General features: G+C 60.8%; 111 protein-coding genes and 3 tRNA genes (2 of these 114 running past the window's edge). 76 read left to right on the top strand and 38 right to left on the bottom strand.

Features of this window, described 5'->3' with window-relative positions:
* The 48 genes from N879_RS10000 to N879_RS09765 all read left to right on the top strand — a co-directional run.
* Positions 1-242, top strand: the 3' portion of a protein-coding gene (locus N879_RS10000; protein ID WP_009459721.1) for an STY4528 family pathogenicity island replication protein. Its footprint begins 985 nt before the window's first position; the window shows 242 of its 1227 coding nt (coding positions 986-1227); its start codon lies off the left edge, out of view; it ends in the stop codon at positions 240-242.
* Positions 243-560: 318 nt separating this feature from the next.
* A complete protein-coding gene (locus N879_RS09995) occupies positions 561-1340 on the top strand; it encodes a PFL_4669 family integrating conjugative element protein (RefSeq protein WP_009459719.1) in 780 nt (259 codons plus the stop codon).
* Entirely contained in the window at positions 1337-1864 is a 528-nt protein-coding gene (locus N879_RS09990) for a DUF3158 family protein (protein ID WP_009459718.1), read from the top strand. The genes N879_RS09995 and N879_RS09990 overlap by 4 nt, the downstream gene beginning before the upstream one ends.
* 72 nt (positions 1865-1936) lie before the next feature.
* A complete protein-coding gene (locus N879_RS09985; RefSeq protein WP_019726334.1) occupies positions 1937-2377 on the top strand; it encodes a single-stranded DNA-binding protein in 441 nt (146 codons plus the stop codon).
* A gap of 278 nt (positions 2378-2655) precedes the next feature.
* Complete coding sequence (locus N879_RS09980) at positions 2656-4668, top strand: DNA topoisomerase III (protein WP_009459717.1); 2013 nt, start codon at positions 2656-2658, stop codon at positions 4666-4668.
* A gap of 519 nt (positions 4669-5187) precedes the next feature.
* Complete coding sequence (locus N879_RS09975) at positions 5188-6795, top strand: DNA cytosine methyltransferase (RefSeq protein WP_009459716.1); 1608 nt, start codon at positions 5188-5190, stop codon at positions 6793-6795.
* Positions 6796-7037: 242 nt separating this feature from the next.
* A complete protein-coding gene (locus N879_RS09970) occupies positions 7038-7595 on the top strand; it encodes a hypothetical protein (protein ID WP_009459715.1) in 558 nt (185 codons plus the stop codon).
* A gap of 331 nt (positions 7596-7926) precedes the next feature.
* Positions 7927-8139, top strand: coding sequence for a hypothetical protein (locus N879_RS09965; RefSeq protein WP_003290186.1), 213 nt, complete (start codon positions 7927-7929; stop codon positions 8137-8139).
* A gap of 21 nt (positions 8140-8160) precedes the next feature.
* Complete coding sequence (locus N879_RS09960) at positions 8161-8553, top strand: hypothetical protein (RefSeq protein WP_009459709.1); 393 nt, start codon at positions 8161-8163, stop codon at positions 8551-8553.
* A gap of 173 nt (positions 8554-8726) precedes the next feature.
* Complete coding sequence (locus tag N879_RS09955) at positions 8727-9413, top strand: hypothetical protein (RefSeq protein WP_009459708.1); 687 nt, start codon at positions 8727-8729, stop codon at positions 9411-9413.
* A gap of 80 nt (positions 9414-9493) precedes the next feature.
* Positions 9494-10231, top strand: a complete 738-nt coding sequence (locus N879_RS09950) for a DUF5983 family protein (protein ID WP_009459707.1) — start codon at positions 9494-9496, stop codon at positions 10229-10231.
* A 97-nt stretch (positions 10232-10328) separates the two neighbouring features.
* Complete coding sequence (locus N879_RS09945) at positions 10329-10607, top strand: hypothetical protein (protein WP_009459701.1); 279 nt, start codon at positions 10329-10331, stop codon at positions 10605-10607.
* 288 nt (positions 10608-10895) lie between these two features.
* Complete coding sequence (locus tag N879_RS09940) at positions 10896-11708, top strand: hypothetical protein (RefSeq protein WP_019726335.1); 813 nt, start codon at positions 10896-10898, stop codon at positions 11706-11708.
* Between the two features lie 124 nt (positions 11709-11832).
* Positions 11833-12186, top strand: a complete 354-nt coding sequence (locus tag N879_RS09935) for a DUF3085 domain-containing protein (protein ID WP_009459699.1) — start codon at positions 11833-11835, stop codon at positions 12184-12186.
* 368 nt (positions 12187-12554) lie between these two features.
* The gene (locus N879_RS09930) at positions 12555-13472 is read left to right on the top strand and encodes a DUF3577 domain-containing protein (RefSeq protein ID WP_009459698.1); all 918 of its coding nucleotides are present in this window, start codon (positions 12555-12557) and stop codon (positions 13470-13472) included.
* Positions 13473-13529: 57 nt separating this feature from the next.
* Positions 13530-14219: a DUF3275 family protein gene (locus tag N879_RS09925; RefSeq protein WP_009459697.1), complete on the top strand. Its 690-nt coding sequence runs from the start codon at positions 13530-13532 to the stop codon at positions 14217-14219.
* Positions 14220-14313: 94 nt separating this feature from the next.
* Complete coding sequence (locus N879_RS09920) at positions 14314-14637, top strand: hypothetical protein (RefSeq protein WP_009459695.1); 324 nt, start codon at positions 14314-14316, stop codon at positions 14635-14637.
* Positions 14638-14739: 102 nt separating this feature from the next.
* Positions 14740-15147 carry a hypothetical protein gene (locus tag N879_RS09915; RefSeq protein WP_009459693.1) on the top strand — a complete coding sequence of 136 codons (408 nt, stop codon included), beginning with the start codon at positions 14740-14742 and terminating at the stop codon, positions 15145-15147.
* A 16-nt stretch (positions 15148-15163) separates the two neighbouring features.
* Positions 15164-15424 carry a hypothetical protein gene (locus N879_RS09910; protein ID WP_009459691.1) on the top strand — a complete coding sequence of 87 codons (261 nt, stop codon included), beginning with the start codon at positions 15164-15166 and terminating at the stop codon, positions 15422-15424.
* A gap of 76 nt (positions 15425-15500) precedes the next feature.
* Entirely contained in the window at positions 15501-16148 is a 648-nt protein-coding gene (locus N879_RS09905; protein WP_019726336.1) for a hypothetical protein, read from the top strand.
* Positions 16149-16173: 25 nt separating this feature from the next.
* Positions 16174-17322 (top strand): DUF6094 domain-containing protein, encoded by a 1149-nt coding sequence (locus N879_RS09900; protein WP_219805742.1) that lies wholly within the window; start codon positions 16174-16176, stop codon positions 17320-17322.
* A 51-nt stretch (positions 17323-17373) separates the two neighbouring features.
* Positions 17374-17694, top strand: coding sequence for a hypothetical protein (locus tag N879_RS09895; protein WP_009459687.1), 321 nt, complete (start codon positions 17374-17376; stop codon positions 17692-17694).
* A 90-nt stretch (positions 17695-17784) separates the two neighbouring features.
* Positions 17785-18090 carry a hypothetical protein gene (locus tag N879_RS09890; RefSeq protein WP_009459685.1) on the top strand — a complete coding sequence of 102 codons (306 nt, stop codon included), beginning with the start codon at positions 17785-17787 and terminating at the stop codon, positions 18088-18090.
* A gap of 135 nt (positions 18091-18225) precedes the next feature.
* Positions 18226-20505: a helicase-related protein gene (locus N879_RS09885; RefSeq protein WP_019726337.1), complete on the top strand. Its 2280-nt coding sequence runs from the start codon at positions 18226-18228 to the stop codon at positions 20503-20505.
* A 115-nt stretch (positions 20506-20620) separates the two neighbouring features.
* The gene (locus tag N879_RS09880; RefSeq protein ID WP_009459683.1) at positions 20621-20827 is read left to right on the top strand and encodes a hypothetical protein; all 207 of its coding nucleotides are present in this window, start codon (positions 20621-20623) and stop codon (positions 20825-20827) included.
* Between the two features lie 147 nt (positions 20828-20974).
* Entirely contained in the window at positions 20975-21574 is a 600-nt protein-coding gene (gene pilL2, locus N879_RS09875) for a PFGI-1 class ICE element type IV pilus protein PilL2 (RefSeq protein ID WP_009459682.1), read from the top strand.
* The gene (locus tag N879_RS09870) at positions 21571-22212 is read left to right on the top strand and encodes a hypothetical protein (protein WP_009459681.1); all 642 of its coding nucleotides are present in this window, start codon (positions 21571-21573) and stop codon (positions 22210-22212) included. The genes pilL2 and N879_RS09870 overlap by 4 nt, the downstream gene beginning before the upstream one ends.
* 14 nt (positions 22213-22226) lie before the next feature.
* A complete protein-coding gene (locus N879_RS09865; RefSeq protein WP_009459680.1) occupies positions 22227-22952 on the top strand; it encodes a TIGR03759 family integrating conjugative element protein in 726 nt (241 codons plus the stop codon).
* The gene (locus tag N879_RS09860; RefSeq protein WP_009459679.1) at positions 22934-23539 is read left to right on the top strand and encodes a transglycosylase SLT domain-containing protein; all 606 of its coding nucleotides are present in this window, start codon (positions 22934-22936) and stop codon (positions 23537-23539) included. Before N879_RS09865 ends, N879_RS09860 begins: the two co-directional genes overlap by 19 nt.
* Positions 23536-24075 carry an integrating conjugative element protein gene (locus N879_RS09855; protein ID WP_009459678.1) on the top strand — a complete coding sequence of 180 codons (540 nt, stop codon included), beginning with the start codon at positions 23536-23538 and terminating at the stop codon, positions 24073-24075. Before N879_RS09860 ends, N879_RS09855 begins: the two co-directional genes overlap by 4 nt.
* Positions 24076-24079: 4 nt before the next feature.
* Positions 24080-26269 carry a type IV conjugative transfer system coupling protein TraD gene (gene traD, locus N879_RS09850; protein ID WP_009459677.1) on the top strand — a complete coding sequence of 730 codons (2190 nt, stop codon included), beginning with the start codon at positions 24080-24082 and terminating at the stop codon, positions 26267-26269.
* Positions 26266-27015: a TIGR03747 family integrating conjugative element membrane protein gene (locus tag N879_RS09845; protein WP_009459676.1), complete on the top strand. Its 750-nt coding sequence runs from the start codon at positions 26266-26268 to the stop codon at positions 27013-27015. Before traD ends, N879_RS09845 begins: the two co-directional genes overlap by 4 nt.
* 98 nt (positions 27016-27113) lie before the next feature.
* Complete coding sequence (locus N879_RS09840) at positions 27114-27497, top strand: integrative conjugative element protein, RAQPRD family (protein WP_009459674.1); 384 nt, start codon at positions 27114-27116, stop codon at positions 27495-27497.
* On the top strand, positions 27494-27727 hold the full coding sequence (locus tag N879_RS09835) for a TIGR03758 family integrating conjugative element protein (RefSeq protein ID WP_009459672.1): 234 nt from the start codon (positions 27494-27496) through the stop codon (positions 27725-27727). The genes N879_RS09840 and N879_RS09835 overlap by 4 nt, the downstream gene beginning before the upstream one ends.
* A 16-nt stretch (positions 27728-27743) precedes the next feature.
* Positions 27744-28103 carry a TIGR03745 family integrating conjugative element membrane protein gene (locus N879_RS09830; RefSeq protein ID WP_009459670.1) on the top strand — a complete coding sequence of 120 codons (360 nt, stop codon included), beginning with the start codon at positions 27744-27746 and terminating at the stop codon, positions 28101-28103.
* 11 nt (positions 28104-28114) lie between these two features.
* The gene (locus tag N879_RS09825; RefSeq protein WP_009459668.1) at positions 28115-28513 is read left to right on the top strand and encodes a TIGR03750 family conjugal transfer protein; all 399 of its coding nucleotides are present in this window, start codon (positions 28115-28117) and stop codon (positions 28511-28513) included.
* Complete coding sequence (locus N879_RS09820) at positions 28510-29199, top strand: PFL_4703 family integrating conjugative element protein (RefSeq protein WP_009459666.1); 690 nt, start codon at positions 28510-28512, stop codon at positions 29197-29199. Before N879_RS09825 ends, N879_RS09820 begins: the two co-directional genes overlap by 4 nt.
* On the top strand, positions 29196-30101 hold the full coding sequence (locus tag N879_RS09815) for a TIGR03749 family integrating conjugative element protein (protein WP_009459665.1): 906 nt from the start codon (positions 29196-29198) through the stop codon (positions 30099-30101). The genes N879_RS09820 and N879_RS09815 overlap by 4 nt, the downstream gene beginning before the upstream one ends.
* On the top strand, positions 30091-31509 hold the full coding sequence (locus N879_RS09810) for a TIGR03752 family integrating conjugative element protein (RefSeq protein WP_009459664.1): 1419 nt from the start codon (positions 30091-30093) through the stop codon (positions 31507-31509). The genes N879_RS09815 and N879_RS09810 overlap by 11 nt, the downstream gene beginning before the upstream one ends.
* Positions 31490-31930, top strand: a complete 441-nt coding sequence (locus N879_RS09805) for a TIGR03751 family conjugal transfer lipoprotein (RefSeq protein ID WP_009459662.1) — start codon at positions 31490-31492, stop codon at positions 31928-31930. Before N879_RS09810 ends, N879_RS09805 begins: the two co-directional genes overlap by 20 nt.
* Positions 31930-34797 carry a conjugative transfer ATPase gene (locus N879_RS09800; RefSeq protein WP_019726341.1) on the top strand — a complete coding sequence of 956 codons (2868 nt, stop codon included), beginning with the start codon at positions 31930-31932 and terminating at the stop codon, positions 34795-34797. The genes N879_RS09805 and N879_RS09800 overlap by 1 nt, the downstream gene beginning before the upstream one ends.
* A gap of 13 nt (positions 34798-34810) precedes the next feature.
* Positions 34811-35575, top strand: coding sequence for a DsbA family protein (locus N879_RS09795; RefSeq protein WP_009459652.1), 765 nt, complete (start codon positions 34811-34813; stop codon positions 35573-35575).
* A gap of 175 nt (positions 35576-35750) precedes the next feature.
* Entirely contained in the window at positions 35751-36245 is a 495-nt protein-coding gene (gene radC, locus N879_RS09790; RefSeq protein WP_009459650.1) for a RadC family protein, read from the top strand.
* A gap of 161 nt (positions 36246-36406) precedes the next feature.
* Entirely contained in the window at positions 36407-36853 is a 447-nt protein-coding gene (locus N879_RS09785; protein ID WP_009459649.1) for a TIGR03757 family integrating conjugative element protein, read from the top strand.
* On the top strand, positions 36850-37797 hold the full coding sequence (locus tag N879_RS09780; RefSeq protein ID WP_019726343.1) for a TIGR03756 family integrating conjugative element protein: 948 nt from the start codon (positions 36850-36852) through the stop codon (positions 37795-37797). The genes N879_RS09785 and N879_RS09780 overlap by 4 nt, the downstream gene beginning before the upstream one ends.
* 9 nt (positions 37798-37806) lie before the next feature.
* Positions 37807-39201 (top strand): integrating conjugative element protein, encoded by a 1395-nt coding sequence (locus N879_RS09775; RefSeq protein WP_009459646.1) that lies wholly within the window; start codon positions 37807-37809, stop codon positions 39199-39201.
* Positions 39198-39554 carry a hypothetical protein gene (locus tag N879_RS09770; protein ID WP_009459645.1) on the top strand — a complete coding sequence of 119 codons (357 nt, stop codon included), beginning with the start codon at positions 39198-39200 and terminating at the stop codon, positions 39552-39554. The genes N879_RS09775 and N879_RS09770 overlap by 4 nt, the downstream gene beginning before the upstream one ends.
* 15 nt (positions 39555-39569) lie before the next feature.
* Complete coding sequence (locus tag N879_RS09765) at positions 39570-41090, top strand: conjugal transfer protein TraG N-terminal domain-containing protein (protein ID WP_019726345.1); 1521 nt, start codon at positions 39570-39572, stop codon at positions 41088-41090.
* A gap of 11 nt (positions 41091-41101) precedes the next feature.
* On the opposite strand, the gene N879_RS09760 is transcribed toward N879_RS09765, so the two are convergent.
* The 3 genes from N879_RS09760 to N879_RS09750 form a co-directional block, all read right to left on the bottom strand.
* The gene (locus N879_RS09760) at positions 41102-41467 is read right to left on the bottom strand and encodes a DUF3742 family protein (protein ID WP_009459638.1); all 366 of its coding nucleotides are present in this window, start codon (positions 41465-41467) and stop codon (positions 41102-41104) included.
* A gap of 84 nt (positions 41468-41551) precedes the next feature.
* Positions 41552-42184, bottom strand: coding sequence for an RES family NAD+ phosphorylase (locus tag N879_RS09755; protein ID WP_009459636.1), 633 nt, complete (start codon positions 42182-42184; stop codon positions 41552-41554).
* 12 nt (positions 42185-42196) lie between these two features.
* Positions 42197-42823: a hypothetical protein gene (locus N879_RS09750; protein WP_009459635.1), complete on the bottom strand. Its 627-nt coding sequence runs from the start codon at positions 42821-42823 to the stop codon at positions 42197-42199.
* A 316-nt stretch (positions 42824-43139) separates the two neighbouring features.
* Between N879_RS09750 and mobH the strand changes: the two genes are divergently transcribed.
* Complete coding sequence (mobH, locus tag N879_RS09745) at positions 43140-44984, top strand: MobH family relaxase (protein ID WP_009459632.1); 1845 nt, start codon at positions 43140-43142, stop codon at positions 44982-44984.
* An 80-nt stretch (positions 44985-45064) separates the two neighbouring features.
* Here mobH and N879_RS09740 read toward each other — a convergent pair whose 3' ends face one another.
* The 12 genes from N879_RS09740 to N879_RS09685 form a co-directional block, all read right to left on the bottom strand.
* Positions 45065-47716 carry an excinuclease ABC subunit UvrA gene (locus tag N879_RS09740; protein ID WP_009459630.1) on the bottom strand — a complete coding sequence of 884 codons (2652 nt, stop codon included), beginning with the start codon at positions 47714-47716 and terminating at the stop codon, positions 45065-45067.
* Between the two features lie 25 nt (positions 47717-47741).
* A complete protein-coding gene (gene nhaA, locus N879_RS09735) occupies positions 47742-49607 on the bottom strand; it encodes a Na+/H+ antiporter NhaA (protein ID WP_021446916.1) in 1866 nt (621 codons plus the stop codon).
* Positions 49608-49667: 60 nt separating this feature from the next.
* Positions 49668-50981, bottom strand: coding sequence for a replication-associated recombination protein A (locus N879_RS09730; protein ID WP_009459628.1), 1314 nt, complete (start codon positions 50979-50981; stop codon positions 49668-49670).
* 51 nt (positions 50982-51032) lie between these two features.
* Complete coding sequence (locus tag N879_RS09725; RefSeq protein ID WP_019726352.1) at positions 51033-52340, bottom strand: NAD(P)/FAD-dependent oxidoreductase; 1308 nt, start codon at positions 52338-52340, stop codon at positions 51033-51035.
* A gap of 18 nt (positions 52341-52358) precedes the next feature.
* Positions 52359-53189 carry an S-formylglutathione hydrolase gene (fghA, locus tag N879_RS09720; protein WP_007182551.1) on the bottom strand — a complete coding sequence of 277 codons (831 nt, stop codon included), beginning with the start codon at positions 53187-53189 and terminating at the stop codon, positions 52359-52361.
* 58 nt (positions 53190-53247) lie between these two features.
* On the bottom strand, positions 53248-54582 hold the full coding sequence (locus tag N879_RS09715) for a DUF3422 family protein (protein ID WP_009459626.1): 1335 nt from the start codon (positions 54580-54582) through the stop codon (positions 53248-53250).
* A gap of 182 nt (positions 54583-54764) precedes the next feature.
* Positions 54765-55163, bottom strand: coding sequence for a VOC family protein (locus tag N879_RS09710; RefSeq protein WP_009459624.1), 399 nt, complete (start codon positions 55161-55163; stop codon positions 54765-54767).
* Between the two features lie 43 nt (positions 55164-55206).
* Complete coding sequence (locus N879_RS09705) at positions 55207-56316, bottom strand: S-(hydroxymethyl)glutathione dehydrogenase/class III alcohol dehydrogenase (RefSeq protein WP_011871467.1); 1110 nt, start codon at positions 56314-56316, stop codon at positions 55207-55209.
* A 59-nt stretch (positions 56317-56375) separates the two neighbouring features.
* On the bottom strand, positions 56376-56651 hold the full coding sequence (gene frmR, locus N879_RS09700) for a formaldehyde-responsive transcriptional repressor FrmR (protein WP_007182548.1): 276 nt from the start codon (positions 56649-56651) through the stop codon (positions 56376-56378).
* Between the two features lie 282 nt (positions 56652-56933).
* On the bottom strand, positions 56934-57824 hold the full coding sequence (locus N879_RS09695) for a carbon-nitrogen hydrolase family protein (protein ID WP_009459621.1): 891 nt from the start codon (positions 57822-57824) through the stop codon (positions 56934-56936).
* Positions 57821-58429 carry a GNAT family acetyltransferase gene (locus N879_RS09690; RefSeq protein WP_009459619.1) on the bottom strand — a complete coding sequence of 203 codons (609 nt, stop codon included), beginning with the start codon at positions 58427-58429 and terminating at the stop codon, positions 57821-57823. The genes N879_RS09695 and N879_RS09690 overlap by 4 nt, the downstream gene beginning before the upstream one ends.
* A gap of 1 nt (position 58430) precedes the next feature.
* Complete coding sequence (locus N879_RS09685; protein WP_009459611.1) at positions 58431-58838, bottom strand: ketosteroid isomerase-related protein; 408 nt, start codon at positions 58836-58838, stop codon at positions 58431-58433.
* 154 nt (positions 58839-58992) lie between these two features.
* On the opposite strand from N879_RS09685, the gene N879_RS09680 reads away from it, so the two are divergent.
* Positions 58993-59898 carry a LysR family transcriptional regulator gene (locus tag N879_RS09680; RefSeq protein WP_009459605.1) on the top strand — a complete coding sequence of 302 codons (906 nt, stop codon included), beginning with the start codon at positions 58993-58995 and terminating at the stop codon, positions 59896-59898.
* Positions 59899-60048: 150 nt separating this feature from the next.
* On the opposite strand, the gene uvrB is transcribed toward N879_RS09680, so the two are convergent.
* Positions 60049-62025: an excinuclease ABC subunit UvrB gene (gene uvrB / locus N879_RS09675; RefSeq protein ID WP_009459603.1), complete on the bottom strand. Its 1977-nt coding sequence runs from the start codon at positions 62023-62025 to the stop codon at positions 60049-60051.
* 374 nt (positions 62026-62399) lie between these two features.
* A complete protein-coding gene (locus tag N879_RS09670; protein ID WP_235484278.1) occupies positions 62400-62861 on the bottom strand; it encodes a DUF488 domain-containing protein in 462 nt (153 codons plus the stop codon).
* A gap of 462 nt (positions 62862-63323) precedes the next feature.
* Here N879_RS09670 and N879_RS09665 point away from each other — a divergent pair, with 462 nt between their 5' ends.
* The 3 genes from N879_RS09665 (at position 63324) to N879_RS09655 (ending at position 67340) form a co-directional block, all read left to right on the top strand.
* Entirely contained in the window at positions 63324-64265 is a 942-nt protein-coding gene (locus N879_RS09665) for a LysR family transcriptional regulator (protein WP_009459599.1), read from the top strand.
* Between the two features lie 466 nt (positions 64266-64731).
* Positions 64732-65946 carry a glutathione-independent formaldehyde dehydrogenase gene (locus N879_RS09660; protein WP_009459598.1) on the top strand — a complete coding sequence of 405 codons (1215 nt, stop codon included), beginning with the start codon at positions 64732-64734 and terminating at the stop codon, positions 65944-65946.
* Positions 65947-66449: 503 nt separating this feature from the next.
* Entirely contained in the window at positions 66450-67340 is an 891-nt protein-coding gene (locus N879_RS09655) for a LysR family transcriptional regulator (protein ID WP_019726376.1), read from the top strand.
* A 22-nt stretch (positions 67341-67362) separates the two neighbouring features.
* On the opposite strand, the gene N879_RS09650 is transcribed toward N879_RS09655, so the two are convergent.
* A complete protein-coding gene (locus tag N879_RS09650; RefSeq protein WP_009459591.1) occupies positions 67363-67656 on the bottom strand; it encodes a helix-turn-helix domain-containing protein in 294 nt (97 codons plus the stop codon).
* On the opposite strand from N879_RS09650, the gene N879_RS09645 reads away from it, so the two are divergent.
* Both N879_RS09645 and N879_RS09640 read left to right on the top strand, forming a co-directional pair.
* A complete protein-coding gene (locus tag N879_RS09645; RefSeq protein ID WP_009459589.1) occupies positions 67614-68429 on the top strand; it encodes a substrate-binding domain-containing protein in 816 nt (271 codons plus the stop codon). The genes N879_RS09650 and N879_RS09645 overlap by 43 nt on opposite strands.
* A 118-nt stretch (positions 68430-68547) precedes the next feature.
* Complete coding sequence (locus N879_RS09640) at positions 68548-69516, top strand: Dyp-type peroxidase (protein ID WP_009459580.1); 969 nt, start codon at positions 68548-68550, stop codon at positions 69514-69516.
* A 37-nt stretch (positions 69517-69553) separates the two neighbouring features.
* Here N879_RS09640 and N879_RS09635 read toward each other — a convergent pair whose 3' ends face one another.
* The 4 genes from N879_RS09635 to N879_RS09620 all read right to left on the bottom strand — a co-directional run bounded on the left by N879_RS09635 (position 69554) and on the right by N879_RS09620 (position 72028).
* The gene (locus tag N879_RS09635) at positions 69554-71497 is read right to left on the bottom strand and encodes a tyrosine-type recombinase/integrase (RefSeq protein WP_009459572.1); all 1944 of its coding nucleotides are present in this window, start codon (positions 71495-71497) and stop codon (positions 69554-69556) included.
* A 226-nt stretch (positions 71498-71723) separates the two neighbouring features.
* Positions 71724-71799 (bottom strand) — tRNA-Gly (locus N879_RS09630).
* A gap of 37 nt (positions 71800-71836) precedes the next feature.
* Positions 71837-71910, bottom strand: a tRNA-Cys gene (locus N879_RS09625).
* A 42-nt stretch (positions 71911-71952) separates the two neighbouring features.
* Positions 71953-72028, bottom strand: a tRNA-Gly gene (locus N879_RS09620).
* Positions 72029-72343: 315 nt separating this feature from the next.
* On the opposite strand from N879_RS09620, the gene murB reads away from it, so the two are divergent.
* Positions 72344-73354, top strand: coding sequence for a UDP-N-acetylmuramate dehydrogenase (gene murB, locus N879_RS09615; protein ID WP_039942095.1), 1011 nt, complete (start codon positions 72344-72346; stop codon positions 73352-73354).
* Here the strand turns inward: murB and N879_RS09610 are convergent.
* The 4 genes from N879_RS09610 to N879_RS09595 all read right to left on the bottom strand — a co-directional run bounded on the left by N879_RS09610 (position 73351) and on the right by N879_RS09595 (position 77899).
* On the bottom strand, positions 73351-74022 hold the full coding sequence (locus N879_RS09610) for a GntR family transcriptional regulator (protein ID WP_009459563.1): 672 nt from the start codon (positions 74020-74022) through the stop codon (positions 73351-73353). The two genes, murB and N879_RS09610, sit on opposite strands and share 4 nt — an antisense overlap.
* A gap of 391 nt (positions 74023-74413) precedes the next feature.
* Positions 74414-75775: an MFS transporter gene (locus N879_RS09605; RefSeq protein WP_021446915.1), complete on the bottom strand. Its 1362-nt coding sequence runs from the start codon at positions 75773-75775 to the stop codon at positions 74414-74416.
* Positions 75776-75929: 154 nt separating this feature from the next.
* Positions 75930-77177, bottom strand: coding sequence for an iron-containing alcohol dehydrogenase (locus N879_RS09600; RefSeq protein ID WP_009459559.1), 1248 nt, complete (start codon positions 77175-77177; stop codon positions 75930-75932).
* Positions 77174-77899 (bottom strand): alpha/beta fold hydrolase, encoded by a 726-nt coding sequence (locus tag N879_RS09595; protein ID WP_021446914.1) that lies wholly within the window; start codon positions 77897-77899, stop codon positions 77174-77176. Before N879_RS09595 ends, N879_RS09600 begins: the two co-directional genes overlap by 4 nt.
* A gap of 136 nt (positions 77900-78035) precedes the next feature.
* Here N879_RS09595 and N879_RS09590 point away from each other — a divergent pair, with 136 nt between their 5' ends.
* Positions 78036-78758: a GntR family transcriptional regulator gene (locus N879_RS09590; protein ID WP_009459556.1), complete on the top strand. Its 723-nt coding sequence runs from the start codon at positions 78036-78038 to the stop codon at positions 78756-78758.
* Between the two features lie 14 nt (positions 78759-78772).
* Here N879_RS09590 and N879_RS09585 read toward each other — a convergent pair whose 3' ends face one another.
* The 3 genes from N879_RS09585 to N879_RS09575 form a co-directional block, all read right to left on the bottom strand.
* Positions 78773-79591, bottom strand: coding sequence for a sterol desaturase family protein (locus tag N879_RS09585; RefSeq protein WP_009459555.1), 819 nt, complete (start codon positions 79589-79591; stop codon positions 78773-78775).
* 469 nt (positions 79592-80060) lie between these two features.
* Positions 80061-80852, bottom strand: a complete 792-nt coding sequence (gene dapB, locus N879_RS09580) for a 4-hydroxy-tetrahydrodipicolinate reductase (RefSeq protein WP_021446913.1) — start codon at positions 80850-80852, stop codon at positions 80061-80063.
* A gap of 25 nt (positions 80853-80877) precedes the next feature.
* Entirely contained in the window at positions 80878-81378 is a 501-nt protein-coding gene (locus N879_RS09575) for an outer membrane protein assembly factor BamE (protein ID WP_200914598.1), read from the bottom strand.
* Between the two features lie 113 nt (positions 81379-81491).
* Here N879_RS09575 and fur point away from each other — a divergent pair, with 113 nt between their 5' ends.
* Positions 81492-81947, top strand: coding sequence for a ferric iron uptake transcriptional regulator (gene fur / locus N879_RS09570; RefSeq protein WP_009459553.1), 456 nt, complete (start codon positions 81492-81494; stop codon positions 81945-81947).
* 175 nt (positions 81948-82122) lie between these two features.
* Here fur and recN read toward each other — a convergent pair whose 3' ends face one another.
* Together recN and N879_RS09560 are read right to left on the bottom strand one after the other, a co-directional pair.
* Positions 82123-83772 (bottom strand): DNA repair protein RecN, encoded by a 1650-nt coding sequence (gene recN, locus N879_RS09565; RefSeq protein WP_021446912.1) that lies wholly within the window; start codon positions 83770-83772, stop codon positions 82123-82125.
* Positions 83773-83778: 6 nt separating this feature from the next.
* Entirely contained in the window at positions 83779-84678 is a 900-nt protein-coding gene (locus N879_RS09560; protein WP_009459550.1) for an NAD kinase, read from the bottom strand.
* Positions 84679-84805: 127 nt separating this feature from the next.
* On the opposite strand from N879_RS09560, the gene hrcA reads away from it, so the two are divergent.
* From hrcA to dnaJ, 5 genes are all read left to right on the top strand, one after another.
* Positions 84806-85819, top strand: coding sequence for a heat-inducible transcriptional repressor HrcA (gene hrcA / locus N879_RS09555; RefSeq protein WP_009459549.1), 1014 nt, complete (start codon positions 84806-84808; stop codon positions 85817-85819).
* Between the two features lie 63 nt (positions 85820-85882).
* Positions 85883-86968 (top strand): ferrochelatase, encoded by a 1086-nt coding sequence (gene hemH / locus N879_RS09550; protein WP_009459548.1) that lies wholly within the window; start codon positions 85883-85885, stop codon positions 86966-86968.
* A 116-nt stretch (positions 86969-87084) separates the two neighbouring features.
* Positions 87085-87675 carry a nucleotide exchange factor GrpE gene (grpE, locus tag N879_RS09545; protein WP_009459546.1) on the top strand — a complete coding sequence of 197 codons (591 nt, stop codon included), beginning with the start codon at positions 87085-87087 and terminating at the stop codon, positions 87673-87675.
* 185 nt (positions 87676-87860) lie between these two features.
* On the top strand, positions 87861-89786 hold the full coding sequence (gene dnaK / locus N879_RS09540; protein WP_009459544.1) for a molecular chaperone DnaK: 1926 nt from the start codon (positions 87861-87863) through the stop codon (positions 89784-89786).
* Positions 89787-89888: 102 nt separating this feature from the next.
* Positions 89889-91022: a molecular chaperone DnaJ gene (dnaJ, locus tag N879_RS09535; protein WP_009459542.1), complete on the top strand. Its 1134-nt coding sequence runs from the start codon at positions 89889-89891 to the stop codon at positions 91020-91022.
* Positions 91023-91137: 115 nt separating this feature from the next.
* Here dnaJ and N879_RS09530 read toward each other — a convergent pair whose 3' ends face one another.
* The 7 genes from N879_RS09530 to N879_RS09500 form a co-directional block, all read right to left on the bottom strand.
* On the bottom strand, positions 91138-93978 hold the full coding sequence (locus tag N879_RS09530; RefSeq protein WP_021446911.1) for a M16 family metallopeptidase: 2841 nt from the start codon (positions 93976-93978) through the stop codon (positions 91138-91140).
* A 175-nt stretch (positions 93979-94153) separates the two neighbouring features.
* Positions 94154-94678 (bottom strand): MarR family winged helix-turn-helix transcriptional regulator, encoded by a 525-nt coding sequence (locus N879_RS09525; protein ID WP_009459537.1) that lies wholly within the window; start codon positions 94676-94678, stop codon positions 94154-94156.
* Between the two features lie 12 nt (positions 94679-94690).
* Positions 94691-95566, bottom strand: coding sequence for a hypothetical protein (locus N879_RS09520; protein WP_009459535.1), 876 nt, complete (start codon positions 95564-95566; stop codon positions 94691-94693).
* 103 nt (positions 95567-95669) lie between these two features.
* A complete protein-coding gene (locus N879_RS09515) occupies positions 95670-97634 on the bottom strand; it encodes a collagen-like triple helix repeat-containing protein (protein WP_021446910.1) in 1965 nt (654 codons plus the stop codon).
* A 232-nt stretch (positions 97635-97866) separates the two neighbouring features.
* Positions 97867-98457 (bottom strand): MarR family winged helix-turn-helix transcriptional regulator, encoded by a 591-nt coding sequence (locus N879_RS09510; protein WP_031232650.1) that lies wholly within the window; start codon positions 98455-98457, stop codon positions 97867-97869.
* Positions 98454-100178, bottom strand: coding sequence for a collagen-like triple helix repeat-containing protein (locus tag N879_RS09505; RefSeq protein WP_031232649.1), 1725 nt, complete (start codon positions 100176-100178; stop codon positions 98454-98456). The genes N879_RS09510 and N879_RS09505 overlap by 4 nt, the downstream gene beginning before the upstream one ends.
* 338 nt (positions 100179-100516) lie before the next feature.
* Positions 100517-102190, bottom strand: coding sequence for a ShlB/FhaC/HecB family hemolysin secretion/activation protein (locus N879_RS09500; RefSeq protein WP_432763159.1), 1674 nt, complete (start codon positions 102188-102190; stop codon positions 100517-100519).
* Positions 102191-102951: 761 nt separating this feature from the next.
* On the opposite strand from N879_RS09500, the gene N879_RS09495 reads away from it, so the two are divergent.
* The 13 genes from N879_RS09495 to N879_RS09435 all read left to right on the top strand — a co-directional run.
* Positions 102952-103134 (top strand): Flp family type IVb pilin, encoded by a 183-nt coding sequence (locus N879_RS09495; RefSeq protein WP_021446907.1) that lies wholly within the window; start codon positions 102952-102954, stop codon positions 103132-103134.
* Between the two features lie 94 nt (positions 103135-103228).
* Positions 103229-103738, top strand: coding sequence for an A24 family peptidase (locus N879_RS09490; protein ID WP_021446906.1), 510 nt, complete (start codon positions 103229-103231; stop codon positions 103736-103738).
* Positions 103720-104259 carry a TadE family protein gene (locus tag N879_RS09485; RefSeq protein WP_082453633.1) on the top strand — a complete coding sequence of 180 codons (540 nt, stop codon included), beginning with the start codon at positions 103720-103722 and terminating at the stop codon, positions 104257-104259. Before N879_RS09490 ends, N879_RS09485 begins: the two co-directional genes overlap by 19 nt.
* A complete protein-coding gene (locus N879_RS09480; RefSeq protein ID WP_009459519.1) occupies positions 104256-104744 on the top strand; it encodes a TadE/TadG family type IV pilus assembly protein in 489 nt (162 codons plus the stop codon). The genes N879_RS09485 and N879_RS09480 overlap by 4 nt, the downstream gene beginning before the upstream one ends.
* A complete protein-coding gene (gene cpaB, locus N879_RS09475; RefSeq protein ID WP_009459517.1) occupies positions 104744-105697 on the top strand; it encodes a Flp pilus assembly protein CpaB in 954 nt (317 codons plus the stop codon). The genes N879_RS09480 and cpaB overlap by 1 nt, the downstream gene beginning before the upstream one ends.
* A gap of 84 nt (positions 105698-105781) precedes the next feature.
* Complete coding sequence (locus N879_RS09470; protein WP_009459514.1) at positions 105782-107116, top strand: type II and III secretion system protein family protein; 1335 nt, start codon at positions 105782-105784, stop codon at positions 107114-107116.
* A 17-nt stretch (positions 107117-107133) separates the two neighbouring features.
* The gene (locus tag N879_RS09465) at positions 107134-108411 is read left to right on the top strand and encodes an AAA family ATPase (protein ID WP_200914597.1); all 1278 of its coding nucleotides are present in this window, start codon (positions 107134-107136) and stop codon (positions 108409-108411) included.
* A 27-nt stretch (positions 108412-108438) separates the two neighbouring features.
* On the top strand, positions 108439-109773 hold the full coding sequence (locus N879_RS09460; RefSeq protein WP_021446903.1) for a CpaF family protein: 1335 nt from the start codon (positions 108439-108441) through the stop codon (positions 109771-109773).
* Positions 109774-110697 (top strand): type II secretion system F family protein, encoded by a 924-nt coding sequence (locus N879_RS09455; RefSeq protein WP_009456784.1) that lies wholly within the window; start codon positions 109774-109776, stop codon positions 110695-110697.
* 9 nt (positions 110698-110706) lie between these two features.
* A complete protein-coding gene (locus N879_RS09450; protein ID WP_009456782.1) occupies positions 110707-111687 on the top strand; it encodes a type II secretion system F family protein in 981 nt (326 codons plus the stop codon).
* Positions 111688-111692: 5 nt separating this feature from the next.
* The gene (locus N879_RS09445) at positions 111693-112691 is read left to right on the top strand and encodes a tetratricopeptide repeat protein (protein ID WP_031232641.1); all 999 of its coding nucleotides are present in this window, start codon (positions 111693-111695) and stop codon (positions 112689-112691) included.
* A gap of 25 nt (positions 112692-112716) precedes the next feature.
* Positions 112717-113205 (top strand): DUF3613 domain-containing protein, encoded by a 489-nt coding sequence (locus N879_RS09440; protein WP_009456773.1) that lies wholly within the window; start codon positions 112717-112719, stop codon positions 113203-113205.
* Positions 113206-113239: 34 nt separating this feature from the next.
* Positions 113240-114717 carry the 5' portion of a pilus assembly protein TadG-related protein gene (locus tag N879_RS09435; RefSeq protein ID WP_021446901.1) on the top strand. It continues 595 nt past the right edge of the window, so only the first 1478 of its 2073 coding nucleotides appear in the window; its start codon is at positions 113240-113242; the stop codon falls past the right edge of the window.

The raw sequence follows: 114717 nt of genomic DNA, 5'->3' as shown, positions 1-114717 counted from the left end.
GGGCCACACGATGCAGCAGTCATGGCATACGCAATCCTGCGGGGTATCTGTTCGGCATCATCCAGCGCGCCATCCATGGCGAGTTCAATGCCTGGGCCAAGAAAGACGCGCCATCGGCATCCGTCCCACCAAACGAGCGACCACCACCAGCACCGCCACCTCAGCCGCAGGGTAAGCCAGTGCCGCCAGAAGTCGCCAAGCAGCACATCGAGCGGCTACGCAATCTGCTCGCCAGCAAATGAGTCGGCATGCCAGGCGGTGAAACTAGATGCCCATGGCCGCCAGTAGAGCTATCCCCTGGGGATAGTTCCGCTGCTGGGCACAACGCCAAGCTGTCGCAGGCCTGGGATCGACCATCTGCCGCAGCATCGGCGTTGTCCCCCCTGATCTCGGCGTGCAGCGTTCGTTAGCGCTCCATGGAGCTATCCCCTGGGGATAGCTCGCGCCGCATGCAACCGCCACGCCCTAAACCGGGGCCCGCCGGGATTCGGATTCTTGACTGACTGCCTTCCGCTTCCTGTCGAAGCTGGCCGCTCCTTTTCCAACAACGAGCAGACACCATGGCAACCAATGAACCTCTGCAACTGAATCTCGGCTCCCTGCGCAGTGCGATGTCGCTGACCCTGCACACCCATCACGCTTCCCGCATCTGGCATGGCCGCGCCGCCGCCGAGGGGCGACCGGGCATCGTCGGCCTGAATGGCTATATCGCTCAGATGAACAAGATGCGGCGGGGCTCAGAACAAGACGATCCGTACTCGGACTGGTGGATGCTGCGCATCGAGGACAAGCTCGACCACACCAAGGTCACGCTGCAATCGCTGCGCGAGCAGGTGGACCAGGCGCTGGCGAGTGTGCCGCCGGCGCTCAGCCTGGGCGAAAACCTCAACGTGCAGCCGGTCAAGCTCCCGCTCTTCGTCAACGCGCAGCTCGGCTTTGCCGCGGTCTATCTCCTGGCCGACTACGACGACATCGCCCGCAAGCTGATCCTCGCCCATCACACCGCGCTCATTGACCGCAGCACCTTGGAACGCTGGCTCAACGAGGGCGCACATTCATTGCGCAGCCTGTTCTCGCTGGCCCAGCAGTATCGCTATTCGGGCTGCACACGCGATGACTTCGCGTCGAAGAATGCCGCAGCGCGGGCAGCGCTGGAGAAGTATGGCGAACTGCCGCAGGACGTGCTGGAAGGCACGCGCCGGTCGAAGTTTGCGCCGCCCATCGTGCGCCGTGGCCTGAAGCAGCGCGGCGACGGTCCTGCCGAAGCATCACTGCTCGGCGATGAAACCACCACCGCAGAGTCGCCCGAAGCCGCAGCCGGCGAGGACGAGCCGGCATGAGCGATCCGAACCCACCGACCCGCTACTTCCGAGGCCTGCAACAGGGTGCCTTCATGCGGCTGGAACACGCGGCCTATCTAAAAGGCCTTTTAAAGCCTTTTAAGGGTAAAGGGGACTTCGAGGCCTGGGCCAGCCAGTGCTTCGCCATGCGCGACGAGTTGATTGCCCTGGCACAGCGACAGGTACTGGAGCAGGCATGCGGGCACCCCTTCCACCTGCTGCCCATCGAACTGGCCCAACAGACCACTGGCGCAGGAACCGTCTTCTTGCGCTGGCGCAGACACGACAGGTCGGCCATGGGCGTGGCGCTGTGGCGGGAGCTGGTCGCCAGCAGCAGCACACCCGTCAACCTGCTGGCCGACCTGCACGCGATCGAGCTGCAGCGCATCACGTTGAACATGCAGATCAGCCTGCTGCACACCTTGGGCAGGCAGGCGCAGGAATGCGCCAGCAAGGCGGCCGAGGCGGACGACGCCTACCTGCGCCGGCTCACGCCCATTCCCGCCGCAATGCGCGATCGGTGATTGCGCCGGGCACCCAGCACGCTCCCGGCGCCGACGAGGCACGGGTATTTCAACCACCACGGAGATCACATCATGAGCACGCATTTTTCCGGCGAAGGCAACATCGGTTCGCCACCGGAGTACCGCGAATTCCCCAACGGCAACGACGAACCCAGTCGCCTGCTACGCCTGAACGTCTATTTCGACAACCCTGTGCCGAAGAAGGATGGCACGTTCGAGGACCGGGGCGGCTTCTGGGCGCCGGTGGAAATCTGGCACCGCGACGCCGAGCACTGGAAGGACCTGTACCAGAAAGGCATGCGCGTGCTGGTCGTCGGCCGCATGGAGCGCGAACCCTGGACGGATAACGAGGATCAGCCGCGCGAGACCTGGCAGATCAACGCGCGCAGCGTCGGCATCCTGCCGTACCGCATCGAATCCGTGACCCTCAGCCCGAAGCCGCAAGAGGCAGAGCCCAAGCCCCAGGCCGCGCAGGAACCGGCTGCGCCGAAAGAATCCAAGCGCAGGAAGTGAACCGGCATGGAGGGCGGTCGCACGTCTTCGCCGCCCTCCATGCGCTCGCGAGCTATCCCCAGGGGATAGCTCCACCAACGTCCACCGACTTTCACGCGCTCCCTCATATCGCGGCTCCCGGTCCGCACACCTGCGGCCACGCGCCACCCCCGCACAAGCCATTCCATCCCGTGAAAGCGGTCACCGCCGCATGCGGCTTGTTTGCTGCTGCCCCAGGTGGCGCTCGGCATCCTCGATTCCAGCAACTCCATGAACAACGGGAATCGGGATGGACGGACATGCGGCTGTTCTTGTGCGAGAAGCCCTCCCAGGGCAAAGACATTGGCCGGATTCTCGGTGCCACGCAGCGCGCTGAAGGCTGCCTCAACGGTTCCGGCGTCACCGTCACCTGGTGCATCGGCCATCTCGTAGAAGCCGCAGCGCCCGAAGCCTACGACGAGCAGTTGAAGCGCTGGTCCATCGAGCAGTTGCCCATCATTCCTCAGCACTGGCGGGTCGAGGTCAAACCGAAGACCGCCACGCAGTTCAAGGTCGTCAAGGCGCTTCTGGCTAAGGCGACCCAGCTTGTCATCGCCACAGATGCCGACCGCGAGGGCGAGTTGATCGCCCGCGAGATCATCGACCTGTGCGGCTACCGCGGCCCCATCGAACGGCTGTGGTTGTCGGCGCTCAACGATGCTTCCATCCGCGCGGCACTCGGCAAGCTCCGGCCATCGGCCGAGACGTTGCCGATGTACTACTCGGCGCTGGCACGCTCTCGGGCGGACTGGCTCGTCGGCATGAACCTCAGCCGCTTGTTCACGGTGCTGGGACGACAGGCTGGCTACGACGGCGTGCTGTCGGTCGGCCGCGTCCAGACCCCCACGCTCAAACTGGTCGTGGACCGCGACCGCGAGATCGCCGCCTTCGTGTCCGTGCCGTACTGGGCCATCGACGTGTCCCTGTCCGCTGGTGGCCAGGCTTTCACCGCGCAGTGGGTTCCCCCGAACACATGCACCGACGACGCCGGCCGCTGCCTGCAGCAGCCCATCGCGCAGCACGCCGCGCAGCAGATCCGCGCCGCGGACAGCGCCCAGGTGGTGGCGGTCGAAACCGAGCGCGTGCGGGAAGGCCCGCCGCTGCCGTTCGACCTGGGGACCTTGCAGGAGGTGTGTTCCAGGCAGCTTGGGCTCGATGTGCAGGAGACCTTAGACATTGCTCAGGCCCTATACGAGACGCACAAGGCCACGACGTACCCGCGCTCCGATTCGGGCTACCTGCCCGAAAGCATGTTCGCCGAGGTGCCAACGGTCCTCGACAGCCTGGTCAAGACCGATCCCTTGCTGCGACCGATCATGGACCAGCTCGACCGCACTCAACGCTCACGCGCCTGGAACGACGCGAAGGTGTCTGCTCACCACGGCATCATCCCGACGCTCGAACCGGCGAACCTCTCGACCATGAGTGAGAAAGAACTGGCAGTGTATCGGCTGATCCGGGCGCATTACCTGGCGCAATTCCTTCCTCACCACGAGTTCGACCGCACTGTGGCGAACCTCTCCTGCGGCCAGCAGACGCTGGCGGCCACCGGCAAGCAGGTCGTCGTCAAGGGTTGGCACCTGGTGCTGGCCGAACCGCAATCCGAGGAGGATGGCGACCCTGCGGCGCGCAGCCAGGTACTGCCCGCGCTGCGCGAGGGCCTGGCATGTCAGGTGGCCGACGTCGATCTGAAGGCGCTCAAGACGCTGCCCCCTCGACCCTATACGCAGGGCGAGTTGGTCAAGTCCATGAAGGGCGTCGCCAAACTGGTCTCGGACCCGCGCCTGAAACAGAAGCTCAAGGATACGGTCGGCATCGGCACCGAAGCGACGCGGGCCAACATCATCAGTGGCCTGCTGACGCGGGGCTACCTCGTGAAGAAGGGCCGCGCCATCCGTGCCTCGGATGCGGCCTTCACCCTGATCGACGCGGTGCCCACAGCGATTGCCGACCCAGGGACAACCGCCGTCTGGGAACAGGCGCTGGACATGATCGAAGCTGGACAGCTCACGCTGGACGTATTCATCGGCAAGCAGGCTGCATGGATCTCACAGTTGATCGCGCAGTACGGCAGCACGTCCCTGTCCATCAAGGTTCCCCACGGACCGCCTTGCCCACAGTGCGGCGCACCGACGCGCCAGCGCACCGGCAAGAGCGGCCCATTCTGGTCGTGCAGTCGCTACCCCGACTGCAAAGGCACGCTGCCGGTCGAATCCGGCACGTCCAGGCGTGGTGCCTCGCGCCCGCGCCGCAGCGGCCGCAAAGGCTCCTGACCGACCCCGTTCCCCGTGAGCCGTGCCCGCCATCGGCGGCGCGGCCTGTGTTCCGCACGCCCTGCGGGACGCCCAGCGCGCAACGCCTTCTTGTCCGTGTGCGCGTCCCGCCTGGCCGTCCCCGGCCGCGGGACCTGAAGGTAGCTTCTCCGCGAACCGCCTCCTGCGCGTTCTGCTGATCTGCATTTCTCCCGCCTCTGCGAAGGGTCCCCCGGTGGCTTGCCAAGCTGCGCGAGCCACCCGGAGACCCTTCGTGGTCAGCGGTATTCGGTGCCGGTGCCCGCCGGCGCAAAAACGGGCTCCCTTTGTGCGCGGATGTGCGCCAGACGATGCCGGCGCGAACCACGACATGCGCCGGGTGTGATTGCTGATGAGCAGACGGTTCTAGCGACGACCGGGCCTGCACCAGCCCACGGGTGGTTCTGTCCTCCCGAGCCGAAGGCCGCAGGGCCTTCGGCGCCTTTCTCCTGCCTATCAACGTCCCGGCCCGCCCCGGGCCACACGAACAGGAGACCCGACATGAACCCGCAACCTTGCACCCTTCGCGGTGCGCCCCAGGCCGCGCCACTGCTGTACGGCAGCGTGTGCAGCGGCATCGAGGCCGTGAGCCTCGCATGGCAACCCCTCGGCCTCAAAGCCGCGTGGTTCGCCGAGATCGAGCCGTTCCCGAGCGCCGTGCTCGCCCACCGTTACCCCCATGTGCCCAACCTGGGCGACATGACCGCGATCGCCCGTCAGGTGCGCGCCGGCATCGTGCCGGCGCCCGACATCCTGGTCGGCGGCACGCCGTGCCAGTCGTTCAGCGTTGCCGGCGCGCGCCAGGGGCTGAACGACCCGCGCGGCGCCTTGACCCTTGCCTATGTGGAGCTTGCAAATGCCATCGACCAAACCCGCCACCAAGACCGCCGCCCGCCGGCAACGCTCGTCTGGGAAAACGTCCCCGGCGTCCTCAACGACCGCAGCAATGCCTTCGGGCATTTCCTGGGAGCACTGGCCGGAGAAAGCCGTGCGCTCCAGCCGCCAGGGGAAAAATGGGCGCACGCTGGTTGTGTGTCTGGACCCCGCCGCCGCATCGCCTGGCGCGTGCTCGACGCTCAATATTTCGGTGTCGCCCAACGCCGCAAGCGCGTGTTTCTTGTGGCATGTGGTGGTGATGACCTCGATCCCTCCGAAGTACTTTTTGAGCGCACAGGCCTGCGCGGGGATTCTTCTGCGGGCCGCGCGCCGTGGCAAGAAGCTGCCCGCGCTGCTGGATCGGGTGCTGCTGCAGCAGGCGGATACGCAGGATTCGCTGGACTGAACCAGCCCTACGGCAAGGTCACGACGACGTTCGGATTCAGCGGCGGCATCGGCCCCGTCGATGTTGCGGCATGCCTGATGGCCGCGGGTCCCAAGCACGACATCCGCACCGAGACGTTCATGGTGCAGTCCATCGCCGGCAGCATCGCCCACACCCTCGACACCGCCAACAACGGCAAGGGCAGCAGCGAGGACGGTACGGGAAAGGGCGTGCCGATCATCGCCTTCACCGCCCAGGGCAGCGGCGCGGACGCCACGATCGACCTGACGCCGACGCTGCGTGCCGGCGGGCATCGCAACAGCCATGCGAACGCAGGCGTCGTACCCGCCATCGCCTTCGCGCAGAACAACCGCGGCGAAGTGCGCTTCGAGTCGGGGCATGGACAGGTGTCTTGCACCGTCCTGTCCAACGGCAAGCCGGGCTACGGTGTGCCGATGGTGGCCTGCGTTGCCCTGCGGGGACGGACGCAGGGTCTTGCCGCCGAACTGGGCGGAAGCGTTGCAGCGGCGTTGCGTACCAGCGGCGGCGGCGCAGACAAGCCCCATGTCCTGGCCCCCGACTTCGAGGCACATTTCCGCTACGACTGGAATGAATCCGGTGCAGCGGACTGGTCGCAATGGCGGGTGCGGCGGCTGATGCCCATGGAGTGCGAGCGGCTGCAGGGCATGCCCGACGACTACACGCTGATCCCGTATCGCGGCAAGCCTGCCGCAGACGCTCCGCGCTACAAGGCGATTGGCAACTCCATGGCCGTCCCGTGCATGGCTTGGCTGGGCAACCGGCTGGTGCAGTGCCTGCACAAGACGGACTTGACCGATTCGGATTGATCGACGACGCAGCCTGCCGGCCGCGCCATTCTCTCCCTGCATTGCCGATGTATCGGCAGCAGCCCGCAGCCAGGGTGTCAAGGCTGCCGTGGGTTCCGCCCACGCCACCCACCAGTTCGCTTCGGCATCTCACCGGCGAACGCTGCCCACCGGGGCATCGATGCCTCCTTTCTCCAACCCACGGGATGGTCGCCACGTCCCGTTAGGGGCATGTCGCCACCCGGTCGATTTCAGGATCTCCCATGGAAACCATCACCAAGCAAGACCGCATCACGCTGAAGAACCTCAAGGTGGCCGACTTCGCCAGCGAGGAAACGCTGTGCTTCACCGCGACCATCGTGTTCGACGGCATTCCCATCGCCGAGGCCCGCAACGACGGCCACGGCGGCTCGACGTTCCTCCACGCACTCAACGGCAAGGCGGCGCTGCTGGCGCAGGCCGAAGCCTTCGCCAAGGGCCTGCCGCCTGCGCCGCTCGACCTGGGCCACGAGGGTGAAGACCCTCATTACATCGCCATGACGCTCGACTTCCTGGTCGATGAGCTGGCCGATGCCATGCACGCGGAACGCAAGGTGCGAGCCGCGTTCAACCGCGACATCGGCAACAAGGTGCTGTTCATCAAGGACCGCAAACTGCTGTTCATCAAGGGCATCAAGCTCAAGGCCATCGCCGACCGCAAGTCGTACTTCGCTTCGCTGCGCGCCCGGCAGGCCCAGCCCATCGTCATCCTCGCCGAGCTGCCGCCCGAGCAGGCATTCGACCTGTGGAAGCAGCATGTCCTGGGCGACAAGCCCGACTGACCCAGCACCACCGCACCCTCCTGACAGCCCCGCACTCGACGCGGGGCTTTTCTTTTCTCTGAGCCCATCAATCGGGGCTGTGCCGGATGCGGTTTTCCAACTGACGCAGCACGGCCCTCGCAAGAAGCTGCCCGCATGTTCGCTGATTCGTCAGCACATGCCAGCAGCCAGGGTTCCAGGCTGCCGCGGGTCTCTCCCGCGTCACCCACCAGTCCGCATCGCATCAATTCTGCGGATGAGCGTCCCCGTGACGCTGATGCTTTTTATCAACCGCGTGCGGGAGCTGCCATCCCGTGAGGGACAAGGCCCCGCTTTTCCAAGGAGCCCGTCCATGTCCCAGCAAGCCTCTTTCGGCCAGTTGGCCCTGACCTACTGCGGCAAGTTCCTGCCGCTCGAAGTCTTGCAAAGCGCCGCCGGCCACTACATCGGCACGCGCGATACCGAAGGTCCCGTTTCGCGGGAATCCCGCGAGTACTTCCGCAGCTATGCCGCGGCTCAACGCGCCCTCGAAAGAGGCGGCTGGTCCCAGCTCGCCATTCCCTGATCCAACTGGAGAAATCACATCATGAACCAGCTACTGCCGCGGGAAGTCGTCGATCAGATCATGCGGGAAGAGCAGCATTTCGCTGCCGCGCCCCAAGCCTTCTTCGAGGCCTGGAAGCGCGGTGTCGAGATTGCTGGTCCCGAGTGGTTCGGCGACGGCACCCGTGAAGGCCTGAACCGGGCCAACACCAAGTGGGATTTGCGTCCCGACATGCTGCGGCTCAACGATGCCCTCGGCGTCCTGAGCAGCGGCGAACGCATGTTCCTGTCCGCCATGGTCAGCTTCTACAACGCGCGCGAGGGCGGTGCCATGCTCAAGCGCTGCCACTTCCACGGGCTGTCGGACTTCGACGGTCTCGATCTGGAACGCCGCAAGGTCATCGCCGACCTGCTGGTGAACTACAGCGGTTGGTGAGTCGGTCTCCGGCACGCCACTGTCTTCTCGATCCTCCCGTGAGGGACATGCGCTCATAAGGCCATGTCCCTCAATTTTTCTTCCCCATCGCCCGGCGCCAACGGCCCTGGGCTATTCCCTGCGGATGCCATCGTCCGCAGGGGCTGGCTCCGCTCTTCTCGAAAGGAGCCAGCATGGCAAACAACTACTACGAAGGCACGGGCGTTCTCGTGCTCGACCGCGTTACTCCCGTCATCAAGGCACTGTTCGATGCCTTCGCGCTCGACGAAAACCATCCCGGCAATGGGCAGGCCTACATCGCCCAGATCGCCGAGACCAATGATCCACGCTGGACAGATGTGCTGGACGGTCTGGAAAACCTGGCCACACAACTCGGAATCCCCATGCCCGACGACGAAGAGTTGTCGATTCCGCCTCTGCTTGAACGGCTGGCCGCGCACTTCGGTGCTGACCAGGACGGGGAGCTGGAGAACCTGATAGAGCACCACCACTTCGAGGACAGCGCGGACCTGGAAGCCCTGCTTCTGATCGCTACCCGCTTCGATGATGGCCATAACCTGACCGCCATACAGTTTGAGGGCTGCTGGTATTGCAGCAAGCCAAGGCTATTCGAGTTCGGCGGCAACGGCTGCTACCTGAGCCGCGAGGTCCAGGTCTTCAGAACGTCCTCGCAGGCGCTTCAACTCGGCGATCAACTGCGCAACACCATCCTGGCCGCCGACATCGAAGAGGCCTCAGCGTTGATCGCGCTGGAGGCCGCCAACCTGCTTGCCGGCATCACCGATGAGCAATTTCGCCTAAATGTGCGCCATCGCATCGCCGAACGGCTGGCTCAGACGTCAACGATCAGCGCCGACTGACGCATTTTCCACTTTCAACCCACCGGGTCCAATTCCCGGTGGCGGGGATTGGCTCCATTATTCAAATCTGGAGAGTTCCCATGTCCCTGAAACCCAATCCCTTTCTCCGCGGATACTGGAATCTGAAAATCGTCCGCACGCTGTGCATCAGCTACGAGGATGGAAGCCCGCATGTCTGGCGAATCATCCACCCGAGCCAAAAGCACCTTTCCGACGAGGAAATGATTTCATCCTCGTGCATCGTCACCAGCGATTTCGCCGTAGTCAGGAATGGTCCCGAACCCGTGAGTGCCGAGGTACTGGCCGAATGCGATGCCGGAGAAGGTGTCAGCGGCGAAGGCGTAATCGGCGCCGTGGTCTATGCCATCCATGGCGATGACTTCGACGGCCGCCCCATCCACGTCGGCGACGCCTATTCGGCAGAGGCAGCGCGGGAGGTCGTACAGCGCCTGAGTTTCGAGACCGGCTATTACAGCCGGTGCTGGGAAATCAGCAGCGCGCACATAAGCGAGGAAACCAGCCAATACCTCGCCAACCTGGCAGACCTCGCCACGCCGGAGGCCTTCCTGTTCATCGCGTTCCGGGTTCCGTACAGCCCGGCGATCGGCATCAAGCTGATCTCCACCCCCTGGACGGACAAGAACCTGGACCACGCCGAGGGCATCAGTGCGGAGCAGCTTCGCCAGGAGCACCGAAGCAAGGGTATGCCGGATGACCTGGCGAACGTCATTGAACTGGCTGGCCAGGCCGATGTGCGCATCCTGATTCTCGACGCCGACGCACCCGTGCTGTTGGGCCTGCCGTTGGCCGAATCCTAGCAGCCGCTCGACGCAACATCCTTCCTCTTTGTTCTCCCCCATACCGGCCCGTCTCCCTCCCGGAACCGGGCTGATCCATTTTCATAGGAGCAACCTCATGTTCCCCGACCTCATCTCGCGCACGCCAGACTTCGAGCACCAGCTCGGCGCCTGCGTCAATGCCATGGGCCAGGACGACGCCATCGGCCAGATCCTGGTATTCGAGCGCATGAGCGGCACGCTGCACATGCGCCATATCGCCAGCGCCGACCTGGTGGACACCGACATTGACGACTACGAAATGGTCGTCTTCGACGGTGGCAACACCAGCGGCGATACATGGAAGCATGTCTTCTTCCCACGTCAGCGCGAGCACTACTTCGTGTACGAAGCCTGACCCAACCAAGCCCCTTTCGAGGGGCTTTTTCTTGTCCGCAGCGCAGGAAAGCGGGTGCGACGCTGTGCGATTTCTTGCGGGCAGGCCGCCCATTCCAGAGCCATCCTTGCTCCATGTTCGTCGGCGTTGCCGACACATGCCCTGGCAGCCGAGACCTTCAAGGCTGCAAGTGCGGGAAACCGTGCTGGTCGTTTCTTCCTATGGACGTACCCCGTCCGTTCACGCCACCCACAAGGGACCTCTCCCTTGCGGGCGGGGAATCCCTTGTTCTTCCTCAAGGAGATTCCCATGGACCGTTCCCTCATCAAATCCATGATGCCTTCGCTTGTCGCGGGCCATATGCCTCGCAACGTGCGTTCGTTCAAATACCGCGTATTCGATGATCAGCCGCAGTCCTCGACGTTGGGCTTCGCCATCGACCCTCAGCCCTTCAACGGCAAGGTGGTCTCCGCGACCGACGATGCCATCGTCGTCAAGCTCAAGCCTTCCGAGTTCGCCGTGCTCGATCCCAACCTGGTGACCACCGTTCCCAGCGAGGGCGCCAAGGTCCATGTCCAACCCTACGCCCGGCGACGTTTCGACGGGCTGCGCGCGGACACCCCGGAAGTCGTCACCGAGAAGACTTCGGATGGCACGCCTTACACCATCACGAGGCATATCCTTGGCAAAGCACCCGCCAAGCTGCCAATTCCCGAGCCGCAGTGCATGGAGCTGGGCCAACTCATCGAGCAGTTGGAGGAGATGCCCGCGCCCGACGGGTTCCGGTGCATCACCCACATGCTGGTCGATGCAGGTGCCCGCGACTTCGCCTGGGTCGATCCCAAGCCCTCCAAGATCATCGAGACCCCGCCGGCGATCAGCTTCACGGTCTCAACCACCAAGTTCGAGGGTCAGGTGACGATCCTCTACGACCGTGGCGGCGACACCTACGTGGTGGAGCTGCACCGCGACGGTGAGTTGATCGATAGGCACGACGAGGTGTATTTCGACATGCTCGGTGAAGTGCTGGAGCGGCTCATCGACGACGGGCGCTGGCGCCTGATCGGCGTGAGCGTGATCGACGCCAAAGCCTCTCGTCAACGTCAGGCGGTTCCAGCCTGACGCGCCAGACAGGAAGCCTAGCGGCACGACTGATCAGTCCACAGCCTACCGGCGACTGCCCCACAAGCCTTCCATCCGTTTCGGTGGAGGGCTTTTTTCTTCATCCATACAGGAGATTTCAACCATGTCACTGCGATTCAGAGGCTCCGACCTGCGCCCCGTGCTTGCCGAGGCCATCGCCAACCAATGCCGCGTCGCCCTGGCCAAGGACCAGGGCGTGTACTTCCTCGCCGAGCGCGGAGAGCGCCGCCCCGATGGCCGCGTGAAGCTGCTGGCCTATGCCGTCGGCTGCAACCCGGATACCGACCCGTTCGATGACTGGTGGGAACTGGCACGCGCCGAGCTTGGCGGCGACGATTTCGGCGAGTTCTTCGACCCGAAAGACAGCGTTTTCACTCGCATTCTGCAAAGCTCAGATGATCTGGAGCTGTCCGCCACCGCTACGTATCTGTCACTGGCGGCGGTGGAATCGGCGTAGTCCAAAAATGTCCGCATACCCCTTGAAGCCCCCATTTCGGGGGCTTTCTTTTGGGCGGAACTGGGCAGCCTGGAAAAAATGGGAAGCGCCCGGATGACGATTGATTGCTGTCGCGCGCGCGAGGCCCGGCCATGCTGACCCCATGCCTGCTGACGTTGTCAGCGACATGCCAGGCAACCATCGGTCTTCGAGGTTGCGTCGCAGTTCCCACTGCGTGACCGAGCCAGCTCGCACCGCATCCATCCGCGAGCGGCCACCAGTCTCTGGTGGCGGATGCTTTCGCCTTATCGACCCACCGCGGGGTTACGCACCTTTCCCCGCATGCGTGGGGCTGGTGTGTCTCCGCTTCTTCCCTATGGAGATTCACCATGAACACCACGTCCAACGAGAAATCGTATTTCGACCTCCACACCTCGGGCATCGGCTACATCCAGCGTGTCCGTGAAGTGCCTGTCCGGGGCGGCCGCCGTGCGCAGCCTTTCCTGGCATGCACCGTTGCCGCGCTGGTCGGCCCCGCCAGGGACCCCAGCTACCGCTACTTCGACGTCAAGGTCTCGGGTGCCGAGGCCAAGAACCTCGTCCAGCGCTACATCGGCGTTGACGATCCCAAGCAGCGCCCGCTGGTGCGCTTCCGCCTCGGCGACCTGTGGGGCGATGCGTACATCCGCGACAAGGGCGAGCGCAAGGGTGAAGCCGCCGCGTCCCTCAAGGCGCGACTGCTCAAGGCCGAGCCGCTTGACCGGGCCGAACTGGCTTCCATCAAGCAGCACGAGCTGATCACCCGCGGCATCGGCTACCTCAGCCGTCCGAAGGACGTCACCCCCAAGGATGGCGATCCGTTCCTGTCGTGCTGCGTCGCGGCTCTGGCCGGGCCTGTCGGTGAACCGGACTATCGGTACTTCGACACCATCGTCGCCACCCCTGAAGCCGAGCACCTGGTTCGCCGGTGCGTGCAGGCCATCGAAGGGGACCGCAAGGTGCTGATCGCCTTCAAGTTGAACGACATGAAGATCGATCCGTACATCCGCACCAAGGGTGAGCGCGCCGGGGAGCCGGGAGCGAGCCTGGAATCGACGCTGATCCACATCGGTCTGATCAAGATCGACGGCACCCAGGTCTATCCGACGAGCCAGGCGCAAGCCGAGGCGCCGCAGGCCGAGGACGCACCCGCGCCCGAAGCCGAGGATGCCGCCGACACCGCTGCCGACCAGCCTATCGAGTCCGCCGAGCGCGAGCCCGCAGGTGAAGTCGAAGAGCAGGAGCCGGCATTGGCTGCTTCGTTCTGATCCGGCATGGCCCCTCACGGGGCCTTGCCTTTTTCCTATTCCTCAAGGAGAAGCATCATGGCAGTCACATCGGCACCCGAGAAATCGGCCACGCCCATCATCGTCCCGGGCCAGCTCGCGCTGCGCACCATTCACGGCCGCAACGGAAAGTTCAACGTTGGCAAGCTCGAATGCCAACTCGGCAAGTTCACGATTAAAGACGCGGAGTTGGAGCAATACCCCGAGGGCAAGTACCAAGGGGAATTCGTTCTTCGCTACATCTTCCTCAAAGGCTATCCGATCAGCGACGGCAGCATGCGTTTCGAGATGCGCGCCAACCTGGACGGTATGACACTTTTCGGCATCGACAAGCTGAGCAAGGCCGAAGCACATAGCTTTGCTCCGCAGGAAGTCGATCCGCTCGATGAAGAGCAAGGGACACAGCCTGCGACAACGCCGGCCAAGCCCGCCAAGGCATCCAGGTCCGCCAAACCTGCACCCGTGCAGACGTCCGCGGACCCGCTGGTCGATACCACGCCCTTCGGCGTGGACGCGCCGCCTGCTGCGGCTGCTGCCCCCGGCAGCACCGAGGATGGCGACGCCGCGCTGTTCGGCCTGTTGTGGCCGCTGGGCGAGTCTGTGAAGCTGGATTCGACCATCGACCGCCGCACCCTGCGCGCGCAGATCGCCCGCCTGGGCGAACTGGGCTACGCGCTGGACTTCAAGACGCAGGAGTGGAGCCGCCAGGCCGAACTGCAACCTGCGTGATTGCAGACACCGCATCCGCGGTGTTCTTCATCCACCCGCCGGGGTTCCTTCCCCATGCGGGGGTGGCCTCGGCTTTCTTCTGGAGGTCTCCATCATGTCCATCATCACTTGCGATACACCCCGTTCCGCGCTGGACGAAACCGCGTGGCGCGCCGTTTGCAAGACGGCCGCCGAGCATGCCCAACGTGGTTGCGGCCTGTCCTGGGATCACTGGGTCACGCTTTTCAGCTCGGAGATCGACGCGCAAGCCAGTCGATTGCCGGAAAGCCAGCGCGTTCATGCGCTGGAAATCGCGACCCAGGAATGGGACTACGCAACACCCGCCGAACGGCAGGAAACCCAGGACTGGCTCGCTGAAAACGGCTGCTGTTCGCATGGGATCACGCTGGGTTGCTGCCCGGCCGGTTGCGGTTCCTAGCCCGCACTGCATTCCATCGCCGCACACGCGGCATTCCATCACCCGCTGGGGGTTCTTCCCCACGGGGAGGCCTCTGGCTCTACATTCTTCAGGAGGCCTCTCATGGGCTGGTATTTCTCTCCCCAATCGCGGTCTGAACTGATCGCGGAACTGATCGCACCGCAGGAGACCGAGCGCGCCAGCGTGAAGGTCATCGCCCACACGCTGCGCGGCAACGTCCTCTGGTCCGTCGCGGAAGTGACGGCCAGGGCCGAAGGCGTGCATCGTGATCTCGCACCGGGCCAGTCCCTGCGCTACATCCGCTGCGATCTTCTGGAGCGCAGCGGCAGCCAATGGGGCTACAAGCCCTTGGACGAGTCCATGCACCCGTACTACTACTCGTGCCCGTTGAGCTACCTCGACATGACGCCGGAGCAGTCCGCCGACTGGCGTGCAGGCGTTCGCGCCTACCACGCGCGGCGGCGCACCCCCACGGCATCCACGGCACCCGCCGCGGCGCTGTTGGCCTGAGTCAGGAGGAACCGACATGGACCCGATCCTGGCTGCGCTCCCCGCCTCACTGTTGAAACTCGTTGAAGGCAGTTTGTCCAACGACGAAGTGTCTTCCGACGAGGAAATGCAGGAGTACTTCATCAGCAACGGCCTTACCGAGGAACAGGCGCGGCAGGCGCTGACCTACCGCGACCAGTACCTCAACAACATCTACCTGGACGGCTTCACGCCGATCACCGCGGTGGACGAGGCGCTTCACTTCAACCCGCACACCCGGCAGTTCGAGCCGGACTGAGCGATTTTCTTCCACCCCCTGGGGCAGTACTTGCCCCGGCGGGCGGTGCTGTTCCCGTTCATCCGAGGACACCACCATGCCCGCAAACACTTCTTCCACGCTGTACCGCATCGACGAATGCCCGGACGTGATGGCCGACGCCTGCGTCGGCGATGACCAGGGCAACCTGATCTTCCTGTCCATCTGGGCGCGCGACACCGCCGTCCAGCAGTTCCTCGCTCGCCTGACCCTCGGGCGCGACGAGCAAGGACTGGACCAGTTCCACGTCATCACCGACCAGGGCGGCAGCGTCCCGGTGTTCGTCGGCAACGTCGATCGCCTGGAAAAGCGCATGACCCGCGCCTACCGGCGAACGCTGTTCGGTTCGCTGTCCAACGTGTGGCTGTTCGACCGGCGTTGCGTGAAGCCCGACAAGGCCAACGCCAGCGCGCTGGCATTGCTGCCACGCGACAGCTCCCACCGGCTTGACCGCCTGTGGATGCTGGTGCGGGACACCTGCCCGTTGCCGCTGCTCGACCACTGGCGCGAGACCGTGCTGGAACTGCTGCAAACCCGCGAGATGCTGGCCCGCCTTCCGTTCGCCCTCGGGCCGTTGGAAGGCCATCGGCTCGCCATCGACGTGCCGGCGCTGACCCTGGCGCTGGGTTCCCTGATCCGAAGTGACGTACTCACCGCCTATCCGTATCCGGCCAAGATTTGGACGCCGGAAGCGGTAGCGGCTTGACCCACCTGCGGAGGCACGCCTTGGCGTGCTTCCGCCATTCCTCCCCGCCAACCAGGAGACTTCCATGGCCCTCATGTTCCCGCGGCTTGCCCGCAATTTCGCCAAGAACGGTTACTACCCGACCGACGAACCCACGCTCGAAAGAGCCCTCAACGCACTGATGCCCAGCGACGGGCCGATGTGCATCCTCGATCCCTGCGCCGGCGAAGGCGTGGCGATCGCCGAAGCCGCCCATGCCCTCGGGCGCGAGCAGGCCAAGGCGTTCGCCGTCGAGTTCGACCCGGAGCGGGCACGTCATGCCCGCGGCCTGGTCGATCACTGCCTGCACGCGGACCTGATGGACACGATGGTCTCCAAGCAATCCTTCGGGTTGCTCTGGCTCAACCCGCCGTATGGCGACCTGTCCAAGGACGTCAACGGCAACATCGGCTACCAAGGCCAGGGCCGTGCCCGCCTCGAAAAGCTGTTCTATCAGCGTTCGCTGTCGCTGTTGCAGTACGGCGGCGTGCTGGTCTTCATCGTCCCCGGCTACGTGCTCGACGCGGAGTTGGTCGGTTGGCTGACACGCCACTACACGGACCTGCGCATCTACCGAGCGGTGGAAACGCAATTCAAGCAGGTGGTGATCTTCGGCCGAAGGGTGCGACAGCGTGAACAGGCTCCCGATGGCGTCAAGGCCGTGCGCAATCTGCTGCTGCAGGTTGGGCTTGGCGAAGTCGAAGCCGAGGAGCTGCCGAGCGATTGGCCGTTCCTGCCGTACATCGTCCCCGCCAGTCCGGCCGAGCCGGAGCATTTCTTCCGCGTGACGATGGAGCCCGAGCAGTTCGCCGACGAGGTTGGCAGGCTGCAAGGCCTCTGGCCGTCGCTGGACACGCACCTGGGGGCCGCGCAGCAGTCGCTGCGTCCACCGGCGCGGGCTTTGTCCCACTGGCATCTCGCCCTGGCTCTGGCCGCGGGCGCGATCTCGGGGGTTGTGCGCTCCAAGACCGGGCGCGTGCTCGTCGTCAAAGGTGACACCCACAAGGACAAGACGCTCCAGCGTGAATTCACCGAACGCGAAGACGGCTCGATCGCCGAGACCCGCATCCTCACCGACAAGTTTGTGCCCGTCATCCGCGCGTGGGACATGACGCCTGGCTCCGCGACACGGGGCGAGGTGTTGACCATCCGCTGACTCACCGGACGCGCTGCCGTCCTGCTATTCCCACATCGAAGGAGAAACACCATGTTCGCAAACCCGTTCAAGCGGCCCGCGCCGCAGAAGCAACCGTTGTTCGCACCGGGTACGCTGAAGTTGAGCGAGAAGGTGCATTGGTTGGCACGCAAAGGCCTGATCGACCCCTTGGCCTATGTCCAGCGCCACGTGCGCGGTGACTGGGGCGAGATCGACGAGGCCACCCGCCAAGCCAACAACGTCGCAATCCAACAGGACAACCTAATGATCTCGCAGTTCAGGATCACGCCGGACCTGGCACTGATCGTCAAGACCAGCGAGGACCATGAAACCACGGTGGTCCAGCTATCCGAGGAGCAAGATCTGATTTGACGGCCCCACATCGTCATTCTCATCCACCTGACGGAGCCACTTCACTCCGCCAGGGGTGTCGTGGCTCAATAACCTTTCAAGGAGGAGCCCATGGCATCACATCGCATCGAAACCTACTGCCAGAGGCTGGCGTTCCCCATCGGGGCGCTTATCTTCAGCAAAGGCATTGACCGCCTGGTCCGCTCGGGTCGCCTCGACCCGATCCCGTACTTCAGGCGCCACACCCGTGGTGACTGGGGCGACGTCAACGTCCAGCAATGGCAGGCCAACAGCACCGCGCTTCAATCAGGTGCTTCGCTGGCATCGCACTACGTGATCCACCCGGGGCTGGCCATTCGCATCGTTACCGACGCGGAGCGCCGCGCCACCGTCATCGTTCTGCCGTCCGAGGACTGAGCACGGTTCACCCGCTGGCCATCCAGGCCAGCACCTTCAACCACCTTCGGCCACGCGCCGATTTACTTCCCACCACGGGGCATGCCACTGCCCCACTGGGGGTGGTGCATGCCCCATTTTCTTTGGAGCATCACCATGTCCCTCGATCTCGAAACCAATGCCGCTGAAGCCGCGCCCGTACAGGGCGAACTGCTCGATGCGGAATCTTCCCCTCTGACCCTGAGCCTTCAGGATTTCGTCGGCGAGTTCGGCGACGAACTGCTCGACGCCCTCAACAGCGCTAATCCGCCGGTCTATACCGGCCAACCGCAGGCACATCGCCAGCTCATCGTCGCCAGCCTCAAGCGCAAGCTGTTCCAGGCCCAGGCCGAAGTCGTCCATGCCGCCGCCGAGCTGCTGATTGACCGTGGCGAACATGCCGCGATCGTCAATGGCGAAATGGGCTGCGGCAAGACGACCGTCGGCATCGCCACGGCCGCCGTGCTCAACGCCGAAGGCTACCGCCGCACCTTGGTTCTTTCGCCGCCGCACCTTGTTTACAAGTGGCGGCGCGAGATCCAGGAGACGGTAGCAGGCGCCAAGGTGTGGGTGCTCAACGGCCCCGATACCTTGGTCAAGCTCATCAAGCTACGCGAGCAGTTGGGCGTGCAGCCCACGGGCCAGGAGTTCTTTGTCCTGGGGCGCGTCAGGATGCGGATGGGGTTCCACTGGAAGCCTGTCTTCACTCAGCGGCGTACCCGCCACGGCAACGTGGCAGCGTGCCCGGACTGCGGCACGGTCATCACCGATCTCGACGGCGAGCCGGTCAACCCGGTCGAACTCGAAGCCGAGGAATCCCGCAGGAAGTGCAGCCACTGCGCCGCCCCCCTGTGGACGCTGATCCGCCCGAGAAGCCTGTCCGGCAGCGATCAGTCCTCGGCCGTCCTCAAAGCCTTGAAGCGCATCCCGACCATCGGGGAAGTCACCGCGCAGAAGCTGATGCAGAAGTTCGGCGACGGCTTCCTGGCCTCGATGCTCGGCGACAACATCCATGAGTTCATCAACCTCATGGACGGCAACGGCGAACTGGTGTTCTCCGACCGTCAGGCCACGCGCATGGAACGCGCGATGGCCAACATGGAGTTCGGGTTTGGCGAGGGCGGCTATCAGCCGTCCGAGTTCATCAAGAGATACCTGCCGCAAGGCACGTTCGACCTGCTCATCGCCGACGAGGCACACGAGTACAAGAACGGCGGCAGTGCCCAGGGCCAAGCCATGGGCGTGCTGGCGGCGAAGGCTCGCAAAACCTTGCTGCTGACCGGCACGTTGATGGGCGGCTACGGGGACGACCTGTTCTACCTGCTGTTCCGAGCCCTTCCCGGGCGGATGATCGAAGACGGCTACCGCCCGACCACGAGCGGCAGCATGACCTCGGCCGCGATGGCGTTCATGCGCGATCACGGGGTCTTGAAGGACATCTACTCCGAGAGCGCCGGCACGGCGCACAAGACGGCCAAGGGCACCAAGGTATCGGTGCGCACGGTCAAAGCCCCGGGCTTCGGCCCCAAGGGCGTCTTGCGCTGCATCCTGCCGTTCACGATCTTCCTCAAGCTCAAGGACATCGGCGGCAACGTCCTGCCGCCGTATGACGAAGAGTTCCGCGAAGTCGCGATGGACACGGCGCAAGCCGCGGCCTACCGCGATCTGGCGGGCCGGCTGACCGCGGAGCTGAAACAGGCTCTGGCGCGACGCGATACGACTCTGCTGGGTGTGGTCCTCAACGTGCTGCTGGCCTGGCCGGATTGCTGCTTCCGGTCGGAAACCGTGGTGCATCCGCGCACGCGCAACACCTTGGCGTTCGTCCCGGCTCAGTTCAACGAGTTCGAGATCAGCCCCAAGGAGCGTGAGCTGATCGATATCTGCAAACAGGAGAAGGCGCAGGGCCGCAAGGTCCTCGCCTACACGGTCTATACCGGCACGCGCGACACCACGTCGCGCCTGAAGGTACTGCTGGAGCAGGAAGGTTTCAAGGTGGCGGTGCTGCGCGCGAGCGTGGATGCAAGCCGCCGCGAGGACTGGATTGCCGAGCAACTGGATCGTGGCATCGACGTGCTCATCACCAACCCCGAGTTGGTCAAGACGGGATTGGACCTGTTGGATTTCCCGACAATCGTGTTCATGCAGTCGGGCTACAACGTGTACTCGCTCCAGCAGGCGGCCCGCCGCTCCTGGCGCATCGGGCAGAAGCACCCCGTGCGCGTGATCTATCTCGGCTACGCCGGTTCCTCGCAGATGACATGCCTCGAACTGATGGCCAAGAAGATCATGGTCTCGCAGTCCACCTCGGGCGATGTACCCGAATCGGGGCTGGATGTCCTGAACCAGGATGGTGATTCCGTCGAGGTCGCACTGGCCCGGCAACTGGTCGCCGCCTGATTCCCACGCCACAAGCCGGCCTAGCGCCGCCGGCATTTCTGTTGTTCCCACCTTGCAGCCACGCCCACGTTCTCCGTGGACGTGGCTGCGCTTTTTTCATCCCAAGGAGATTTCCATGAATACCAACACCCAACCGTCCGAAGCCATCGACACCCAACGGAAGCTGGAAGCCGAGATTGCGGATTTCCTGCGGCAGCGCATCGAAGATGGGAACCTCGATGCGGAGGACATCCCTGTGCGCCTGGCACGCTATGGTCTGATGGCCCCCGAGGCGTTCCTCGCCGAAATGCGTGAGCGCATGGGCATCGACGACGAGAAATAAGAGACCCATTTTCACAGGCCCCAACTTGGGGCCTTTCTTTGGTGAAGGCGCTGCCGGCAAATCGGGCGCTGTCTGGTTCGCATTGTTTGCTGCCGCTCGTAGCCCGAGCGGCGATGGTGAGGGCTCGATGTTTCAGGACGCCGAGCTATGTGCCCCTCTCCACCCTGGTTTCACCATCCCGAACGCCGCCTGCTGGCGGGATTTTTCGGCCTGCTTTGGTCGGTGCTGGCCGGTGGCTGCGCGACGACGACTGCGCCGGTCGCGCCCGACACCATCGAGGAAGTCTCGGCCGCGCCCGAACCCGAAGCGCCCGAGTACATCCCGGTCGTGCGCTACGCCCGCTACACGCTGGTCGAACTGGCCCCTACAGCGGCGCAGCGCGACCTGCTGTTGCAGACCATCGACGTGTCGATGCCCGAGGATGCCCGCGCCACGGTCGGCGATGGGCTGCGGCATGTGCTCAAGCGCAGCGGCTACAGCCTGTGCCAAACGGCGCATGCCGTGATCGAGCTGTATGAGCTGCCGCTCCCGGCGGCGCACCTGCATCTCGGTCCCATGACCTTGCGCGATGCGCTGCTCACCCTGGCTGGTCCGGCCTGGGAACTGCACGCGGATGACCGCGCACGACAGATTTGCTTCGAGCGGCCCGGCGACAGCGTGGCCGCCGAACCCATGCCCGAACCGACCGCCGCCGATGCGGTGCAGACCTTCCCGCTGATGCCTTCCACTCCAGGAGGCCAGCCGTGAACGCTCCGCAATCTTCGCGTCGCCCGACCGCCGCCGTGGTGGTGCAAAGCATGCTCTGGCTCTGGCTGCTCGGTCTAAGCGTCATCGTGGCCCTCGGCTACCAGGCGATGAGCGACCAGGCCGACCAGGAACGGCTCGATTCCCGTCTGCAACGCCTCGAAGCGCAGGCGGTGGCCCTGGCCGAGGCCATCGAGACCATCCAGCAGCGTCCGGCCGTCGCAACGGCGGCGGACCTCAAAGACACCCGCCAAATCCTGGAAGCACGCGCTTCCCAGGTTGAGAAAACACTGAGCGGCTACGCAGCCGCCGACGACCTTCAGGCGCTGCGCGCGGAGATCGAGCAGATCAAGACGCGCCAGACCGCCGCGCGTGCAGCAGCCCCCGTCCAGCCGCGCACATCGAGCAAGCCCGCCGCCAAGTCTGAACCGCCGCCATTGCCGTTCCGCATCGTCGGCGCCGAACTGCGCGCCGGCCAGCGCAGCGTGTCCGTCGCGCCGAGCAGTGGGGACTTCACGCCCGACCAGCTTCAGGTGCTGCTGCCCGGTGATGCGGTCGGCCCATGGCGCTTGCAGGCAATCGATGGCAGCGCCGCGGTGTTCCAAGCCGGCGACCAGACCCGTCGCGTGGCGATTCCCTGATCGGAGCACACCACATGAAGCCGTCGATCATCCTTTCCGCACTCCTACTGGCTTCAGTCCAGTGGCCCGCGTGGGCGCAGCAGTCAGCCACGGCTCCCGCTCGCAATGCGCAGAGCCAGGAGCGCCCGCTGGCCGCCCGCGTCCTGGACGACCGAGTAGCAAGCAACTGGGGCCTCCAACCCCAGGAATGGGTGCGTTACCGCGAGCTGATGGATGGGCCGCTGGGAATCTACTCGCCCAACCTGGACCCGCTGTCTGCCCTAGGCATCGAGGCACGGACCGACGAAGAACGGCGGCGCTATGCAGAGCTGCAGGTGCAAATCGAAGCACGCCGCGTCGAGAAGTTGCTCGCCTACCAACGCGCCTACGACGAAGCCTGGCAGCGCCTGAACCCCGGCATGCAGCGCGTGAACCTGCCCGACGACGGGCCGGGCGCCGGCACCGCGCGCGGCAGCGGCCGAATGGCGGTGTTCGTCAAGGACGGCTGCGCGGCCTGTGGGCAGCTCGTGCAGCGCCTGCAATCCTCGGGTGCCGAGTTCGACCTGTATATGGTGGGCAGCCGCCAGGACGATGCACGCATCCGCGACTGGGCCAAGCGCGCGCAGATCGACCCGGCGCGCGTGCGCAGCGGCAGCATTACCCTCAACCACGACGGCGGCCGCTGGCTGTCGCTGGGCCTGCCCGGTGACTTGCCCGCGGCTGTGCGCGAGGTGAACGGCCAATGGCAGCGTCAGCCGTAGCGGCCACCTCCGTCTCGCAGCTCCTGCGCGCACTGGTGCTTGCTACCGGCCTGTGCGCCTGCGCCGTCCATGCCCAGGAGGTTCCACCACCGGCCTACCAACTCGCCGCACAGCGGGCGGGCATCCCCTCGACCGTGCTCTTCGCCGTGGCCTTGCAGGAGAGCGGTGTTCGGCGCAACGGGCGCATCGTCCCGTGGCCGTGGTCCCTCAATGTCGCCGGCCAGTCGCGCCGCTTCGCCACGCGCGCCGACGCCTGCTCGGGCTTGCAACAGGCAATGCGCGCCACGCCCCACACGCGCATCGATGCAGGCCTGGGCCAGATCAACCTCGGTTACCACAAGCACCGCTTCACCAGCGCGTGCGACCTGCTGGACCCCTATCGCAACCTCGCCATCGCCGCTGAGATCCTGAAGGAGCAGCACACGTCCGGCGAAGACTGGCTGTTGGCGATCGGCCGCTACCACCGTCCTGCGGGCGGCGAGCCCGCCGCCCGCTACCGGCGCAGCGTGTCGCGCCATCTCGCGCGTGTGCAGGGCGCACGCCCAAACGCCGCGGTGCTCGCCACGCGCCAGGAGACTTCCCCATGACGAAATCCCATCTGGCCCTGCGGGGCCTGCTTGTGCTGCTGGCGGGTCTGCCGCTGGCATCGCGTGCCGGCGATCCGCTGATCGTGGTCGAAGATCGCGGTGGCACGTCGGCGCTGCCGTACTACGAGGCCCTCAACCTCCAGCCGCGCGCCGATGTCCCGGCCCGGCCGCCCATTCCGACGCCACAGGTTCCCGCCACACCCGCGGACGAGGCAGCGATGCTGCCGGTGCGCAGCACCAAACTCACGCCTGGCACCGTCGCTCGGCGCGTGATCGAAGCGCCCGGCCTGCGGCCGTTCGTGGTCATCGGCGACGACGACGCCTCCCGGGCCTGGTTGCAGCGCCGCGGCGTTGCTTTGCGCGAACGCGGCGCGGTCGGCCTAGTGGTCAATGTCGAGACCGCGCAGGGCCTGGCAGGGCTGCGTGCCCTGGTGCCGGGCGTGCCGCTCGCGCCCGTAGCCGGAGACGACCTGGCCGATCGCCTAGGCCTGCGGCATTACCCGGCGCTGATCACGGCCACCGGCATCGAGCAATGAAGCCATGTCGGGGAAACAGCCGGTCGAGGTTCTGCTACGCCCAGCGGTGGAGCTATACACCGTCGCAGCGTGTGCAGGCGCCGCGTTTCTGTCCCTGGTGGCCCCGTGGTCGCTCGCGCTGAGTCCGGCCATGGGCGTCGGCAGCGCCCTGGCGTTCGGCGCCTACGGCGCGATCCGCTACCGCGACGCTCGCGTCATCCTGCGTTATAGGCGCAACATCCGCCGCCTGCCGCGTTACGTGATGACGAGCAAGGATGTGCCCGTCAGCCAGCAGCGGCTTTTCATCGGGCGCGGATTCCTGTGGGAGCAGAAGCACACCCATAGGCTCATGCAGACATACCGGCCGGAGTTTCGCCGCTACGCGGAGCCGACACCGGCCTATCGCCTGGCGCGTCGGCTGGAGGAACGGCTGGAGTTTGCGCCGTTCCCGCTGTCCCGGCTCTCCGCTCTCACGGGCTGGGACGTTCCGTTCAACCCTGTGCGCCCGCTGCCACCTGTAGGTGGCCTGCCGCGGCTGCATGGCATCGAACCCGACGAGGTGGACGTCAGCCTGCCGCTGGGTGAGCGCGTCGGACATTCGCTGGTGCTGGGCACGACGCGCGTGGGCAAGACGCGGCTGGCCGAGCTGTTTGTGACTCAGGACATCCGTCGCAAGAACGCTGCCGGCGAGCACGAGGTCGTGATCGTTATCGATCCCAAGGGCGACGCGGATCTCCTGAAGCGGATGTACGTCGAAGCCCAGCGCGCAGGCCGTGAAGGCGAGTTCTACATCTTCCACCTCGGTTGGCCGGAAATCAGCGCCCGCTACAACGCGGTAGGACGCTTCGGTCGCATCTCGGAAGTCGCCACCCGTATCGCAGGGCAACTCTCCGGTGAAGGCAACAGCGCGGCCTTCCGGGAGTTCGCGTGGCGCTTCGTCAACATCATTGCCCGCGCTTTGGTGGAACTGGGGCAGCGCCCGGACTACATGCTGATCCAGCGGCACGTCATCAACATCGACGCACTGTTTATCGAGTACGCCCAGCACTACTTCGCCAAGACCGAGCCCAAGGCCTGGGAGGTGATCGTCCAGATCGAGGCCAAGCTCAACGAGAAGAACATCCCGCGCAACATGATCGGGCGCGAGAAGCGCGTGGTCGCGCTGGAGCAGTACCTTTCCCAGGCGCGCAACTACGACCCGGTGCTCGACGGCTTGCGCTCGGCAGTTCGGTACGACAAGACCTACTTCGACAAGATCGTCGCATCGTTGCTGCCGCTGCTGGAAAAGCTCACCAGCGGCAAGATCGCCCAGCTCCTGGCCCCGAATTACTCCGACCTGACCGACCCGCGCCCGATCTTCGATTGGATGCAAGTCATCAGGAAGCGCGCCATCGTCTATGTGGGACTGGACGCGCTGTCCGACGCCGAGGTTGCCGCAGCGGTCGGCAACTCCATGTTCTCCGACCTGGTTTCGGTCGCGGGCCATATCTACAAGCACGGGATCGACGATGGCCTGCCGGGCGCATCCGCTGGCACGCGCGTGCCGATCAATGTCCATGCGGACGAATTCAATGAACTCATGGGTGACGAATTCGTGCCCCTGATCAACAAGGGCGGCGGTGCCGGGCTACAGGTCACGGCGTACACACAGACCCTCTCGGATATCGAGGCCCGCATCGGCAACCGCGCGAAAGCTGGCCAGGTGATCGGCAACTTCAACAACCTGTTCATGCTGCGCGTGCGCGAGACGGCCACCGCCGAACTGCTGACGCGGCAGTTGCCGAAGGTCGAGGTCTATACCACCACCATCGTCTCCGGGGCGACCGATAGCTCGGACATCCGTGGCGCGACGGATTTCACGTCGAACACCCAGGACCGCATCAGCATGTCCAGCGTGCCGATGATCGAGCCATCGCACGTAGTCGGCCTGCCAAAAGGCCAGTGCTTCGCGCTGCTGCAAGGCGGCCAGCTTTGGAAGGTTCGCATGCCGCTGCCGACACCAGACCCGGATGAAGTGATGCCGGCGGATCTGCAGCAACTGGCCGGATACATGCGCCAGAGCTACAGCGAGGCCACGCAGTGGTGGGATTTCACCAGCTCCCCTGCCTTGCAGGATGCGGCCTTGCCCGATGACCTGCTGGACGATGCTGCTCCAGCCGAGCCTGCTGCGGTGGCCACCGACACCGACCACAGTACCGACGAGGCCGCGCCATGAAGGACGCCGCCTCGACCGCGCAGCGGGAGCAGAACCAGCGCCAGGGTCTGATCGTCGGCACCATCACCTTGCCATTTCGCCTGCTCGGGGTATTGATTGGCTCGCTGCTGTTCTCGATCGTGGTGGAGTGCGTCGGCATGCACCTGTTCTGGAAGGATCAGGGCTGGCGCCATTCCCAGCAGATGTTGCAGTACGAGCTTGGGCACCTGTCCAGCCACTTCACGCGCAGCGTGGTCGTGCAGGAGCCAGGGCGCACGGCGCACGAGTTGGTGGATACAGGCTACGAATGGGTGTTCGTTCGCTCGGGGCTGCTGGCGCGCATGAGCCAGACCGCCGAGCGCGTCCGCGCGCCCAGCCACGAGCAGGCGCGCAACTTCCGCTACTACATCAGCCAAGTCTATGTCTGGGCCGAGAGCTACCTCATCGCCGCAGCCTTCACGACGCTGACCTTCCTAGTGCGCCTGCTGGTCCTGGTGCTCACGCTGCCACTGATCTTCACGGCCGCCTTCGTCGGTCTGATTGACGGTCTGGTGCGACGCGACGTGCGCAGGTTCGGCGCGGGCCGCGAATCCGGGTTCATCTACCACCGTGCAAAAGCCAGCCTCATGCCGCTGGCCGTGCTGCCGTGGATCACGTACCTGGCGCTGCCGATCTCGGTGCATCCATTGCTGATCCTGTTGCCGAGCGCCGCCTTGCTGGGACTGGCCGTGAGCCTGACTGCGGGCAGCTTCAAGAAGTACCTCTAGCAGATCAATCCGGTCATCTGCAGGTTCCTATTGTTTGCGGCCTGAAACAGCCCCGATCTCCACGATCTAGCCATTGCTGATCACACAGGAATGGCGCGATGTTGGCTCCGATCTGGCTGCGCGCCGCGCATCGCGGCGTGCCCACTTTTCTCGTGACGGCCCTTGTACTGGGTCAGTCCTCGATGGCGTTGGCCGAGTCCCCGGCGCAGCGTCAGGAGTTGGTCGCAGCGCTGCGCCAGCTCGACGCGCTGGAGCGCACCGTCGCCGACAGCGCTACGCATGCCCCCATCCAGCCGGGCGAGCGCTACCACTTCGATTACCCGAGGCTGCTGGCTGACCTGGCGCGCGTGCGCGCCGGCATCCAGGCCCATCTCACACCGTCGCGCGCCCAGCCGCGCGACGCCTCCGAACTGATCGGCGACTACCGCACGGAGCGGGTCGTCCCGCCATCACCGCCGACGACCACGGAGGGCAAGCCATGAACGGCGCCCAGGTCTCGGCATTTCAAGCCAACAGCGGCATCGCGCCTTCAGCGATGGCGACCGTCCTGGTCGGCGTCGTGTTCGCGGTCCTGCTCGTCTGGGGCGTCTGGGCCATGCGAACGGCCTACGTGGGGTGGTCCGAAAGCCGCCTCAACCAGCGCCAGTTCCTCGGCGTCTGCATCCGATTCGTCGCGATGTACCTCGTCCTGACTTTCTTCCTCCTCTCCTGACCTGAAAGGCATGACCATGCAAAACTGCATCCTCACTTCCCGTCTTGCCCAGCGCGCCACCGTGGCCCTGGGCACCGCAGCGCTGCCCGCCCTGTCGTTCGCGCAGGGTCTGCCGCAGTTGGAGAACCCGACCCGCGGCACAGGCAACGGCATCATGGAAACGATCCGCAACTACGGCTACGACATCATCATGCTCGTGGCTCTGCTGGTGGTGGCGTCCATGTTCATCGGCGTGTGCTACCACGCCTACGGGACCTACGCGGAAATCCACACAGGCCGCAAGACGTGGGGCCAGTTCGGCCTCACGGTCGCCATCGGCGCCGTCTTGCTCGTGATCGGCATCTGGCTGCTCACCGAAGCCACCGGCATCCTGTAAGCGAGGCCGGTATGTCCGAGCAGCAGCACGTCCGTGCGGACGGGACGGTCACGTTCCTTCCGCACCGGCTCAATCGACATCCCGTTGTGGTGCGCGGTCTCACCGCCGACGAGTTGTGGATCTGCTGCGGCCTGTCCGGCGCCGCCGGTCTGCTGGTCGGCGCACCGCTGTCGTGGGTGTTCCGCACGATCGCGCTAGCACCCACGTTCGTCGTCCTGGGCGTGGCCTTCGGCGTGTTCATCGGCGGCGGCATTCTTCGCCGCCTCAAGCGCGGGCGTCCCGACACCTGGCTGTATCGGCAACTGCAATGGCGCATTGCCACACGCCATCCGCTGATGGCGGGCTGGGTAGGCGGCCATGTGCTGATCTCGCGCTCCGGCTTCTGGACCACCCGAAGGAGCGCACGATGAGCCGCTTCAAGAACGAGATCACCCACCTGCAGGCGCACATCAAGACGCTTCGCCTGGGTGCTGGCGCCCTGATCATCGTCGCCCTGGTCATGGGTGGCGGCTGGTGGAGCGCTCCCCGCGATCTGACCATCCACGTTCCGCCTGACCTGCGCTCCGGCAGTACCAGGAAGTGGTGGGAAGTGCCGCCCGAATCGGTCTATGCGTTCACGTTCTACGTGTTCCAGACGCTCAACCGCTGGCCGACGAATGGCGAAGAGGACTACGCGCGCAACCTCCACACGCTCTCGCCGTACCTCACCCCATCCTGCCAGGCCTTCCTGCGCGCGGACTACGACTACCGCCGCAGCACGGGCGAGTTGCGCCAGCGCGTGCGCGGCATCTACGAAATCCCCGGCCGCGGCTACGGCGACGACCCCACGGCCCGCGTGCGCGTGGTTTCCGACCGCGACTGGGTAGTGACGCTGGACATCACCGCCGACGAGTACTACGGCGCCGAGCAAGTCAAGCGCGCTCTGGTGCGCTATCCCGTGAAGGTCACGCGGGTGGACGTCGATCCTGCCCGCAACCCGTTCGGCCTGGCGCTCGACTGCTATGAGGGCGCGCCCCAGCGCATCAGCACGCCGGAGCCGACGCGCCCGGCGTCTGGTGGCCTGTCTCCGCAAGCGCCCCAAGGAGAAACCCCATGAAGCATCCTGTACTCACGCTGCTGGGGCTGTTGGCCGTGGCCGCGGCTCCTGCTGTCCAGGCGGTGGAGATCCTGCGCTGGGAACGTATGCCGTTGGCGGTGCCGCTGAAGGTCGGCCAGGAGCGTATCGTGTTCATCGACCGCAACGTCCGCGTGGGCGTACCCTCGGGCGTCGGCGAGCGCCTACGGGTGCAGAGCGCGGGCGGCGCGGTGTACCTGCGCGCCAGCGAGCCGATCGAGCCCACGCGGCTGCAATTGCAGGACGCCGACACGGGCGCGCTGATCCTGCTGGACATTGCGGCGGAGCCAGCCAAGGACGGCGAAGCCGAGCTGGAACCAGTGCGCATCGTCGAGGGCAACAGCACCCCGGCGCGCTATGGCGATCAGCCCGGCGATGACAACGAAGCTCCGGCGCGCGCCCAGGACCAGGCAGGTGCGCGGGCGGCGCGACGCGAGACCCCGGTGCCGGTTGTCCTGACGCGCTTCGCCGCGCAGAACCTCTACGCTCCGCTGCGCACTGTGGAGCCGTTGCCCGGCGTCATGCGGGTGAACCTGCGTCGTGACCTCGACCTCGGCACGCTGATGCCGACGCTGCCCGTGCGCGCGGTCGCGCTCGCGTCGTGGCGTCTGGAAGACCAGTGGGTCACTGCCGTGCGACTGACCAACAACAGCAGCGGCTGGATCACTCTCGATCCGCGCATCCTGCAAGGCGATTTCCTCACCGCCACCTTCCAACACGAGGCACTTGGCCCGCGTGGCACGCCCGAGGACACGACCGTCCTGTACCTGGTGACGCGCGGGCGCGGCCTGGCGCAATCGCTGCTACCGGCGATCAACCGCTTCGACCCGGCCGTGCATCTCCCGCAACCGGAAGACCGCAAGGAGGCCCGCCATGCGCAGTAATGGACTCCTGAAGTGGCTGATGGTCCCGGTTGCCTTGCTGGTGCTGTTCGTTGCCATCCGGCTGTTCTCGGGTGGCAGCAGTTCGGCGCCACCGGCCGCGGATGCCGGTGCCAAGCTCACGCCAGCGGAAATGAAGGCGTTGGGCATCGAGGGCGATACCCCGCGCGACACCGTGGCGACGCTCGTTGCCCAAGTGAAGCAGTTGCGCACCGAGCTTCAGACCGCGCTCTCGGACAACAAATCCCAGCGCGAAGAAAACCAGCGACTGCGCCAGCGCGAGAACTCCATTGATCAGCGCATCAATTCGGCCCTCGACTCCGAGCGTACCAACCTGCGTCGCGACCAAGAGCAGGCAGCCAGCGCGCGCCAGCAGACCGAAGGGTTGCTTGCCGACCTGCAGCGGCGTCTGGACAGTATCGGCGGACGTGGCGGCGGCCATGCCGACCTGCCGGTGGGTCTGGGGCTGCGCGACGGCGACGAGGCCGGCATGGAAGGCGGCGTGCGATGGGTCGAACCCGACGATGCGAGGAAGGCCGAGGGGCGGAACAGCAGTCGTGGCACGGGTAGCGGCATGAGCTTCCCGACGAGCTTCGGCCCCGCGCAGAGCACGTTGGAAACCACGGCGGAAACCGTGGCGAACGCGGGCGCACGCGCAGCAGGCGTCAAGAGCGCCAAGGCGGTCTATACCGTACCGACCAATTCGACGCTGATGGGGTCGGTGGCGATGACGGCGCTGATCGGCCGCGTGCCGATCGACGGAACCGTTAACGATCCATACCCCTTCAAGGTGTTGGTCGGACCGGACAACCTGACCGCCAATGGCATCGACATTCCCGACGTGGCCGGTGCCGTGTTCAGCGGCACCGCATCGGGAGATTGGACGCTCTCGTGCGTGCGCGGCCAGGTGCGCAGCATCACCTTCGTCTTCCACGACGGCACGATCCGCACCATCCCCGAAGACCGCGACGGCAACCAGCAGAACAACCAGCAGCGAGACGGCCTGGGCTGGATCAGCGACCCATACGGCATTCCCTGCGTCAGCGGGGAGCGGCGCAGCAACGCCCAGCAGTACCTCGGCTCGCAAGCCCTGATTACCGCCGCCGGTGCCGGCGTCGCTTCGCTGATCGACAGCGACAGCGGCCAGATGTCCTACGTCGGCGCCGACGGCTCCATCGGGAGCGTCGGCATCTCGGGCAATGAAGCCGTGGGCCGCATCCTGGCCGGTGGCGTGCGCGACATGGCCGACTGGGTGAACAAGCTATACGGCCAGGCCTTCGCCGCCGTCTATGTCCAGCCCGGCGCGAAGGTCGCCGTCCACCTCGAAAAGCCGCTTGCCATCGACTTCGATCCCGAAGGCCGCAAGGTCGATCACCGCGCAGGAGAAAGCCATGCTCTCGAACTTGAATAAGGGCCTGGCGCTGGCCCTCGCCGTCGCGGTGCTCGGCGGCTGTGCCACCAGCAAGGAAAAGCTGCTCCCGCACGGCGACAGCACGATGATGGACATCTGGCAGCAGAACGCCGGCGACGGCAGCGGTGGCGCCGGCCAGGTGGCGCGCAGGCAATTGCTCGATGCACGCCAGAGCCTGCGCCGGCCGCTGACCGAGGCCGACGTGGAGGCCGCGCCCGCCGAACAGATGCGCTACACGCGCACGGCGCGAAACGAGGTCTATCGCCAGTTCCACCGCCTCCCGAACCCCGATCTTGTCATGTATGTGTACCCGCACCTGGCGGGTACCGACCCCGTGCCTGTTCCGGGCTACACGACAGTCTTCCCCCTGTACCAGCGCGTGCAGTACGCCATGCCGGGCGAGCGCGTGGAGGACTACTGATGCGCTGGAAACTCCCTTGGCCGAAGCTGGCTGCATCCGATGGTGGCAATGACGAGCAGCCGGACGGCTGGCAGCGCCACGTCGAGGCGTTGCGCCAAGCCGGCATCGCCGAACCCGGAGCGACGATCCAGGGCCGCAAGCCGGCGACCGTGGCGGACGAGCAGGCGCTGTACGACGTCGCGCAGTCGTTCGCGGAGCTGCTGCCGTGGGTGGAGTTCCTGCCGCCGTCGAAGTCCATGCTGCTGGAGGACGGGCAATCGGTCGCAGCCTTCTACGAGCTGGTCCCGCTGGGCACCGAAGGTCGGGAGCCTGGCTGGCTCGCGCATGCCCGCGATGCGCTCGAAAACGCGCTCCAGGATTCGTTCGATGAGCTGGACGAGAACCCCTGGGTGCTCCAGCTCTACGCCCAGGACGAACCCAGCTTCGACCAGTACATGCAGACCCTGCGCAACTACGTGCAGCCGCGCGCTCGCGGCACAGCCTTCACCGAGTTCTATCTTCGCTTCTTCGGCCACCACCTGCGCGCGGTGGCCAAGCCCGGCGGCCTGTTCGAGGACACGGTGGTCACGCGGTTGCGCTGGCGCGGCCAGACGCGGCGCGTGCGCATGGTGGTCTATCGCCGGGCCACCGGCCAGGCGAACCGCCGTGGCCAGACACCCGAGCAAATGCTGAACATCGTCTGCGATCGCCTTTGCGGCGGCCTGGCGAACGCCGGCATCCAGGCCCGGCGCATGGTCGCGGCCGATGTTCACGACTGGTTGCTGCGGTGGTTCAACCCACGCCCAACGATGCTCGGGCCAAGCGCTGAGAATCGAGAGCGCTTCTATGCGCTGGCCCGCTATCCCGACGAGGTGGAGGAAGGCGAGATCGAGCTGGCGAGTGGTCGGGATTTCAGCCAACGGCTGTTCTTCGGTCAGCCTCGCTCCGATGCCGGGCACGGTACCTGGTACTTCGACGGCATGCCGCACCGTGTGCTGGTCACCGACCGACTACGCATGCCGCCCGGTACGGGACACCTGACTGGCGAAACCCGCAAGGGCGATGCGATCAACACGCTTTTCGATCAGATGCCCGAAGACACCACGATGTGTCTGACCATGGTGGCGACGCCCCAGGACATCCTCGAATCGCACCTGAATCACCTGGCGAAGAAGGCTGTCGGCGAAACACTGGCATCGGAGCAGACGCTCAAGGATGTGCAGGAGGCGCGCTCGCTCATCGGCAGCGCGCACAAGCTCTACCGCGGCACGCTGGCCTTCTATCTGCGCGGGCGCGACGAAGCCGAGCTTGACAGGCGCGGCCTGGACCTCGCCAACGTGATGCTCAACGCGGGGTTGCAGCCCGTGCGCGAGGACGATGAAGTTGCGCCGCTCAACAGCTACCTGCGCTGGCTACCGTGCTGCTACAACCCTGCGCAGGATCGGCGGAACTGGTTCACCCAACTGATGTTCGCCCAGCATGTGGCGAATCTCTCGCCGGCGTGGGGACGCAGCCAGGGTACGGGCCATCCGGGCAACACGTTCTTCAACCGCGGTGGCGGGCCGATCACGTTTGATCCGCTGAACCGCTTGGACAGGCAGATGAACGCCCATCTGTTCCTATTCGGCCCCACCGGCTCGGGCAAGAGCGCAACGCTCAACAACCTCTTGAATCAGGTCACGGCCATCTACCGGCCGCGGCTGTTCATCGTGGAAGCCGGCAACAGCTTCGGCTTGTTCAGCGACTTCGCCAAGCGCCTGGGTCTGACCGTAAACCGGGTCAAGCTGGCTCCTGGCTCAGGCATCAGCCTGGCGCCGTTCGCCGACGCTCGCCGGCTGATCGAAACGCCCAGCAACGTGCAGACGCTTGATGCCGATGCACTGGATGAAGAATTGCCAGCCGATTCCTCGGTCATGGAGGAGGACGAGCAGCGCGACGTGCTGGGTGAACTGGAGATCACGGCACGGCTGATGATCACAGGCGGCGAGGACAAGGAAGAAGCCCGGATGACGCGGGCCGATCGCTCGCTGATCCGCCAGTGCATCCTCGATGCCGCCGAACACTGCGTGGCCGAGAAACGCACGGTGCTCACGCGCGACGTGCGCAACGCGCTGCGCACGCGCGGCCAGGACCCGACGCTGCCCGAGATGCGGCGCGTGCGGCTGCTGGAGATGGCGGACGCGATGGACATGTTCTGCCAAGGCACGGACGGCGAGATGTTCGATCGCGATGGCACGCCGTGGCCCGAGGCCGACATCACGCTGGTGGATCTCGCGACCTATGCCCGGGAGGGCTACAACGCGCAGCTCTCCATCGCCTACATCAGCCTGATCAGCACGGTGAACAACATCGCCGAGCGCGACCAGTACCTGGGCCGTCCGATCATCAATGTGACCGACGAAGGCCACATCATCACGAAGAACCCGCTGCTCGCGCCCTACGTTGTAAAAATTACAAAAATGTGGCGCAAGCTAGGGGCCTGGTTCTGGCTGGCTACACAAAATATCGACGATCTGCCGCGTGCCGCGGAGCCCATGCTCAACATGATTGAGTGGTGGATCTGCCTGTCGATGCCGCCCGATGAGGTCGAGAAGATTGCACGCTTCCGCGAACTCTCGCCCGCGCAGAAAGCGCTGATGCTCTCGGCGCGCAAAGAAGCGGGCAAGTTCACCGAGGGCGTCATCCTTTCCAAGAGCATGGAAGTGCTGTTCCGTGCCGTGCCGCCCAGCCTGTACTTGGCGTTGGCGCAGACCGAACCCGAAGAGAAGGCCGAGCGCTACCAGCTCATGCAGCACTACGGCTGCACCGAACTGGAAGCGGCCTTCAAGGTGGCCGAGAAGATCGACCAGGCGCGCGGCATCGAGTCGCCGGCCTTGGAACTGTCGTAAGACGGAGAACGCCATGGAACAGAAACGTCCTTCCATTCCGATGCAGGTCCAGGCGTTCCGCCGCCGCAACGGGCGGCCCCGCTGGCCCTGGGCATTGGTTGCTGTGCTGGTCGCGCTGCTGCTGATCTGGCTTGTGCCGAGGTCGCCCGGCGAATCCCCGCCGCAGCCGCCCACGCCGGTCAGCATGGCACCGGTGGCCGGGCCGCCCTGGCTAATGGGCAACCCCAAAGGCCGTTTCACGCTGACGCTCTATGCCGACCTGGAGTGCCCGTTCTGCCGGGAATATTTTCCGCAGCTCAAACGGTGGGTGGGCACCAACGCCGACGTGGCGCTGCAATGGCACCACCAGCCGCTAGCCGCGCACGAGCCGGCCGCGTCGGCCGAGGCACGTCTGGCCGAATGCGCAGCCGAAGCTGGCGGGCATGCCGCGTTCTGGCAGGCGGTCGAATGGGTCTATGCCCACACGCGCAGCGACGGCCTGGGCTTGCCGGATGGCTTGCGCTACCCCGAATCGACGCCAGCCATCGAGCAGTGCATGTCAAGCGAAAGGTCCAGTGCCGCTATCCGCGCCCAGGCCGCGGAAGCCACCAAGAGCGGCGTTACCGCCACACCGTCACTGCGTCTGCTTGATCGCGAGACGGGCCAGGCCATCCTGCTGCAGGGACCAATCGAGGGCGACGCCTTGTTGTCTGCCATGGACATGCTGACGGCTGACGGTCCGACCGGCACACCCACATCCGAAATGCCTGCCGACGTCGTCGGCGACATGCCCAGGTAGCCCCGGTCTTCAAGGCTACGGCGCAGTCCGCTGCGCTGACCGCAACCCGTTCGCCTCGCATCCTGGTCGCGAACGATCGCCGCTGCCGCGGTGATGGATGCACCTTGTTCGTTCCCTAGGAGGGCTGGCCCTCCTAGGGCGCGCGCCCTCCGATCTCACCGTCTGGAGGTTCGCCATGTCTTTTGTCGTCAACGACTCCTGCCCGGAGTCGCTTTCCGTCACCGCTGCCCAACACGAGGACTGGATCATCCAGCAAGCCATCGTGCTGCTGGAGAGGCGGGTTTTCAAAGCTGGACCGTGCCTCAGCCGACCGGCCGCTGTGCGGGACTATCTGCGCGTGAAACTGGTCGCTGAACCCAACGAGATATTCGCCGCTGTGTTCCTGGACAGCATGCACCAGGTGCTGGCCTACGAGCCATTGTTCAGGGGCACGATCAACTCGACTTCTGTTTATCCACGTGTCGTCGTACAGCGTGTGCTGGAGTTGAACGCCGCCGCGGTGGTCTTCGCGCACCAGCACCCCTCGGGCATCTCCGAGCCGTCGAGCGCGGATCGTGTGCTGACCCAGCAACTGCAGGCCGCGCTGGCGCTCATCGATGTACGGGTACTGGATCACATCATCGTAGGCCAAGGTTCCCCGTTCTCCTTTGCGGAGTCAGGCCTGCTGTAACGGTCGCATTGCTTCATTGATCCCCGCGGAGGCTTCGGCCTCCGTTTTTTTATGGCGCGGGACAAGCAGGTATGCGGGCAGCCCGCGATGCGCATTGTTTGTTGGGGTGGCATCGGGTTCGCGTTTGACTATGGCCCTGATCAACTTTCGGGGCACGCGACATGCCGGCATCCTTTTCCACGTTCGCGTCGGGCTGGCGAACCCTTGGTCTCGTCGTGGCGCTGCCGGCGTCCCTGGCCGTGTTCAGCCCCGTCGCCTTCGCAGCCGACGTACTGGTCGTCACCGACAGCCACCACCCGGTCAAGACCATGGGCGGCGAGCGGCTGATCGAGCTGGACGAAGCCCGCCGGATTGAAGCGGAGCTTTCTGCGGAACTGCCCGCCGCCCCCGAACAGGCGGCGGCCACCGTCAAGCGTCGGCTGAGCCAAGGCGGCGCCGACCTACAGCGCCGCATCGCTTCCGCATACCAGGGCGTCACCGACGCATGGAGCCTGGGCATCACCAGCATCCCGGCTGTCGTGGTGGATCAGCGCTACGTGGTCTATGGCGAGCCGGATGTGGCCCGCGCTGTCGCGCGCATCGAGCAGCGTCGGAGGACCCAGCCATGACGCGACCATTCGACCTGATGCGCCGCATGCGGGCCGGCGTGGCTTCCTTGCTGCTGCTCAGCGCCACGGGTAGCTACGCCTTGAACACCACCGCCATCGTTGCCTCGGTGGCCTCGCCCGATTGCTTGGAGTACCGGGTGGTAGGTATCTGCTACTGGCTCTACTGCACCTGGGGAGGATGCACGGTGCGCACCTCTGTCAAGGTGCGCCACTACATCCCCGATGCGGTCGTCTCCAGCTACAGCAACACGGGCGAGAACCCGTGGGTCGAAGTCCGGGCGATGAGTACGGCCAATCCGTCCGCCCAAGCGGGGGGCGATGGAACGACGAACGAGGATCACGAAAACAATCTTGCGAAATTCAAGAACGCCGACGTGATCGGCCATCCCGGCGTCGAGGTGTTCAACCAGTTTGTTTCGTCCTCGGGCTACTTCTGCGAGGGCGCAGGAACGGCATTCATGCCGTATCTGCTCAGCACCTTGGACACGCTTGCCTGGCGCTACAACGTGCCCGAGATGGCCTACCCGGAGGCATTGATTCCCGGCATGCGCGAGGTCGGCGCACGCACCACGATGAACCTTTGGGGCAACGTGTATCCCCGCGGCGGCTTCCTGCACCAGACCGACGACCACAAATCGGGGGCCGTGGTGGCCCAGCGTGCGGGAGATATCGTCACTCGCCGGGGGCAGTTGCACGTGTACCAGCCGCTGCTTGCCAACGCCCGCGATGGCTACTGGCCCGCCGGCGCGCTGATGGAGGGTGATGCCTCGACTGGCAAGTGGCAGGAACTCACGCCCGTCCTGTCCTCGTCTTGCACGGTTTTCCCACGCACCGGCTTCCTGACCCAGGCCCAGCAAGGCGACTACGCCTGGGCACTGTGGCGGCCGTATGCCTGCTGCGAACGCCGTGGACAGGTGTTCCTTGGAAGCGTTGATTTCCTTTGAGGTGCCGCGATGAAGCGTTTCGACTCTATGCAGTTCTCCCCTCCGGCTCGTGGCAAGAGGATCTGTTTGGCGCTCACCGGCGCGTTGGTTCTGGCAAGCGGCGTGGCCTGGGGCCAACTGGGCTACCAGACCAGCGGCAACGTCATCGGCGATGACGTCATGTACTCCATCGGCGGCGGCAGCGCCGTTTCGATGGGTCGCGCAGCCGGCATGCGCTCGCTCGGCGTGGGTGTCGGCTGGAACAGCAATCTGATCTGCGGTGACATGAGCATCCAGACCACGTTGAAAAATCAGCTCAACGGCGTGACCAATGGCTTTCAGCAGATCATGTCCTCGGTGATCCAGAGTGCTACGAGTGCTGTGGCCTCCCTGCCGGCGTTGATCATCCAACGGGCTGATCCGGGCCTCTACAACCTGCTCACCAACGGCGTTCTGCAAGCGCGGCTGGATTTCGACCGCTCGAAGCTGACGTGCCGCGCCATGGCCGAAAAGATGGCCGAAACGGCCGGCGGCCAGCTCGGCTGGAGCCAGATGGCAGAGGGGTTGGCACTGCGCGATGCTGTTTCGAGCACGGATGCCGTCTCGGCCGTCGAGCAAGCCGAGACGCGCCGTGGCAACGACGGCGTGCCTTGGGTCGGGGGAAGCAATGCCGGCGGCTCCGGTCAGCCCGCGATCAAGGTGGTCGGCGACGTCACCCGCGCGGGCTACAACCTGGTCAATGGCCGCGGTGTGACCGACACATCGGCAATCGCACCGGCAAGTTGCGCGAGCCTGTCGTGCCAGACCTGGACCACGCCGCAAGCGGCCGTCGAGTGGGCGACGCGGGTGCTCGGCGAGAAGGAGCAGCGCACCTGCGACGCCTGCACCAAGACGGAGACGGTGCCCGGCGTCGGGCTGACGCCGCTGATCCAGGATGAGTACGATGCCAAGCTGCAGGCGCTCCAGGACCTGGTCTCCAAGGCGAAGAACACGACGCCCGAAAACCTGCGCGAGGCCGGCAGCGCGTCGCTGCCCATCACACGCGGAGTGATCGAGGCACTGCGCGACGAGCCGGACCAGCACCTGCTGTCGCAGCGCCTGGCGTCCGAGGTTGCGCTGGCGTCGGTGCTGGAGAAAGCGCTACTGCTGCAACGCACGCTGCTGACCGGCAAGAAAGAGCCCAACGTGGCGGCCAACCAGCTCGCCGTGGAAGCTGTGAACCACGAGAGCGACACGCTCGATCGCGAGATCCGCAACCTCAAGACCGAGCTGGAGCTGCGCCGGGAGCTGGCAAACAATTCGCCCATGGCGATCATCCAGCGCCACGGCACGCGCGCGGCGGGCTCGCGTGGGATCTACGAAGGCGATCCGGTGCCTGACCGCCTCGATCAGTTGCAGAAGGGCAATCCGGGAGGCCGGCCATGAGCCCGATGCGTGCGGCCTGGCTGCGCCCGCGCTGGCTGTTCAGCCGGCGCGCAGCAAAGGCGCTGCTGTGGACGGTGGTACTCGCGGCCGTCGCCGTGTGCGCCAACATCGTTGGCATCTACCTCGTCGGAAGCGTCGCAGGCTGGGAGCGTTGGCTGGCGGCAGCAGCGGGCTACTTCCTGGTCTGGCGGCTGTGCCTGTACGGCGCGACGGCCTACGGCTGGGTCTGGATGCGTCGCCGACTGCTGGCGCGCGAGGACGACGCGCAAGCGCGGCGCCGCCTGGTGCGCAGCGAGATCGCCGGCGTCGTTGCCATCGTGGCGCTTGAAGCCAGCCTGTTGATGCAGGGCTGAGGGGAGATCCGAGCCATGACGCTTTTCGCGACCGACTACCTGGAGTACTACCTGACCCTGGTTTCCTGGATCGTCAACAACGGCATCTGGGCGGTACTGGTATCCAGCGGGGTATTCGCACTGCCCTTCGTGGCGATCATCGTGCAGGAATGGCTCAAGGCCCGTGGGGAGGGTGCAGACGAAGGCAATAAGGGCGTGCTCTCGGCCGCACGCATTGAGAACCGGGTGTTCGTCGCCATCGTGGTCGTGATGTTCGCCGGCATCCCCTTCATCGACGTGGACCTCAACACCATTCAGTACGACAGCTCGCGCTCGGCTCAATGCCAGGTCAGCGTGCCGCAGCCCACGGATACCGGCTGGTCCCAGTCCTTCAGCACCATCAACAACCAGAGTGCCAAGGTGCCGGTCTGGTGGGCATTCATGCACGCGCTCTCGCGCGCCGTCACCAGTGCCTCGGTGGCAGCGATCCCGTGCGGAACAGACCTGCGACAGATGCGCATGGAGATCGACGCTACCCGCATCAACGACCCGGTGCTGGCTCAGGAAGTGGCCGATTTCACACACGACTGCTACGGGCCAGCACGCGCTAAATTGTTCATGGCGCGACCGGAGCTGGACGAAGCTCAAATGAACGACGTGACATGGATCGGTTCGAGGTTTTTCACGGACACCGGCGGCTACTACGACAGCTACCGCTCCAGCACGGCGCGCGAGTCATGGCCCTATGACGACACTCGCGACGCAGGGCTTGCGCAGGTGGCCAGTGGCGGCGGCTACCCGACTTGCAGGCAGTGGTGGGCCGATGGCAGCAACGGCCTGCGAGCACGGCTGCTGAGCCAGGTGGACCCCAGCCTGTTGAATCGCTTGGCGGGCTGGGCCGGGTTCCTCAGCCGTACCGAGGTGGACGATTCGGTGGTCCGTACCATCGCGTCACCGCGACAGCAGAAGCTCAACCAGGGTTCGGTCTATACCGACTACGGCGGCCAGATCGACAAGACCCTGCCGAACATCGTGACGCGGGCCACGGGGGACGTAGGAATGGCGGTCGGGGCACTTGCCGCATTCCCTGCCATGGACGTGGTGCGCCAGGCGCTGCCCATGGTGCTTGCCTTGCTCAAGATGGCGCTGGTCATCTGCATCCCGCTCGTGCTGGTCGTCGGCACCTATGACCTGAAGACGGTCGTCACCGTCAGCGTCGTGCAGTTCGCGCTGTTCTTCACCGATTTCTGGTTCCAACTCGCTCGCTGGATCGACAGCACCATCCTCGATGCGCTCTATGGGTGGGGCTTCGGCTGGAACCGGCCGCACACTAACTTCGATCCGCTGGTGGGGTTGAACAATGCCTTTGGCGACCTGCTCCTGATGTTCGTCATGGGCACGATGTTCCTGGTCTTGCCGGGTTTTTGGCTTGCGAGCCTTACTTGGGTTGGGATTCGGGCTGGACACGTCATCCAAGGGCTTTCGGATGGCAGCAAGAGTGCCGGCCAAGCAGGCGGTAAGGGCGCTGGGGCCCTTACCGGAGGTAAGCTGAAGTAGCGCGGCGCCGGTCAGTCGTCGGTGTACAACTCGTGCGACGTATCGTTGTACAGGTTGGGATCGTAGCCCGGCGTCTTGCGCAGTTCGGTGAGGTCGGTGAAAGGCCACTCGTCTTCATCCGAGGTATTGGCAGCAGCAGCCCATCCCGCCACCACGACTCCCAACAACACGAGTGCGAACCAGAAGGCGACGTAGAGCAGCGCGCCCAGCACAGCCAGCTTGACCGCCCACAGCAGCACTGTGGCACCAACCGAAGGCACCCCTTTGACCATCAACCAATTCGATACCCGCCGTTCGCCACGCGCATAGGCACGCCATACACGGCCAAATGCGCGGCCGATACGTTCTGCGGTGCTGGTACGAGTTGTGGTGTTCATGGTCGTCTCCTGCTACTGAGGGATGTCTATTCCAGGGTGCTCCACTTCATTCCGTTTCAGGCTTCAATGTGTTTTCTCGCTGCTTCAGGACGCTTCGTCATCCGGTTCCACCGGGCCCGGGTCGGGTTCCACGCCGATGCGGTAGGTGGCAACGAAACGCGGCCAATCCACATGGTCAACCAGATCGATGTCCTCGATGACGCTGACCTTCGCTCCCGCACGCTCGAACAGGGCGATGCTCTTGGCGGGATAGTTGTTGCGCGACGGATAGAGCACTCCGTCGAACAGAGGTTGGCCGTCGTCGCCGACCATCGCATGCACCTGAGCGGACACCTGCTGCGTGTGCGTGTAGTCGCGGCTGGCCAACTGCTCCAGGTTCAGGCCAAAGTAGCCCGCCATGACGCTCGGTGCCGTGAGATCGGCCAGAAGCACGTCGGCCACCACCCCTACAGCGCGCACCATCCTGCCCTGGACTTCTTTCAATGCGATCGAGCGCTTCGCGTCATCAAGCCACTGATGCTTGTGAAACACCGACTCCATCAACGCCGTGGGCAGGTCGCGCCCCAGGTAGAGCACGCCGTAGGCTCGGGCCGGGTCGTCGTAGCGATTGGTGCTGCTGCGACCATAGTACAGCGGGCTGCCCCGATAGACGACGCGGCTCACATGCTGGAGCAGTTCACCGGCATCGATCAGAAAAGAAGGCAGCTCGTGGTTCATGGCAGTCTCGCTTCAATGCACCTGAACGCCCAGCACGTTAAACACGGCCTCGGCCACGGCGTCGATCGTGCCATGCGTCACCGCATCCACCGGCGAGCGACCGCCCAAGCCTTCGAGCGGTTCGGACAGTGCGCGGTAGATCGTCCAGTGATCGATACCCTCGACCTCCTGAAGCACGGTTTGGGTCAACTGCTGCTTTACCGGGTCGAGCTGCCAGTCGGGCAGCTTCTGACCGCGCGGCCCCACGTTCAGCGCCAGCAGCCGACGCGCGAGGATGTCCTTGTAGATCTGCTGGCGCGACTTGTCCGCCAGCTTGGCGAACTCCGCGGGCGGCAGGTTGTGCGGCTGGTTGAAGGTTTCCAGTAGCACCGCACGGCCTCGCTGGACGTCGGTTTCATTCGGTGCCCAGCGCGTGTCGGCGCGCAGCGCGGCCGCCTTGCGTGCAAGGGCCTGCCCAACGGTCTCCCCCTGCAAGTTGGCGGGCAGTGTTACCGCTTCCACGCGCTCGTGGACGAACGCCTGCAACTCGGCCGCGAAAGCCGTGGCATCCCGGATTTCGACGGTATCCGCGAAGCGGCGTACATCTTCCACCGTGACGCGCGGCAGACGGTCGGCAATGAATTCAATGGCAGTGGGCATGGTCATCTCCCAAGTAGGTTTGAGACAGGTTTCACTCTAGTCGCCTTTGTCGCGTTTGTCAACTTTGACGCCTAGAAAGCAACCTACCCGGCGGAAGCAGCGCCTTCGCAGCATAGACCGAGGCCAGCGCCTGGTCGCCGTCCAATGCATTCGAGCGGGTTCCACATTGACGGTGGAGCCGCGATCCAGGCCCCGCTATACCGAAACGGTTAAAGGCCAAAGGGTCGAAATGGCAAGGGAATGGGGTGCAAGGGGAAAGGCCCTACCTCGAAAAGGCCAAAAGGCCCCCCGCTCGGCCCACCACCAGGACACCCGCATGCTCTTTCTGTTCCAGCGGAAACGACCTCCGGTCGCTGCCGCTCCGTCGCCAGCGCCCGCCCTCGATCTCCCGAAAGGGCTGCTGCGGCCCGAGTCGGCCGCATCGCTGCTGGCCACGCCGCGCCGGCAGAAGCTGCTGGAATACATCTGGCAGCGCACCTCCCTCTCGCGCAAGCAGTTCGTCACCCTGTACCGCACGCCGCTGGAACGATATGCCGAGCTGGTCCAGCAATTTCCCGCTTCCGAAAGCCACCATCACGCTTACCCGGGCGGCATGCTCGACCACGGCCTGGAAATCGTCGCCTACAGCCTGAAGCTGCGCCAGTCCCATCTGCTGCCCATCGGTGCCAGTCCCGAAGACCAGGCGGCGCAGTCCGAGGCCTGGACCGCCGCCGTCGCCTACGCGGCACTACTGCACGACATCGGCAAGATCGCTGTCGATCTACACGTCGAACTGGCCGACGGCAGTACTTGGCATCCGTGGCATGGCCCGCTGCACCAGGCGTACCGATTTCGCTACCGTGACGACCGCGAATACCGCCTGCACAGCGCCGCAACAGGCTTGCTCTATCGCCAACTGCTCGACCGCCACGTCCTGGACTGGCTCAGCGACTATCCGGCTCTCTGGGCACCGCTGCTCTATGTGCTGGCCGGTCAGTACGAACATGCCGGTGTACTGGGGGAACTCGTCGTGCAAGCAGACCGGGCGTCGGTGGCCCAGGAGCTGGGCGGCGATCCGGCGCGCGCCATGGCCGCGCCCAAGCACGCACTGCAACGCAAGCTGCTGGACGGGTTGCGCTACCTGCTCAAGGAACAGTTGAAGCTGAACCAGCCGGAAGCCTCCGATGGCTGGCTCACCGAGGATGGTTTGTGGCTGGTGAGCAAGACGGTTTCGGACAAACTGCGCGCACACCTCCTGTCTCAGGGGATCGATGGCATTCCTGCGAACAACACCGCCGTGTTCAACGTGCTGCAAGACCACGGCATGCTCCAGCCCACCTCGGACGGCAAAGCGGTCTGGCGCGCGACCGTGACCAGCACGACCGGCTGGTCCCATTCGTTCACCCTGTTGCGTCTCGCTCCCGCGCTGATCTGGGAGTCTGGCGAGCGACCAGCACCTTTCGCGGGCACGGTAGAGATCGACGCGACGCCCGCGGAAAACGACGCCTGCATGTCGGCTCCCGCGCCTACCGTCTCGGTGAACCCAGCGCAGGGAGGTCAAGAGCCTCCGATTTGGGAGGGCGACAGCACCACCATCGTTTCACCGCCCGCAGCCCAGCCCGTGCCCGACGTCATGGAGGATTTGCTCGCGATGGTGGGCTTGGGTGAGTCGGCCGGCGTTGGCCAGGATGCCGAGGAGTTCCTCCACACCCCCGCGCCAGCAACAGCCGCGACGTCCATTCCATCGCCTGCACCTGCACCCGCGCCTACGCCTGGGTCATCGGCAACGAAGCCATCCGGGGAACAGTTCATGGTTTGGCTGAAGCAGGGAATCGCCTCACGACGGCTCATCATCAACGACGCGAAGGCACTCGTGCATACGGTGAATGACACGGCCTACCTGGTCAGCCCGGGTGTGTTCCAACGCTATGCGCAGGAGCATCCCGAAGTGGCCGCACTCGCCAAGCAGGAGAATCAACAGGATTGGCAGTGGGTGCAGAAGCGCTTCGAGAAGCTGCAGCTACATCGCAAGCACCCCAATGGCCTGAACATTTGGACCTGTGAAGTCACGGGCCCGAGGAAGTCCCGCCGACTGCATGGCTACCTCCTCGAAGATGGGTCCTTGGCACTCGCCGAAATACCGCCCAACAATCCCTATCTTGCTCTGACTCAGGAAGGATGACGCGATTCGGGCATTGATCGCCACCGTCGTGTGGCGACGATCAATGCCCCGCGAAAATTGGCAACATTTGGCGAACTGAGCTACTCGGCCCGCGCCAACTCCTGTGCAAGGAACGGAGCGGTTCTGCTGCCAGACGTTCGGGCCACCTGCTGAGGGGAGCCCGCCACCACGATGCTGCCGCCGGCAGCGCCTGCACCAGGCCCCACGTCGATCACCCAATCGGCCTGGGCCACCGCGCGCATATCGTGTTCGATCATCACTACGGTATTGCCGGCATCGACCAGGCGCTGCAACTGCACCAGCAGCCGGTCGGCGTCCGACGCATGCAGCCCGGTAGTCGGCTCGTCGAGCACGTACAGGCTTCGGCCGCGCTGGCTGCGCTGAAGCTCGGTCGCCAGCTTGATACGCTGCGCCTCGCCACCGGAAAGCTCGGTGGCCGGTTGCCCCAGGCGCAGGTAGCCCAGTCCGATATCGCGCAGCAGTTGCAGTGGCCTTGCCACAGCGTCTTCACCCGCGAAGAATTCGCTGGCTTCGTCCACGGTCATCTGCAGCACCTCGGCGATGTTGCGCCCGTTCCATTGCACCTTCAGCGTGGCCTCGTTGTAGCGTGCGCCATGGCACGTCGGGCACGGCGCGTACACGCTGGGCATGAACAGCAGTTCCACGCTGACGAAGCCCTCGCCCTCGCAGGTCTCGCAGCGCCCCTTGGCGACGTTGAACGAGAACCGTCCGGCATCGTAGCGGCGGCGTCGCGCATCGGGCGTGGCAGCGAACAGCTTGCGCACATGGTCGAACAGGCCCGTGTAGGTGGCCAGGTTCGACCGCGGCGTGCGCCCGATCGGTTTCTGGTCCACCTGCACCAGACGCTGTACGGCGTCCACGTCGCCCGCCAGATGGCCGCCGGTCGCTTCGATCACTGCCGGCCCTTCGCTGGTGGCGCTTTCGGCCGCGTCGTCCTCGGGCTCGTGGCCCAGGTGCAGCAGCACCAGCTCCGGCAGGGCCTGCGCGACGAGGCTGGACTTGCCCGAGCCGGAGATGCCGGTGACGGCAGTCAGCACGCCCAGCGGAATGCGCGCATTCACGCCATGCAGGTTGTGGCGGTGAATGTCCTGCAGCTCCAGCCAGCCGGTCGCTTCGCGTGCCCGGCTTCCCGGCGCGGGGATCTCATCGAACAGGTAGCGTGCAGTACGCGATTCGGCAATCTTGCGCAGGCCATCCGGCTCGCCGCTGTAGAGCACGCGGCCGCCACGCTCACCAGCATCCGGCCCGACATCCACCAGCCATTGCGCGCGGCGCATCAGGTCCAGGTCGTGCTCCACCACGAACACCGAGTTGCCGGCGTCGCGCAGCCGGTCGAGCGCGTCGTACAGGGCCTGGCTATCGGAGGGGTGCAGGCCCGCGGAGGGCTCGTCGAGCACGTACACGACACCGAACAGCAGGGAACTCAATTGCGTGGCCAGCCGCAGGCGCTGCAACTCGCCGGCCGAAAGCGTCGGCGTGGCCCGGTCCAGCGTCAGGTAGCCCAGGCCCAGCCCACGCAGTTGGCGCAGGCGTGCCATCACGCCACCGGCCAGGCGCTGCGCGGCGAGGCGCTTTTCTTCCGATAGCGCCGAGGTGCGGCGCACGTCGGGCGATACCGCATGGACGGCGCGGCCGGAGGCCGCGCGTTCGGCACGGTCGCGTCGGGTCGCTTCCTTGTCCGTAGCCGCCCCCGCTGCATGGGCGCGGAAATCGCCCTGGGCGATGGGTTCGAGCAAGGCCGCCAACTGGTCCAGCGGCATCTGCATGAACGCGCCGATGTCCACGCCGGCGAAGGTGACCGACAGCGCCTCGGGCTTGAGCCGCTTGCCGTGGCAGGTGGGGCACGGTTTGCCCTCCATGAACCGGGACACGCGCTTTCTCATCAACGCGCTCTGGGTGTTGGCAAAGGTGTGCAGCACATACCGCCGGGCGCCGGTGAAGGTGCCCATGTAGCTCGGCTCCATCTTGCGCTTGAGCGCTGCGCGGGTTTCGGCAGGCGTGAAACCGGCGTACACCGGCACCGTCGGTGTTTCCTCGGTGAACAGAATCCAGTCGCGGTCCTTCTTCGGCAGGTCCTTCCACGGCCGGTCAACGTCGTAGCCCATGCTGACCAGGATGTCGCGCAGGTTCTGGCCTTGCCAGGCGGGGGGCCAGGAGGCGATCGCCCGCTCGCGGATGCTCAGGGAGGGATCGGGCACCATGATGGCCTCGGTCACCTCGTACACATGGCCCAGGCCGTGGCAGGTCGGGCACGCGCCCTGCGGCGTGTTCGGCGAAAAATCCTCGGCGTACAGCATCGGCTGGTTGGCCGGATAGGCGCCGGCGCGCGAATACATCATCCGCACCAGGCTGGACAGGGTGGTCACACTGCCCACGGAGGAACGCGCGTTGCTGGAGCCACGCTGCTGCTGCAGCGCCACCGCCGGCGGCAGGCCGTCGATCGCATCGACGTCCGGCACGCCGGCCTGGTCGATCAGTCGCCGCGCATAGGGGGCCACCGACTCGAAGTAGCGTCGCTGGGCCTCGGCATAGATGGTGCCGAAGGCCAGCGAGGACTTGCCGGAGCCGGAGACACCCGAGAACACCACCAGCGCGTTACGCGGGATGGAGACGTCCACCTCCTTGAGGTTGTTCTCGCGCGCGCCACGCACCTGCACGAGGCCGCTGGCCGCAGCGGTACAAGAGGATTCACCGAAAGAATTGTTTGGCATGTTCTTATCCTGTAGTTCGTCCCGCTCAGGACGGGACTTCCTGAGTTCGGGTGCCGCGGCGGCTGGCTTCTAGCGCTGCGGTGACAGTGCGGGCGTCGTAGCTGCCGCGCAGACGACGACCCTCGACGAAGAACGTCGGCGTGGCGTGCGCACCGCTGGCGACCGCACTGGCGAGGTCGCGCTCGACACGCTCGATCACCGCGGTGCTGTCGAGATCCGCGATGAACCGTTCGACGTCGAGCCCAAGCTCGGCGGCGTAGCCGATCAGATGCTCGCGCTCCAGCGCATGCTGACGGGTGAACACGAAGTCCAGCCACGGCCAGAACATCCCCTGGTTCGCCGCTGCCTCGGACGCCCTCGCGGCAATCGGCCCGTGCGGGTGGTGCGGCAGATGGCGCACCACATACCGCAGGTCGTCACCGAAGTGGGCGCGCAGATCCTCCCAAGAACCGGTAGCATGCGCACAGTACGCGCACTCGAAGTCCACGTACTCCACCAGCGTGAGCTGCGCGTCCTCCGGCCCGCGGATGTGATCGATCTCCGGATCGACCGGCGGCTCAAGCACCATCGGCAGATCGGCGGTCTCCTCACCCCACCTGCGAGCGGCAACCTTGAAGATAAGCCACCCGAGCAACGTGGCGAACACCATCGACACGAGCACGCCGACCGTCGCCTGGCGGCCCAGGTCGGAGGTCGTGCCGAACGCGAGCCCGATGATGAGCAGCGACACGGTGAACCCGATCCCGGACAGTGCCGCACCACCGAACACGCTCCCCATTCCGACACCCGCCGGCAGGCGCCCCAGGCCGAGGCGGACCGCGGCGAGAGTGATGAGCCCGATGCCCAGGAGCTTGCCGAGCACGAGCCCCGCGATGACGCCCCAGGTCACGGGCGAGTCGAAGGCCTCAGCGAGCAGCCCACCACGCAGGTCCACCCCGGCGTTCGCCAAGGCGAACACCGGCACGATCAGCAGCGCTGTCGGCAGCCGCAGGAACTCGTGCAGCCGCTCGTTCACCGAGATACCCCGGGACAGCCCGCAGTCCACCGCGCGAGCCGATGCGGCACTCGGAGACTGCCAGAAGTCACGGAACAACTGTCTTGCCGCTACGACCTTGTGACGTTGCGTTGCGTAGGCGGGGATCAGGAGCCCCGCGGCCATCCCGGCGAGGGAGGCATGGATGCCGGAGTGCACGGCCGCGAGCCACAGCACGATCACGATCAGCACATAGGGCGTTGCCCGCCACTGGCGGTTGCGCCCTAGCAACCACAACCCGACGAGACTGGCGAGGGCGATCAGCAACGGGATTACCCGGATCTCCTCGCTATAGACGATGCCGATGATGGACACGGCGAGGAAGTCATCGACCACGGTCAGGGTGAGCAAGAACACGCGCAACTGACCGGATAGCCGCGGGCCGACGATCGCCAGGGTACCCAGCATGAACGCCGTATCGGTGCCGACCACCGCCCCCCACCCGTGCAGGCCCTCACTTCCGGCCAGCCCCACGATCAGGACATACACCAGCGCGGGAAGCACTACACCCGCGACCCCCGCGATCAGAGCGAGACGGGCACGGCTGCGATCCCGGAGCGATCCGTGGGCGAACTCCTGACGCACCTCCAGGCCGATCAGGAAGAAGAAGACCACCATCAGGCCGTCGTTGACCCAGTGATGCAGGTCCATGTGCAGGCCCAGCGGCCCGAAGTCAAACCCGACGTCCAGGTGCCACAACTCGAAATAGGCATCGGATAGCGGCGAGTTCGCCCACGCCAGCGCCACGACCGTGACGATCACCAGCAGCACCGCAGCACCAGACTCCGTGCGCAGATAGCGGGCAACGCGTCCCCGGCTGATCTTCGCCGAGGATGCACCGAAAGAAGTGGCTGACATGTTCTTATCCTGTTCCTGTAGTTCGTGAAGTCGCGATGAGCCGGTTTCGGAGACGACCAGTCAGGCGTCCGCCTCTGGCAGCGTCCCATCATCCAGCGAGCGCAGCCAAGTAAGCCTTTCTCCCAGCCTGCGCTCAACACCTCTGTCCGTTGGCTGATACCAGCCCGGCCGCGCCACGCCCTCGGGAAAGTAGCTTTGCCCAGCGGCATAGCCGTTGGGCTCGTCATGGGCGTAGCGGTAGCCTTCGTGATACCCCATCTGCTGCATCAGCTTCGTCGGCGCATTGCGAAGATGGAGAGGCACAGGCAGGGAGCCGTTGTTCTTGACGAAGGCCTTCGCCTTGTTCCAGGCGGCATAGGCAGCGTTCGACTTGGGGGCGGCAGCAAGGTAGGTCGCCGCGTGGGCAATCGGTATTTCGCCTTCGGGGGAACCCAGCCTCTCATAAGCCAGCGCGGCATTGAGCGCCAGTTGCAGCGCCTGCGGGTCGGCATTGCCGATGTCTTCGCTGGCCACCACGATCATGCGGCGCGTCACCTGGCTGACGTCGCCGCTGCCGTCGAGGATGCGGGCCAGCCAGTACAGGGCCGCGTCGGGGTCGGAGCCCCGCAGCGACTTGTGGAAGGCGGAGAGCTGCCAGTAGAACTCGTCGCCGCCCTTGTCGAACCTGCGCAGTGATGGGCTGGTGGACAGTTTGGCAAACTCGCCATCGACCACGGCCTTGCCCGCGCCCGACGCAGCATTCGTCACCTGCTCAAGCAGATTGAGGAAGCGCCTGCCATCGCCATCGGCAAAGCCCTTGAGCAGATCCAGCGCGTCCGCGTCCAACGTGACGCCCTGGAGATGCGGCAGTGCGCGTTCGTAGAGCTGGTTCAGTTCGTCGCCGGACAGCGGTTCGAGGGTATAGACCTGCGCGCGCGAGAGCAGCGCGGAATTGACCGCCAGCCCCGGATGCTCGGTCGTCCCCCCCACCAGGGTCAGGAGCCCCGACTCGACATGGGGCAGTAGGGCATCCTGCTGCGCCTTGTTGAAGCGATGGATCTCATCGACGAAAAGCACCGTCGATCGACCATGGTTGTCCAGTTCTGCCTGGGCCTCGTCGATGGCTTGCCGGATGTCCTTCACCCCGGCAAGCACGGCCGAGATGGCGATGAATCGGCTGTCGGTCGCACTGGCGGCCAGGCGCCCCAGGGTGGTCTTGCCCACGCCTGGCGGCCCCCAGAGGATGAACGAGTGCAACTTGCCCGCCTCGAACGCGAGACGAAGCGGCTTGCCGGGGCCGAGCAAGTGCCGTTGCCCGACGAATTCATCCAGCGTCTTGGGCCGCAGGAGTTCGGCCAAGGGAGGCTTGGGCTTTGTCGTGAATAGATCGGTCAAGTTCCTCTCCCTGGCATTTCTGATAGTTGACGTTCCGATAACGTTGGCACCTCAATCTAGGGAGCCGGATTTGTCCAACGCCGCGGGCTCTTTGTCGCTAATCGCATGCATGATGATGCGAGAGCCGCGGTAGCCGATGCTGTGGTTCCATACCCAGCTCAAAGCGACGCTGAGACGATTTCGCGTACCGATCAGAAAGTAGATGTGCGCCAGCTTCCAGATCCACCACGCAAAGGCACCACGCAGCTTCACCCGCCCCATGTCAATCACCGCCAGGCTGCGGCCGATGGTGGCCAGGTTCCCCTGATGCCGGTATTTGAAAGGTCCGTCAGCGGGCTTGCCCTTCAAACGCCGTCCAATGAGGTTGGCGACGTACTTCCCTTGCTGTTTGGCGGCCGGGGCGATGCCCGGCACGGGCTTCCCATCGGCCATGGTGCACGAGGCTGTATCGCCGATGGCGAAGACCTCCGGCCGACCGGCCACCGTCAGGTCAGGGCCAACGACCACCCGACCCGCACGATCAGACGCAGCGCCCAGCCAGCGAGCCGCGGGAGACGCCTGGACTCCGGCGGCCCAGACGATGGTCTTGGCCGAAAGGGGCTTGCCACCGTACACCACGCCATCGGCCGAGCATTCGGTGACCGGCGTACCCAGCACGACCTCGACGCCGAGCTTTTCGAGCGCCTGGCGCGTATAGGCCGAAAGATCCTCTGGAAAGACGGACAACAGACGCGGGCCAGCCTCGATCAGTACAACCCGCGACGTGCTCGGGTCGATCGAGCGAAAGTCACGCGCCAGCGTGTCTCGTGCAAGCTCGGCGATGGTTCCGGCCAATTCAACCCCGGTGGGACCACCACCGATGATGACGAACGTCTGCAGCGCGGCACGCTGCTGAGGATCGCTCGTGCGCTCAGCCTCCTCGAAAGCCGCGAGGATTCGGCCCCGAATGGTCGTGGCATCTTCCAGCGTCTTCAACCCCGGCGCGAAAGCCCCCCATTCGTCGTGTCCGAAGTAGGCATGGGTAGCGCCTGTCGCGAGCACGAGCGTGTCGTAGGTTTGCCGCAATCCATTGTTGAGAATGACCTGACGCGCGTCCTGGTCGATACCTTCCACTTCCGCCATCAAGGTGTTCACTTCCGGGCGATTTCGGAAGAGATAGCGAATAGGCCAGGCGATCTCGGATGTCGAAAGTGACGCCCCTGCAACCTGGTAAAGCAAGGGTTGGAACAGGTGATGATTGCGCCGATCGATGATCGTCACATCGACCTCGGCACCAGCAAGCTGGTTGGCAACCTCGATCCCGCCGAAGCCCGCTCCGATAATGACGACGTGATGTCGGTTTTTGGAGGTCTTTGTCATGACCTGATCTCCTCTCTCTCAGCGTTTCAGCGCCGATGCGTGGTGTGCCATATGCTCGCCAATGAAACTGGCAATGAAGTAGTAGCTGTGGTCGTAGCCTGGGCGCAGATTCAACGTGAGCGGGTGCCCCGTCTCGTCGCAGGCCTTGCGCAGCAGGTCGGGCTGAAGCTGGCTCTCCAGGAACTCGTCGCCCAAGCCCTGGTCCACCAGCAACGGCAAACGCTCCTGCACGGTGCGAATCAGCTCCACGGTGTCGTACTGTTTCCACACCTCCCGATCGCTGCCCAGGTACGCCTCGAAGGCCTTGTGCCCCCAGGGAACCTGGGTGGGGGCGACGATGGGCGAGAAGGCCGAGACGCTTCGATAACGGCCCGGGTTGCGCAGGGCGATGACCAGAGCACCGTGTCCTCCCATGGAATGGCCGCTGATGCTCCGCTCCGCTGTCACGGGAAAGTGGGCCTCGATCAGCGCCGGCAGTTCCTGCACGACGTAGTCGTACATCCGATGATTCGCAGCCCAGGGTTCCTGTGTGGCATTGACGTAGAACCCCGCGCCCTGTCCGAGGTCATAGGCAGGATCGTCGGCAACGCCTTCGCCGCGAGCGCTGCTATCGGGCGCGACGACGGCAATGCCATGTTCGGCCGCGTAGCGCTGGACGGCGGACTTGGTGATGAAGTTCTGCTCGGTGCAGGTCAGGCCCGAAAGCCAGTACAGCACCGGCACTTTGCCGTGCTGCGCCTGCGGAGGCAGATAGACGCCGACCTTCATCGTGCAACCGAGCGTCGTCGATTCATGCTGATAAACGTCCTGCCAACCATCAAAGCTGGCGTGATGTTCGATGCGTTCCATGTAGTTCTCCTATGTTCAAAGGAACGGCGCAGCTCTCGCGCGCCAAGACGGCAGCTCGTCAGGAAGATTTCTCTTCCGCCACCGTGTCGCCGTGGGCATGCCTGATCCTGCGCACGATCCACCAGATCGTCAGCATCACCGCAGGCACCAGAACCGCCATCACCGGCGCCACGCTGTCGTGAACCATCGGAATGCCCTTGAGCAAGTAGCCGAGAAGACTCACGACGTAATAAGAAATTGCCGCGACCGACAGGCCTTCGACGGTCTGCTGAAGGCGCAATTGCATCTTGGCCCGGTTGTTCATCGACGCCAGCAGATCGCGGTTCTGGCGTTCAAGCTCAACGTCGATCCAGGAACGCAGCAACGCGATGGCCCGGGTCAGCTTGTCTGAGAGCTTGGCCTGGCGCTCCTTTACGGATTGGCATGTCCGCATGGCTGGAGCGATGCGGCGCTGCAGGAAATCCGCCCAGGCGCAGTACCCGGATACGGCCTCTTCCGAAAGCGCTGCCAGCCTTTCCTCGACGATCTCGTAGTAGGCACGGCTGGCACCGAAGCGATAGAGATTCGCCGCAACTCCAGCTTCCAGCTCGGCAGCCAGGCCGGTCAATTCGGACAGCAGCACGTCGCTGTCGCGCCGTTCCACCAAGCTCGTACACATCTCGTCGGTGATCGCCGCAAGGCGCGACTCCATGCGTCGCAGCTCCGACGTCATCGATCGTGTCAACGGCAGGGACAGCAACGCCAAGGTACGGTAGGTCTCGATCTCCAGCAGACGTTGAGCCAGCGCACCCGCCCGCGCCGGGGTCAAATCGCGGGCCAGGACGAGGATCTGCGTCAGGCCATCCTCATCCTGTCGGAAGTCGGTCAGAATGGCGGCAGAGCCGTTCTCCACCAGCGAGTAGCACAGGCTGGCAGGATCGAAGCGATCGGCCTCCTTCTCCGTTTCCGGCGTCCACGGAAGAAGTCTCAAACGGATGCCGGATACGACCGGGCCGGGAGGCACAAATCCATGCCTGAACGGGTTTTCGCCGCACGGCTCTCCCGTCTCGGAATCCAGCGAAGCGCACCAGAGATACGTCGAGAACTCGGTGTGCTTTTCACAGTGCAGGTCTCCTTCGTCCCATGTCACGCCGTGAAGCGGCGTAGCATGGTCGGGTTCGGCAACGCCGAAGCGATGAGACAACTCGCTCATCGCCATCTGATCCTTGGCCTGGTCGCCTTCGGTCATGAAAGCGAGCTGCAATATGCCGCGCGGGGCCTGAATCAACAGATGCGGGCGCGCATGCACTTCACCCACGGCGGCAGCACGATCGGTGTAGGCCGGCATGCCGTACACGGTGGCGGTCGGGGTGGGTTGTACGGTCGTCGTATTTATGTTGGCCGGCTCTTTCATAACGACCTCATTTCTTCTTGGTTGAAAAACACGCTTCAAAGCAAATGCCCGCAGCCATGCGTTTCGCACATGGCTGCGGGCCGATCTTCATGAGCAGACACCGCTCTACACGGTCCGTCTAATAGGCTCGCCGTGTAGAGGCTTGTGCTGGCCCTTTCAGAACGCCCTCAGCTTCCTAGCTTTCAGACGAAGGTGTACGAGCAGACCTTGTTGCCCGCCGGATCACGCAGGTAGGCCGCATAGGCACCCGGCAGGTGGCCACGCGGGCCAGGCTGGCCCTCGTCGGTGCCGCCTGCGGCAAGGCCGGCGGCGTGGAAGGCATCCACTTCGGCGGGAGTGGCGGCCGCAAAGCCGACCGTCACGCCGTTGCTCGAAGGCGCTTCACCATTGCCCGGACGGGCGATGATGAAAGCCGGCTTTTCGCGACCGAAAAGCACCCATCCGTTGCCGAAAGGACCGAGGTTCTTGATGCCGAGAGCACCCAGGGCGGCGTCGTAGAACGCGGCCGACTTCTGGACGTCGGCGGCGCCGATGAAGACGTGCGAGAAGATGCCGTCGCCGGAAATGACAGGAGTGGACATGGTTAGTTTCCTTGATGGTTGGTGTTGAATGGATAGTGGGTGATCAGTAGTGGATCACCGTGCGAATCGACTTGCCTTCATGCATCAGGTCGAAGGCGTGGTTGATCTCGTCGAGACCCATGGTGTGGGTGACGAACGGGGCGAGATCGATCTCGCCTTTCATTGCGTCTTCCACCATGCCCGGAAGTTGGGTACGCCCCTTGACCCCGCCGAAAGCAGAGCCCTTCCAAGTCCGGCCGGTGACCAACTGGAACGGACGGGTCGAGATTTCCTTGCCGGCACCGGCGACACCGATGACGATCGACTGGCCCCAGCCACGATGGGCAGCTTCCAGAGCCGAACGCATCACGTTGACGTTGCCGATGCACTCGAAGGTGTGATCGACACCCCAGCCGGTCATCTCGATGAGAACCTCGTGAATCGGCTTGTCGAAGTCCTTCGGATTGAGGCATTCGGTCGCGCCGAAGGTACGAGCCAGCTCGAACTTCGCCGGATTGGTATCGATGGCGATGATGCGGCCCGCTTTGGCCTGGCGTGCACCCTGAATCGCGGCGAGACCGATGCCGCCGAGGCCGAAGATGGCCACCGAGTCGCCCGGCTGCACTTTGGCCGTGTTGTGCACGGCGCCGATGCCGGTGGTCACGCCGCAGCCCAGCAGGCAGACGTGCTCGGGATTGGCGTCCGGGTTGATCTTGGCCAGCGAGACTTCGGCGACGACCGTGTATTCGCTGAAGGTCGAGCAGCCCATGTAGTGGTAAAGCGGCTGACCGTTGTACGAGAAGCGAGTCGTACCATCGGGCATCAGCCCCTTACCCTGGGTTGCACGAACCGCGACACACAGGTTGGTCTTGCCGGACTTGCAGAACAGGCACTCGCCGCACTCGGCGGTATAGAGGGGAATGACGTGATCGCCAGGCTTCACGCTGGTCACACCTTCACCCACCTCCACGACGATACCCGCACCTTCATGACCCAGCACGACCGGGAAGAGACCTTCGGGGTCGTCGCCCGACAGGGTGAAGGCGTCGGTATGGCAAACGCCGGTGTTCGTGATCTTGATGAGCACCTCGCCCTTGCGCGGCGGCTCGACGTCGATCTCGACGATTTCCAGCGGCTTTCCTGGCCCGAAGGCAACTGCTGCACGTGATTTCATGATGTCGCTTCCTTTACTAGCTAACTAAATTTGCCCTCACCGAGGGCACCCTGGTGCCTCTACCGCAGATAGGAGCGGACGATAGAGATGGTCTCGTCAATGGACTTGTTCTGCGAATCGCTCCTGATTTCGCTACTGGGAAACTCTTCCCGCAGATAGCTCTCCAGAACCGTTGCCATCAATCCGTTGACTGCCCCACGAACGGCCGCAAGCTGCTGAAGAATTGCAGGACATTCCGCACCTGCATCAAGCGCTTGCTCAAGAGTCGCTACCTGACCTTTGATGCGCCTGATGCGCGTCAGTGCTTGCTTCTTTTCTTCCGGGCTGTGTGGCATCGAACACCTCTCTACTTGGGTACACCGCCGCATTATACAATACTCCCCCATAGTATATGCGGCCGAACTTCGCCACAAAATCTGTGCTCTTCGAGCACGCTTACAGGCTAGTACAGATTTGTTCCCAAGAAGCGCAAAACATTCAAATTAATGAATATTTCTTGCATGTATCGACAGCATCGGGGCAAGTTCAAAACTGGTCAAACTGGAAAAATCTATGCGCAGATAGACGTGGCCTATCTAAGCCGACTCATCGAACTGAAGCTAACAAGATGAGACCGGCTAGGCGACCTGACGACCCGAATACCGAGCCTTCCGCAGTGCAGGCAACATCTGGCCGTCCCAGTCACGATCGACCGCAACCTGGGCCTGTTCCTGGTTTCGTTCGAGTGCTTCAACGTCAAGATCACCGATCGCCCATGTCTGCGTGCCGCAAGTCGTCGCGAGAATGCCATCATCCGGGAATCCACGATCCATTGGTGCATAGATCGTGGCCTCGCCAGTGTTCGTGTCCAACGCCGGACTCCAGTCAGCAGCTCCGGTCGTCACGGCCTGCGCGATGAACATTCGGTTCTCCAGCGCCCGCGCCATGCAGCCCACACGGACCCGGGTTGCACCTGCTTGGGTGTCGGTACAGCTCGGGACCAGCAGCAGGCGCACTCCCGCCTCTCTCTGGGCTCGCACGGGCAATGGAAACTCACTGTCATAGCAAACAGCGATGCCGGCACGCACACCGTTCAGGTCGAACACCTTGAGTTCGTCGCCACCTTCGATGACGCCGGTGTCCTTCTCGAACCCCGTCAACTGCAGTTTGTCCTGGTAGTCGCGTGTACCGTCAGGCGCAAACCACCAAGCTCGGTTGCGGTAGCGGTCCAAACCAACCTGGGTCAAAAACGTACCGGCCTGAATGGTCATGCACAACTCGCGCGACAGGTCGGCATACAGTGCCAGCCAAGCAGGCTGCAAGGCCTGCAGCGCGGCCAGAGAGGCGTTGAAATCACGGCGGATGCTAGGCTTGAACGTTGCAGCCAGTTCGAGGGATAGATACTCGGGCAACACGGCCAGTTCCGCTCCGCCACGGCGCGCCTCCTCCAGAACCAGTCGCTGCCGCGCAGCAAATGCCTCGAAGTCCGTCGGCTTACCCACTGCATATTTCGCAACTGCTACTTTCACTTCGCGTTCTCCAGAGAGTGCAGCCACATCGTGAGCGTCTGCTCGGTTTCGGTCGGCTCACCCACCTCCTTCCAGGGCAGCGTAACCTTCATGTCCGACTGTCGCACGTAGCCACGACGGGTCCAGAAGGCATCATTACTGCGGTAGTTGGAAGGACGCCGGGGATCGTCGTCTGCTCGATCCACCGACGCGAACGATGTCCACTGCATGCCGCCCAACGAACGGGCATGCGCTTCGCGTTCGTCAAAGAAGCGATGGCCCAGGCCAAGGCCCCGAAAGGCTGGGAGCAGGACTGATTCGCCGCAGTAAAACACTGCCTCCATCGGGATTCCTCGATCGGCGAACGGTACCTGGAAGGCCGGCTCCGTATCGCCGAGCGGCAACCCCGTGGACGCACCCACAACCACGTCATCAGCGAGCACGAGCACCAACAGGCTGTCTGCCGAACGGGCGTACATGGAAAGGTAGTGCTTCTCGTATTCGATGTCGCCCTCGTACAGGTATGGAAAGCTGCGGAAGACCTTCGCCCGCAGATGTGCCACGGTGTCGAACCATTCGGCAATGTCCGGCCCACGACGAACCAGCACCTGCACGTCGCTGGTCATTTCAGGCGTCCCCTCCGACCTGTGCGATCCAGTCGCCGAGGTTGTAGTAGTTGGTGACACGAGCGATCTTGCCATCGCGGATCTCGAAGAACGCGCCACCCGGCAGCACGTAGCGCTGGCCCTGGGCGTCCGGCAGCCCGTCGTCCGTCACCTTGTATTCGCCATGCACCACGTACTCCGCGCCTGCGCGCAGGCCGTCGGCGCTGACCATCACCACGATCCCGCGGAGTTGCTCGCCATAGCAGCGGTCCATGCGCTGCAGGAAGGCGCGGAAGGCTTCGCGACCGACCTCACGAGCGCCCTGGTTCAAATCGTGCGCGACGTCATCGGTCAACATTGACAGCATGGCCTCGCGGTCACCGCGGTTGAAGGCGTCGTAGTAGGCAGTGATGAGAGTCGCAGCGTTCATTCGCGTTCCTTGTTGGGTTGTTCGGAGCGGAGCATTCCGGGGTGCTGTCAGTCTGGGCAACCGCGCCTCCCTTGTATATGGAATTGTTGCGATTTTATAATTCCACCATCTGGAACAATTAACGAGCGGCGAAACCGACCATGAGGCGTGCGTCATGAACAAGGAAATGGAACTACTGCGCATCTTTCGGGTGGCGGCCGAAAGCAGCAGTTTTCGCGATGCAGCCGTCCGGCTGGGGACTTCTCCGCAAGGTGTCACCCGTGCCATCCAGCAACTGGAGCAACACTACGGCGAGGTGTTGTTTCATCGAAGCACGCGCCAGGTGCGCATCACCGCCTTCGGCGAAGGGCTGTTAGACCAGGTGCGCCCGGCATTGGAGCGGTTCGAGGATCTGTGGCGAACGCCTGGCTCCGACCAGCAGGCATCCCTGTCCGGTACGGTTCGCATCACCGCACCGCACAGCTTGGGCACCAGAGCGGTGCTGCCGGCACTGGAGCGCGTGGCCGCGCGTCATCCCGACATCACGCTGGATGTGCGCCTGTCCGATCGCATCAGCAATACGGTTGACGAAGGGATTGACGTCGGAATCAGGGTCGGATTCATGCGTGATAGCCGCTTCGTCGCACGCAAGGCAGCCGACATGAAACTTCCGATCGTTGCCGCTCCGCGCCTGATCAAGAAAGTGGGCGTACCTGAAAACATCGATGCGCTAAGCAGCCTGCCAGCTACCGTGGCCTTGGATATCAATACCGGCCGTCCCTGGCCTTGGCACTTCAAGGCGGGACGCCAGTGGACACCTGCCGCACCCACTCTCGTCGCCGACAATGCCGACATGGAAATGGGAGCGGCGCTGGCCGGGATCGCGTTCGCGCAACTGGCGGACTACATGGCCGCCCCCTACATTGCCAGCGGGAAGCTCGTGCGAGTGTTGGAGAGCGAAGAACCTCCGGCATGGGGGTTGTACGTCTATCGGCCTCAGCGTGGCCCCATTCCGGGAAGGGTTCGAGCGGTATTTGATGAAATGCTGGTCGCCGTTGGATCGTTGCCAGCTTTGCGCTGACACGTCGCAAGACACTGAAAGGCACACGCCCTGGAAAGCGGGGCACTGAGCCTTGGCGGCTCGCCCCTCCGGTTGAATGATGAGCCGACCGTCTGCCCGCTTGCGCCAGGTGCAGATCGGTCGGCCATGCAACCCTATGCCGGCAAACGATTAGATGTAAATGAATTGCCGGTACAAACCATCCAACTGACGACGAATATCTTCGACGCGCTGCTCGTCACCGGTATCGGTAAATTCGAGTAGCTGCTGTTCCTTGGCAGTGATCTGATCGCAAAGGTCGGACAAATTCTCGCAGAAAGCCTCGGAGTGAACGGTGGGCTCCTCCGTATTCGTCTCTTCTCCTGCTAGTTTTCGCACAGACGAGGCCGGAGAAATCCCATTTTCCTCGTTAAAGGCAATTTGAAGCTGCCTGCGCCTATTGGTTTCATCGATCGCCTGTTTCATCGCCGGAGTCACCGCGTCGGCGTACAAGATCGCCTTGCCGTTTTCATTCCGAGCGACTCGACCTATCATCTGAATGAGAGCATGGGCCGAACGCAAGAATCCTGCACGGTCTGCATCGAGAATAGCAACCAATGATGCCTCTGGAATATCCAGCCCTTCGCGCAAAAGACTAATCCCAATCAAAACATCGAACTCTCCTGCGCGCAGGCCATTGATGATCTCAACACGATCCTCCGCTTTTATGTCCGAATGCATGTAGCGCGCTCGAATCCCGTTGTCCGTCAAGAAATCCGTTAGCTCTTCTGCACTGACCTTCGTCAGCGTAGTCACGAGCACGCGATTTTTCTTCTTCACGCACTTCGATATTTCGGCAAGCAGGTCATCTATGTATCCGTCCGCTTTCCGCACCTCAACCTTGGGATCAAGCAGTCCCGTTGGTCTGATAACTTGTTCGACAACCCTGTCTTTCGACACCCTCAGCTCGTAGTCTCCCGGAGTAGCGGAAACAAAGATGGTCTGAGGCTTGACCTTCTCAAATTCACCAAAGTTCAACGGGCGATTGTTCTTAGACGAAGGCAAGCGGAACCCGTAATCTATCAACGTCTCCTTGCGCGCCTGATCCCCCCGGTACATTGCGGATATCTGTGGCACCATGACGTGGGATTCATCGACGAACAGAAGCCCATCTTTCGGCAGGTAATCCAGCAATGTGATCGGAGGCGAGGCCGGGTCCCGTTCGCTGAAGTAGCAGGAATAATTTTCCATGCCCGAACAATAGCCTACCTCGCGCATCATCTCCACGTCATGCGTGATCCGCTCGTACAGCCTGTTTGCCTCGACCAAGCGATTATTCCTGTTCAGCTCGGCAACCCGCTCTTCCATATCAGCGAGTATCTTCTTGGACGCGGAATCTATTTTATTCGTGGGCGGTGCAAAAAGCGTCTTTGGCGAAACCAAGTAATGGTCAATTGCCCCAAGCGTTTTACCTGTAACAGGGTCTAGCCATTGAACAGACGCAACAGAGTCATCCAGCAGTTCCACCCGAACTGCCCTATGCTCGGAATCAGCAGGAAAGATATCGATCACATCACCTTGAGCGCGAAACGTTGCACGTTTGAGAGTGCGCTCAGTGCGATCATATTGCAGCAGAGCCAAACGACGAATCAGCTCTCTCTGGTTTAGTTTGACCCCAGGGGACAGAGCGATCTGCAACGCTCGGTACGCCTCCGGGTCACCCAGGCCGTAGATTGAAGACACCGAAGCGACGACGATCACATCGCGGCGCTCAATCAAGGATTTGGTCGTGGACAGGCGTAGGCGCTCAAGGTGATCGTTGATGGCCGAGTCCTTTGGAATGAAACGATCGGTGCCCGGCATATAAATCTCGGGCTGAAAATAATCGTAGTAGGAAACGAAGTACTCGACAGCATTCTCAGGAAAGAAGTGCTTCATTTCACCATAAAGCTGCGCGGTCAATGTCTTGTTAGGAGCCAAGATCAACGTGGGCCGCTTCAGACGATGAATCACATTGGCCATCGTAAAGGTCTTACCAGAGCCGGTGATACCCTTCAGCGTCTGGTGTGTCGCACCTTCTTCTATGTCCGATAGCAGGCGCGCTATCGCCTCTGGCTGGTCCCCCGCCGGCGTATAGCTGGAGTGCAGAATGAACGTACCGGTTGACATTAGATATCTCCTAATTGAGCTACTTCAATTTGTCCTGATGTATCGGCTATTTCGGAAGACCTATAGCAGTACCAAACTGGGGTGTAAATGACGGCGATCCTGCCACGCCCCACCTGGGCGTAGGCGTCGCCAACATGATAGCCCAACACACGGGCGGGCTTCCCAGTGCATATCCGCCGAGCGCCACGACGTCAGCCAGCGGCCCGTCTGCCAATGCACCTGGAGCTACTCGCCTCGTTCAGCGCCGACATCGAGTCGTGGCGGGCGAGATTGCTCTGTACGCCCCATGTGTGGCGGCGGCTCCCGCCGATGCGCGCCTTTGCCTCTCTCAGCCATCAAGACGAGACGCCGGAGGCGTGGAGCTACGTCACCTGCTAAAGATGCACGATCTCAACATTCGGCCATTTGCCTGCAAGGTACTCGGCCACTAGCCTCCGATGGCAGTGATGGGGCTTGTCTTCGCTGCAAAGCAGGCAACTGTTATCAATCTTTTCTTTATCGATTGACTCAATCTTTCGGGACGACATTAAATCCAGAAACTTCCTCGCGTAGATATCCCAATCTCCCCCTTTTATTTTATATGCCTCGAACATGTCCTTGGTTGGAGCAAGTGCTGGCAGGTGCTCATATTCCATCCCACACAACGCCTCGGAAAAATACCGAAGATCCTCGCGCTTTGCGAAGCCGGCCAATTGCGAAACATTATTCAGACGAACATCGACTAGGCGTTTGGCACCAGAATCACCTAATTTGGTGAAGAAGGATCGCGCGGAGGTCTTAGTGAATCCAATCGTGAATATCTTCATCTGCCTTACTCCACTCGTTCCTTCATCCATAAATGGCTGTTATTGATCTGCCGCCAGGTACGCCCGTCAATCGCAGCCAAGGAAACGCCGGGGGCATGGCGTACTAGCTACTCCACAACGGCCACGGCAGGCTCCATTCTCTGGCCGCTTCAACGACTCGCGGCCACGACCCGAGCAGCTCAAGAGCTTAGCACCGCCTTTTGCGGTTGCGTGCTTCACCACTCCCGCTTCTTCCCTTCCAGAACGCGCCAACTGCTAAGCTACATGAGGACGACTCGCCCTACAGCGCGAAGCACCTGTGTTCGCGCTATTGGCTGTCCCGTGCGTTGTGGTGCTGGCCGCCGATGACGAGCCGAGCCTACTGAATGGGCACTGCGCACAACAGCCTTTCATGCGTGCCACCTGCGTGATCAAGGTTGAACGCAGATCGAAGCGTGCACAGGTTTTTTCATAAAAGTATAAAATTCAATCAACTCTATCAGAAGAAAATCTATGATCGTAAGAAACTTTGAATACTTGCTTGCTTTGCACCGTGAAGGCCATTTTGGCAACGCGGCAAAAAGCTGCAATGTTTCTCAGCCGACACTCTCCGCGGGCATCAAGCAATTGGAGGAAGACATGGGTGTCGAGATCGTGCGTCATGGCCGACGCTACGACGGGCTCACTTCTGAAGGAATGCGCGTACTGTCTTGGGCTCAGCAGATGTATGACGACTGCAAAGGACTGGAGCGAGAAATCTCCGCACTACGGCGGGGTATAGAGGGGAAATTCCGGCTAGGGATACTCCCAGGAACTGCCGGCGTAGCACCCACATTAAGCATCGCCCTTGCCGAAAAAACACCTTTACTTCAACAATCAATTCTGGTCTCCGGCGCTTCTTCCCTGCTGCAGGCGATTCGAGAAAACAATCTGGATATCGCACTCATGCATTTGGAGGATATTCCAGGGGAAGACTTCGATACTCACCTTCTGTACCGTGAACGCATTTTCCTTTTTCACGCCGCTAGAACACAGCAACCCCGAAGCACAACGTGGGACCATGTTCTTAATAGACAACTGTGCCTGCTGAACTCGGCAGTACCTGAATCCATTCAAGATAGACTGACGCAATGTACCGCACAGACTATTCGCACTGATTCAATTGACGTGCTATCGGCACACGTGGCGACAGGAAAATATTCGGCAGTTCTTCCGCAATCTCTCGCCGGCCAACTCGCACACATTCCGAATCTCCACGCAATCGGTATCAGTGGACCAATGTCACACTCAAATGTCGGATTCGTTGCTGGGAAAAATGCGTTCGAGGCACCGTCATCGCACGCATTGCTCGAAATGGTGCACACCCCAGAACTGGCCGCCGCTCTTCAATCCGTTATATCGATCCATCGTCGGTTCCAGCCCAAAGCAGACTCATCCCAAAGCCCCTTGAAATAGCGAGTCTCGAAGAGCAACGCTGTATTGCTTCAACCAGGCAAAGATGGCAGGCACGCCGTGTGCGCCGCTAACAGGCGCCACGTGCTGAGCAACCCATCGAAGGCCACCAGGTCTAGGGGCAACACGGGCGACAGGAGTACCTGCTGCATGCGGCCTCCTCATGTCTCGCTGGGTCAAGCTGACTATTCCTAGATCAAGCTAGGAGGCGCGATGTAGTGATGATCGTTGTCCTCTCCCAGCTAGGAGACGAGCACGGCTCGACGAGCCCGTGTAGATAGATCGTGTCTATCTGCACATAGATTATTCCAGTTTGACCACTTCTGAGCTTGATCCGATGCTGTCAAGACCGCAGAAGGAGACGCGGCCAACGGCTAGGCAGTACCACGATCGTTCTTCTTGACAGCGGTAAGTCTCGTTTCCCACTTCGATTTAGAAGATGGAAACATTAACGCACAGAGGTGACGAAATGACTCCGACCGGTAACCGAATCGTGACTTTCGAGAAGCCCTTGGAAATGAAGGTCAACACCTTCAAATTTCCAGAGCTGATAACCCCTCAAGGGAAAAGTGCACCCCACGGCGCTATCCTCAAAATAGTTACCACAAATATCTGTGGCAGCGACCTTCACATTTATCGCGGTTCGTTTGCTGTTCCCAAGGGAATGACCATGGGCCATGAAATGACCGGCGAAGTGATCGAAGTGGGATCAGACGTCGAAGTCGTGAAGAAGGGCGACATCGTTTCCGTCCCCTTCAATGTGGGTTGTGGGCGTTGCTACAACTGCAAGCATATGCGCTCCGATGTATGCGAGAACACCAACCCCGAAATCGACTGCGGAGCCTACGGGTTCAACCTCGGTGGCTGGACGGGGGGCCAAGGTGATTATCTCTTCGTACCGTATGCGGATTTCAATCTCCTGCGCTTTCCTGACAAGGATGCCGCCATGGAAAAGATCCGCGACCTGACCCTTCTCTCTGACGTACTACCCACAGCTTTCCATGGGTTCGCTGGCCCTGATTGGCCAGCCGCACCGGCCTACGTCGTCGGCGAAAACATCCTGATCTTCGGTGCCGGGCCGGTCGGCAGAGCGGGTGCCGCCTGCGCCAGACTTCTGGGTGCAGGCGCCATCATCGTTGCCGATTACATTCAAGAGCGGCTGGACCTTCTCAAGCCACACGGCGTGGAAACCATCAACCTTTCCGACGGCGTGCCGATCGAGGAACATCTCGAACGCATTACCGGGCACAGGGAGGTGGATCGCGTCATCGACTATGTTGGTGTGGACTGCCGCGGGTTTGGCGCGGAGGCTGACAAGATCGTGGAGAGCGCTGTTACCAACGCAATGCTCAAATATGTCCGCTTCGGCGGAATGACCAGCACGGTCGGTGTGTACTGCGCAAACCCGATCTCGAAAGACCCGAAAGCCAAGAAAGGCCATATGGATCTGGAATGGTCCAACGCCTGGATCAAGTCGCCGCGAATGTCGGCTGGTCAATCCCCGACGGCCAATTACAACCACGCGTTAATGCGGGCGATACTGAACGATCGCATGCCTTACCTTTCGCCGATGATGAACACTAAGTTCATCAAGCTCGAAGACGCGCCCGCCGCGTACAAAGAGTTCGACGCGGGTTCTGCATACAAGTACGTCATCGACCCGCATGGTTCAGTGCGGCAGTAAGTATCCGGCGCGGGCTACGCATCAGGATGTCTCACACTTTCTGGTGAGAGACATTCTGGCTCCTCTAGTCTCCGGCCAGCAACTGAAGCCGGCGAATATTTTCGCCGGCATTTGTCTGCTGCCCCAAGGCGTTGTGATTTTGACGGGGTGCTTGCCTTGGCTCGGGCCAGGAGCAGAACCTCAGCAATCCGCAGGTGATGATCAACCGCAGGCGTGTTCGAGCGCCTGGTTCGCAATCGGTCAAGGGTCGGACGGAGAAGATGCGCGGCATCCATTGATGTGCGTGGCTGAACATAGCCTTCGCCTGATCCTGACCACCCCACGGACTTGATCAGTCTCGCCTGGTGTTGTGCCGGCCTCGGGCCATCGCACGATCAGCCCAGCCCTGGCTCATTTAGCCAGAAGTTTCCAAAGACGTGGCCGAACTCGCCGCCGCCGAAATGGCAGTCACTTCTATAGGGAGATAGCACAGTGTTGGATAAGTCGGAACGGGAGGGTGGCCTATGGAGCTGCGCCATCTTCGCTGCTTCGTAGTTCTTGCTGAGGAGCTACATTTCACGCGGGCGGCTGAGCGCTTGCATATCGAACAACCACCGCTATCACGAGCCATCAAGGAACTTGAGGACGAGTTGGGCGTAGTGCTCTTCGACCGAAACCGACGAGGAACAGTTCTGACGGCGGCGGGTGCGGTCTTCTTGCAAGATGTACGCCGTCTATTCACTGTGCTGGAACAGGCTCGTGAAAATGCCAAGGCTGTGGCATCGGGCTTGCGCGGTAGCCTGCGCATCGCAGTATCAGATGGAGCTATCGATCCACGACTGTCGGCATTTCTGGCTCGTTGTCGCGCCGAGGAGCCGGAGATCGAAATACGCTTGTCAGAAGTGCCTCTGGCAGAGCAAGTGCGCGGTTTGCGCTCGGGCGACTTCATGATCGGGTTCGCGCACACGGCCGATGTCGGCGACGGTATCGCTGCCGAGGCAATCTGGCACGACCCGCTGGTGATTGCTGTGCCAGCTCGGCACTCATTGCTCACCTACAAGGAGGTGCCACTTCAAGAACTCCAAGGCCATCCACTTGTCCTGTGCGACCCGCAGGTATGCGAGGGTTATTGCCGCGAACTCAAGCGGCTGCTCAACACGTTGGAGCACAAGCTGAATGTTGTCGAGGAAGTATCCTCACTGGACATGATGCTCACCTTGGTCGGCGCCGGCTACGGCATCGGCTTCATGACGGCGACCAAGATTCCCATCTCTCAACGGCCGGATGTGGTGATCCGCCCCTTGGCGATGGATTCTGCCGTGATCACGACCTACCTGCTTCGGCCCGACGGCAGCAATTTATCGGCTTCGGTAGAGCGATTTGTCGTTCGCCTACGCGACTCATCGGACGGTTGACGGAGCCTGGCAAGCCAGACACTCAGGGATCGGTGTCGGCACGCAGATTGCGTTCGGTCGCCGTCATCAGGTCAGCCGCGCTTATTCCGAGTGCCGTAGAAATTTTCAGTATGAGCGGAAGCGTGGGCACGTGCTCACCACGCTCGATCTTACCCATGTGAGAACGCGAAATGCTTGCCCGAGATGCGAACTCGTCTTGCGCGACTCCTTGAGCGACGCGCGCAGCGCGCACGGCCTGTCCGAAGGCTAACGCCGACTCGGATTCATACGTCGATGTGCCAGAAGGACGGCCTGGCTGAATTGTTGATTTCTGCATTAGCAGAAGCGTCAAACAATCTGCCACAATTAACCACGTTAAAGATAACGACGTTAAACTTCACTCTTTACTGCGACGCTGGTTTGCCTTTCTGGACAGATCGCTTATTGGGGGCCCTCATGCATGACGCCACCAGCCAGTTTTCCCATTTCAGGCTTGCTATCGCACCTGGAGTGCCATCCTCTTGCCTCATAACGCTTCTTGCCCTTCAGCGCGCAGAGGAGCCTGAAGTCACCATCGCGTTCTTTGAGACCTCGGGCGACGACCTGATGACGGGCCTTGAGGAAGGCCGCTACGACGCCGGAATCTCGCTTCGGAACGCTGGTGCTCCAGCCGTGAAAAGCCAGCCGCTCTGGGTCGAGAACGTGGCCGTTGCAATGCCGCTGGGGTCCCCCTTACTTGCCCAGGCGAAGATCACGCTTGCCGAGCTTCTGGACTATCCGGTGTTTCGCTGGCCGGCGGAGGCATGCCTACTGCTCGATCAGCGACTGTCTTCCCTTCCGTTGATCCAACAGAGCGTGCAGCATGTGACTTCGTTCGAGATGATGGCGCTTTGGGTCACCGCTGGCTACGGTGTGGGGCTCTCGGCGCAATCGCGCATGGAGCGTGCCCATGCGTGGGGGATCACTATGCGACCGCTTTCAGACGGCCCCTACGAGATCGTGACATACCTGCAGCGGCCCCACGGACGAGCCAATGCTGTTTCTGAGCGGTTCGAGCACAGGGCAATGCTGGTTGCCAGGGATAGGGCGGCTTGCTCGAATATCCCATAGCCCGCTCTCGCCGAGGCTGCGTTCGGGTAATTACCGCGGCACGCACCTGTTAGCGCGCCAGTGATAGCGCTTCCATCTTTGGCAATATGATGAATTAACATGGTCTTTGGAGGCACGAATGGTTGGAAGTGGTTGGGACCGAGTACCAATTGACTCGCAAAGCATCGATGCGCCGCTGTCGCGCGCGGCGGTGTTTCTCACGTTGACGGTCGCCGAGGGCCACGAGGCCCTTCAGGCGGTCGCCGGCATCTTGGACGGGCTGGACGACCTGATCAAAACGGTGGGCTTCCGCGATCTCAACGGCCGGCTGTCGTGCATCACTGCGCTGGGATCGGCGCTATGGGACCGTTTCCAGACCGGGAAGCGCCCGAAGGAACTACGGCCCTTCGTGCCCATCGAGGGTGCCAAGCACACCGCGCCTGCCACGCCCGGCGACCTGTTCTTTCACATCCGTGCCGAACGTGAGGATCTCTGTTTTGAATTCGAGCGCCTGCTGCTGGACCAACTGGGCAGCAGCGTGACGGTGGCCGACGAGGTGGTCGGTTTTCGCTACTTCGACTCCCGCGACCTGCTTGGCTTTGTCGATGGCACGGCCAACCCGACCGGGCACGACATCGGCGCCTCGACGCTGGTCGGCAGTGAAGATCAGGCGTTCGCCGGCGGTAGCTACTTGGTGGTGCAGAAGTATCTGCACCAAATGCAGCCGTGGGCTCGGCTCGCCAAGGACGAGCAAGAGCGGATCATCGGCCGGGAGATCGTCAGCAATGTCGAATTGCCCGACGCGACGAGCGGCCAGAAATCGCACAAGACCCTCGCCACAATCGTGGACGACGACGGCACCGAGCACGACATCCTGCGCGACAACATGCCCTTCGGCCGCCCCGGCCAGGGCGAATATGGCACCTACTTCATCGGCTACTCCAGGCATCTGTGGGTGACGCAGAAGATGCTGGAGCGCATGTTCCTCGGCGATCCGCCAGGCATGCACGACCGCCTGCTCGATTTCTCGACGGCGCACACCGGCGCCGTGTTCTTCGCTCCCGCACCGCGCACGCTGAGCGAACTCGTGGAGGCGGTGCAAGCGTAATGCAGGGGCCACAAGGCCCCTGCAAGGTTTGAGAGCCCTATGCTCCGTCTAGAACTACTGCGCTATCCACCAGCCGACGAACGCTTTGCCGCACATCCTCGGGGATGGGGTAAGGGGCAATGGCCTCGGGCATATCCGCATGGTGCTGGTAGTCGCCCATGATGACCCGGATGATCGCCGGCACGTTGGTCGGCGTGACCGCATCAATGGCCGCGCGGTCCCCCAGGTCAGGGTGCGGCTGGGTCAGCATGCGGTACAGATCCCACGAATCCGCGTGCAGGCACTGGTTCATGAGCACCTGGGCCAGCTTGTGCTTGAGCGGCACCAGTTGCCAATCGGGAACACGCTGCCCCCGATTACCCAAACTGATGGACAGCAACTTGCCCGCTTTCAGTTCGCGGTTGATCTGGTCCTTGGACTTTCCAGCCAGCTTGCCGAACAGCGGGACCGGCAAGCTGCTTGGAGACTCGTAGATGGTCAGCATTTCCTCGCGCTCGCGCTGGATCGCGGACACTTCCGGCTCTGGGGCATGCGTCGGAGGCGGCGGCACCTGAGACAGCCGCTGGAACGTGATCCCGCCGCTGCTCGGGGTTACGACAATAGGCGTGGCCACGACGGGCGGGACGCCGGGAGGAGTGGGCTCGGCCATCGTGAGGGTCGCATCCATCGTTTCCTCCACTTCTGCCATTGCCGGCACCCCGTCGATACGGATGGTCAGGTGCGCGCTCGCGGCTTCCACTTCGCCCTGTTCGAGCAGGTCGAGCCGATCGGCCCAGTCCTGCATCATCCGACGGCGCGGCTCAACGTACTTGGCGTGGTTGTAGGACGAACTCACCTTATTGGGGTCGGAATGGGAAAGCTGCGCGTCCACCCAAATCTTCGGGTAGCCAATCTCGTTGAGCGCCGTCGAGATGGTGCCGCGGATGCCGTGGCCGGTCAGGCGCCCCTCATAGCCCATGAGCTGCACGGCCTTGTTGAGGGTGTTCTCGCTGATGCGCTTCTTGAGTTCGCTGCGGTGTGACAGCAGGTACCTCTGCGCCGGCCGCATCACCCCCAGAAGATAGCGCACGATCTCGATGGCCTGCAGGGATAGCGGCACGATATAGGGGGGCACATCCTGCGGCCGCTTCCCTGCCTTGCGCATTTCATCCTGGAGCTGCTTGACGATCTGCGGCGGGATGATCCACAAGCCCCTGTCGAGGTCGAACTGTTCGGGTTCGGCCAACCGCAGTTCGCCGGTGCGCACCCCGGTCAGGAACAGCAGCCGGACGCCAAGCTGGGTCTGCCAGCCACGGGGGTTGTAGAGCCGGAGCTTCTGGAGGAACTCGGGCATCTCGGGCAGGTGCAAGTAGGGGTTGTGGGCTACCGGGGGCTTGGGTTCGGCTACCACGTCCAGGTCTGCGGCCGGGTTGACCTCCAGCCCCTCGGCGATGACCAGGGCATAACGGAACATCTGGTTGAACCAGGTGCGGACCTTTTCCGCAGTAGTGAACGCCTTGCGCTTCTCGATCGCCGCCAGGACGCCCAGAAGCTGAGGGCGGCGAATGTCATAGATCGACATCTTCCCCAGAGTGGGCAGCACGTCTTTGTTAAAGATGCGCAGGATCTGGGAAAGCGTGCTCTGACGGCCTTCCTTGAGTTCCTTACGGCGATGCTCGACCCAAGCATCGAAGACGGTCTTGAAGGTGTATTCGCCCGCCAGCTTGGCCGCGTGCCGTTTCTGGTCGCGCTCGACCTGGGGATCGATCCCCCTGGCAAGCAGGGCCTGGGCCTTGTCTCGCTCGGTCCGGGCTTCACGCAGGCTGAGGGCAGGATAGCCGCCCAGGCACAGGCGCTTTTGCTTGCCCAGCCAGTAGTAGCGGAATTGCCATGACTTGCCGCCTGCGGCTGAGACCATCAGGCCCAGGCAGTCGTTGTCGGAGAGGGTGTAGCGTTTTCCGGTGGTCTTCGCCTGCCGGACGGTCAGATCAGAGAGCGCCATTTCGAGACTCCTAAGTAATGACTTAGGCCCTATGCTCGTCATGGTTCCCGCTCAGCCCCAGCAACTATCCGGTAGCCGCCCCACCCGTATTCTTGTGCCTTATTTGGTCACTCAAAAACGGTAGCTGTGGGTGGATTTCCGTGGCACTCGCTGGAATGAAAAAAGGAGCCGAAGCTCCTTTTTTCAATGACCTACAGACCCCAGTAGAAGTCTGTGGATCAAAATTTGGAGCGGGAGACGAGTCTCGAACTCGCGACCTCAACCTTGGCAAGGTTGCGCTCTACCAACTGAGCTACTCCCGCATTTTTTACTGCACTACCGACTTGTGACCAGAATTACTGGAGGCGCAAGCCGGAATCGAACCGACCTAGACGGATTTGCAATCCGCTGCATAACCACTCTGCCATTGCGCCGTGGTCGATTAAAAAGGGAAGCCTAGGCTTCCCTTAGGAATCTGGAGCGGGAGACGAGTCTCGAACTCGCGACCTCAACCTTGGCAAGGTTGCGCTCTACCAACTGAGCTACTCCCGCATTTTGCTGTGCAGATTGAATCTGTTTTCAGCGTTTTACTTATTAGCTATTGCTTATTAAGTAAAGAAAGCTAGTTTAGAGTGGCTATCTTTGTTTGTCAAGCGTTTTTGATATTTTGCCTAAGCTTTTTATCAGTACTGCCTAACGAACTAGCCTGCCTTCAAACTGCTTTTTGCTGCGAAACCGACGCTGCGCTAAGCAAGAACGTAACTATAGACTGCAGCAAAGAAGCTTGTCAATAGATTCTGTAAATTTTTCCGGAAAATTGTCTGTCCGAGCTATGCTTACTGCTTTCTTTGATCGTGGGACAGGGCCGTGGACAGGCAGCGTAATGTGGATTTGAGCTCTTTTAATACCTTGGGTTTGGGCAGCCGCGCGCGCGACCTGGTGGTGTATGACAATGTTACCCAGCTGCCTGCCTTGCAAGCGCTGGTGGAGCAGGGCGAGCGTATCTTTGTGCTGGGCGGTGGCAGCAATGTGGTGCTGGCCGAGCACGTTGATGCCCTGGTGATCAAGGTAGAAAGCAAAGGGATTGGTTTACTGCAGGAGCGGGACGATGCCTATATCGTGGAAGCGCAGGCGGGTGAATGCTGGCATGACTTTGTGCAGTATTGTTTGAATCAAGGCTGGCCCGGTCTGGAGAACCTGGCTTTGATTCCCGGTACGGTAGGTGCTGCGCCTGTACAAAATATTGGTGCTTATGGCTTGGAGCTGGAGCAGCGGGTGCACAGCGTGCTGGCCTGGAGCTTTAAAGAAGGCAAAGAGGTGGAACTGTTTGCGGCCGAGTGTGGCTTTGCTTATAGAGACAGTCGCTTCAAGCACGACCCGGCCGGGAGCTGGTTGATTCTGGCGGTGCGCTTTGCCTTGCCGCGTCAGTGGAAACCGGTGCTGGAGTACCCCGATCTTAATAAGCAAGCTCATTTGGCGGGGGAGCCAGACCCTCAACGTATTTTTGATGCGGTTTGCGAGATTCGCCGTCAAAAATTGCCTGACCCTCGTGTCTTGGGTAATGCGGGCAGTTTCTTCAAGAATCCCCTTGTGCAGACCGAGCAGCGTGATGCCTTGAAGCAGCAATGGCCCAATCTGGTTTCTTATGAAGTTGGGCAGGGCCAATGCAAACTAGCGGCGGGCTGGTTGATTGACCAGTGTGGCTGGAAAGGCAAGCGTGATGGTGCCGTGGGCGTGCACGATCGCCAGGCTTTGGTGCTGGTGAATCATGGTGGCGGAACTGCGCATGATATTGAACGCCTGGCCCAGGCGATTCGGGGTTCTGTTCGGGAACGCTTCGGCGTGGAGTTGGAACAAGAGCCCGTTATTGTCAATTAAACATCGACCGCGCCCCACCATCGCAGAGTTTGTGCCAGATGGTGGCGCACGGCTTCCATGGCCGCTTCGGGGTTTCCTGCCTGTAGCGTATCCAGAATCTGTAAATGCTCCTTCATGGCGGGCACAATGCGCTCGGGTAAAGGGCGGCGCGAGTGCTGCAGCACATTGATGCGATCACAGTTCTCTTCGTAGATTGTCATGGCCGAGCGGTTCTGTAGTGCTTGAGCCAGATAGCGATGCAAGGCCCAGTCCACTTCCATGGCCTGAATCTGCAAAGCGGTGGTAACAAGGCCGCTTTGTGCCTGCTCCAAAATCTTCTCGTGCTTGTCCCGCAAGCTCTCCAATGCGGGCTGCTTGGCACAGCTAGCCAGTATCCTGGCCCCCTCCTGATCAAAGACACAGCGCAGTTGGAAGCATTCCCGCAGCGCTTCCGTGGTTGCCTCCAGAACCAAAACTCCCCGCTTGGGCAGGATGGACACCAGCCCGGCAGCCGCAGCGCGCTTGACCGCTTCACGCACTGGGGCCAGAGGGAAGTCGCTTAATTTCATCAGCTCCGCCATCGACACCATCTGCCCCGCGCGAACCTGCCCTGTAGCCAATAAATGACGAAATGCCTGAAACGCCTGGGTGGCCAGCAAAGTGTCATCAGAGGAGGAGGGAATACTCATTTGGCGTCTCCGGTTTGCGCGCGTCGGGTTTCGTATTTGATTTTAGTTATGTTTGGCATTTCAAATTATATATATTTTGAAATGCCAGACGGGATTTTAGCTTGCGGACTTATTCTTGAATAAACAGCGCTTTGCGCAGATTTATGGCGCATAAAAATAGGGGTTTTGATATCGAGTTTGGCTTGCTCAAACCCTTGCTTTGAATAGCGGTTTATCTGCTTGTGGCGGGCTTGAGCAACTGGGGAGGGGCGCGTTCAGTTCATTTTGTTTCTGAGCGGCAATGGGAATTGAGTTTGGCCATTCATAAGCTGGAAACCCGTGTCAGCGATCTAGGCTGACACGGGTTTTTTATTGAGCGTTAAGTTAACTTATCATCAATTGAATCAGTCTTTTAAGCCGAAACTTCCTCCAGCGAACGCCCCTTGGTTTCTACCCCCAATGCAATCACCACCAACGCTGCAATAGAAAAGGAAATAGCCCCCAAGGTGAAAACGCCTGCATGACCGGTCCAGGGCAGGATAAAGCCCACCAGCAGCGGTCCGAACAAGGAACCCAGTCGGCCAATGGAAGAGGCAAAGCCCGCGCCTGTGCTGCGTGTCCGTGTGGGGTACAGCTCGGGGGTGTAGGCATACAAAACCGACCACATGCCAAACATGAAGAACTGCATGCACAAACCAGCGCCAATCAGTTGAGCAACAGGCGCCTGACTGGTGGCGACGTGGCCATAGATAAAGGCACAGCCGGCGCTACCGAATAGCATCAAGACCATGGTTGCCTTGCGACCCCATTTCTCCAGCAACCAGGCCGAGAAGATGAAGCCTGGAATACCGGCCAGGGAAATATAGATGGTGTAGGTAACGGACTTGGTGACTTCATATCCGGCTTGTTGCAATAGTGCGCCCAGCCAGGTAGTGAGACCGTAGTAGCCCAGCAAGGAGAAGAACCACAGCATCCACAGCATCAGGGTACGGCGGGCGTATTGGCCTTGCCAAAGCTGGGCAAACAGCGCGCCACGCTTAAGCTTCTCGCAAGGGGTGGGGGGCAGGGGAGAGGGCAGAGCCTGGCCGCCGTTGGCCTGAATAACTTTATGTTCAAAGGCCGTGGTGACTTGTTCGGCGCGGTCGTTATGGCCTGCTTCTTCCAGCCAGCGGGGGGACTCAGGAACCCAGCGACGAATCACGAACACAAACAGGGCAGGGATAGACAGGGCGATGAAGATTCCGCGCCAGCCTATATAGTCCAGACTCAGATATGTCAGAATCCCGGCGCTGATAAAGCCTAGCGGCCAGAAGCCTTCCAGAATCGCAATATATCGACCGCGACTTTTAGCGGGCACAATCTCCGAGACCATGGCCAGGCCGATGGGAAATTCCATTCCCATGCCAAACCCCAGCAGCACCCGAAACGCCATCAACTGCTCGACGTTTTGGGACAGGCCACAGGCCAGGCTTCCTACGCCCCAAAAAATCATGCTCCATTGAAAGACAGGTTTGCGCCCGTACTTGTCTGCCAGCATGCCCGCAATGGCAGCACCCAAAAACATGCCTAAAAAGCTGGAGCTGGCCAGCATCCCCGCCTGCGCGGTGCTGAGCCCCATTTCTGCTTTGATGGAACCTAAAACAAAAGTCATGATGCCCAGGTCCATGGAATCAAAGAACCAGGCGGTCGCGATAATACCGAACAGCATGCGTTGATAGCGTGTCATGGGCAATCGCTCCAGGCGATTGGCCACATTGGGGGATACGGCTGTCATAGGTGTCTCCTGTAGGTCCGCTCTTGTGGCGGGTTTATGTATAGGTGACCTGCCGTCAGGCCATGGCAGGCCTTTTTTCTTCTACTGATATATTACATGGATACTAGTGGTATCTATTTGAAGATTAAATAATGGTATGTACTTAGCTGGCTAATTAATTGTGGGTCAGTGCTCCGGCTAAAGAGCCCTCAAAAGCGTGTTGAATAATGCGTTGATAGGCGCTGGTGCAGTTAGCAACCGGGAAAGCTTTGGCAAGACGAGTCACTTGCAGGGCGTCGCTCAACAGGCGCTCCAGCTGATGCTCCTGTACGCCGCATTGGCTCAGGTCCGAGGGGATGTCCAGTTGCTCGACCAGCGACCGCACATAGGCAGGCAGGGCCAGTAAGGTATCTTCCGGCTTGCCGGTTGGCATGCCCAGTAGTTGGGCGACTTCCAGCAATTCCGAGGCGCGGGTTTCACGCAGTTCGTCCAGAACGTAGGGCAGCAGCACGGCATTGGTGGTGCCGTGAGATTGATGCGTCAAACCTGCCAGTGCGTAGGCAATGCCGTGCACCGCATTCAGACCTGCCGTGCCGTAGGACAGGGCGGCATAGTAGCTGGCGCTGGCCATGCCATCACGGGCTTCAGTGTCGGTGCCGTCGCGATAGGCTCGCAGCATGTACTGGCCGCACAGGCGTATGGACTCGCGTGCAAACATCATGGTCAGGCTGGATCGGCCACTATAGCCAGGGTCGGGGCTACCGCCACGGTCAAACAAGCTGGCGTCCTGAGTCACGAAGGATTCAATTGCGTGGGTCAGGGCATCAATACCGGCGTCGGCAGTGACGCGGGGTGGGCAGCTATCGCTGAGTTCCGGGTCGATGACCGCAATGGCGGGACGCAGCGCATTGCCCATGACGGCAATTTTGGTGGCATTGTCGGGGTCGACCAGAATGGCTCCCGGTGTTGCTTCTGATCCCGTGCCGGAGGTGGTGGGCAGGGCGATCAAGGGCAAGGGCTTGGTGTGGGCGGGCCAGGCCCCGCTGTAGGTGCGTATGGGCTCCCCGGTGGGGACGGTCAGACACAGGGCTTTAGCCAGATCTATATTGCTTCCGCCGCCCAACGCCAATACGAAATCGATAGGGTGATCGGCCAGGTGAGCACGTACTTGCAGCGTGGCCTGATCACATAAGGTAGTGGAAGGATCTGGCTCGCCACCATCAAAAACCACAAGCTCAATTCCCTGTTCTCTACAGGCGGCGATGTGGTCCTGAACCCAGGTGGTTTGAATGGTGAAAAAACGGTCGGTAATCAATAAGCCGCGACGCCAGCCCAGGTGGGCAATCAAGGCAGGTAGTTCATGGCGGCAGCCGCGTCCCATCAGGGTGCGGGGTGGTGGGCAAAAGAAAACGTGTGTGTTCATACGGCAGTCCTTGCGGTGTGTAGAGAGCAGAAGGGTTCTATCAATGAGGCGATCAGTTCAGTGTGCGAGCCCAGAATGCTGTGGCCCGCATCAGGCAGGCTGTGCAAGGTGGCTTGTGGCAGTGCCTGCGCCAACCGGTGGGCGTGCTCAATGGGACAGTCCTGATCCTGCTCGCCGTGGATGATCAAAGAGGGGATGGAAATACGGGGAAGTTGCGCATACAGGTCGTGGTGCCGATTAGCCAGCCAGGTCCAGGCCACATCTAGATGACCTGCGGCCTCCAGCAGGCCCAGGCGCTGTTCCCGTTCTGCAATTTCTTGCAGCAAGGCAGGCGTGTCCTGGGCCTTGAACCATTGAGTCCGGTTCAGGCTGGCTGTGCCCGATAACAACAGCAGGGCTTGAGGCAGTGGGGCCTGTTCGTCCAGTAAAGTCAGACAGGTTTGCAGCACCACCGAGACGCCCAGGCTCCAGCCTGCCAGGGCATAGGGCGTGTGTTCAGGCAAGGCTTGAATGCTGGCGCGTAGATCCTGCACAAAGCCGTCCAGCCCGTAATCTTCCTGGCTGGAGCCGCGAAAGGTATTGCCTCGGCCTCGCAAGTCCGGGGTGTGCCAGGACATCAAATTCGAGCTGGCGTTGACCACTGGCAGCCAGCTGCGATGGGTGCCCTGAATCCCATGCACGGCAATGATGGTGGTTTGTTTTGAATCGCAGGCAATGCTCATGTGGCTTCCTGGAGTAGATAAATACAACTAAGATATGAGGCTGTTGCCCAGTTCCGGCCTTGTACTTGCAGGGCCAGAGCAGGCGTCAGAGTTTGGGTGTCAGCAGCAAACGCTGCGTTTTAAAGGCAGGGTCAGCATGGTTACAAGCAAGCGGAAGGTAGCGGGAAAAGGGCAGGCTCAAGATGAGGTGCTGGACATCAAGGCCTTGACGGAACCCAAGCCCAAGCTCACAGACATTGCTTATGAGCGTTTGGAAGAAGCCATCATTACCCTGAAGCTGCCGCCGGGCAGCATCGTGTCCGAGCTGACCTTGAGCCAGATGTTCGAGATTGGCCGCACGCCGATTCGGGAGGCCATTCAACGTCTGGCACGCGAACATTTGATGCTGGTCTTGCCGCAGCGTGGGCTGTTGATTCCAGAGCTGGACATGCCCAAGCAACTGCGCCTGATCGAGACGCGACGGGAGATCGAGCGTCTGATCTGCCGTAGTGCGGCCAAACGGGCGACACGCGATCAACGCGAGCAATTCAAGAGCTTGCATGATGCTTTCCTGGAAGCAGCCACCCAGAACGATGAAGTCAGTTTTATCCGGGCAGATCGACGGTTGAATGAGCTGGAAATCGAGGCGGCTCGCAATGAGTTTGCCGAGGCAGCGATGCGTCTGACACATGGGCTATCCCGTCGTTTCTGGTTCTGCCACTATCAGCAAAATCCGGATTTAACGCAGATGGGCAGACTGCATGCCAACTTGGCGATGTCCATTGCCGGGGGCGATATGGACCAGGCCGGTCAAAGCCTGGATCTCTTGATGGACTACATCGAAGAACTCGCCCGCACGACCCTGATTTCCAGCTTGTAAGGACAGGCAGGGCCTTAGCTGGCCAGGCCACGCTCCAGGGCGTGGGCCTCTTCTTTTTTCAAGGCCGGGCCGTCCGTGGTGTCGCCAGTATCTTCAAAACGGAAACGGCGAATAATGGGCTTGAGCTCTTCCTTGACGTGCTTTTCGCTATAGCCATTGAACAGGTGGCCAAGCAGACCGCGACGCAGATCCGTAGTGCCCATGGCCCAGTCGGCGATCGGGAACGTCAGGTTCATGTTGTACTTCATCATGATGCCCTGATTGTGGTGGGCGGTATGGTGGCGGCGAATGGTGTTGATGAAGGGCATATTGCGCACAAAGCTGTTCTCATGCACATGGCAGCAGTAGTGAAAGGCCTCGTACACCAGGTACTGTGCCACCATGGTCATGAATACAAAATAGCCTGCATTGGGGTTGATGATGGTTGCGGCCAGCCAGCCCAGAATCCCGCCGCCTACCCCCAACGTGGCCAGAACGCGCCAGGGGAAAAACACAATCCGGAACTCCTTGCTGGAATCAATTGTGGCTTCGTTGTCGGTGAAGTACTGGTGATGCTGGCGGGTGTGGCGTTCGTAGATTTCCCGCAAGCCAATGATGTTGATGCGTCGGTGCATCACATAACGGTGCATGGCCCATTCAACAAAATTACCCGCCAGAAAAACGGGGATCACAATCAGCCATTCCCAACCTACCGGGCCTAGCTGGGTGATGCTGTAGTAAATCGCTGCCAAGCCCACGATATAGGTCACTACCACGTGAACAATGCCGTTGTAGGCGGGGCTGATGTTGGATTTGTAGTCCTCTCGGAACTTGCGTTGGCGTTCGCTCATCATGTCGGTTGTCTCCTGCGGAAAAGGTTCATTCTTTGAATATCCAACTAACATATTAGTGATATTTTTTTCTGCGTCAAGCAGGGAAAACAGGGGGGAGGAAATGTGGCAAGGGGGCGACTTAAGGGGTGAAGCCGCTGTAGCGCTGGGTTGAGCAGTTTTCAGGCCAGGCTCAGGACTGGCTGTGCAGTTTCACTGGCGGGCTTGGAGCTGCTTTTTTTTTGCGGTGAGGCGAGGCGGGAGGGGGCAGGACGGGACACACTGGACCCAGGCTGGGGCAGGAGATGAAGGGACGGTAAAGGACAAAAGAAGGTAAAGGGCAGGGGCACAGGCAAAGGGATAGGTGCTGGTCAGATCAATCCAGCGTAGCCACTTTCGGAAAGTAGCCAACAGGAGGAGGCTCTGTTAAGCGAAGATAAAAAAAACCGGCTCGAAAGCCGGCTTTTGGTCAGAGCGTTTGCAAGTCAGGAACTTACAGGCCCAGCACGTCTTGCATGTTGTACAGGCCAGTGTTTTTATCGCCCAGGAAACGGGCTGCACGCAGGCTGCCGTTGGCATAGCCAGCACGGCTGCTGGAGCGGTGCGAGATTTCGATGCGCTCGCCTTCGCCGCAGAAAAACACGGTGTGGTCGCCCACAATGTCGCCACCACGGACGACGGAGAAACCAATGCGGCCATCCTGACGGGCACCGGTGTGGCCGTGACGGGCCCAGTCGGCTACATCGTTCAGGGATTCCCCCCAGGTTTTGGCAATGGCTTCGCCCATAGCCAGAGCTGTACCCGATGGCGCATCCACCTTGTTGCGGTGGTGGGCCTCAAACACCTCGGCGTCGTAGCCCTGGTTCAGCAAGGTAGCCGCCATTTCAATCAACTTCATGGTGGCATTGACGCCTACGCTCATGTTCGGGGCGAAGACAATAGCAATTTCACGGCCAGCCGCCAGAATCTGTTGTTTCTCTGCTTCGGAAAAACCGGTGGTGCCAATGACCAGACGGGTGCCGTGCTGCATGCAGGCATCCAGATGGGCCATGGTGCCTTCAGGGCGGGTGAAGTCGATCAGGCAATCTGCCTGGGCCAGGGCGTTCAGGTCGTCCGTGACTTTGATACCTGTGTCTTTACCCAGAAAGGCTCCTGCGTCCTGACCAATGGCTTTGGAGCCGCTGTGGTCCAAGGCCGCGGCCAGTGTCAGGTCGGTACTGTTCAAAACAGCTTCAATCAGCATACGGCCCATACGGCCGTCTGCGCCAGCAATGGCAATGCGCATGTATCCTGTGTCCTTAACGTAAAGCTTAAAGCGTAGGCTGGTTGCCGCTCACGCTGGGTGTTGGGGTGGCTTGGTCGGCATCAGCGGGGGGCGGGGTGTGTTTCTTGCCTGTGTCGCTGCGCTCGAAGGGCTGGCGGTCAGGTTGCTCGTCGCCTTCCCAGCGAACCAGAGTGTCGCCTTCAAACCAGACGGTAAAGGTGCGCTGCTCGCTCTTGCCGTAGCCAGGCTTGTTCAGGTAAGGGTAGTCCCAACGGTCGGCGTGGAAAATGTCCTGCAAAGTGGGCGAACCCAGCAGGTAACGAACCTGTTCGCGTGTCATCCCCGATTGCAGGCGGGCCACTTGCTCGGCAGTGATCCAGTTCCCCTGCTGAATGTCGGCGCGGTATGGGAAGCCCCATTTAGAGGATCCGCAGGCGCTCAGGGCGGCGGCAGCCAGGCTGGCTGCGAGTATGGCGCGGATGACAGGAGTGAATGAATTGGCCTTCTTCTGCACGAAATGCCCCAGTAGGAATAAAATCGTTATCATATAAGGGTTTAGGAAAAAGCGCATGAATTGCGCATTGAACCGCCTCAAGACGAGCTGGTTTTCAACCAGGACGGACTTGAGATCCATCCCCATCAAGATGCGATAATTTAGCCATGAACGATCAAAATGAACTGAAGAACATGGGGCTTAAGGCGACTTTTCCGCGCCTGAAGATTCTGGATATTTTTCGCCGCTCCGACCAGGACGGTCAACGCCACCTGAGCGCTGAAGACGTATACCGCCTGCTCATTGCCGAAGAAGTCGATATTGGTTTGGCCACGGTTTACCGTGTGTTGACCCAGTTCGAGCAAGCCGGCATTTTGGTACGCAGCCAGTTTGACGGCGGCAAAGCCGTCTTTGAACTGAATGACGGCGATCACCACGATCACCTGATCTGCACCAATTGCGGCGTTGTGGAAGAGTTTACCGACAGCAATATCGAAGCCCGCCAGCACCAGGTCGCCAAAGACCACGGTTTTGTGCTGGAGAGCCATACGATGCTGTTGTACGGTATTTGCCCCAAGTGCTCGGAAGCAGGTAAACAGGCCAAGCCTAACCTGCGCGGTTAATCCTTTAGTCGATGGTCCGCCGGCGCGGGATCTGATGATTGGGGGCAGGATAGCCAGGACGGCATCCTGAAAATTCAAAGAACAATCAGATCCGGGCTACAGGGCCTCACGATTGGATACAAAAAACCACCAGTAGCCTTAGGCGCTGGTGGTTTAGCTTGCGTTTCAAAGGTGCTTAACGCTGACGTGCCAGCATTTCCCGCGCATGTTCACGCGTTGTTTGCGTAATCTCCAGACCACCCAGCATGCGGGCGATTTCGTCCACGCGTTCGTCTTGTGTCAAAGGACGGATAGAGGAAAAGGTCTGACCTTGCTCGGTCGTTTTCTCGACCTTCAAATGATGGTTGCCGCAGGCGGCTACTTGGGGCAGGTGGGTCACACACAAGACCTGATGACGTGCCCCCAACTCTTGCAGCAAGCGTCCCACCACTTCGGCCACCGCGCCACCGACACCCGTATCCACCTCGTCAAAAATCAGGGTAGGCACGCGCGCTGCCTGGCTGGCGATAACAGACAGTGCCAATGAAATTCGGGCCAGCTCACCACCCGAGGCCACTTTGGCCAGCGGACGTGGTGTTACCCCTTCGTGACCAGCCACCAGAAACTCCACCTGCTCTGCGCCGTGAACCTGAGGTGTGCAAGCGGTCAGGGCGACCTCGAAGCGACCGCCTTGCATGGCCATGGACTGCATCGCTTGGCTGACTTGTTTGCTCAGTTGCACACTGGTTTTGCGTCTTGCGGCACTTAGCTTGCTACTTAGCTCCTGGTACTGCTTTTCAGCCTGCTGAGCCTTGGCTTGCAAGGCTTCCAGATCAAAAGACTGTTGCAGCTGTGCCAGCTGTTCCTGCCAGGTTTCCAGCAGGCTGGGCAGTTCTTCGGGCTCCACTTTCAGCTTGCGTGCGGCACTGAAAATGGCAGAAACCCGTTCTTCTGCCTGCGCCAGACGTTCGGGGTCCAGCTCCATATCGCTTAGATAACTGTTCAAGTCCGAAGCTGCTTCGGTGACGGCAATTTGTGCCGACTCCAAGGCATCCACAATCGCTTGCAGGCCTGGGTCATGACGCAGCAGGGCGCTCATTTCGTGGCTGGCTTTGCCCAGCAGTTGCTGTACCGAGGTTTCCTCGCCATCCAGAGCCGTCAGGGCCAAGGCACTGCCATCAATCAAGGCCTGGGCGTGGGACAGGCGGGTGTGCTCTTGTTGCAACTGGTCCCATTCACCTGCACGCAGATTCAGACTGGACAGCTCGTTGATCTGCCACTCCAGACGCTCCTGCTCTCGTTTGCCCTGTTCAGCACTTTGACTTGCCTGTTCGACGGCTTTGCGTGCTTGGCTCAATTGCTGCCAGAACTGCGCCACTTGGCGCGCCAGGGTTAAATGGCCGCCTTGGCTGTCGAGCAGATCGTATTGGCTTTGAGGGTTCATCAGACTTTGATGAGCGTGCTGGCCGTGAATATCCACCAGCAATTCACCCAGCTCGCGCAACTGCGTCAAGGTGGCTGCGCTACCATTGATGTAGCTGCGGTTGCGACCTTGCTGGTCGATCAGTCGACGCAAGATCAACTCGTCCGCGACATCGAAGTCACGCTCGCGCAGCCAGCTTTGAATGTCTTGTTCACAATCGAAGTGCGCGCTGACTTCAGTGCGCGGACAGCCCTCGCGGATGGCTTTGGCATCGCCGCGTGCCCCCAGCACCAGGGAGAGCGCGTCAATCAGAATGGATTTACCAGCGCCGGTCTCTCCGGAAAAAACCGTGAAGCCGGAGTCGAAATCAATCGTGGCTTGATCCACGATCACAAAGTCTCGAACGTGCAGGGTACGGAGCATAGGGGTTTATTCGTTTTCGTCGTTAGGCAAAGGGATGTGATTCCAGCCCAGCTTCTGACGCAGGGTGGAAAAAAAGCTGTAGCCCTTGGGATGGATAAAGCGAATGGTGTCCTGGGAGCGACGCACGTCGATGCGGTCTCCCTGCTGACAGTCCGACCAGGTTTGCATGTCAAAGTGCACGCTGCCACCCGATTCCACCCGGCCCAGGGCCGTAATGGTCAAGTTCAGGGTGCCTGTGTCGGGTAGCACGATAGGGCGGTGCGACAGGGTTTGCGGAGCAACGGGGACCAGCAAAAATGCCTTCAGGGAAGGGTGCAGCAAGGGACCACTAGCCGCCAGCGCATAGGCCGTGGAGCCCGTGGGGGTGGAGATGATCAGGCCGTCGGAGCGCTGGCGGTACATGAATACGCCGTCAAGCTCGACACGCAGCTCGATCATGCCGCCGCGCCCGGCACGGTTGATGACCACATCGTTCAGGGCCACGCCCGAATACAGCACTTGCCCGTCACGCACCACGCGGCCTTCCAGCATGGAGCGCTCTTCAATGTCGTATTCGCCTTTCAGCACGCGCAGCAAGGCGTCGTTGGCGTCATCCAGGGGAATGTCGGTAATGAAGCCCAGGCGGCCGTGGTTGATCCCGATCAGGGGAACCTTGCTGTGGGCTAATTCGCGCGCAGCGCCTATCATGGTGCCATCCCCGCCCATCACGATAGCCAGATCGGCGCGCTCGCCAATTTGGGCATAATCGCCGATGGGGAATTCGGTAATACCGGCATTCTGGGCGGTTGTGGCCTCAAGCAGCACCGAGCAACCAGTGTTGACCAGGGTTTTAGCCAGCGATCGGATGGGCGCATCCAAGCCGGAGTCCTGGTATCTGCCAACAATGGCAACCGTTTTGAAATGCATGGGGCGAAAACCTTATGATTGATGAAATAATGGCGATCAGTGGATTATAGAGTTGCCACTCTAGGCTTGGCTGTAAGATTCTCCCCTTTATCATGCAGAGCTGGTGTTTTTAAGTGACGTACGCGACATGGATGACAGAGCAAATGCCTTGTTGAAGGTGCTGATCGAGCGTTACATCGCCGATGGTCAGCCGGTAGGGTCCCGTACCTTATCGACCATTTTTGATTTTTCCCCGGCCACGATTCGTAATGTGATGGCCGAGCTGGAAGGCCTGGGCCTGATTCATAGCCCCCACACCTCGGCGGGGCGCATTCCTACGCCCAAAGGCTATCGCCTGTTTGTGGATCGACTCCTGGCTGCCGAGCGTTTCGAGCGGCCCGATGCACGTAATCTTAGCCAGTACCTGCCTTTTGACGAACCCAACCGGGCCGTCAGTTCTGCCGCTTCCTTGCTGTCGAATCTGTCGCAGTTTGCCGGTGTGGTGCTGGCGCCGAAAAAAGCCCAGACCTTCAGGCAAATTGAATTTATTCGTCTGTCTGACAAACGTGTGTTGCTGATTATCGTCACGCCGGATGGTGATGTGCAAAACCGCATCCTGTTTGTGCCGCGCGACTATCTGGAGCAGGAGCTGGTCGAGGCCAGCAACTTTTTCAATCAGCATTTCTCGGGCATGTCCTTCGAGTCGGTCAAGCTGGCCTTGTCACAGGAGCTCAGCTCCTTGCAGGCGGATATTTCGCGTCTGATGCAACAGGCGGTGGATGTGGGCAGCCATCAGCCCGATAGCGAAGAAGCTGTGGTCATCGCCGGTGAAAGCAAGCTTTTGAACGTGACCGAGATGGTGGCGGACATGGATCGTTTGCGCCGTCTGTTTTCCTTGTTCGAGAAGAAAACCGATCTGCTGCACTTGCTCGATGTCTCCAGTCAGGCCGATGGCGTGCAAATTTATATCGGTGGGGATTCGCAGCTTTTACCTTTGGATGATGTGTCCGTCATTACCGCGCCGTATGGCGTGGATGGCAAGGTCGTGGGGACGCTGGGTGTGATCGGGCCATCGCGGATGGCGTATGATCGTGTGATTCCTATCGTGGACATTACGGCCCGGCTATTGTCCAATGCCCTGAGCCATCACTCTGCCAGTTAAGGGATGGACCTTCGGCCTGCTGTTGGGCTGAGGGCAATCTGGCTGTCTAACGTACTAATCATCATGCCCAAGTTGTTTGCTTCTCCTTATTTGCCCGAAGCGCAGGACGCCGATATGTTCAATGATCAGGCTCCGGTACGCGAGGCCGGGCCCATCGGTATCTTGCTGGTCAATCTGGGTACGCCGGACCAGCCCGATGCTGCGTCCATTCGCCGCTACCTGGGGGAATTCCTGTCTGATCCCCGTGTCATTGAAATCCCGCAGCCGCTCTGGCAGATCATTCTGCGTCTGTTCATCTTGCCGCGCCGCCCCAGCAAGCTGGCACCGCGCTACAAGGATATCTGGTTGCCACAAGGCGCGCCCTTGCTGGTCTACAGCCAGGCACAGGCCGATGGCCTGCAAGAGCTGCTGCAATCGCAAGGCCATGATGTGAAGGTGGAGCTGGGTATGCGTTATGGCAACCCGTCCATTGCCAGTGGTCTGGATAAATTGAAAGCAGCGGGTTGCGAGCGAATCTTGAGCTTGCCCCTGTATCCGCAGTATGCAGCCAGCACCACGGCTACGGCGGTGGATTGCGTGGCGGAGCACCTTGGAAAACAGCGCAATCAACCTGAGCTGCGCTTCCTCAAGCGTTACCATACGCACCCGGACTACATTGGCCCGCTGGCGGCACAGATACGCCGCTACTGGGATAAACATGGCAAGCCAGAGCGTCTGTTATTGAGCTTTCACGGTTTGCCGCGCCGCTGCGTGGAGTTGGGCGACCCCTATTACCGTGACTGCCGTGAAACGGCGGATGCCTTGCGTGCGGCGCTGGATGAGCCTGCCGTAGAAGTGCATATGGCATTTCAAAGTCGCTTTGGCGCGCAGCGCTGGCTGGAACCCTATACCGAGCCCACCTTGCGCGAATGGGGCAAGCAGGGGGTGGGGCGTGTGGATGCCGTCTGCCCCGGTTTTCTGGCCGATTGTCTGGAGACGCTGGAAGAAATCCAGGTGGAATGCCGCGACGCTTTCCTGGAAGAAGGTGGCCGCGAGTTCCATTACATACCTTGCCTGAATGACGATCCGCAATGGATTGAGGGCCTGGGACGGCTGGCCGTGCAGCATCTGGGAGGCTGGCTGCCCAGCCGTCTGGTGCCAGCCGGATAGCGGTATTGGACGTTTTCCAAGGGGCTGGCCAGCAAAATATGCAGGCGGGTCTTGAACTGGGGGCAGATGCCCCCATTTTTATGCGATCAACGAATTCTGTAGTGGAGATACATCGAATGGCTACACATGCCGATCCCAATAAGCCTCTGGACGGGGAAGTGACGGAAAACACGCCTGAACAGGCACAACAGGGCACCCCCGAGCACGAGCAGCCAGAGATTTTGGCTCAGCAGCCCGAAGAAAGTTCGGCTGATCTGGCCACCGAGTTGGCTCAGGCCCAGGAAAAAGTGTCGCAGTACTACGACCAGCTGCTGCGTGCCAAGGCCGAGGTGGAAAACATTCGCCGCCGTGCGGAGGATGATGTCTCTAAAGCCCGCAAGTTCGGCACCGAGTCCTTTGCTGAAAGCCTGATTCCCGTGCGTGACAGCCTGGAAGCGGCTCTGGCCCAGACCGAGCAAAGCACGGACGCCTGGAAAGAAGGCGTGGAAACTACCTTGCGTCAACTGAACAAGGCTTTTGAGCGCAACAACCTGAAAGAAGTGGCTCCACAAGCCGGTGACAAGTTTGATCCGCACCTGCACCAAGCCATTTCGGCCGTACCTTCGGAGTTTGAAGAAGGCGCAGTGGCTCAGTTGCTGCAAAAGGGCTACACCATTTCGGATCGCGTGCTGCGTCCGGCCTTGGTGATGGTGTCGGCCCCCAAGTAATAGAGCCAGCCTGTCTGTGCGCGCAGGCTGTTCGGAATCAAGGCGTTTTTGACTGCTTTTTCGGATCAGCCGCTTGCACAGTAAAAAAATAAGGCCATTGCTCTTGAAATGCACGCAGAGTTCCCCATATGCATTTCATCAAATAATTTGCTTTCGCAATCAATCTTTTAGTCAGGTAAAAAATCATGGGCAAAATCATTGGTATTGACCTTGGAACCACCAATAGCTGTGTATCGGTGTTGGATGGCGACCAGGTTCGTATTATCGAAAATGCCGAAGGCGGTCGTACGACCCCTTCCATCGTGGCTTACATGCAGGATGGCGAAATCCTGGTTGGCGCTCCTGCCAAACGCCAGGCTGTCACCAACCCCACCAACACTATCTTCGCTGTCAAGCGCTTGATCGGTCGTAAGTTCACTGAAAAGGCAGTTCAGACAGACATCGAGCACGTGCCTTACACCATCACTGCCGCCGACAACGGCGACGCATGGGTGGAAGCTCAAGGCAAGAAGATGGCACCTCAGCAAGTGTCCGCCGACATCTTGCGCAAAATGAAGAAAACTGCCGAAGACTACCTGGGCGAAGAAGTAACCGAGGCCGTGATTACCGTGCCTGCTTACTTTAACGACAGCCAGCGTCAGGCAACCAAGGATGCAGGCCGCATTGCCGGTCTGGAAGTCAAGCGCATCATCAACGAGCCTACCGCCGCAGCTTTGGCTTTTGGTCTGGACAAGGCTGACAAGGGTGATCGCAAGATCGCTGTGTACGACTTGGGTGGCGGTACGTTTGACGTGTCCATCATCGAAATCGCCGATATCGACGGTGAGAAGCAATTTGAAGTGCTCTCCACCAACGGTGACACCTTCCTGGGTGGCGAAGACTTTGACAAGCGCATCATCGACTACATCATCGACGAGTTCAAGAAAGAAAGCGGCGTTGATCTGTCCAAAGACGTGCTGGCCTTGCAGCGCCTGAAAGAGTCCGCTGAAAAAGCCAAGATCGAACTGTCTTCCACGCAGCAGACCGAGATCAACCTGCCTTACATCACGGCAGACGCTTCCGGTCCCAAGCACTTGAACCTGAAGATCACTCGCTCCAAGCTGGAAGCGCTGGTCGAGGACCTGATCGAACGCACGATCGAGCCTTGCCGTGTTGCCATCAAGGATGCGGGCGTGAAGGTTTCGGAAATCGACGACGTGATCCTGGTCGGCGGCATGAGCCGTATGCCCAAGGTGCAAGAGCGCGTTAAAGAGTTCTTTGGCCGTGATCCGCGTAAAGACATCAACCCGGACGAAGCCGTGGCCGCTGGTGCAGCCATTCAAGGTTCCGTGTTGTCCGGCGATCGTACCGACGTCTTGCTGTTGGACGTGACTCCTCTGTCCCTGGGTATTGAAACCCTGGGTGGCGTCATGACCAAGATGATCCAGAAGAACACCACGATTCCTACGCGTCACTCGCAAGTGTTCTCCACGGCTGACGATAACCAGCCTGCTGTGACCATCAAGGTGTTCCAGGGCGAGCGTGAAATCGCTGCCGGTAACAAGGCTCTGGGCGAGTTCAACCTGGAAGGCATTCCACCAGCAGCACGTGGCCTGCCACAGATTGAAGTGACCTTCGACATCGACGCCAACGGTATCTTGCACGTGTCCGCCAAAGACAAGGGCACAGGCAAAGAGAACAAGATCACCATCAAGGCAAACTCCGGTTTGTCCGACGAGGAGATCGAGCGCATGGTGAAAGATGCCGAGGTCAACGCAGCAGAAGACCACCGCATCGCTGAGCTGGCTGTTGCACGCAACCAGGCCGAAGCCTTGATTCACTCTACCCGCAAGTCCATGACGGACTACGGCGACAAGCTGGAAGCGGCAGAGAAAGAAGCCATCGAAAAGGCCATCGCTGATCTGGAAGAAACCCTGAAAGAAGGCGATAAGGAAGCCATCGACGCCAAGGTGGAAGCACTGGGTGTGGCCTCGCAGAAACTGGGCGAGAAGATGTACGCCGACATGCAGGCTCAAGCCGCAGCACAAGAAGGTGCTGAAGGCACAGCCCAGCAGCCCGCCGACGAGAACGTGGTCGACGCTGACTTTAAAGAAGTCAAACGCGATCAGTAATTGCGAGCCTGAATAAGGTTCCCTGGCCCGATCTTTGGCGGCATACGCTGGAGATCGGGCATTATTATTCAAACAGCGGCGTTTGGACGTCGTTAATCAAACATGGCAAAACGCGATTTATACGAAATTCTCGGTGTGGCCAAAAATGCGACGCAGGATGAAATCCGCAAGGCGTATCGCAAGCTGGCCATGAAGTTCCACCCTGACCGTAATCCGGATAGCAAGGACGCCGAGGAAAAGTTCAAGGAAGCCAAGGAAGCGTACGAGATCCTGTCCGACGAACAGAAACGCGAAGCCTATGACCGCTATGGTCATGCCGGAGTCGATCCTAACGCTGGCATGGGCGGTATGGGTGGCGGCATGGGCGGAGCCGGATTTGCAGACGCCTTTGGCGATATTTTTGGCGAAATCTTTGGTGGTGGCGGCGGACGTCGTGGCGGTGGCCCTCAGGTTTACCGTGGCGCGGACTTGCGCTATTCGCTGGATATCAGCTTGGAGCAGGCAGCAGCCGGTTTTGATACTGAAATTCGTGTACCAAGCTGGGAAAACTGCGAAACCTGCTCGGGTTCGGGTGCCAAGCCCGGTACCTCTGCACAGACCTGCCGCACCTGCCAAGGCAGTGGCGCAGTGCGCATGCAGCAGGGCATTTTCAGCATGCAGCAAACCTGCCCGACCTGTCACGGTAGCGGCAAGGAAATTCCTGATCCCTGCGTGGTATGTCACGGCGAAGGCAAGGTCAAGAAGACCAAGACTTTGCAGGTCAAGATTCCAGCCGGTATTGATGATGGCATGCGCATCCGCTCCAGTGGCAATGGCGAGCCTGGCGTGAACGGTGGTCCTGCCGGTGACTTGTATGTGGAAATCCGCATCAAGCCGCACGGTATTTTCCAGCGTGATGGCGAGGACCTGCATTGCGAGCTGACCATCCCCTTTACCACGGCGGCCTTGGGCGGAACGGTGGAAGTGCCTACCCTGACAGGGCGTGGCGAAATCACCATCCCTGAAGGCACCCAAGTGGGCAAGACCTTCCGCTTGCGCGGCAAGGGTATCAAGGGCTTGCGCTCCAGCTACCCCGGTGACTTGTACTGCCACATTCAAATCGAGACACCTGTACGTCTGAACGAAGAGCAAAAGAAATTGCTGCGTCAGTTTGAACAGGCCTTGAGCGATGGTGGCGTCAAGCACTCGCCCAAAAGCGAATCCTGGACGGACAAGGTGAAGGGTTTCTTCTCCTGAATCCTGGCAGGGCTCCAGCAAGGAGTCGCCAAGTAGAAAGTAAAAAGCCCGGTACTTTTGTACCGGGCTTTTTTGCGCCTGTTCAAAGTTCAGGCAAGCGGGGTTGCTGGCTTGATCAAGGCTGGGCATCCAGTGGCTCTGGAGCCGGCGCTGTCACCGGAGCCTGTTCTGCGGTTTCAGGTGCTGGCGCGGCGGCACCTTGCTGTTGACGCTCATGGTCAGCGGCAATCGCTACGACCATTTCCTTGGGTTTCAGGTATTTGCGCAAAACCGCATTGACCTGCTCCGCATTGAGCTTTTGCAGATCCTGGTCCATTTTCTCGGACCATTCAAAGCTGCGGCCCAGGTCCAGGTAATTCAACCACGCACTGCTGACCACGGTGTCCTGGCTGCGCGACAAGCGGCGGTAGTTCAGCAAGGCATTCACACCTTCCTTGACTTCTTGCTCGCTAAAGCCATCTTTCAGTGTTTGGGCCAGAACCTCGTCGATAGTCTTGCTCAACTTATCGCTATTGCTGGGAGCGTGAATGGCGTAGACCGTCCACGAACCCTTGGGTTCATAGCTGGATGCATCTACCTGGCTGCGTACGTTGTAGGACAAGCCGTCCTCCACGCGCACGCGGTTCCACAGGCGCGAGGTTTCAGACAGGCCCAGCAAGTAGTTTGCCAGGTAGACAGCCGGAAAGTCCGCATCGCTGTCTTGCAGTTTCAGGCCCAGGTCCGCCAGATAGAAGGCATTTGCCTTGTCCGGCGTGTTGATGTCAAAGACCTTGGGAGCCACAGTTTGTAGTGGATCGTCCGGGCGCTGGTAGGTCGGGGCTTTGCGCCAGCCTTTCAAACCATCGGCCAAAGCCTTGCGAACCTCGTCCTTGTCAAAGTCACCCACGGCGCTAAAGGTGACATCACCCGTACCGTAGAATTTCTGATGGAAATCCCGCACCTGTTTGATGTTAATCGCCTGGACTCGCTCTATGCCTTCTTCAAAGCTGGGCGTGTAGCGGATATCGTCCTTGGGCCATGGGTTGGTGTAGCGTTCAATCGCTTGGCTGGCCAAAGCAGCAGGTTCGGTGCTGGCCGATTTCAGATCGGTGACCACGGCTTGCTGATATTTTTTCAGCTCGTCCTCGGGGAAGTTTGCGTTGCGCAGCACGTCCAGCGCCAGAGCAATGGCTTTGGGCAGGTTCTCGCGGTTGGAGGACAGGCTCAGGTACAAGCGACCATTGGAGCCGCTGGTGCTGAACTGGGTTTGCATGGCGGTGAACTGATCAGAAATCTGTTCGCGGTTCAGTTTCTTGGTACCGGTGCTCAGCAGGCTGGCGACGGCTGCAGCGGTAGCGGTCTGGTTCTTGAGTTGATCAGGCGAACCAAACTTGAAGGACAAGCGAGCCTCCACGCGTTCCGCGCGAGTTCCCTTGGGCAGCAGGGCCATTTTCACTTCGCCCAGATCCTTGCCCAAGGACAAGGGTTGCAGATCGGTGCGGGCCATGATGTTGGCAGGGCTAGGATCAAAGGCTTCTACCGTTTTGCCGCCATCCTTGCCGGTGTAGTCCTGTACCAGCTTGGCCACATCAACGGTGCTGGCCTCAGGAGCACGCAGCGGTTTTTCTGTGGGGATGTACAAGCCATTGCTGCGGTTGCTGGCGACCAGCCAGGTTTCCAGCGCCTTTTGAACTTGGGGCAGCTTGGCAGCTTCGACCCGGTCGCGCTGCAGGAAAAACAAACGCCAGTCGCCGCTGGCCGCCGCTTCAGATAGCGCGCTGGCCAGACTGGAGGGGTTGGCATAGGTTTGTGTCCAGCCCGTCATCCATTGGCTGCGGATGCGTTCCAGATCCGTATCTTTCAGCGGGGACTTGGACAGGCCTTCCAGCGTGTCATTCATGACCTTCAAGGCCTTTTGCTGATCCATATCGGGTTTCAGCTCGGCACCAAACAGGGCGTAGCCTGGGTCGTGGCTTTCGGAATCAAAGCTGAATACGCTGGTAGCCAGGTTCTTGTTGACCAGATTCTTGTACAACTGTCCGCTGGGGGTATCGCCCAAGGCGCTGATGCCCAGGCTCAAGTCCATGTATTCCGGGCTGGCAGCGCTGGGCAGGTGGTACAGCGACATGATCAAGGGCGCACCACCGTGACGGCGCAAGGTGACTGTGCGGGTACCGTCTTGCACGGGTTCAACCGTGTATTCGGGGCGCAGCGTGCGAGTCGGTTTTGGGATGGAGCCAAAGGCCTTGGCTATGTGCTCCAGAGTCTGATCGGTGTCGAATTGCCCGGTCACAAACAGCACCGCATTATCGGGCTGATAGTAGTCGTGGTAGAACTTGCGCAGCTGTTCAATATCCACGTTTTCGACGTCGGAGCGGGCGCCAATCGTGGTCTTGCCATAGCTATGCCATTGGTACGCAGCGGCTGTCAGCTTTTGCATCAGAACACGGAAAGGGCTGTTTTCACCGCTTTCCATTTCATTGCGCACCACGGGCATTTCCGCTTCCAGATCCTGCTTGTCGATCAGAGCGTTGACCATCACGTCGGCTTGCCAGTCCAGATACCATTTCAGGGTCTCGGGATCAGCGGCGAAGCTGGCAAAGTAATTGGTACGGTCGCTGGAGGTGGTGCCGTTGGCTTCCAGACCACGTTTGGAAAATTCTCCCAGCGCATTGCGCAAGGTGGGGGTGCCGCGAAACAGCATATGCTCCAGAAGGTGAGCCATGCCGGTTTGCCCATAGTTCTCGTGTCGCGAGCCGACCAGGTAGGTCATGTTGACGGTGGTCGTAGGTTTGGAATCGTCTGGGGCCAGAACAAGGCGCAAGCCATTGTCCAGCGTGTATTGAGTGACGCCTTCGACAGAGGGGCCTTGGGCCAGACCTGCGGGTAGGGCATAGGCTGCCAGCGAAGTGGACAGCAGCGCAGCCCCTGCAAGATGGCGCAGGCGCAGGGCGGCAATCAGTACAGAGAGTTTCATGAACATATCCTTACGGTTTTAGCGATGAAAAAGCCAGCCAAGCCGACCAGTGTCTTTTGTAGCATGGGGCCGTTTGGCTGGGTAGGCGACTTCTCTCGCAAATGTCCTGCACCATCGAAAAAAAGCCCACCAGGGGTACTGGTGGGCAAAACAGCAAGAAACCGGTCCCTGATCTTCAGTCAGGTTTGCGCTTGAGTCTGTGCAGCGCATCATGACGGAGATGGCCGATGCTGCCGGTCAAAAACTCGTGCAAGGCGGCCAGTTGGCCCGGATTGTGCTGAGCAGTGGCCTTGATAATGTGCTGCGCAGCGTGTTCCATATTGGCGATCAGGCGTTTACATCGTTCCTGATTGGGGTAGAGGCAAGTCATGCGTCCATCGCGAGGGTGTGGCTTGCGAGTCAGATAACCAGCGTGCTCCAGCCGGGTAATCAGGGCGTGGTTGCCACTAGGGCTAAGGTGCAGGAGCTGAGCCAGCCTGCCCGGCGACAAGTGTTTGAGCTCCAGTACAAACTCCATTGCCTTGTATTCGTTCAGGCTCAGGCCCGCTTCTTGTGCCAGTTCGTGCTTGTTGGCCTCCATATAGACATCGAACTGACGCACCATCATGCGCACAATGTCGCCTCGCATATGCCCTGACAGCACCGTATCCGGAGGATCGGTGTCGATCCAGGTCCTGGTCAGTGTCTGTTTGTCTGGCATACGCACACATCCTTAATGTGGTGCGCCACCCAGCAGTCCGCTGAGCAGACCAGTGACGGGGCCCAGCAAACCGCCATTGGCTGCTGTTGTTGTGGAACTGTCCGCAGGCAGTGATGCCTGCGCCTTATTTACGGGGCTGGTCGAGATATTGCCCAGCAAGCCTGTGACAGGCGTCAACAAACCATTATTGCTGTCTGGTGTATCGGGCAAGCCGCCTGCCAGTCCGCCCAGCAGATTGCCGACCGGAGCAAGCAGGCCGTCATTGCTTGTGTTGGTGTTAATTAAGTCCCCGCCCGCAGCGTTGACCAGATTGGTGACGGGGGAGAGAAGATTTGTGTTGCCAGGATTGTTGTTTACCAGACCATTGAGCAGCCCGTTGTTGGCAGGTGCTTGAACACTACCTTGAAGCAGGGCGCCTGTTGCATTGACCAGGCTGCCTGTCAGATCGGTAAGCGTGCTGCTAATGGGGTAAGGGTTGTCCGGATTATTCCTGACCAAATCCCCAACGTTGCCGATCGTGTTACTAACGCCGTGGAGCACATCTCCGGCAGCTTGTCCTGCATTCAGGGGAAGTGGCGTTAGTTCAAGCCCTTGAGCCAGATCGTCAACTTTCTGTCTTATATAGACAGTCGTCTGGTAAACCTGTTCAAAATCTGCAGCGGAATAAAGTACCTCGTAAAGGGGTAGGAGGGGGCCAGGCTGCTCCATCAGAGGTACTTTATCGAGGGCTGGATCGACATTCATCAAGCTCGTAGCAAATGTACTGGATACTGGCAGGGGCAGGCTGTTGACACCCACGATGTCGGCCTGCGCGCTTAGTGAAACCAGGTTAGCTGCCAGGCCGAGCAAAATGATCCTGCTGGAGGCAAAGCGTGTCTTTGTAGTCATGACTTACTCCATCTGGTGATCAGGATTGCTCAGCCATTTCAAGCAGGACTTAGAAAGATCCTGGGGTTAAGGAATAGGGCGGTGTACGCCCCATCCCCTGTGCTTAGCGAGGGCCGCCCAGCAGTCCACCGAGCAGTCCGGTTACCGGTGCCAGCAAACCGCCATTGTTGGTGCCTGCAGCGGCTCCACCACCAGCGTTGACGCTACCCGAGGCACTGGTATCTACGGAAACGGTTGCACCGCCGCCCAGGAGTCCGCCGACCAGGCCGGTCACAGGTGCTAGCAGGCCGCCATTGGCAGCGTCACCGCCTGCCAGGCCACCTGTCAAACCCCCGACCAGACCCGTGACAGGAGCCAGCAAGCCGCCGTTGGCCGCATCACCGCCGCCCAGTCCGCCCACCAAACCACCGACCAGGCCTGTCACGGGCGCCAGCAAACCGCCATTGGCTGCATCACCGCCACTCAGTCCGCCAGTCAAACCACCGACCAGGCCCGTCACGGGGGCCAGCAAACCGCCATTGGCTGCATCACCGCCGCCCAGGCCGCCTACCAAACCACCGACCAGGCCCGTCACGGGAGCCAGCAAGCCACCGTTGGCTGCATCGCTACCACCCAGACCACCCGTCAAACCACCGAGCAGGCCGGTCACGGGGGACAGCAGGCCACCGTTGCCAGCATCACCACCGCCCAAACCGCCAGTCAGTCCGCCGAGCAAGCCGGTTACTGGCGAGAGCAGCCCGCCTTCCCCGTTACCTGTCAGCCCGCCAGTCAAGGAGGCGACAGCTTGTGTGGCGTGATTCAGGGTGTTGCCCAGCGGGTTCGTGTTGGTATCTGTTTTATGCAAGAGGCCACCGAGCGAGGTAACAGCGTGACCCAGGTGGGTGACGGTGCCGCTCAGATTCAGAGGGGTTGCGCCATCAATCTGCGTGCCCACATTGCTCAGGGCGCTGCCTACGCCACCCAGCAAAGCATTGATAGGCTGACCAACACCCAGACCGTCACCCACTTGTTGGGTGACATGAGTGACCGTTGCACCAACAGGAGCGACTACGGTGTCCAGGGTCTCGCCGACATTGCCCAGGATGGGGTTCAAGCCAATGGGCAAAATGTTGTCGACTGTCTGGCCTACATTTGCCAAGGCAGGTTCCAGGATAGGGGCAGCATCAGCACCATTGAGCAAGTCGCCCAGCCCCAATTGTCCTGTCAGGGGATACAGCAGACTGCCTTCACCCAGCAGGGAGCCTGTCAGTGCAGCAACACCGCTGGTTGCATGGCCCAGTACGGCTGTCAGCGGCTTAGGGTTGTTTGCGTCAGCGTGAAGCAGGCCGCCTGCGCTGCCCACGGCATTGCCCAGACCGCTCAGCAAGCCTCCAACACCCTGGCCCAGATTCAGGGGCAGGCCGCTGTTACCCAGTTGCTCGCCCAAGTTGGTGACGACGCCGCCCACTTGCTGTGTCAGACCATTGATGGGTTGGCCCAAGCCGGTTGCGCCACCAATTTGTTGAGTCAGGCCTGTTGCCGTGTCCACGACAGGAGCGACTACGGTATCCAGAGTTTTGCCCAGCTTGCCGCCGGTATCTTGCAAGCCGACTGGCAGGACGTTGTCGACGGCTTCACCTACATTATTCAGAGTGGTTTCCAGTGGGCCCGGCGTACGCGTGGGGGGATTACCGCCGTTATCGCCACCGCCGTTATCACCGCCGCCGTTGTCACCGCCGCCGTTATCGCCACCGCCGTTGTCACCGCCGCCGTTATCGCCGCCGCCGTTATCGCCACCCCCGTTGTCACCGCCGCCGTTATCGCCACCGCCGTTGTCACCGCCGCCGTTATCGCCGCCGCCGTTGTCACCGCCGCCGTTGTCACCGCCGCCGTTATCGCCACCGCCGTTGTCACCGCCACCAGTGCCTGGGCCTGGATTGGTGGGGGTTTCCGATCCGCCGCCACCGCTGCCACTACTGCCACCACCGGATAAACTGCCGCAGGCAGTCAGCGCTAAAGTGCTGGCCATCAGGGTGGCCAGGAGTGTCAGGCGCAGGCCTGGTTTCTTGCTGTCTGTATTTTTATGCATTGCTTGCTCCAATAAATGATCGGGGGACTTGCTTGCTTCCTGAGTCTAGTTAAGCAATTCGCGTGCCAATTTATTGGCTTGCCTGCAAGCCGCATGTAAGCTGGGTTTGGTGAAAAGTAGAGGGAAAAAAGAGGGCTATTTGTTACGGGTTTTGGGGGCTGGGCGGAACGTGTTACGTAACAAAAAAAGAACCGCTGACAAGCAGCGGTTCCGTAGGGGCCGAGCAGGGTGCTCAGCAGGCTCGTGGCACCAGGGCCTTGGCATCCAGCCAGGCTTTGGTGTTTTGCCTGAAGGTGCTCATGCTGTCGACCAGAAAGTCGTACATGGCAATCAGCTGGGCAGGGTTTTGATTCGCTGCCGTGTTGATTGCCTGGTTGATAGCACGTTCCTTCACAGCCAGGACTTCACGGCATTTGTCCATTACCGGATGCAAGGCAATCACACGCTTGTCCAGGGGGTGGCGGCCGCGGGTAATGTAGCCCCTGTGTTCCAGGCGGTTGATCAGGGCGCTGACACCGCTGGCACTCAAGTCCATCAAATGAGCCAACTGACCTGTAGGCAATGCATCGAATTCCATGATGTATTCCAGTGCTTTGAAATCATTCAAGGGGATATTCGCTTCTTCGGCCAAGCTGGCTTTCAGGGCTTCTGCGTAGATGGTGAACTGACGGCCCAGCATTTTGCCCAGATCCATCAACATCTTTTCTGACAACATGCTTTGCTCATCGCTGTGTGAGGACCAGTTGGAGCGAGCCCCGGCGCCTTGGGCGCCAGGATGAAAGCTCACTGGCAAACTGACCGGGTTCATGACTTTATTCATCATTTCCGGCCACCTCCCAGCAAGCCACCGAGCAGACCAGTTACCGGGGACAGCAAACCACCATTGGCTTGTTCGCCGCCGGCTGCGCCAGCGTTTGCCTGTACGTTGACGCCACCTGTCAGGCCACCGACGAGACCACCGACCAAACCGGTAACGGGTGCCAGCAATCCACCACCAGCCTGACCTTCTGCTGCTGCGCCACCACCGATCGAAACACTGCCTGTGATGCCGCCCAAAAGACCCGTGACAGGAGCCAGCAAGCCACCGTTGGAGGCATCACCACCCGTCAGGCCGCCAGTCAAACCGCCCACCAGATTGGTGACGGGAGAAAGCAAGCCGCCGGCCGCGCCGTCACCGCCACTCAAGCCACCAGTTAATCCACCGACCAGATTGGTGACAGGGGAGAGCAAGCCACCGCTCGCGCCGTCGCCGCCAGCCAAGCCACCAGTTAGTCCACCGACCAAGCTGGTGACAGGGGCCAGCAATCCACCGCTAGCACCTTCGCCGCCACCCACACCACCTAACAATCCGGTAACGGGTGCCAGCAAGCCACCACCTTCTCCACCCGTGATACCGCCCAGTCCGCCCGTCAGGGAGGCGACGGCCTGGGTGGCGTGATTCAAGGTATTACCCAGGGGGTTGGTATTTGCATCAGTCTTGTGCAGTACACCACCCACCGAGGCGACGGCCTGCCCCAAATTGCTTACCACACCGCTCAGCCCCAGAGGTGCTGCATTGTCCAGTTGGCTGCCCACATTACTCAGAGCGCTGCCTACACCGCCCAGCAAGGCGTTGATCGGTCGGCCAACACCCAGGCCATCTCCCACTTGTTGGGTCACATTGGTGACAGTGGCAACCACTGGTGCCACTGTGTTGTCCAAAGCACCGCCCACATCACCCAGAATCGGGTTCAGCCCCAGTGGCAGAATGTTATCTACGGTTTGTCCGATATTGCCCAGTGCAGGCTGCAGGACAGGTTCTCCCCCCTCTGCCAGCAAGATACCCCCCAGGCCTAGCTGCGCTGTCAATGGATGCAGCAGGCTGCCTTCTCCCAGCAAGGAGCCGGTCAGCTCTTCTATGCCTTTGGTGGCGTGGTGCAAGGTGTTGCCCAGTGGATTGGAATTCTTGGGATCGTTGACCAGCAAGCCGCCGACCGAACCCACAGCTTGACCCAAGTGGGACAGCAGACGGCCCGCACCCTCACCCAGGTTCAGGGGCAGGCCGGTTTTGCCCAGTTGATCGCCCAGATTGGTCACTACACCGCCGACTTGAGTGGTCAAGCCGTTGACGGGTTGTCCCAGTCCGGTCACACCACCGACGGTGCGTGTGGCATCCGTCACGATATTGGTAACGGGTTTGAGCGCGCCATCCAGCGTTTTGCCCAGTTGATTGCCTGTTTTGCTCAGGTTCAAAGGCACTACGTTGTCGACAGCCTGGCCCAGATTGCCCAGTGCATTTTGGGTCAGGCTAGTGTCCTTGCCACCGCCGTTGTTTCCGCCGTTATCGCCACCGCCGTTGTCGCCACCGCCGGTACCGCCGTCACCGGGCTTGGGCAGGTTAGGGTCAACAACAGGGGGGCGAACCGACACCTCCAGGCCGTCGCGAACACCGCCGCGCGAGGAGCAACCGGCCAGAACGGCGGCGCTGATGACCAATGTAGCGACAACGGCACGTTGCAAGTTGCGTTGTACCGAGGCGTTTCTTGCTGAATTCCTTGCTTTCATGTCTGACTCCGATTTGAAGTGTAAGCACGCCCTTCAAGGGCTGTTGATAGACATGAAGCAAGTAGCGTGCCAAGTTCTGTTTTTGTTGTTGTGTTTTATTTTTATTGTTGTTAATCAGTGTGTTGTGAGTTTTTCTGGTTTTTTTGGATCAGGATTTCATCAAAAAACAGGGTCGGTGTGAGCGTGTTTAGGGCTGTTTTTGTGGGGTGTTCCGTTCCTGTTACGTAACGTTTTTCGTAACACCTGAGGCCGGAATCTGCCGAAATGGAAAACAAAAAAGGCCATCTTGCGATGGCCTTGGGGAAAAATCGGCAGTAAGGGTGCCGGCAGGATGCCTGCTAAAAACCGTCGTAGAAGAACAGAAAGTTGGTGTTCAAGCGTACTTTGCGTTTGTCGGAGTTAACCGGCAAATCGCCCAGCGGTTTGGCGACGTTGATGTCAAACAGATAGTGTTTGTTATTGGACAGCCGTACACCAATGGCAGCGGAACGCAGGCGTCGATTGTTATAGCTGTTCAGTCGCTCCAGATTGTACCAGGTGCGTGCCCAGTCATAGGCAATATAGGGCTGAATGTTGTTGAGCCAGGTGGAGGAGTTCGTAAAGCGTCGATTGATTTCCAGCGTGGCGCCTATGCCTTTGTCGCCAGCCAGCTCGCCTTGCGGATAGCCATAGCCATGTCGCCAGGCACCAAAAGAAACCTGTTCGGAGTTTGGCAGGACGTTCGAGCTGTACTGGCCGCTGGCCGAAAAGCTCATGCCAAATTGCCCTGGCAAGGCCAGATTCTGCTTGAAAGAGGCGGTCCAGCGGGTGAAGTCCAAGTCCAGATCGGACTCGGCGTCACGTTGCAAGTAGGTGTTCAGAGACTTGCGGGCGCCCATGGCATCCAGACCCTTGTACACCCCCAGATTGACCTCGCGAGATTGACGCTGCGAGGCATCGGTATAGCGCAACTCAGCCTTCAGGGCGCGTACGTCGGTGGTGTTCTCGATCCAGACATTGTCCAGCGTCTTGTGGGTGTAGTCGTCCAGGGAGCGACTGGCATAAAAACCTGCCGTGCCTTTCAGACTGCGTTGATTGTTCAAAATAAAGGGATAGCTGATCGCCGCCCCGATACGTTCGTTGATGACCTTGCGGTTCCAGCCCTGGCTTTCCAGAACTTCATCACGCGGCTTGGAGCGATAGTGGTAGCCATCAATCTCCAGATTCAAGCCATTACCGGTCAGGGGAATGGTCAGGTTGCCGCTGACGTACTTCACATCCTCAGAGCTGGTGGGGATGGCGGCAGTCAGCTTCAGCTGTTCGCCCAGAGGCGTCAGGCTATTGGCGCTTAACTGCACCAGAGCCTGTTTGCTGGAGCCCATTTCCGCCACGCTGGCATTTGCGCTGAAAGATTTGTGCTGTGCATTGATGACCAGCTCGGAGGCGCCATCAGTACGTACGGGCATGTCCAGCTTGGGATCTATTTTCAGGCCCGGAATGGTGCGCAGCAGATTCATGGTGCGCTCCAGCGTGCGCTGGGTAAGCGGCTTTTCATCCACCATGGCTTTGGCGATACGCTCGATGCGAGCCTGGCTGCGACCTGGATCGCCTTCAATACGAACACTGCCTACATGGCCTTCCACCACCGTGACCTTGATGTGTCCTTGCGCAAAGTCCTGTTGCTGCAAGATGGCAAAAGACAGGGGGTAGCCCTGCTGTTGATACAGGGCGGTGATCTTGTTCACCTCGTTGATCAACTGGGCAATGCTAAGCGTTTTACCGGCCAGTGGTTCCAGAATCGCGGTGATCTGTTCAAAAGGAATGCTGCGACTGCCGCTGACATCAAAGCTGCGCACCACCACTTGCTGTTGTAGTTGCTGCTGCAATTGAGTTTGGGCGGCAGCGGGCGGAATGCTTAGAGAAGGCGCGCGTGTGTTGGGGGCCGGTGCATTGATGGGCGGCAAAGAGTCGACCGGGTTCCCCCGCAAGGGGGCGTCCGCCCAACTTTCTGAACCAGTAGTGGCCAGCCCCATAAATAATCCCAAGCTCACAATCAGGCTGGGATTTTTTTTTCTAAGGAAGGCCAGTGACAAGTGATGCTTGGGATTCATATTCATTAATCATTATTCGCTGTAAATCGGGCGCTTTTTTCTACTGTGCCGTAGTTTAACTTCGCTGTCACTTTTTGCTGTTTGAAAGCAGGGTATTTCCTCTTAGTGCTTTAAAACACTTTAACTATTACATTTTGAAACGTAAAAAAAATAGCCCTGATTTAGCTCGTTAGCAAACAGTCTTGTATGTCTGTATTCATGCTTAGTTGGGGCTGCCCGGGTTTTCCCTTGCTAACAGCAATAAATTGAAAAAAACCTACTTTCTTTCAAGTAATTAAAGCTGTCTTGCAGGTGCTCTGTAGCAGTGGCCAGTCAGGTTTTTTGTTGCATTCTGAAATGATAAAAACGGTAACATTAACAAACTTCGACACAATACGGGTAAGTAAAAGTTTCAAATTAGCTGTTTTTTGGCCTTTTTTTATGGGAAATTGGCTGTTGTAAATACACAATCATGCGTTTTTCGTATCTTTGGGCTAGAATTCGTTTGTGTATTTGATGTTTGTTACACGTAAACCCTAGTAAAAACAGATACATACATGGGTTTAAGATGATTTCAACTGAAAAATACAAAAATTGATAACAGTTAGCAGTGGAAGTTGCCAAAGTTGGCAAAGTGTAGTGCCCCAAGGGGCCTTGAATCCTCGCTGTTGAGGGTAATTTTTTCTTTTTGAATGGGGACAGTCATGAAGACTCAACTTCAGCAATTCTGGAACGATGAAGACGGTGCAACGGCTATTGAGTACGGCCTGATCGCAGGGCTGATCGCTGTGGCGATCATCGGTGTCTTGACCGCGCTGGGTACGAATTTGGATGCTCTTTTTACAACGATATCTGACAAGATCAGTGGTGCAAAGTCCGTCACGTAATAGTTTTTACGGACTCTTGTTTTGATTAAGTAAGACGTTTTGATGGTGCATCAGCCACTTCAGGTCTGGCTGTATCTTTTAGCTTGAATGGCTGATGCTTATGCCCGTTTTAATTAAGCTTTCCTTTATTTTTATTCTGCTTTTCTTTTCCGCTCAGATTATCTATAGCGATCTGAAGCTCCGGAAAATCCCTAATGCCTTATTAGTTTTTTATGGTTTGGCGGTTCTGTTGCACAAGGTTTTTGTCAGTGTGTCCTATGGCCTTCCCTGGGGATGGGGGGCGGGCTGGGGGGACTCCCTGATCGGTTTTGCCGCCGCCTTGATCGTGTTTTATCCAATCTGGTTATTGCGTTTGATGGGTGCGGCCGATGTAAAGCTGATGGCCGTGCTGGGCCTGGCCCTGGGGTGGAAGGAAGCAGGCATGGTGGTGTTGTTTGGCACGGTACTGGCGGGTTTGCATGCCTTGGTATTGGTGCTGATTCCATCCTTGGAACGTAAGTACGGATTTGCTTTGCCGGGAACCCGCGTCAAGGCGCGTAGTGTGCCTTTAGGGGCCTGGTTATCCCTTGCAACAATGGGGTGGGTATGGATGCAAAATCAATAAAGCCCCCACGAGAGGGCCAATTAGCAAAACGGCGTGGCGTAGAAAAAAAATACCAATACGGAGCCTACGCACTGGAATTTGCATTGGTTTTTCCATTGTTGTTTCTCTTCATGTATGGCTTGCTGACGTTCGGTCTGATCATGACCGCGCAGCAGTCTCTTAATTTCGCGGCCGAATCCGGTGCCCGCGCTGCTTTGCTGGAGCCAGGCGCTGGGCCGGGTGGCCCCATGCTCAGTCCGGATCGCCTGCAAGCACGGGTAAATCGGGCCAAGGAAGTGGCCGCCGATCAGGTTCAGTGGCTAAGCACTTGGGTAGGCAGTGAGCATGTGCGCATCACCACGGATTTGCTCAGTGATGAGCTGCGTGTGGGGATTGTGTACGACTACCTGCAAGCCCCCCTGATTCCTCGTTTTGCTCCCGATACCTTGTTTGCGCTGGTTGTGCCCGAACAGTTAAAGGGCAATGCGCAGATCAATCTGCTGGTTGCCGGTGAAGTGGGCACAGCGGGGGATACGCCATGACACGTGCCGCCTGTTTCCTTCCTGCTGCACAACGTCAGCAAGGCGTTGCTGCCATCGAGTTTGCCTTGATGGTGGGGATTCTGTTGTTGATCTTCAGCGGCATCATCACCTTCAGTTCCTTGTTTCTGGCCAAGCAAAAAATGGATCATCTGGTCGGCGATCTTTCTCGCCAAGCGACGATGCAGGTCAAGAACGCCGATGAGATCGCGCCTTTTATAAATCAGGAACTGGCCAGGAACTATGGCAGGGGCCAAGCCAAGAGCGACGCGTTCTTGCATTGGTTTGGCGACCTGAGTGCGGATGTTCAATCCCAGGCGTGTGCCTCGGAGCCTCAGTATGACTGCGCCCAGCTTTCCCTGAAGCTGGAGCTTGAACCCGGAATTCTTTCTCAAACCCTGGATCTGTTCAGGCCTGAAGAGGGTCAGGCAGATCAATTGCGCAGCTTAAGCGCCAAGACACTACTCGTACTCAGGAGACCACATTAATGAGCGGCATTATGAAGGGGGCGGCAGTCCTTTTATTGCTGATCGCAGCCGTATTGGTTGCGTTTGCCTTGTACCTGGGCATGAAGCCCAAACCCGAGGTGGTCCAGCCTGTGCTCAGCACGCAAAGCGTAGAGCCTCCGGCCAATTTGCAGGCGGTGGTCGTGCTCAAACGGGATGTGAAAGCGGGGGAAACCTTGCAGGCTGATGCTATGGAGTTGGCGCAGTGGCCTGCGGCTCCTGCCCAGTCTTTCAACACACTGGAAGCCTTGAGCGGCAAAACCCTGCGTTTTGACCTGGGCCAAGGGCAGCCAGTGTTAAGCAGCTTCATCGCCAAAAGTCTGGCCAGCTATCTGGAAGAGGGTGAGCGCGCCGTCAGCATTCCCATTGATGTGATCACTGGCGCCAGCCACAGGGTAGAGCCGGGCGATCTGGTCGATATCTTCATTACCTTTAACAGCGGCAACGAAGTCAATGACACCCAGGCCCGCCTGTTGATGTCGCGTGTGCGCGTGCTGGCCTATGGCGGTGCTTCGCTGTCCGGGCCAGATCCGGCAGAGGCCAATGCGACGAATCGTGCCGAGACTCAGGCGCGCCACGCCATGCTGGCCGTACCCCTGGAGTCGGTGAATGAACTCCTGCTGGCCAGCCGTAGCGGCAGCCTGCAACTGGTCCTGCGTGCTCCCAAGGACGAGAGCTTGCCGGACGCCTCCTTGTTCCCTGAATTTGCGGGTCTGATTCCCGCGCGTGCTGGTCTTGATGCCGATCAGCGCGATGCCTTGAAACTGCCGGATAACCGCGCCATGGCCGGTTTGGGCTTGCGTGAATTTGCAATCAGCCAGACCGAAAAAGAACAGGTGCAGGCACGAGCCCGGGCCAGCGGAGAGCCGCATGCTGCGCCGCCGCGCCGCACGGAAGTTATTCGCGGGGGCCGTTTAGAGGTCATTCAGTATTAAGCAATACAGAGCTTGTTGTGGGGACGGGTCAGCCTGCCTGTGAGGGCTGACGAGACGCGACGCAAGGCAGCATGGATTAAACACATGAGACAGAAAATCAAAAAAGCAGGTCTGGGTTTGGGGTGCTGGTATGCGCTCTGCTTGTCGGGTTTGGCACCAGTGCCGGTGATGGCGCAAACGGCTCAAACCAGCGCCAGTCAGAAGGTGATACGTCTGGTGGCCAACGATCAGGATATTTTGCGCTTGTCGCAAGTTCCGCAGCGTGTGGCGATCAGCGATGAAAGCGTGGCGGATGTGCAAATTCTGTCTGCATCGGCCGGGCAGCGCGGCGAGGTGCTCCTGATCGGCAAACGCGCGGGTACGGCTGATTTGCGTGTCTGGATGCCTGGTCGCACGAATCCGGATCGCTGGACGATTGAGGTGACCAGTCAAGTGCAACAGCAACTGGCACAGGCCGGTCGCCCCATGTCGGCGCAGGTGTCCAGCGCCGGGCAGCAGTCCTTGATTACGGGTAGCAGCCCCTCTTTGCTGGATCACCAGGATGCCATGGCCGCCGCACGCTCCGGCGCTGGTCCGGATGCGCCGGTGCTGGACCTGTCCGAGGTCAGCACCAGTGGCATGGTGCAGGTGGAAGTCAAAGTGGTGGAGGTTTCCCGCGAAGTCATGAAAGACATTGGCCTGAGTGCCAATGCCATTGGTGGCAAGCCCTGGTCGGGCGGGGTGAACTTGTTGCCCAAGGCTCTAACGGGTGGATTGAGCCTGGGGTACAACTCGAGCAACTTCAGTGCGACCTTGAATCTGCTGGAGCAAAATGGCCTGGCCCGTGTGCTGGCCGAGCCGACTTTGGTGGCCATGTCAGGTCATAGCGCCAGCTTTTTGTCCGGTGGCGAAATTCCTATCCCCAGTTCGGGCGGTTTGGGAACAACGACGGTGGAGTACAAACCTTTCGGGATCGGTCTGACGGTAACGCCAACGGTGCTGTCTCCCGAACGTATTGCCCTGAAGGTTGCCCCTGAAGCCAGTGATCTGGATTACTCGAATGTGGTGCAAATGCCCGGTGGCGGTGTGATGCCTTCTTTGCGTACTCGTCGAGCCGATACGACTATTGAGCTGGGTGATGGCCAAAGCTACATCATCAGCGGGCTGGTGTCGCGCCAAACCGCTGCTGCCGTCAAAAAGATTCCCTTCCTGGGGGATTTGCCGATTCTGGGTAGTTTTTTCCGCAACGTGCAGTACAGCCAGAAAGAGCTGGAACTGGTCATTGTCGTCACTCCCCGTCTGATCAAACCTATCCAGAAAGGCGCCACGATTGCCTTGCCGGGTGGTCGTCAGGAAAAGCTGGATGACGCACCCAATGCCTGGGGCTACTTCTTGCTGGGCCGCCATGGTTACGAGCAGATGCCAGGGTTTTCGCGCTAAGCGCGTGGAGTGGTGACGTGCAACGATATCGGGAATACCTCTTGTGTACAGAGCACCCCGAGCTGGCTGTGATGATCAACACGGCAGCTGCCGGGCTCCTGACGGTAAGGGCGATTGAGCCCACGACCGAGAGTTTGCGCCGGGAGCTGGCCAAGCAAGCGGAACCTTTGGTGTTTTTTGACTTTGTTCATGGACAGCATGGTGAAGAGAACGGACAGGTAGTAAGTTTGGTACGCAGTCTGGCGCGGCTCGATGCCAGTGTGCAGCGTGTGGCGGTAGGGCGGGCATCCGTGCCCCAAGGCCCCGTTAATGCCTTGCGGGCGGGTGCCAACGAGTTCCTGAACCTGGACACGAACGAAGATCTGCATCATCAGTTGCAGGTATTGATTGAAAAGCTGGGTCAGACCCAGCACAGCCCTTTGCTGGACAAGCCTTTTCGCAGTGTGCTGTTGATGGGCGCGCGTATTGGTGTCGGTTGCAGTACCGCTGCCAGCAGTCTGGCCTGGCTCTTGCAACAAGAGATGAACCGCATGGGCAAGGAGGTACGAGGTTTGACGTCGGCCAAGCCCTTGCCGGTTGAACTGGTGCCGCTGTCCGAGCGAGTCGGTTTGCTGGATCTGGGAGCACCTACCGGGGACTGTGCCTTGTACATGGGCCTGGGTTCGGAATTTGACTTCATTCAGGCGGCATCACAGCGTCATCGAATGGACGACACTATGTTGCATTCGGCACTGGCACAACACAGCAGCGGCTTGAACCTGCTGTCTTTGCCCGCCGATGTGAATACCTTGAATCAAATCAGTCTGGAAGATTCGCTGGGTTTGTGCAGTTATTTGCGTGAACGCATGGGCTGCCTGGTGATTGATGCTGGCGGTTTTCCCAATCCGCGTTTTCTGGTGGAACTGGAATCGCTGGTGGACGAGGTGCTGGTGGTCACAGACCAAAGCATGGGGGCGCTGGTGTCTCTGGCCGAGTTCATGGCCTTGCGTGCGCAGTTCGATGCGCTGGCCAATGTGCGTCTGGTGGTGAATCAGTTTGATCCGGCTTACGGTTTTTCTGGGCAGGCCATTGCCGAGCGCTTTGATCTGGAGTTGGCCGCCGTGCTGCCGGATCGGCGTCTTGGGCATATGCGCAGCGCCGGTCTGGGCAAGATTCTGGTGCAAGTAGATGAGAAGGACCCCTATACCCGTGCCTTGCAAAGTTTGGCATCGGGTTTGATGGGGCGCAGGCAGGGGCTGTCACAAAACAAGGTCAGTACGGTTTTGGGACGGTTGAAATTCAGGTTCGGGGGCTGAACAGGCCCAAGCATGGAAAAGTAAGGCATGAACAATACTTCATTGCTCGGTGGGCGTCCCGACCTGATTCAGGTCCGGGAACAGGCCCATGAACATTTGCTGGCTCGCATCGAAGAGTTGGGAGCCGAGTTTGGTCGCTGGACACGGCAGGCCATACAGGATTTTGTTGGCATCGAATTGGCCAGCTTTGTTCGTTTGAAACGGGTGCCCGTCAACGAACAGGAAGTGCGCGAGATCGTGCAGGCGTTGACCCGTGAACTGGCGGGTCTGGGGCCTTTGGAAGACCTGCTGGAGGATCCGGCGGTTGAAGATATTCTGATCAACGGCTACGACAAACTGTTTGTGTCGCGCGGTGGCGTGTTGGGCCAGGAGCCCAGTGGGTTTACGGATGATCAGCACGTGCTGCGTATCGTGCGCCGTATTCTGGCTCCGTTGGGACGCAGGCTGGACGAGTCGGTTCCGATGGTGGATGCCCGCTTGCCCGATGGTGGCCGCCTGAACGTGGTCATTCACCCCCTGGCGGTGGATGGCCCCATGGTCTCTATCCGTAAGTTCCGCAAGGACCCGCTAAAGCCTGAAGACTTGATGCGTTTGGGCGCGTTTGACGAGCCGGTGGACCGGCTGCTGCAAGCCGCAGTGAAATCGCGCTGCAATATTCTGATTTCTGGCGGGACCAGTTCCGGCAAGACGTCCTTGCTCAATGCCCTGGCTTTTTACATCCCCAAAACCGAGCGTGTCGTAACGGTGGAAGATACCGCCGAACTGGCCTTGAATCACCCGCATGTAGTGCGCCTGGAAGCACGTCAGGCCGGGTATGACGGCAGCGGCGAAATCTCGATTCGCGAACTCTTGCGCAACAGCTTGCGTATGCGTCCGGACCGGGTGGTCGTAGGGGAAGTGCGGGGTGCCGAGGTCATCGACATGCTGCAAGCCATGAATACTGGTCACGAAGGCTCCATGGCCACGATCCACGCCAACTCGCCGCGCGAATGTGTGTATCGCGTAGAAATGCTGGCCGGGTTTGCGGGCTTTCAGGGCAGCGAGGACAGCTTGCGCAGACAGATCGCCAGCGCGCTGGACTTCATTATTCAGATTGGCCGCCTGCCCAATGGCAAGCGCCGGGTGCTGTCCATTACAGAAGTTACCGGCATGGGCGATGGCGTGATTGCCATGCAAGAGCTGTATCGCCACGAATCCTATGTGCTGGATGATGGCACCGAGCAGGATCGCTGGGTCAGCCTGGGCATTCATCCTCATACCCGCAAGCTGATGCAGTACCGCGATCAACTGGCTAATGAGCAGGTTCAGGCTCAGGACAACACGCCTAAAGAAGGCGGTGGTTTCTGGGATTGGAGACGCTAAATGATGGCTTTGTATATCGCTTTGGCGGCTGTGATTCTGATGCTGGGCGCGGTACTGCTCTGGGCCAAGGGTGCTCAGCGTCAGCAGGTCCAGCGTTCGGCACAGGTGCTCGAGCAGCAGCTGGCTTTGCGCCCGGCGGTGCAAAGTAGCGTACGAGCCCAGCCCAGTGCGCAGGATGCCTGGTTGGGAGCACCCAAAGGCTGGCGGGAGTTCATGCTGCGCACCGGCATTCAGCCTTCACGCCGTTTTTATCTGATTCTTCTGTTGGGCACGCTGGTGCCGCCTGCCTTGTTGCTGGCTTTTGTCGGGCCGGTTGCAGGTGGGGCCATGCTGCTTGCCACCGTACTGGGCGCCTATACCTTTCTGTGGTTTCGCAGTGATAAGCGTCACCGCAAAATCGTCTCTCAAATTCCGGACTTTCTGGATCTGATGGTGCGCTTGATCACCATTGGCAACAGCATGGGAGCGGCCTTTTTGAATGCGGCTGACAACACGCCGCAACCCCTGGGCCAGGTATTGCAGGATGCAAATTCCCTGCACCGCTCCGGGCAGGATCTGGATGTGGCCTTGCGTGCTGTTTCGCGTCAGCACGGCTTGCACGAGCTCTTTCTGGTTGCCGCTGTAATCAGTGTGGCAATGCGTTTTGGCGGTCGTAGTGATCAGACTATGGAACGTATGGCCGGCTTCATGCGAGACCGGGAAAACGCCCGCAGCGAGTTGGTGGCCTTGTCTGCCGAGGTGCGCCTGTCCGCCTGGATTCTGGCGTTATTGCCGATCCTGATCGGTGTCTACATTCTGATTTTCAATAACGAGCTGTTCCTGACCATGTGGAACGACCCGGTGGGGTTTCGCATGCTGCTGTTCGCAGCAGTCTTGCAGTGTGTGGGCTGTTATTGGCTGTATTGGATGGCACGCAATGTCTAGGAGCAAGACATGATGGCCTTGGAAGCACAAACCGTTCTGGTCTGGGGAGCTGTGGCTTGCGCTCTGGCTGGCCTGATTCTGTTTGCCTTGTGGTTTCACAACCATTGGCAGCAGCGTCAGCAAGCCATGCGTTTGAGCCAGGCGGTGGATGAACGCCTGAAAGGCGCGCCGCACATGACGCAGGCGCCCAGCCAGTCGCGCCAGACGGTGGAACAGATCAAGATGCAGGCGGGCAGCCTGGGCGAGCGCTGGCTGAAAGGGCGCTTCGGGTCCAGTCTGCTTAGCGAGGAAGATCGCGTACTCATCATGAATGCAGGCTTCAAGCACATTGATGTGGCGCGGCAGTATTTCGTCCTGAGTCGAGTCGGCCTGAGCATTGTTCTGATTGTCCTGTTCAGCTTGCTGCCCATGACTCGCAGGCTGAATGAGTATGTGCCGTTTGTGTCTGTGTTCATTGGCTTTGCCTTGGGCTGGATGCTGCCCAAATGGTGGCTGGCGCGCCGGGTCTCGCAACGTCGTCTGCGTATCGCTGCCGAGCTGCCCTTGTTTGTGGATTTGCTGCGTTTGCTGCAAGGCGTGGGCCTGTCCATGGACCAGACCTTGCACACTATAGAGCGCGAATTCCATGACGTGATTCCCGTCATGGGCTCAGAGCTGACCATTGCGGTCGAGCAATATGCCCGTGGTCGTACTCGTGAACAGTCGTTGGAGCGGATTGCCAGCGGCTTTACCAACGAGGATCTGGCCGTGATCTGTCGCCTGATTGTGCAGGTGGACCAGCACGGTGGTGCGATGCAGGAACCCTTGCACCGCTTCGGTGTGCGCTTGCGCGAGCAGCGTCGCCTGGAGCTGAAAGCCAAGGTGGGCAAATTGACCGTAAAGATGACGGGCGTCATGGTGCTGACTTTGCTGCCTGCCTTGTTGATTATTACTGCGGGGTCAGGTTTTCTGGCCTTGTTCCGTGGCTTGAGCCAAGTGGCCGGAGGGTGACTTTGATGAAAATGTCGACATGGACTCGTCCCTTGATGCGCTGGGCTGCGCTGGGTTTGGGTAGTACTTTGCTGGTGGCGTGTTCCACCACGGATTCCGCCTACGAGCTGGTGCGTCAGCAACAGGAACAGGAAGCCTTCTTGCAGAGCAAGGAAATTGAGCATTGGGAAAAGCGCAGACCGACTGACAAGCAGATGGCGGTACGCATGCTGGAAGAGACGCAAAAACAGGGCCGCTACTTTGCGTCCCTGGCCTATGCCGAAGCCATGGAAAAGGAATATGGCGCAGACCCGGAGGTCATGGTGTTGCGGGCTGAAGCACAGCGTCAAACCGGACAGCTGGAGCAGGCAGCGCACACCTTCAAGGCCCTGTTGAATACGCCGGTGGCCGGACGGGCTTATCAAGGTTTGGGTTTGATTGCTGGCTCGCAAGAACACTTTGATCAGGCTGCTCATTTCCTCAAGCAAGCGGCTGGGCAAGACCCCACGAATGCGATTGTGCAAAGCGATCTGGCTTATGCCTACTTGCGTTCCGGTCGCCCTCAGGAAGCACGTCTGGCCTTGGGTAAGGCGGCCGAACTGGCCCCGGATAACCCCAAGATACTGAGCAATATGGCCTTGTATTTGCTGGTCAGCCAGGAAACGCAACGGGCTGGTTTTGTGATGCAGCAAGCAGGTATGGACGCCGCAACCCAGCAAGCCATTGTGCAGATGGCCGAACAGATTGGACAGGATCTGGAGCAATTGCACGCCCGTCAGCAAATGCAGAAACAACACGAGCTGCGCATGGCAGCGGCTGCAAAGGATGAGCAGGCCAGAGCCCAGGCGGTGGCATTGAGTCCGGCTACTCCGACGGCGATGGGCCAGGTCGTCTTGAACCGATCCGCCCAGGCACAAAACCCGGCCGTGGCTCGTCCTGCTGCGGTTGTGGTTTCTTCTACGCAAGCGGGCTTGAACCGTCCCTTGCTGGAAAGCCTGGGCCCTGTGTCTTCGTCAATGAATTGATTGCCGTTTTTTCAAGGATATCGCAATGAACCGATCCCGCATTTTGGCCTGCTGCACCTTGTTGATGGCCAGTAGTGCCTGGGCGCAGACACAAGCTCCGCTGACTGGAACCATGGTTTCAGGCACCAGCACCTACCCGGTCAGCACCAGCCCGGCAGCGGCCACCAATCAGGGTGTGCACACACCGGCCGCTCCGGCGGCAGAAACAGCGCCCGCTGAGCGTCAGCCTTACGAGAAGTACCGCTTGAGTGATGAGGAAGTACACCCTTGGCCTGAAGTGGAAGGCCTGCCTGTGCATGTACAGAACGAGCGCCGCCATATTCCGCCGCGCATCGAGGTGGGGCCTGATACCCGCAGCCTGCTCAGCATGCAGGCCGACCCGGACCGAGAAGGCAAGGTCTTGCCGGTGCATGGTGCGGCAGCCAATCTGGCCTGGGAGCGCTATTTGGAGAGCTTCAAGCATCCCATTCCTGAGTACATGAAAGAGCGCATCAAAACAAACGGTAGTGATTAAAGCCCACAGGGCTGGAGTGGGTCAGGAGAGCGAGATGAAATGGGGAAGAACTCGAACCCAGAGCGAGCAGGCACATAAGCAGCAAGGTTCCATTATTGTGCCTGCAGCCGCCGCGTTGCTGGTGGGGCTGGTGTTGCTGGGGGCGGCGCACCTGGGGCATAACTTCCATGTGAAGCGGGGGCTGCAAAACGCGGCTGACCTGGCTGCACTGGCGGGGGCGCAGGCCTTGGGTTCCGGGGATGCGCTGGGCTGCCAGCAAGGTGAAAGCATGGCCAGGTTCAGCCTGAATAGCCAGCCCGATTCGCCTGCTGCGGGTTTGACGGGCGATGGTGCCAAAGTCTTTTGCGGTAAATGGAATAGCAGCCACAGTGATCCGGCCCAGCGTTTTGTTTCTTCCTTGCCCGCTGATTCCGTGCGCGTGCATTTGAGCTATCAGCCGCCTTCTCTGTTCCCTTTCTTTACTTCCTCGGTGATTGAGGCGGTTGCCACCGCCAAGAACAGTGAGCCGGTTGCGACCTTCTCCGTGGGCAGTCGACTTTTGTCCTTGAAGCGCAATGGTCTGGTCTATAACCTGCTGCGCGGCGTGGGCCTGCGCCCGGACCAGTTGACGGTGCTGGACTCGGCCGGTTTGGTCAATGCCAAGATTACGCCTTCCGGTTTGTTGAAAGCCTTGGGATTGCCCGCCACGGTTATCGCAGGAGTGGGTACACCTGAAGAATTGGCCCGGCTGGAGCAACTGACTTTGGCCGATTTGCTAAGTGCCAGTCTGGCCTTGCTGGACCAGCAAAAAACACTGGGTCTGGACGTTGGGGCCTTGCAGGAATACATCCGCTTGTTGCTGGGTGTCGGGCCTCTGGATTTGCCCGTCAAACTGCTGGGTGAGGGCGGTATTCTGGCCTTGATCGATGGTGTGGATCCCTTGTCGGCCTTGAATGTGAACCTGGACGTGCTGCAACTGGTCAACACGGGACTGGTGGTGGCCAATGGCAAGAATCTGATTGATTTGAACCTGACTGCGCTGCCTTCCGGTTTGACCAATATGTTCAATAACGCCCTGGATTTGCGAGTGCGGGTTGTGGAGCCGCCCAGCATCGCCATGGGCGGGATAGGCACTAAAGCGAACTCGGCAGGTGTGCGAGTCTATCTGAATCTGGATACTTCCAAGATTCCGCTGGTGGGTCTTGTTCTGAATGCGCTGGGAACGCGGGTTAGTCTGCCTGTCATTATTGAGCTATCCCAAGCCTCCGGCGAGTTGGTTAATGTCTGCCGCGCACCGATTGCCGAGAATCAGGCCACGATTGCGGTCAAATCCTCGCTGGTGAACGTGTGTCTGGGCAAGTTCCCACATTCGGATTTTTTCTCGACTAGCAATAGTTGCAAGGATGAATCGTTTGGGGGAATTCAGCGTCATCAGGTGATTAATGTGTTGGGTATCCTGCCTTTGACCGCTAAAGTCACCTTACCCTTAATTGATACAAAAAATCCGGTTCATGTAACGTTGACCGCGCCTCC

It is taken from the genome of Alcaligenes sp. EGD-AK7 (assembly GCF_000465875.3).
Classification (GTDB): Bacteria; Pseudomonadota; Gammaproteobacteria; order Burkholderiales; family Burkholderiaceae_B; genus Alcaligenes; species Alcaligenes phenolicus.
This window is presented reverse-complemented; position numbering and strand designations above follow the sequence as displayed.

Coding starts and splice junctions, on each gene's coding strand:
- N879_RS09995 (WP_009459719.1), top strand. CDS start 561: ATGGCAACCAATGAACCTCTGCAACTGAATCTCGGCTCCCTGCGCAGT.
- N879_RS09990 (WP_009459718.1), top strand. CDS start 1,337: ATGAGCGATCCGAACCCACCGACCCGCTACTTCCGAGGCCTGCAACAG.
- N879_RS09985 (WP_019726334.1), top strand. CDS start 1,937: ATGAGCACGCATTTTTCCGGCGAAGGCAACATCGGTTCGCCACCGGAG.
- N879_RS09980 (WP_009459717.1), top strand. CDS start 2,656: ATGCGGCTGTTCTTGTGCGAGAAGCCCTCCCAGGGCAAAGACATTGGC.
- N879_RS09975 (WP_009459716.1), top strand. CDS start 5,188: ATGAACCCGCAACCTTGCACCCTTCGCGGTGCGCCCCAGGCCGCGCCA.
- N879_RS09970 (WP_009459715.1), top strand. CDS start 7,038: ATGGAAACCATCACCAAGCAAGACCGCATCACGCTGAAGAACCTCAAG.
- N879_RS09965 (WP_003290186.1), top strand. CDS start 7,927: ATGTCCCAGCAAGCCTCTTTCGGCCAGTTGGCCCTGACCTACTGCGGC.
- N879_RS09960 (WP_009459709.1), top strand. CDS start 8,161: ATGAACCAGCTACTGCCGCGGGAAGTCGTCGATCAGATCATGCGGGAA.
- N879_RS09955 (WP_009459708.1), top strand. CDS start 8,727: ATGGCAAACAACTACTACGAAGGCACGGGCGTTCTCGTGCTCGACCGC.
- N879_RS09950 (WP_009459707.1), top strand. CDS start 9,494: ATGTCCCTGAAACCCAATCCCTTTCTCCGCGGATACTGGAATCTGAAA.
- N879_RS09945 (WP_009459701.1), top strand. CDS start 10,329: ATGTTCCCCGACCTCATCTCGCGCACGCCAGACTTCGAGCACCAGCTC.
- N879_RS09940 (WP_019726335.1), top strand. CDS start 10,896: ATGGACCGTTCCCTCATCAAATCCATGATGCCTTCGCTTGTCGCGGGC.
- N879_RS09935 (WP_009459699.1), top strand. CDS start 11,833: ATGTCACTGCGATTCAGAGGCTCCGACCTGCGCCCCGTGCTTGCCGAG.
- N879_RS09930 (WP_009459698.1), top strand. CDS start 12,555: ATGAACACCACGTCCAACGAGAAATCGTATTTCGACCTCCACACCTCG.
- N879_RS09925 (WP_009459697.1), top strand. CDS start 13,530: ATGGCAGTCACATCGGCACCCGAGAAATCGGCCACGCCCATCATCGTC.
- N879_RS09920 (WP_009459695.1), top strand. CDS start 14,314: ATGTCCATCATCACTTGCGATACACCCCGTTCCGCGCTGGACGAAACC.
- N879_RS09915 (WP_009459693.1), top strand. CDS start 14,740: ATGGGCTGGTATTTCTCTCCCCAATCGCGGTCTGAACTGATCGCGGAA.
- N879_RS09910 (WP_009459691.1), top strand. CDS start 15,164: ATGGACCCGATCCTGGCTGCGCTCCCCGCCTCACTGTTGAAACTCGTT.
- N879_RS09905 (WP_019726336.1), top strand. CDS start 15,501: ATGCCCGCAAACACTTCTTCCACGCTGTACCGCATCGACGAATGCCCG.
- N879_RS09895 (WP_009459687.1), top strand. CDS start 17,374: ATGTTCGCAAACCCGTTCAAGCGGCCCGCGCCGCAGAAGCAACCGTTG.
- N879_RS09890 (WP_009459685.1), top strand. CDS start 17,785: ATGGCATCACATCGCATCGAAACCTACTGCCAGAGGCTGGCGTTCCCC.
- N879_RS09885 (WP_019726337.1), top strand. CDS start 18,226: ATGTCCCTCGATCTCGAAACCAATGCCGCTGAAGCCGCGCCCGTACAG.
- N879_RS09880 (WP_009459683.1), top strand. CDS start 20,621: ATGAATACCAACACCCAACCGTCCGAAGCCATCGACACCCAACGGAAG.
- pilL2 (WP_009459682.1), top strand. CDS start 20,975: ATGTGCCCCTCTCCACCCTGGTTTCACCATCCCGAACGCCGCCTGCTG.
- N879_RS09865 (WP_009459680.1), top strand. CDS start 22,227: ATGAAGCCGTCGATCATCCTTTCCGCACTCCTACTGGCTTCAGTCCAG.
- N879_RS09860 (WP_009459679.1), top strand. CDS start 22,934: ATGGCAGCGTCAGCCGTAGCGGCCACCTCCGTCTCGCAGCTCCTGCGC.
- N879_RS09855 (WP_009459678.1), top strand. CDS start 23,536: ATGACGAAATCCCATCTGGCCCTGCGGGGCCTGCTTGTGCTGCTGGCG.
- traD (WP_009459677.1), top strand. CDS start 24,080: ATGTCGGGGAAACAGCCGGTCGAGGTTCTGCTACGCCCAGCGGTGGAG.
- N879_RS09845 (WP_009459676.1), top strand. CDS start 26,266: ATGAAGGACGCCGCCTCGACCGCGCAGCGGGAGCAGAACCAGCGCCAG.
- N879_RS09840 (WP_009459674.1), top strand. CDS start 27,114: ATGTTGGCTCCGATCTGGCTGCGCGCCGCGCATCGCGGCGTGCCCACT.
- N879_RS09835 (WP_009459672.1), top strand. CDS start 27,494: ATGAACGGCGCCCAGGTCTCGGCATTTCAAGCCAACAGCGGCATCGCG.
- N879_RS09830 (WP_009459670.1), top strand. CDS start 27,744: ATGCAAAACTGCATCCTCACTTCCCGTCTTGCCCAGCGCGCCACCGTG.
- N879_RS09825 (WP_009459668.1), top strand. CDS start 28,115: ATGTCCGAGCAGCAGCACGTCCGTGCGGACGGGACGGTCACGTTCCTT.
- N879_RS09820 (WP_009459666.1), top strand. CDS start 28,510: ATGAGCCGCTTCAAGAACGAGATCACCCACCTGCAGGCGCACATCAAG.
- N879_RS09815 (WP_009459665.1), top strand. CDS start 29,196: ATGAAGCATCCTGTACTCACGCTGCTGGGGCTGTTGGCCGTGGCCGCG.
- N879_RS09810 (WP_009459664.1), top strand. CDS start 30,091: ATGCGCAGTAATGGACTCCTGAAGTGGCTGATGGTCCCGGTTGCCTTG.
- N879_RS09805 (WP_009459662.1), top strand. CDS start 31,490: ATGCTCTCGAACTTGAATAAGGGCCTGGCGCTGGCCCTCGCCGTCGCG.
- N879_RS09800 (WP_019726341.1), top strand. CDS start 31,930: ATGCGCTGGAAACTCCCTTGGCCGAAGCTGGCTGCATCCGATGGTGGC.
- N879_RS09795 (WP_009459652.1), top strand. CDS start 34,811: ATGGAACAGAAACGTCCTTCCATTCCGATGCAGGTCCAGGCGTTCCGC.
- radC (WP_009459650.1), top strand. CDS start 35,751: ATGTCTTTTGTCGTCAACGACTCCTGCCCGGAGTCGCTTTCCGTCACC.
- N879_RS09785 (WP_009459649.1), top strand. CDS start 36,407: ATGCCGGCATCCTTTTCCACGTTCGCGTCGGGCTGGCGAACCCTTGGT.
- N879_RS09780 (WP_019726343.1), top strand. CDS start 36,850: ATGACGCGACCATTCGACCTGATGCGCCGCATGCGGGCCGGCGTGGCT.
- N879_RS09775 (WP_009459646.1), top strand. CDS start 37,807: ATGAAGCGTTTCGACTCTATGCAGTTCTCCCCTCCGGCTCGTGGCAAG.
- N879_RS09770 (WP_009459645.1), top strand. CDS start 39,198: ATGAGCCCGATGCGTGCGGCCTGGCTGCGCCCGCGCTGGCTGTTCAGC.
- N879_RS09765 (WP_019726345.1), top strand. CDS start 39,570: ATGACGCTTTTCGCGACCGACTACCTGGAGTACTACCTGACCCTGGTT.
- N879_RS09760 (WP_009459638.1), bottom strand. CDS start 41,467: ATGAACACCACAACTCGTACCAGCACCGCAGAACGTATCGGCCGCGCA.
- N879_RS09755 (WP_009459636.1), bottom strand. CDS start 42,184: ATGAACCACGAGCTGCCTTCTTTTCTGATCGATGCCGGTGAACTGCTC.
- N879_RS09750 (WP_009459635.1), bottom strand. CDS start 42,823: ATGCCCACTGCCATTGAATTCATTGCCGACCGTCTGCCGCGCGTCACG.
- mobH (WP_009459632.1), top strand. CDS start 43,140: ATGCTCTTTCTGTTCCAGCGGAAACGACCTCCGGTCGCTGCCGCTCCG.
- N879_RS09740 (WP_009459630.1), bottom strand. CDS start 47,716: ATGCCAAACAATTCTTTCGGTGAATCCTCTTGTACCGCTGCGGCCAGC.
- nhaA (WP_021446916.1), bottom strand. CDS start 49,607: ATGTCAGCCACTTCTTTCGGTGCATCCTCGGCGAAGATCAGCCGGGGA.
- N879_RS09725 (WP_019726352.1), bottom strand. CDS start 52,340: ATGACAAAGACCTCCAAAAACCGACATCACGTCGTCATTATCGGAGCG.
- fghA (WP_007182551.1), bottom strand. CDS start 53,189: ATGGAACGCATCGAACATCACGCCAGCTTTGATGGTTGGCAGGACGTT.
- N879_RS09715 (WP_009459626.1), bottom strand. CDS start 54,582: ATGAAAGAGCCGGCCAACATAAATACGACGACCGTACAACCCACCCCG.
- N879_RS09710 (WP_009459624.1), bottom strand. CDS start 55,163: ATGTCCACTCCTGTCATTTCCGGCGACGGCATCTTCTCGCACGTCTTC.
- N879_RS09705 (WP_011871467.1), bottom strand. CDS start 56,316: ATGAAATCACGTGCAGCAGTTGCCTTCGGGCCAGGAAAGCCGCTGGAA.
- frmR (WP_007182548.1), bottom strand. CDS start 56,651: ATGCCACACAGCCCGGAAGAAAAGAAGCAAGCACTGACGCGCATCAGG.
- N879_RS09690 (WP_009459619.1), bottom strand. CDS start 58,429: ATGACCAGCGACGTGCAGGTGCTGGTTCGTCGTGGGCCGGACATTGCC.
- N879_RS09685 (WP_009459611.1), bottom strand. CDS start 58,838: ATGAACGCTGCGACTCTCATCACTGCCTACTACGACGCCTTCAACCGC.
- N879_RS09680 (WP_009459605.1), top strand. CDS start 58,993: ATGAACAAGGAAATGGAACTACTGCGCATCTTTCGGGTGGCGGCCGAA.
- uvrB (WP_009459603.1), bottom strand. CDS start 62,025: ATGTCAACCGGTACGTTCATTCTGCACTCCAGCTATACGCCGGCGGGG.
- N879_RS09670 (WP_235484278.1), bottom strand. CDS start 62,861: ATGGATGAAGGAACGAGTGGAGTAAGGCAGATGAAGATATTCACGATT.
- N879_RS09665 (WP_009459599.1), top strand. CDS start 63,324: ATGATCGTAAGAAACTTTGAATACTTGCTTGCTTTGCACCGTGAAGGC.
- N879_RS09660 (WP_009459598.1), top strand. CDS start 64,732: ATGACTCCGACCGGTAACCGAATCGTGACTTTCGAGAAGCCCTTGGAA.
- N879_RS09655 (WP_019726376.1), top strand. CDS start 66,450: ATGGAGCTGCGCCATCTTCGCTGCTTCGTAGTTCTTGCTGAGGAGCTA.
- N879_RS09645 (WP_009459589.1), top strand. CDS start 67,614: ATGTGCCAGAAGGACGGCCTGGCTGAATTGTTGATTTCTGCATTAGCA.
- N879_RS09650 (WP_009459591.1), bottom strand. CDS start 67,656: ATGCAGAAATCAACAATTCAGCCAGGCCGTCCTTCTGGCACATCGACG.
- N879_RS09640 (WP_009459580.1), top strand. CDS start 68,548: ATGGTTGGAAGTGGTTGGGACCGAGTACCAATTGACTCGCAAAGCATC.
- N879_RS09635 (WP_009459572.1), bottom strand. CDS start 71,497: ATGGCGCTCTCTGATCTGACCGTCCGGCAGGCGAAGACCACCGGAAAA.
- N879_RS09610 (WP_009459563.1), bottom strand. CDS start 74,022: ATGAGTATTCCCTCCTCCTCTGATGACACTTTGCTGGCCACCCAGGCG.
- N879_RS09605 (WP_021446915.1), bottom strand. CDS start 75,775: ATGACAGCCGTATCCCCCAATGTGGCCAATCGCCTGGAGCGATTGCCC.
- N879_RS09600 (WP_009459559.1), bottom strand. CDS start 77,177: ATGAACACACACGTTTTCTTTTGCCCACCACCCCGCACCCTGATGGGA.
- N879_RS09595 (WP_021446914.1), bottom strand. CDS start 77,899: ATGAGCATTGCCTGCGATTCAAAACAAACCACCATCATTGCCGTGCAT.
- N879_RS09590 (WP_009459556.1), top strand. CDS start 78,036: ATGGTTACAAGCAAGCGGAAGGTAGCGGGAAAAGGGCAGGCTCAAGAT.
- N879_RS09585 (WP_009459555.1), bottom strand. CDS start 79,591: ATGATGAGCGAACGCCAACGCAAGTTCCGAGAGGACTACAAATCCAAC.
- dapB (WP_021446913.1), bottom strand. CDS start 80,852: ATGCGCATTGCCATTGCTGGCGCAGACGGCCGTATGGGCCGTATGCTG.
- N879_RS09575 (WP_200914598.1), bottom strand. CDS start 81,378: ATGATAACGATTTTATTCCTACTGGGGCATTTCGTGCAGAAGAAGGCC.
- fur (WP_009459553.1), top strand. CDS start 81,492: ATGAACGATCAAAATGAACTGAAGAACATGGGGCTTAAGGCGACTTTT.
- recN (WP_021446912.1), bottom strand. CDS start 83,772: ATGCTCCGTACCCTGCACGTTCGAGACTTTGTGATCGTGGATCAAGCC.
- N879_RS09560 (WP_009459550.1), bottom strand. CDS start 84,678: ATGCATTTCAAAACGGTTGCCATTGTTGGCAGATACCAGGACTCCGGC.
- hrcA (WP_009459549.1), top strand. CDS start 84,806: ATGGATGACAGAGCAAATGCCTTGTTGAAGGTGCTGATCGAGCGTTAC.
- hemH (WP_009459548.1), top strand. CDS start 85,883: ATGCCCAAGTTGTTTGCTTCTCCTTATTTGCCCGAAGCGCAGGACGCC.
- grpE (WP_009459546.1), top strand. CDS start 87,085: ATGGCTACACATGCCGATCCCAATAAGCCTCTGGACGGGGAAGTGACG.
- dnaK (WP_009459544.1), top strand. CDS start 87,861: ATGGGCAAAATCATTGGTATTGACCTTGGAACCACCAATAGCTGTGTA.
- dnaJ (WP_009459542.1), top strand. CDS start 89,889: ATGGCAAAACGCGATTTATACGAAATTCTCGGTGTGGCCAAAAATGCG.
- N879_RS09530 (WP_021446911.1), bottom strand. CDS start 93,978: ATGAAACTCTCTGTACTGATTGCCGCCCTGCGCCTGCGCCATCTTGCA.
- N879_RS09525 (WP_009459537.1), bottom strand. CDS start 94,678: ATGCCAGACAAACAGACACTGACCAGGACCTGGATCGACACCGATCCT.
- N879_RS09520 (WP_009459535.1), bottom strand. CDS start 95,566: ATGACTACAAAGACACGCTTTGCCTCCAGCAGGATCATTTTGCTCGGC.
- N879_RS09515 (WP_021446910.1), bottom strand. CDS start 97,634: ATGCATAAAAATACAGACAGCAAGAAACCAGGCCTGCGCCTGACACTC.
- N879_RS09510 (WP_031232650.1), bottom strand. CDS start 98,457: ATGATGAATAAAGTCATGAACCCGGTCAGTTTGCCAGTGAGCTTTCAT.
- N879_RS09505 (WP_031232649.1), bottom strand. CDS start 100,178: ATGAAAGCAAGGAATTCAGCAAGAAACGCCTCGGTACAACGCAACTTG.
- N879_RS09500 (WP_432763159.1), bottom strand. CDS start 102,190: ATGGGGCTGGCCACTACTGGTTCAGAAAGTTGGGCGGACGCCCCCTTG.
- N879_RS09495 (WP_021446907.1), top strand. CDS start 102,952: ATGAAGACTCAACTTCAGCAATTCTGGAACGATGAAGACGGTGCAACG.
- N879_RS09490 (WP_021446906.1), top strand. CDS start 103,229: ATGCTTATGCCCGTTTTAATTAAGCTTTCCTTTATTTTTATTCTGCTT.
- N879_RS09485 (WP_082453633.1), top strand. CDS start 103,720: ATGGATGCAAAATCAATAAAGCCCCCACGAGAGGGCCAATTAGCAAAA.
- N879_RS09480 (WP_009459519.1), top strand. CDS start 104,256: ATGACACGTGCCGCCTGTTTCCTTCCTGCTGCACAACGTCAGCAAGGC.
- cpaB (WP_009459517.1), top strand. CDS start 104,744: ATGAGCGGCATTATGAAGGGGGCGGCAGTCCTTTTATTGCTGATCGCA.
- N879_RS09470 (WP_009459514.1), top strand. CDS start 105,782: ATGAGACAGAAAATCAAAAAAGCAGGTCTGGGTTTGGGGTGCTGGTAT.
- N879_RS09460 (WP_021446903.1), top strand. CDS start 108,439: ATGAACAATACTTCATTGCTCGGTGGGCGTCCCGACCTGATTCAGGTC.
- N879_RS09455 (WP_009456784.1), top strand. CDS start 109,774: ATGATGGCTTTGTATATCGCTTTGGCGGCTGTGATTCTGATGCTGGGC.
- N879_RS09450 (WP_009456782.1), top strand. CDS start 110,707: ATGATGGCCTTGGAAGCACAAACCGTTCTGGTCTGGGGAGCTGTGGCT.
- N879_RS09445 (WP_031232641.1), top strand. CDS start 111,693: ATGAAAATGTCGACATGGACTCGTCCCTTGATGCGCTGGGCTGCGCTG.
- N879_RS09440 (WP_009456773.1), top strand. CDS start 112,717: ATGAACCGATCCCGCATTTTGGCCTGCTGCACCTTGTTGATGGCCAGT.